This window comes from Pseudomonas acericola (SeqCode) (assembly GCF_053456465.1).
Genome location: NZ_JBRFJB010000002.1, coordinates 795351 through 907935, shown reverse-complemented (window position 1 = coordinate 907935; position 112585 = coordinate 795351). Strand labels below are relative to the sequence as shown.

111 protein-coding genes and 1 tRNA gene (2 of these 112 only partly in view) are annotated in these 112585 nt (G+C 60.9%); 58 read left to right on the top strand and 54 right to left on the bottom strand.

The genetic code is table 11. The annotated features are described in order from the left end of the window. The 5 genes from topA to ACU688_RS10300 form a co-directional block, all read right to left on the bottom strand. Positions 1–971, bottom strand: the beginning of a protein-coding gene (topA, locus tag ACU688_RS10320) for a type I DNA topoisomerase (RefSeq protein WP_017737335.1). 1651 nt of this gene lie to the left of the window's left edge; 971 of the gene's 2622 nt are visible here — the first part of the coding sequence; it begins with the start codon at positions 969–971; its stop codon lies off the left edge, out of view. A gap of 114 nt (positions 972–1085) precedes the next feature. Next, positions 1086–1322 (bottom strand): DUF1653 domain-containing protein, encoded by a 237-nt coding sequence (locus tag ACU688_RS10315; protein WP_448184617.1) that lies wholly within the window; start codon positions 1320–1322, stop codon positions 1086–1088. A gap of 97 nt (positions 1323–1419) precedes the next feature. Beyond that, positions 1420–2595: an acetyl-CoA C-acyltransferase FadA gene (gene fadA, locus ACU688_RS10310; protein ID WP_026136849.1), complete on the bottom strand. Its 1176-nt coding sequence runs from the start codon at positions 2593–2595 to the stop codon at positions 1420–1422. 29 nt (positions 2596–2624) lie between these two features. Further along, positions 2625–4772, bottom strand: coding sequence for a fatty acid oxidation complex subunit alpha FadB (fadB, locus tag ACU688_RS10305; RefSeq protein ID WP_448184616.1), 2148 nt, complete (start codon positions 4770–4772; stop codon positions 2625–2627). A gap of 485 nt (positions 4773–5257) precedes the next feature. Next, entirely contained in the window at positions 5258–5695 is a 438-nt protein-coding gene (locus tag ACU688_RS10300; protein ID WP_448184615.1) for a hypothetical protein, read from the bottom strand. Between the two features lie 105 nt (positions 5696–5800). Here ACU688_RS10300 and ACU688_RS10295 point away from each other — a divergent pair, with 105 nt between their 5' ends. Continuing rightward, positions 5801–6241, top strand: coding sequence for a universal stress protein (locus ACU688_RS10295; protein WP_124528029.1), 441 nt, complete (start codon positions 5801–5803; stop codon positions 6239–6241). A gap of 96 nt (positions 6242–6337) precedes the next feature. Here the strand turns inward: ACU688_RS10295 and ACU688_RS10290 are convergent, their stop codons facing one another. Next, positions 6338–8257, bottom strand: coding sequence for an ATP-binding cassette domain-containing protein (locus tag ACU688_RS10290; RefSeq protein WP_448184614.1), 1920 nt, complete (start codon positions 8255–8257; stop codon positions 6338–6340). Positions 8258–8470: 213 nt separating this feature from the next. Here ACU688_RS10290 and ACU688_RS10285 point away from each other — a divergent pair, with 213 nt between their 5' ends. Next, positions 8471–10399, top strand: coding sequence for a transglycosylase SLT domain-containing protein (locus tag ACU688_RS10285; RefSeq protein WP_448184613.1), 1929 nt, complete (start codon positions 8471–8473; stop codon positions 10397–10399). A gap of 167 nt (positions 10400–10566) precedes the next feature. Here the strand turns inward: ACU688_RS10285 and ACU688_RS10280 are convergent, their stop codons facing one another. Further along, a complete protein-coding gene (locus tag ACU688_RS10280; RefSeq protein WP_448184612.1) occupies positions 10567–12348 on the bottom strand; it encodes an ABC transporter transmembrane domain-containing protein in 1782 nt (593 codons plus the stop codon). Positions 12349–12594: 246 nt separating this feature from the next. On the opposite strand from ACU688_RS10280, the gene ACU688_RS10275 reads away from it, so the two are divergent. Beyond that, positions 12595–12774: a PA1571 family protein gene (locus ACU688_RS10275; protein WP_017737326.1), complete on the top strand. Its 180-nt coding sequence runs from the start codon at positions 12595–12597 to the stop codon at positions 12772–12774. Between the two features lie 51 nt (positions 12775–12825). On the opposite strand, the gene pdxB is transcribed toward ACU688_RS10275, so the two are convergent. Beyond that, positions 12826–13968 carry a 4-phosphoerythronate dehydrogenase PdxB gene (gene pdxB, locus ACU688_RS10270; protein WP_448184611.1) on the bottom strand — a complete coding sequence of 381 codons (1143 nt, stop codon included), beginning with the start codon at positions 13966–13968 and terminating at the stop codon, positions 12826–12828. Between the two features lie 229 nt (positions 13969–14197). On the opposite strand from pdxB, the gene ACU688_RS10265 reads away from it, so the two are divergent. Beyond that, positions 14198–15592, top strand: coding sequence for an MATE family efflux transporter (locus tag ACU688_RS10265; protein WP_448184610.1), 1395 nt, complete (start codon positions 14198–14200; stop codon positions 15590–15592). On the opposite strand, the gene tusA is transcribed toward ACU688_RS10265, so the two are convergent. Together tusA and ACU688_RS10255 are read right to left on the bottom strand one after the other, a co-directional pair. After that, positions 15589–15840 (bottom strand): sulfurtransferase TusA, encoded by a 252-nt coding sequence (gene tusA, locus ACU688_RS10260; RefSeq protein WP_071483636.1) that lies wholly within the window; start codon positions 15838–15840, stop codon positions 15589–15591. The two genes, ACU688_RS10265 and tusA, sit on opposite strands and share 4 nt — an antisense overlap. A gap of 38 nt (positions 15841–15878) precedes the next feature. Beyond that, on the bottom strand, positions 15879–17015 hold the full coding sequence (locus ACU688_RS10255; protein WP_448184609.1) for a terpene synthase family protein: 1137 nt from the start codon (positions 17013–17015) through the stop codon (positions 15879–15881). A gap of 114 nt (positions 17016–17129) precedes the next feature. On the opposite strand from ACU688_RS10255, the gene ACU688_RS10250 reads away from it, so the two are divergent. Next, on the top strand, positions 17130–18662 hold the full coding sequence (locus tag ACU688_RS10250) for a prenyltransferase/squalene oxidase repeat-containing protein (RefSeq protein WP_448184608.1): 1533 nt from the start codon (positions 17130–17132) through the stop codon (positions 18660–18662). On the opposite strand, the gene rlmM is transcribed toward ACU688_RS10250, so the two are convergent. Then, positions 18553–19623, bottom strand: a complete 1071-nt coding sequence (rlmM, locus tag ACU688_RS10245) for a 23S rRNA (cytidine(2498)-2'-O)-methyltransferase RlmM (RefSeq protein ID WP_448184607.1) — start codon at positions 19621–19623, stop codon at positions 18553–18555. The genes ACU688_RS10250 and rlmM overlap by 110 nt on opposite strands. 190 nt (positions 19624–19813) lie before the next feature. On the opposite strand from rlmM, the gene acnA reads away from it, so the two are divergent. Next, positions 19814–22555 (top strand): aconitate hydratase AcnA, encoded by a 2742-nt coding sequence (gene acnA / locus ACU688_RS10240; RefSeq protein ID WP_448184606.1) that lies wholly within the window; start codon positions 19814–19816, stop codon positions 22553–22555. Between the two features lie 156 nt (positions 22556–22711). Here the strand turns inward: acnA and ACU688_RS10235 are convergent, their stop codons facing one another. Then, entirely contained in the window at positions 22712–23650 is a 939-nt protein-coding gene (locus ACU688_RS10235) for an aspartyl/asparaginyl beta-hydroxylase domain-containing protein (RefSeq protein ID WP_448184605.1), read from the bottom strand. A gap of 194 nt (positions 23651–23844) precedes the next feature. Then, complete coding sequence (cysK, locus tag ACU688_RS10230) at positions 23845–24819, bottom strand: cysteine synthase A (protein ID WP_124528022.1); 975 nt, start codon at positions 24817–24819, stop codon at positions 23845–23847. A 124-nt stretch (positions 24820–24943) separates the two neighbouring features. Between cysK and ACU688_RS10225 the strand changes: the two genes are divergently transcribed. The 10 genes from ACU688_RS10225 (at position 24944) to ACU688_RS10180 (ending at position 31786) form a co-directional block, all read left to right on the top strand. Beyond that, the gene (locus tag ACU688_RS10225) at positions 24944–26020 is read left to right on the top strand and encodes a DUF748 domain-containing protein (protein ID WP_448184604.1); all 1077 of its coding nucleotides are present in this window, start codon (positions 24944–24946) and stop codon (positions 26018–26020) included. A 341-nt stretch (positions 26021–26361) separates the two neighbouring features. Continuing rightward, positions 26362–26607, top strand: coding sequence for a hypothetical protein (locus ACU688_RS10220; RefSeq protein ID WP_448184603.1), 246 nt, complete (start codon positions 26362–26364; stop codon positions 26605–26607). Between the two features lie 225 nt (positions 26608–26832). Continuing rightward, positions 26833–27042 (top strand): hypothetical protein, encoded by a 210-nt coding sequence (locus ACU688_RS10215; protein ID WP_448184602.1) that lies wholly within the window; start codon positions 26833–26835, stop codon positions 27040–27042. A 128-nt stretch (positions 27043–27170) separates the two neighbouring features. Further along, the gene (locus tag ACU688_RS10210; protein WP_448184601.1) at positions 27171–27743 is read left to right on the top strand and encodes a recombinase family protein; all 573 of its coding nucleotides are present in this window, start codon (positions 27171–27173) and stop codon (positions 27741–27743) included. A gap of 375 nt (positions 27744–28118) precedes the next feature. Beyond that, the gene (locus tag ACU688_RS10205; RefSeq protein WP_448184600.1) at positions 28119–28562 is read left to right on the top strand and encodes a hypothetical protein; all 444 of its coding nucleotides are present in this window, start codon (positions 28119–28121) and stop codon (positions 28560–28562) included. A 153-nt stretch (positions 28563–28715) separates the two neighbouring features. After that, a complete protein-coding gene (locus ACU688_RS10200; protein WP_448184599.1) occupies positions 28716–29435 on the top strand; it encodes a hypothetical protein in 720 nt (239 codons plus the stop codon). Between the two features lie 459 nt (positions 29436–29894). Next, entirely contained in the window at positions 29895–30215 is a 321-nt protein-coding gene (locus ACU688_RS10195; RefSeq protein ID WP_448184598.1) for a hypothetical protein, read from the top strand. Next, positions 30212–30550, top strand: coding sequence for a hypothetical protein (locus ACU688_RS10190; RefSeq protein WP_448184597.1), 339 nt, complete (start codon positions 30212–30214; stop codon positions 30548–30550). The genes ACU688_RS10195 and ACU688_RS10190 overlap by 4 nt, the downstream gene beginning before the upstream one ends. Next, positions 30547–30771 carry a hypothetical protein gene (locus ACU688_RS10185; protein ID WP_448184596.1) on the top strand — a complete coding sequence of 75 codons (225 nt, stop codon included), beginning with the start codon at positions 30547–30549 and terminating at the stop codon, positions 30769–30771. The genes ACU688_RS10190 and ACU688_RS10185 overlap by 4 nt, the downstream gene beginning before the upstream one ends. 40 nt (positions 30772–30811) lie before the next feature. After that, positions 30812–31786 (top strand): hypothetical protein, encoded by a 975-nt coding sequence (locus ACU688_RS10180; protein ID WP_448184595.1) that lies wholly within the window; start codon positions 30812–30814, stop codon positions 31784–31786. Between the two features lie 37 nt (positions 31787–31823). Here ACU688_RS10180 and ACU688_RS10175 read toward each other — a convergent pair whose 3' ends face one another. Next, positions 31824–33263 (bottom strand): site-specific integrase, encoded by a 1440-nt coding sequence (locus ACU688_RS10175; RefSeq protein ID WP_448184594.1) that lies wholly within the window; start codon positions 33261–33263, stop codon positions 31824–31826. 242 nt (positions 33264–33505) lie between these two features. On the opposite strand from ACU688_RS10175, the gene ACU688_RS10170 reads away from it, so the two are divergent. Both ACU688_RS10170 and ACU688_RS10165 read left to right on the top strand, forming a co-directional pair. After that, entirely contained in the window at positions 33506–34351 is an 846-nt protein-coding gene (locus ACU688_RS10170; protein WP_003210690.1) for an AAA family ATPase, read from the top strand. Continuing rightward, entirely contained in the window at positions 34351–35529 is a 1179-nt protein-coding gene (locus tag ACU688_RS10165) for a vWA domain-containing protein (protein ID WP_448184593.1), read from the top strand. The genes ACU688_RS10170 and ACU688_RS10165 overlap by 1 nt, the downstream gene beginning before the upstream one ends. A gap of 124 nt (positions 35530–35653) precedes the next feature. On the opposite strand, the gene ACU688_RS10160 is transcribed toward ACU688_RS10165, so the two are convergent. From ACU688_RS10160 to ACU688_RS10150, 3 genes are read right to left on the bottom strand one after another with little or no spacing between them, the layout of a single operon-like run. Beyond that, positions 35654–36568: a 5-oxoprolinase subunit C family protein gene (locus tag ACU688_RS10160; RefSeq protein ID WP_448184592.1), complete on the bottom strand. Its 915-nt coding sequence runs from the start codon at positions 36566–36568 to the stop codon at positions 35654–35656. Then, positions 36565–37269 carry a 5-oxoprolinase subunit PxpB gene (gene pxpB, locus ACU688_RS10155; protein ID WP_448184591.1) on the bottom strand — a complete coding sequence of 235 codons (705 nt, stop codon included), beginning with the start codon at positions 37267–37269 and terminating at the stop codon, positions 36565–36567. Before pxpB ends, ACU688_RS10160 begins: the two co-directional genes overlap by 4 nt. Continuing rightward, positions 37266–38006, bottom strand: coding sequence for a 5-oxoprolinase subunit PxpA (locus ACU688_RS10150; RefSeq protein WP_448184590.1), 741 nt, complete (start codon positions 38004–38006; stop codon positions 37266–37268). Before ACU688_RS10150 ends, pxpB begins: the two co-directional genes overlap by 4 nt. Before the next feature lie 175 nt (positions 38007–38181). On the opposite strand from ACU688_RS10150, the gene ACU688_RS10145 reads away from it, so the two are divergent. Beyond that, positions 38182–39102, top strand: a complete 921-nt coding sequence (locus ACU688_RS10145) for a LysR family transcriptional regulator (RefSeq protein WP_124528017.1) — start codon at positions 38182–38184, stop codon at positions 39100–39102. A gap of 49 nt (positions 39103–39151) precedes the next feature. Here the strand turns inward: ACU688_RS10145 and ACU688_RS10140 are convergent, their stop codons facing one another. From ACU688_RS10140 to ACU688_RS10130, 3 genes are read right to left on the bottom strand one after another with little or no spacing between them, the layout of a single operon-like run. After that, positions 39152–39694, bottom strand: a complete 543-nt coding sequence (locus ACU688_RS10140; RefSeq protein ID WP_448184589.1) for a DUF2937 family protein — start codon at positions 39692–39694, stop codon at positions 39152–39154. Between the two features lie 11 nt (positions 39695–39705). Beyond that, positions 39706–40482 carry a class II glutamine amidotransferase gene (locus tag ACU688_RS10135; protein WP_026136743.1) on the bottom strand — a complete coding sequence of 259 codons (777 nt, stop codon included), beginning with the start codon at positions 40480–40482 and terminating at the stop codon, positions 39706–39708. 21 nt (positions 40483–40503) lie between these two features. Further along, positions 40504–41037, bottom strand: a complete 534-nt coding sequence (locus ACU688_RS10130; RefSeq protein WP_448184588.1) for an MFS transporter — start codon at positions 41035–41037, stop codon at positions 40504–40506. 24 nt (positions 41038–41061) lie between these two features. Here ACU688_RS10130 and ACU688_RS10125 point away from each other — a divergent pair, with 24 nt between their 5' ends. Both ACU688_RS10125 and ACU688_RS10120 read left to right on the top strand, forming a co-directional pair. Then, positions 41062–43104 (top strand): S9 family peptidase, encoded by a 2043-nt coding sequence (locus tag ACU688_RS10125; protein ID WP_448184587.1) that lies wholly within the window; start codon positions 41062–41064, stop codon positions 43102–43104. A gap of 69 nt (positions 43105–43173) precedes the next feature. Then, a complete protein-coding gene (locus ACU688_RS10120; protein WP_448184586.1) occupies positions 43174–43647 on the top strand; it encodes a cyclic nucleotide-binding domain-containing protein in 474 nt (157 codons plus the stop codon). On the opposite strand, the gene ACU688_RS10115 is transcribed toward ACU688_RS10120, so the two are convergent. Continuing rightward, positions 43644–43928 carry a hypothetical protein gene (locus ACU688_RS10115; protein ID WP_017736284.1) on the bottom strand — a complete coding sequence of 95 codons (285 nt, stop codon included), beginning with the start codon at positions 43926–43928 and terminating at the stop codon, positions 43644–43646. The two genes, ACU688_RS10120 and ACU688_RS10115, sit on opposite strands and share 4 nt — an antisense overlap. 78 nt (positions 43929–44006) lie before the next feature. Here ACU688_RS10115 and ACU688_RS10110 point away from each other — a divergent pair, with 78 nt between their 5' ends. The 4 genes from ACU688_RS10110 (at position 44007) to ACU688_RS10095 (ending at position 46141) form a co-directional block, all read left to right on the top strand. Continuing rightward, entirely contained in the window at positions 44007–44693 is a 687-nt protein-coding gene (locus tag ACU688_RS10110; RefSeq protein ID WP_032888736.1) for a spermidine synthase, read from the top strand. Between the two features lie 59 nt (positions 44694–44752). Then, positions 44753–45127: a YajD family HNH nuclease gene (locus ACU688_RS10105; protein WP_017736286.1), complete on the top strand. Its 375-nt coding sequence runs from the start codon at positions 44753–44755 to the stop codon at positions 45125–45127. 178 nt (positions 45128–45305) lie between these two features. Then, positions 45306–45773: an RNA methyltransferase gene (locus ACU688_RS10100; RefSeq protein ID WP_014717486.1), complete on the top strand. Its 468-nt coding sequence runs from the start codon at positions 45306–45308 to the stop codon at positions 45771–45773. Between the two features lie 68 nt (positions 45774–45841). Further along, positions 45842–46141: a YgaP family membrane protein gene (locus ACU688_RS10095; RefSeq protein WP_448184585.1), complete on the top strand. Its 300-nt coding sequence runs from the start codon at positions 45842–45844 to the stop codon at positions 46139–46141. 127 nt (positions 46142–46268) lie between these two features. Here ACU688_RS10095 and ACU688_RS10090 read toward each other — a convergent pair whose 3' ends face one another. Further along, positions 46269–47489 (bottom strand): hypothetical protein, encoded by a 1221-nt coding sequence (locus ACU688_RS10090; protein ID WP_448184584.1) that lies wholly within the window; start codon positions 47487–47489, stop codon positions 46269–46271. Positions 47490–47502: 13 nt separating this feature from the next. Beyond that, positions 47503–47952 carry a YcgN family cysteine cluster protein gene (locus ACU688_RS10085; protein WP_110624195.1) on the bottom strand — a complete coding sequence of 150 codons (450 nt, stop codon included), beginning with the start codon at positions 47950–47952 and terminating at the stop codon, positions 47503–47505. Positions 47953–48105: 153 nt separating this feature from the next. Here ACU688_RS10085 and ACU688_RS10080 point away from each other — a divergent pair, with 153 nt between their 5' ends. After that, positions 48106–48690 (top strand): nitroreductase family protein, encoded by a 585-nt coding sequence (locus ACU688_RS10080; RefSeq protein ID WP_207044617.1) that lies wholly within the window; start codon positions 48106–48108, stop codon positions 48688–48690. 164 nt (positions 48691–48854) lie between these two features. Here ACU688_RS10080 and ACU688_RS10075 read toward each other — a convergent pair whose 3' ends face one another. The 6 genes from ACU688_RS10075 to cynR form a co-directional block, all read right to left on the bottom strand. Next, the gene (locus tag ACU688_RS10075) at positions 48855–49787 is read right to left on the bottom strand and encodes a D-2-hydroxyacid dehydrogenase (protein ID WP_448184583.1); all 933 of its coding nucleotides are present in this window, start codon (positions 49785–49787) and stop codon (positions 48855–48857) included. 107 nt (positions 49788–49894) lie between these two features. After that, positions 49895–50188 (bottom strand): YcgL domain-containing protein, encoded by a 294-nt coding sequence (locus ACU688_RS10070; RefSeq protein ID WP_448184582.1) that lies wholly within the window; start codon positions 50186–50188, stop codon positions 49895–49897. Continuing rightward, positions 50185–51318, bottom strand: a complete 1134-nt coding sequence (rnd, locus tag ACU688_RS10065; RefSeq protein WP_448184581.1) for a ribonuclease D — start codon at positions 51316–51318, stop codon at positions 50185–50187. Before rnd ends, ACU688_RS10070 begins: the two co-directional genes overlap by 4 nt. 123 nt (positions 51319–51441) lie before the next feature. Further along, the gene (locus ACU688_RS10060; protein WP_448184580.1) at positions 51442–52041 is read right to left on the bottom strand and encodes a class I SAM-dependent methyltransferase; all 600 of its coding nucleotides are present in this window, start codon (positions 52039–52041) and stop codon (positions 51442–51444) included. 102 nt (positions 52042–52143) lie between these two features. After that, positions 52144–53514, bottom strand: a complete 1371-nt coding sequence (locus ACU688_RS10055) for a glutamine synthetase family protein (RefSeq protein WP_448184579.1) — start codon at positions 53512–53514, stop codon at positions 52144–52146. Positions 53515–53760: 246 nt separating this feature from the next. Beyond that, positions 53761–54624 (bottom strand): transcriptional regulator CynR, encoded by an 864-nt coding sequence (gene cynR / locus ACU688_RS10050; protein WP_448184860.1) that lies wholly within the window; start codon positions 54622–54624, stop codon positions 53761–53763. A 112-nt stretch (positions 54625–54736) separates the two neighbouring features. Between cynR and ACU688_RS10045 the strand changes: the two genes are divergently transcribed. The 3 genes from ACU688_RS10045 to ACU688_RS10035 are packed head-to-tail and all read left to right on the top strand — an operon-like array spanning position 54737 to position 56765. Next, the gene (locus tag ACU688_RS10045; RefSeq protein ID WP_448184578.1) at positions 54737–55369 is read left to right on the top strand and encodes a carbonic anhydrase; all 633 of its coding nucleotides are present in this window, start codon (positions 54737–54739) and stop codon (positions 55367–55369) included. 31 nt (positions 55370–55400) lie between these two features. Continuing rightward, a complete protein-coding gene (cynS, locus tag ACU688_RS10040) occupies positions 55401–55871 on the top strand; it encodes a cyanase (protein WP_448184577.1) in 471 nt (156 codons plus the stop codon). A gap of 54 nt (positions 55872–55925) precedes the next feature. Continuing rightward, the gene (locus ACU688_RS10035) at positions 55926–56765 is read left to right on the top strand and encodes a cache domain-containing protein (protein WP_448184576.1); all 840 of its coding nucleotides are present in this window, start codon (positions 55926–55928) and stop codon (positions 56763–56765) included. A gap of 143 nt (positions 56766–56908) precedes the next feature. Here the strand turns inward: ACU688_RS10035 and pobA are convergent, their stop codons facing one another. Further along, positions 56909–58093, bottom strand: a complete 1185-nt coding sequence (pobA, locus tag ACU688_RS10030; protein WP_448184859.1) for a 4-hydroxybenzoate 3-monooxygenase — start codon at positions 58091–58093, stop codon at positions 56909–56911. 189 nt (positions 58094–58282) lie between these two features. On the opposite strand from pobA, the gene ACU688_RS10025 reads away from it, so the two are divergent. Beyond that, complete coding sequence (locus ACU688_RS10025) at positions 58283–59161, top strand: helix-turn-helix domain-containing protein (RefSeq protein ID WP_448184575.1); 879 nt, start codon at positions 58283–58285, stop codon at positions 59159–59161. Between the two features lie 132 nt (positions 59162–59293). Here ACU688_RS10025 and ACU688_RS10020 read toward each other — a convergent pair whose 3' ends face one another. Together ACU688_RS10020 and ACU688_RS10015 are read right to left on the bottom strand one after the other, a co-directional pair. After that, entirely contained in the window at positions 59294–59470 is a 177-nt protein-coding gene (locus tag ACU688_RS10020) for a hypothetical protein (protein ID WP_177325328.1), read from the bottom strand. Between the two features lie 100 nt (positions 59471–59570). Further along, positions 59571–60476, bottom strand: a complete 906-nt coding sequence (locus ACU688_RS10015) for a LysR family transcriptional regulator (protein WP_448184574.1) — start codon at positions 60474–60476, stop codon at positions 59571–59573. A 107-nt stretch (positions 60477–60583) separates the two neighbouring features. On the opposite strand from ACU688_RS10015, the gene ACU688_RS10010 reads away from it, so the two are divergent. Together ACU688_RS10010 and ACU688_RS10005 are read left to right on the top strand one after the other, a co-directional pair. Next, positions 60584–61450 (top strand): MBL fold metallo-hydrolase, encoded by an 867-nt coding sequence (locus tag ACU688_RS10010; RefSeq protein WP_448184573.1) that lies wholly within the window; start codon positions 60584–60586, stop codon positions 61448–61450. Between the two features lie 34 nt (positions 61451–61484). Beyond that, positions 61485–62099 (top strand): NAD(P)-dependent oxidoreductase, encoded by a 615-nt coding sequence (locus ACU688_RS10005; RefSeq protein WP_448184572.1) that lies wholly within the window; start codon positions 61485–61487, stop codon positions 62097–62099. A 115-nt stretch (positions 62100–62214) separates the two neighbouring features. Here the strand turns inward: ACU688_RS10005 and ACU688_RS10000 are convergent, their stop codons facing one another. After that, entirely contained in the window at positions 62215–63093 is an 879-nt protein-coding gene (locus ACU688_RS10000) for a LysR substrate-binding domain-containing protein (protein WP_448184571.1), read from the bottom strand. A gap of 111 nt (positions 63094–63204) precedes the next feature. Here ACU688_RS10000 and ACU688_RS09995 point away from each other — a divergent pair, with 111 nt between their 5' ends. From ACU688_RS09995 to ACU688_RS09980, 4 genes are all read left to right on the top strand, one after another. Continuing rightward, a complete protein-coding gene (locus tag ACU688_RS09995) occupies positions 63205–64830 on the top strand; it encodes a 5-guanidino-2-oxopentanoate decarboxylase (RefSeq protein ID WP_448184570.1) in 1626 nt (541 codons plus the stop codon). Continuing rightward, positions 64827–66257, top strand: a complete 1431-nt coding sequence (locus ACU688_RS09990; RefSeq protein WP_448184569.1) for an aldehyde dehydrogenase family protein — start codon at positions 64827–64829, stop codon at positions 66255–66257. Before ACU688_RS09995 ends, ACU688_RS09990 begins: the two co-directional genes overlap by 4 nt. Before the next feature lie 157 nt (positions 66258–66414). Then, positions 66415–67602 (top strand): cyanate transporter, encoded by a 1188-nt coding sequence (locus ACU688_RS09985; protein ID WP_448184568.1) that lies wholly within the window; start codon positions 66415–66417, stop codon positions 67600–67602. Positions 67603–67739: 137 nt separating this feature from the next. Beyond that, positions 67740–68675: a LysR family transcriptional regulator gene (locus tag ACU688_RS09980; RefSeq protein WP_032864824.1), complete on the top strand. Its 936-nt coding sequence runs from the start codon at positions 67740–67742 to the stop codon at positions 68673–68675. Positions 68676–68784: 109 nt separating this feature from the next. On the opposite strand, the gene ACU688_RS09975 is transcribed toward ACU688_RS09980, so the two are convergent. Both ACU688_RS09975 and ACU688_RS09970 read right to left on the bottom strand, forming a co-directional pair. Then, positions 68785–69147, bottom strand: coding sequence for a 5-carboxymethyl-2-hydroxymuconate Delta-isomerase (locus ACU688_RS09975; protein ID WP_448184567.1), 363 nt, complete (start codon positions 69145–69147; stop codon positions 68785–68787). A 55-nt stretch (positions 69148–69202) separates the two neighbouring features. Next, on the bottom strand, positions 69203–70126 hold the full coding sequence (locus ACU688_RS09970; RefSeq protein WP_124525826.1) for a LysR substrate-binding domain-containing protein: 924 nt from the start codon (positions 70124–70126) through the stop codon (positions 69203–69205). Positions 70127–70254: 128 nt separating this feature from the next. Here ACU688_RS09970 and ACU688_RS09965 point away from each other — a divergent pair, with 128 nt between their 5' ends. From ACU688_RS09965 to ACU688_RS09945, 5 genes are all read left to right on the top strand, one after another. After that, positions 70255–70431: a hypothetical protein gene (locus ACU688_RS09965; protein ID WP_448184566.1), complete on the top strand. Its 177-nt coding sequence runs from the start codon at positions 70255–70257 to the stop codon at positions 70429–70431. Positions 70432–70467: 36 nt separating this feature from the next. Next, the gene (locus tag ACU688_RS09960; protein ID WP_448184565.1) at positions 70468–71031 is read left to right on the top strand and encodes a hypothetical protein; all 564 of its coding nucleotides are present in this window, start codon (positions 70468–70470) and stop codon (positions 71029–71031) included. Next, positions 71028–71420 (top strand): VOC family protein, encoded by a 393-nt coding sequence (locus tag ACU688_RS09955; RefSeq protein WP_448184564.1) that lies wholly within the window; start codon positions 71028–71030, stop codon positions 71418–71420. The genes ACU688_RS09960 and ACU688_RS09955 overlap by 4 nt, the downstream gene beginning before the upstream one ends. A 489-nt stretch (positions 71421–71909) precedes the next feature. Beyond that, positions 71910–73214, top strand: a complete 1305-nt coding sequence (locus ACU688_RS09950; protein WP_448184563.1) for an MFS transporter — start codon at positions 71910–71912, stop codon at positions 73212–73214. After that, a complete protein-coding gene (locus tag ACU688_RS09945) occupies positions 73214–73966 on the top strand; it encodes a substrate-binding domain-containing protein (protein WP_448184562.1) in 753 nt (250 codons plus the stop codon). The genes ACU688_RS09950 and ACU688_RS09945 overlap by 1 nt, the downstream gene beginning before the upstream one ends. Here the strand turns inward: ACU688_RS09945 and ACU688_RS09940 are convergent. Next, positions 73958–74860: a LysR family transcriptional regulator gene (locus ACU688_RS09940; protein WP_017736319.1), complete on the bottom strand. Its 903-nt coding sequence runs from the start codon at positions 74858–74860 to the stop codon at positions 73958–73960. The genes ACU688_RS09945 and ACU688_RS09940 overlap by 9 nt on opposite strands. Positions 74861–74989: 129 nt before the next feature. Here ACU688_RS09940 and ACU688_RS09935 point away from each other — a divergent pair, with 129 nt between their 5' ends. From ACU688_RS09935 to ACU688_RS09915, 5 genes are all read left to right on the top strand, one after another. Continuing rightward, positions 74990–75859 (top strand): SMP-30/gluconolactonase/LRE family protein, encoded by an 870-nt coding sequence (locus tag ACU688_RS09935; RefSeq protein WP_448184561.1) that lies wholly within the window; start codon positions 74990–74992, stop codon positions 75857–75859. A 95-nt stretch (positions 75860–75954) separates the two neighbouring features. Next, on the top strand, positions 75955–76257 hold the full coding sequence (locus ACU688_RS09930) for a hypothetical protein (RefSeq protein WP_448184560.1): 303 nt from the start codon (positions 75955–75957) through the stop codon (positions 76255–76257). Positions 76258–76447: 190 nt separating this feature from the next. Beyond that, entirely contained in the window at positions 76448–77674 is a 1227-nt protein-coding gene (locus ACU688_RS09925; RefSeq protein WP_257780283.1) for an MFS transporter, read from the top strand. Positions 77675–78105: 431 nt separating this feature from the next. Then, entirely contained in the window at positions 78106–78345 is a 240-nt protein-coding gene (locus tag ACU688_RS09920) for a type II toxin-antitoxin system RelB/DinJ family antitoxin (protein ID WP_124525834.1), read from the top strand. Next, complete coding sequence (locus tag ACU688_RS09915) at positions 78335–78622, top strand: type II toxin-antitoxin system RelE family toxin (RefSeq protein WP_448184559.1); 288 nt, start codon at positions 78335–78337, stop codon at positions 78620–78622. The genes ACU688_RS09920 and ACU688_RS09915 overlap by 11 nt, the downstream gene beginning before the upstream one ends. A gap of 84 nt (positions 78623–78706) precedes the next feature. Here ACU688_RS09915 and ACU688_RS09910 read toward each other — a convergent pair. From ACU688_RS09910 to dapA, 5 genes are all read right to left on the bottom strand, one after another. Continuing rightward, positions 78707–78796: transfer RNA gene (locus tag ACU688_RS09910), tRNA-Ser, on the bottom strand. An 84-nt stretch (positions 78797–78880) separates the two neighbouring features. Beyond that, positions 78881–79594, bottom strand: coding sequence for a phosphoribosylaminoimidazolesuccinocarboxamide synthase (purC, locus tag ACU688_RS09905; protein WP_017736329.1), 714 nt, complete (start codon positions 79592–79594; stop codon positions 78881–78883). Between the two features lie 27 nt (positions 79595–79621). Further along, positions 79622–80380, bottom strand: coding sequence for an MBL fold metallo-hydrolase (locus ACU688_RS09900; protein WP_448184558.1), 759 nt, complete (start codon positions 80378–80380; stop codon positions 79622–79624). A 4-nt stretch (positions 80381–80384) separates the two neighbouring features. After that, positions 80385–81500 (bottom strand): NlpB/DapX family lipoprotein, encoded by a 1116-nt coding sequence (gene bamC, locus ACU688_RS09895; RefSeq protein ID WP_448184557.1) that lies wholly within the window; start codon positions 81498–81500, stop codon positions 80385–80387. 17 nt (positions 81501–81517) lie between these two features. Next, positions 81518–82396 (bottom strand): 4-hydroxy-tetrahydrodipicolinate synthase, encoded by an 879-nt coding sequence (gene dapA / locus ACU688_RS09890; RefSeq protein WP_017736332.1) that lies wholly within the window; start codon positions 82394–82396, stop codon positions 81518–81520. 273 nt (positions 82397–82669) lie between these two features. Between dapA and ACU688_RS09885 the strand changes: the two genes are divergently transcribed. Both ACU688_RS09885 and ACU688_RS09880 read left to right on the top strand, forming a co-directional pair. Continuing rightward, positions 82670–83230, top strand: a complete 561-nt coding sequence (locus ACU688_RS09885) for a glycine cleavage system transcriptional repressor (RefSeq protein WP_017137336.1) — start codon at positions 82670–82672, stop codon at positions 83228–83230. 10 nt (positions 83231–83240) lie between these two features. After that, a complete protein-coding gene (locus ACU688_RS09880; RefSeq protein WP_124525839.1) occupies positions 83241–83714 on the top strand; it encodes a peroxiredoxin in 474 nt (157 codons plus the stop codon). Between the two features lie 111 nt (positions 83715–83825). Here ACU688_RS09880 and ACU688_RS09875 read toward each other — a convergent pair whose 3' ends face one another. Further along, positions 83826–84896, bottom strand: a complete 1071-nt coding sequence (locus ACU688_RS09875; RefSeq protein ID WP_017736334.1) for an AI-2E family transporter — start codon at positions 84894–84896, stop codon at positions 83826–83828. A 30-nt stretch (positions 84897–84926) separates the two neighbouring features. Further along, complete coding sequence (locus ACU688_RS09870) at positions 84927–85166, bottom strand: sulfurtransferase TusA family protein (protein ID WP_010212198.1); 240 nt, start codon at positions 85164–85166, stop codon at positions 84927–84929. A gap of 95 nt (positions 85167–85261) precedes the next feature. On the opposite strand from ACU688_RS09870, the gene ACU688_RS09865 reads away from it, so the two are divergent. Then, a complete protein-coding gene (locus ACU688_RS09865; protein ID WP_448184556.1) occupies positions 85262–86695 on the top strand; it encodes a M48 family metalloprotease in 1434 nt (477 codons plus the stop codon). A 67-nt stretch (positions 86696–86762) separates the two neighbouring features. Here ACU688_RS09865 and ACU688_RS09860 read toward each other — a convergent pair whose 3' ends face one another. The 4 genes from ACU688_RS09860 to rpoE all read right to left on the bottom strand — a co-directional run bounded on the left by ACU688_RS09860 (position 86763) and on the right by rpoE (position 90614). Further along, positions 86763–88199: a DegQ family serine endoprotease gene (locus ACU688_RS09860; RefSeq protein WP_124525841.1), complete on the bottom strand. Its 1437-nt coding sequence runs from the start codon at positions 88197–88199 to the stop codon at positions 86763–86765. Positions 88200–88434: 235 nt separating this feature from the next. After that, entirely contained in the window at positions 88435–89397 is a 963-nt protein-coding gene (locus ACU688_RS09855; protein ID WP_448184555.1) for a MucB/RseB C-terminal domain-containing protein, read from the bottom strand. Positions 89398–89412: 15 nt separating this feature from the next. Next, positions 89413–90000: a sigma-E factor negative regulatory protein gene (locus tag ACU688_RS09850; protein ID WP_016975168.1), complete on the bottom strand. Its 588-nt coding sequence runs from the start codon at positions 89998–90000 to the stop codon at positions 89413–89415. Positions 90001–90032: 32 nt separating this feature from the next. After that, a complete protein-coding gene (gene rpoE / locus ACU688_RS09845; protein ID WP_003172477.1) occupies positions 90033–90614 on the bottom strand; it encodes an RNA polymerase sigma factor RpoE/AlgU in 582 nt (193 codons plus the stop codon). Between the two features lie 462 nt (positions 90615–91076). On the opposite strand from rpoE, the gene nadB reads away from it, so the two are divergent. Next, complete coding sequence (nadB, locus tag ACU688_RS09840; protein WP_448184554.1) at positions 91077–92693, top strand: L-aspartate oxidase; 1617 nt, start codon at positions 91077–91079, stop codon at positions 92691–92693. On the opposite strand, the gene ACU688_RS09835 is transcribed toward nadB, so the two are convergent. Next, positions 92662–93108, bottom strand: a complete 447-nt coding sequence (locus ACU688_RS09835; RefSeq protein ID WP_448184553.1) for a protein YgfX — start codon at positions 93106–93108, stop codon at positions 92662–92664. The two genes, nadB and ACU688_RS09835, sit on opposite strands and share 32 nt — an antisense overlap. Continuing rightward, positions 93092–93346 carry an FAD assembly factor SdhE gene (locus ACU688_RS09830; RefSeq protein ID WP_017736358.1) on the bottom strand — a complete coding sequence of 85 codons (255 nt, stop codon included), beginning with the start codon at positions 93344–93346 and terminating at the stop codon, positions 93092–93094. Before ACU688_RS09830 ends, ACU688_RS09835 begins: the two co-directional genes overlap by 17 nt. Positions 93347–93486: 140 nt before the next feature. On the opposite strand from ACU688_RS09830, the gene ygfZ reads away from it, so the two are divergent. After that, positions 93487–94428, top strand: coding sequence for a CAF17-like 4Fe-4S cluster assembly/insertion protein YgfZ (gene ygfZ, locus ACU688_RS09825; protein ID WP_448184552.1), 942 nt, complete (start codon positions 93487–93489; stop codon positions 94426–94428). A gap of 36 nt (positions 94429–94464) precedes the next feature. Next, positions 94465–95286 (top strand): HDOD domain-containing protein, encoded by an 822-nt coding sequence (locus ACU688_RS09820; protein ID WP_448184551.1) that lies wholly within the window; start codon positions 94465–94467, stop codon positions 95284–95286. Here the strand turns inward: ACU688_RS09820 and ACU688_RS09815 are convergent, their stop codons facing one another. Together ACU688_RS09815 and ACU688_RS09810 are read right to left on the bottom strand one after the other, a co-directional pair. Then, a complete protein-coding gene (locus ACU688_RS09815; protein WP_448184550.1) occupies positions 95287–96672 on the bottom strand; it encodes a sensor histidine kinase in 1386 nt (461 codons plus the stop codon). Next, positions 96665–97336 carry a response regulator gene (locus ACU688_RS09810; protein WP_017736361.1) on the bottom strand — a complete coding sequence of 224 codons (672 nt, stop codon included), beginning with the start codon at positions 97334–97336 and terminating at the stop codon, positions 96665–96667. Before ACU688_RS09810 ends, ACU688_RS09815 begins: the two co-directional genes overlap by 8 nt. Before the next feature lie 235 nt (positions 97337–97571). On the opposite strand from ACU688_RS09810, the gene ACU688_RS09805 reads away from it, so the two are divergent. The 6 genes from ACU688_RS09805 (at position 97572) to ACU688_RS09780 (ending at position 106395) form a co-directional block, all read left to right on the top strand. After that, the gene (locus tag ACU688_RS09805) at positions 97572–98864 is read left to right on the top strand and encodes an OprD family porin (RefSeq protein ID WP_124525851.1); all 1293 of its coding nucleotides are present in this window, start codon (positions 97572–97574) and stop codon (positions 98862–98864) included. A 35-nt stretch (positions 98865–98899) separates the two neighbouring features. Further along, positions 98900–99883 (top strand): Bug family tripartite tricarboxylate transporter substrate binding protein, encoded by a 984-nt coding sequence (locus ACU688_RS09800; RefSeq protein ID WP_448184549.1) that lies wholly within the window; start codon positions 98900–98902, stop codon positions 99881–99883. A gap of 217 nt (positions 99884–100100) precedes the next feature. Then, positions 100101–100559, top strand: a complete 459-nt coding sequence (locus ACU688_RS09795) for a tripartite tricarboxylate transporter TctB family protein (protein ID WP_448184548.1) — start codon at positions 100101–100103, stop codon at positions 100557–100559. A 1-nt stretch (position 100560) separates the two neighbouring features. Then, entirely contained in the window at positions 100561–102075 is a 1515-nt protein-coding gene (locus ACU688_RS09790; RefSeq protein ID WP_065899413.1) for a tripartite tricarboxylate transporter permease, read from the top strand. Continuing rightward, entirely contained in the window at positions 102068–103090 is a 1023-nt protein-coding gene (locus ACU688_RS09785; RefSeq protein WP_448184547.1) for an AbrB family transcriptional regulator, read from the top strand. Before ACU688_RS09790 ends, ACU688_RS09785 begins: the two co-directional genes overlap by 8 nt. Before the next feature lie 176 nt (positions 103091–103266). Further along, complete coding sequence (locus tag ACU688_RS09780; RefSeq protein WP_448184546.1) at positions 103267–106395, top strand: hypothetical protein; 3129 nt, start codon at positions 103267–103269, stop codon at positions 106393–106395. A gap of 145 nt (positions 106396–106540) precedes the next feature. Here ACU688_RS09780 and ACU688_RS09775 read toward each other — a convergent pair whose 3' ends face one another. The 3 genes from ACU688_RS09775 to ACU688_RS09765 form a co-directional block, all read right to left on the bottom strand. Then, positions 106541–108814, bottom strand: a complete 2274-nt coding sequence (locus ACU688_RS09775; RefSeq protein WP_448184545.1) for an autotransporter outer membrane beta-barrel domain-containing protein — start codon at positions 108812–108814, stop codon at positions 106541–106543. 222 nt (positions 108815–109036) lie between these two features. Further along, positions 109037–111067, bottom strand: a complete 2031-nt coding sequence (locus tag ACU688_RS09770) for a hypothetical protein (RefSeq protein ID WP_448184544.1) — start codon at positions 111065–111067, stop codon at positions 109037–109039. Positions 111068–111417: 350 nt separating this feature from the next. Next, positions 111418–112585: the 3' portion of a hypothetical protein gene (locus ACU688_RS09765; RefSeq protein ID WP_448184543.1), read on the bottom strand. The gene runs 836 nt beyond the window's last position; the window shows 1168 of its 2004 coding nt (coding positions 837–2004); its start codon lies beyond the right edge, outside the window — the gene reads right to left on this strand; it ends in the stop codon at positions 111418–111420.

Genomic DNA, 112585 nt, shown 5'->3' with positions numbered 1-112585 from the left:
ATGTAGCCGGCTTCGTACAAGCGCTGGGCCATCATCATGGTTTTCTTCACACCAAAGCCCAGGCGGTTGCTCGCGGCCTGTTGCAGGGTGGAGGTGATGAACGGCGCCGACGGCTTGCTGCTGGTCGGTTTGTCTTCACGCTTGACGATGCTGTAGCTGGAAGACTTGAGCTTCTCCAGCGCGGCCATGGCCTGTGCTTCGTTCAGCGGCTTGAACGCCTCGCCTTTCTCGCGGGCCACTTCGAAGCGCACGTTGGCGCCCTTGGCGGTGCCGAGGTCGGCGTGGACTTCCCAATACTCTTCAGGGATGAACGCACGGATCTCGCGCTCACGTTCCACCACCAGCTTCACCGCAACCGATTGCACACGGCCAGCGGACAAGCCACGGGCGATCTTCGCCCACAGCAGTGGCGAGACCATGTAGCCCACGACGCGGTCGAGGAAACGACGGGCCTGCTGGGCGTTGACGCGGTCGATGTCCAGTTCGCCCGGCTTGGAGAAGGCTTCCTGGATGGCTTTCTTGGTGATTTCGTTGAACACCACACGCTTGTAGCGGCTGTCATCACCGCCGATGGCTTCCCGCAGGTGCCAGGCAATGGCTTCCCCTTCGCGGTCCAAGTCCGTTGCGAGATAGATGGTGTCGGCATCTTTGGCGAGCCGGCGCAGCTCTTCGATGACCTTTTCCTTGCCCGGAAGGATTTCGTACTTGGCCTTCCAGCCATGATCCGGGTCTACACCCATGCGCGAGACCAGCTGCTTGCGCGCTTTCTCTTTAGGCGTGAGCACCGGACCTTCGCCCGCAGCGGCCTTGCCGCGCTTGGCGGCAGGCTCCTTGCTGGCGCTAGCCGAACCGCTGGTGGGCAGGTCTCGGATATGGCCGATACTCGACTTCACCACGTACTCGTTACCCAAGTACTTGTTGATGGTCTTGGCCTTAGCCGGGGATTCCACAATGACCAGCGATTTGCCCATGGATCGGAAAATTCCTGAATTCGAGAAGTGAGAGGCAGTTGGCGCCTGTCGCGGCAACGCTATATATAGTGGCAACAAGGTGAGGTCAAGCGCAGCATTCTGCGCGACCTGCCGTTATCGCTCTGAAAAAAGACTGGCTTCGGCCTGCACCAAAGCAAAGCGCGGGACCTGCTCGCCGTCAACTTCGACAGTCTCCAGGAACATGCTCAAAGGGCGCACCCAAAAGCCGTAATCGCCATACAGTGCTTGGTAGAACACCACTTCTTCTTCAGTCTCGGAGTGCCGCGCCACACTGAAAATACGGTACTGCGGACCTTTATAATGCTGGTAGAGCCCTGGTTCGACTTTCATGCTCTGGCCCTCTTGCAAAATTTGTTAAAAAAAAATTACGAAACCACCCAAAAACAAAAACCGGGGCACTGGGCCCCGGCTTCCGTCAACCCAACGCTTAGACGCGTTCGAATACGGTGGAAATGCCTTGGCCGAGACCAATGCACATGGTGGCAACCCCAAGGTTGCCGCCATTTTGCTTCATCACGTTAAGCAAAGTGCCGGAGATACGTGCACCGGAGCAACCGAACGGGTGGCCCAGGGCAATCGCACCGCCGTGCAGGTTAACCTTCTCGTTCATCTTGTCGAGCACTTTCAAATCTTTCAGCACTGGCAGGGCCTGTGCGGCGAAAGCTTCGTTGAGCTCAAAGAAGTCGATATCGGAGATGGTCAGGCCCGCGCGCTTCAAGGCTTTTTGTGTGGCCGGTACTGGACCATAGCCCATGATCGCCGGGTCCACACCCGCCACGGCCATCGAACGGATCACCGCCAGCGGCTGGATACCCAGGTCCTGGGCACGCTGCGCCGACATCACGATCATGCACGAAGCGCCGTCAGTGATTTGCGACGAAGTGCCCGCCGTCACGGTGCCGCCCTTTGGATTGAACGCTGGCTTCAAGGCCGCCAGGCTTTCCAGGGTGGTGTCCGGACGAATGGTTTCGTCGTAGTCGAACAGTTTCAGGAAACCGTTCTCGTCGTAACCGTTCATCGGGATGATCTCATCCTTGAACTTGCCTTCCACGGTCGCCTTGTGGGCGAGCTGGTGGGAACGCACGCCGAACGCGTCCTGGGCTTCACGGGTGATGCCGTGCATTTTGCCGAGCATTTCCGCCGTCAGGCCCATCATGCCCGAGGCTTTCGCCGCGTACAGCGACATGTGCGGGTTAGGGTCGACGCCGTGCATCATGCTGACGTGGCCCATGTGCTCCACGCCGCCGACCACGAACACATCGCCGTTACCGGTCATGATCGCTTGCGCAGCGGTGTGCAGCGCGCTCATCGACGAGCCACACAGGCGGCTGACGGTCTGGCCGGCAGCGGTGTGCGGGATCTGGGTCATCAGCGACGCCATGCGCGCGATGTTCCAGCCCTGCTCCAGGGTCTGGTTGACGCAGCCCCAGATCACGTCTTCGACTTCGTTCGGATCGACCTTGACGTTGCGTTCCAGCAATTTGCTGATCAGGTGCGCCGACATGTCTTCGGCGCGGGTGTTGCGGTGCATGCCGCCCTTGGAGCGGCCCATCGGAGTGCGACCGAAGTCCACAATCACGACGTCTCTTGGATTCAAGCTCATAAATAGTCTCGCTCTAGTCGTTTGGGCGCTTAACCGAAGAAGCTCTGGCCGTTCTTGGCCATTTCACGCAGCTTCGCGGTCGGGTGGTACAGCGGGCCCAAATCAGCGTATTGATCAGCCAGGGCAACGAACTCGGCCACACCGATCGAATCGATGTAACGCAGCGCACCACCACGGAATGGAGGGAAACCAATACCGTACACCAGGCCCATATCGGCTTCGGCGGCGGTTTCGACGATGCCGTCTTCCAGGCAACGCACGGTTTCCAGGCACAGGGCGATCATCATCCAGTTGATGATGTCTTCGTCCGACACCTCACGCTGCTCGTAGATGACAGGCGCGAGTACTTCGTGAACCGATGGATCGACCACTTTCTTCTGCTTGCCCTTCTTGTCAGCCTCGTAGGCGTAGAAACCCTTGCCGTTCTTCTGGCCCAGGCGCTTGGCCTCGTACAGCGCGTCGATCGCCGAGCGGCGGTCGTCCTTCATGCGATCCGGGAAGCCTTCAGCCATCACGTCGCGACCATGGTGGCCGGTGTCGATGCCGACCACGTCCATCAGGTACGCCGGGCCCATTGGCCAGCCGAATTTTTCCATGACTTTGTCGATGCGTACGAAGTCCACGCCCGCGCTGACCAGCTTGGCGAAACCGCCGAAGTACGGGAACAGCACGCGGTTGACCAGGAAGCCCGGGCAGTCATTGACCACGATCGGGTTCTTGCCCATTTTCTTCGCGTAGGCAACGGTGGTGGCAACGGCCAGCTCGCTGGACTTCTCGCCACGGATCACTTCCACCAGCGGCATCATGTGCACCGGGTTGAAGAAGTGCATGCCGACGAAGTTTTCCGGGCGCTTGAGGGCCTTGGCCAGCAGCGAGATGGAAATGGTCGAGGTGTTCGACGCCAGGATGGTGTCTTCCTTCACGTGGCCTTCGACTTCAGCCAGTACCGCCTGCTTGACCTTCGGATTCTCAACAACCGCTTCGACCACCAGGTCGACATGGCCGAAATCACCGTAGGACAGCGTAGGACGAATGCCGTTAAGCACTTCAGCCATCTTCGCGGCGGTCATGCGACCTTTGTCCACGCGGCCGACCAGCAGCTTGGCGGCTTCCGCCAGGCCTTGCTCGATGCCGTGCTCGTTGATGTCTTTCATCAGGATCGGCGTGCCTTTGGACGCCGACTGATAGGCGATGCCGCCGCCCATGATACCGGCGCCGAGGACGGCAGCCTGTTTCACGTCGCGAGCGATTTCGTCGTAGGCCTTGGCTTTTTTCTTCAGTTCCTGATCGTTCAGGAACAGGCCGATCAGGCTCTGGGCTGCCGAGGTTTTCGCCAGTTTGACGAAACCTGCCGCTTCCACTTCCAGGGCTTTGTCGCGACCGAAGTTCGCCGCCTTCTGGATGGTCTTGATCGCTTCAACCGGCGCCGGGTAGTTCGGGCCGGCCTGGCCAGCCACGAAACCTTTGGCGGTTTCGAACGACATCATTTGTTCGATGGCGTTGAGCTTGAGTTTTTCCAGCTTCGGCTGACGCTTGGCCTTGTAGTCAAATTCGCCGCTGATGGCGCCCTTGATCAGGTTCAATGCGGCTTCGGCCAGTTTGTCCGGGGCAACCACGGCATCGACGGCACCGACTTTCAGCGCGTCTTCAGCACGGTTTTCCTTGCCGGCGGCGATCCACTCGATGGCGTTGTCGGCACCGATGATGCGCGGCAGACGAACGGTGCCACCGAAGCCTGGGTAGATGCCCAGCTTGACTTCAGGCAAGCCGATCTTGGCCGTGGCCGACATGACGCGGAAGTCCGCCGCCAGGCACATTTCCAGGCCGCCGCCCAACGCGATGCCGTTGATCGCGGCGACGGTCGGTACGTTGAGGTCTTCGAAATCGCTGAAAATCTTGTTGGCTTCGAGGTTGCCAGCCACCAGCTCGGCATCGGGCAGCTTGAAGTTGTCGACGAATTCGGTGATGTCCGCGCCGACGATAAATACGTCCTTGCCGCTGGAAACGATCACACCCTTGACCGAGGCATCTGCTTTGATGGTGTCTACGGCCTGACGCAATTCATTCAGGGTTAGACGGTTGAACTTGTTGACGGACTCACCCTTGAGGTCGAATTTCAATTCGACGATGCCACTTTCAAGAGCCTTAACCGTGATGGCTTTACCTTCGTAAATCATCAACTGATCTCCACGATATGGACGCTGAACAGTACACATTGGACGCTGGCCTATTGGTTGGACATTGAGGTTTTCGTCAACGTTCAGGCCAATCCGCCAGGCACACCCGCCAATGCGATAGTCGGGGTTCTGTATGAGCGGTCTGACAGACAAACGCTCAATTCATACGCCCGTTTGATTTGGGTACGCCACCTTCATCCAATTCCGGGCAATTGTCAATCGCTCGAAAGGCTAGGAAAAACGCGACTTTCCAGTCATTTCAGAACCCGAAGCACAGGCACGCGCCTCGTCAATATTCAAATATTCACGAAATCAATAATAGAAAAGTTCTGGAAAAACGCTGTACAGAACGGGATATGCGGCTAGGCTAGCCGCAACCGTAAAGCGTCTGGATGAACATCCGACGCGAGAGACACGAAATTACCGGCCTGCCTGGCCAACTCCAGCCCGATGATGATGTCGGGCTTTTTATTGCCTGGTGTTTATCAGGCCAGGGCCTTGAGCAGCTTGTCGATATCCTGCAACACCGTCGCCTCGCCCTTCTCGCCCCAATACAAGGCGATCATCTGCTTGTCGGCCTCGATCTTGTAGACGTTGTCCGGCAGCGTCGAAAAATACGGCAACAACTTCTCATCGACGCAGACTTCACGCCATTGGTTGACCCACACCCCCGGCTCCAACTGCCAATAGCTCCAGAGCGCCGGCGTGCTGCCACGGCGTGGCCGACAGTACTGCGCACACGGGCTCGGCGGCTCCTGCTTGAGCCAGTGCGGCCACTCCTGGGGCGACAACTGCATGGCCAGGCCGATGCGGCGCGCCTCCATGCGCAGGGCCATGCGCCCGCTCTGATGGCGCGACGGACGCAGCCATGCCAGAGGGCTCAACACCACCACAAGGATTGACACCACTATCCAGACCGTCATATGTGTACTCCCGAATTTCTAGATGAGCGGATTTGATCTGACGCAACCCCATCCGCTTGAAAGCAGCCATACTGAATTTATTGCAGTCCCTTGGAGGAACGCCTCATGCCCTACCAACATATTCTGGTCGCTGTCGATCTGACCGAAGAGTGCGATCCAGTGATCAAGCGCGCACAGGAATCTGCATTGGCCAATGGCGCCATTCTCTCGCTGGTGCATATCGTCGAGCCCATGGCCATGGCCTTTGGCGGCGACGTACCGATGGACCTTTCCCAGTTGCAGCAACAACAATTCGACCAGGCCAAAGAGCGCCTTGACCGTTTGATTCTCAAATACCCGCACTTGAAAAAGGAAGACTGCCACCTGACCTACGGCCAACCGCGCCAGGAAATCCACCACCTGGCCAAGGAAAAGGCGTGCGACCTGATCGTGGTCGGCAGCCATGGCCGTCATGGTTTGGCGCTGTTGCTGGGCTCCACTGCCAATGATGTGCTGCACGGTGCGCCGTGCGACGTACTGGCCGTCAAGCTGGTCAAAGCCCCTTAAGCCCTACCGAGCTCCCACATTTTTAGATCGCACTTCATATAAAAAGCCCGGCGCTCACAGGAATGAACGCCGGGCTTTTTAGTGCAGCAAGATCACTCAGGCATCCAACTCAGCCCAACGCTCAACCAGCACTTCCAAGTCCTGGTTCAACGTCTCCAGGGACGCAATGACCTTGGCCGTCTCAGCCGCCGGACGCAGGTAGAAACCCGCGTCAGCCATATCCGCTTCAACCGCCGCAATCTGCTGCTCCTTGGCCTCGATATCACCCGGCAAGGCTTCCAGCTCACGTTGCAGCTTGTAGCTCAGTTTCTTCTTGGCAGCCGGTGCAGCTTCGACAGCCGGCTCAGCAGCAGCCACCGGAGTGACCACCGCCGAGTTCAAGTCGGCCTTGCCGGACTTGCTCTCGGTCACGCCCAGCAGGCGCGGCGAGCCGCCCTGGCGCAGCCAGTCCTGGTAACCACCGACGTATTCACGCACCTTGCCTTCACCTTCGAAGACCAGGGTGCTGGTGACCACGTTGTCGAGGAATGCCCGGTCGTGACTGACCATCAGTACGGTACCGTTGAAGGTCAGCAGGACCTCTTCCAGCAGTTCGAGGGTTTCCACGTCGAGGTCGTTGGTCGGTTCGTCGAGCACCAGCAGGTTGGCCGGCTTGCTGAACAGCTTGGCCAGCAGCAGGCGCGCACGCTCACCACCGGACAAGGCCTTCACCGGCGTCCGCGCACGTTGCGGGCTGAACAGGAAGTCGCCCAAGTAGCTGAGGACGTGGCGGCTCTGGCCGTCGATATCGATAAAGTCGCGGCCTTCGGCGACGTTGTCGATCACGGTTTTTTCCAGGTCCAACTGGTGGCGCAACTGGTCGAAGTAGGCCACGTCGATGCGCGTGCCCTCTTCCACAGTGCCGCTGGTCGGTTGCAGGCCGTTAAGCATCAGCTTGAGCAAGGTGGTCTTGCCGGTGCCGTTGGCGCCGAGCAGGCCGATACGGTCGCCGCGCTGCAGGACCATGGAGAAGTCCTTGATCAGGAACGGACCGTTCGGGTGATGGAAGCTGACGTTCTCCAGCACCATCACCTGCTTGCCCGACTTGTCGGCGGTATCCAGCTGGATATTGGCCTTGCCGGTACGCTCGCGGCGCTCGCTGCGCTCAACACGCAGGGCTTTCAGGGCGCGTACGCGACCTTCGTTACGGGTGCGACGGGCCTTGATGCCCTGGCGGATCCAGACTTCTTCCTGGGCCAGCTTTTTGTCGAACAGGGCGTTGGCGGTTTCTTCAGCCGCCAGCGTGGCTTCCTTGTGCACCAGGAAGCTGGCGTAGTCGCCGTTCCAGTCGATCAGGCCGCCACGGTCCAGTTCGAGGATGCGCGTGGCCAGGTTTTGCAGGAAGGAACGGTCGTGCGTGATGAACAGCACAGCGCCCTGGAATTCCTTGAGGGCTTCTTCCAGCCAGGCGATCGCGCCGATGTCCAGGTGGTTGGTTGGTTCATCGAGCAGCAGCAGGTCTGGCTCGGACACCAGGGCCTGGGCCAGCAGCACGCGACGACGCCAGCCACCGGACAACTCGGCGAGGGTCTTGTCGGCCGGCAGTTGCAGGCGGCTCAGGGTGCTGTCGACCAGTTGCTGCAAGCGCCAGCCGTCACGGGCTTCGAGGTCTTGCTGGACATGCATCAGCTTGTTCAGGTCGTCTTCGGTAACGCAGTTCTGCGCGAGGTGATGGTACTGGGCCAGCAACTCACCAACGCCGTCGAGACCTTCGGCAACCACGTCGAACACTGTCCGTCCGTCGGCCACCGGCAATTCTTGCGGCAATTCGCCGATCTTGAGGCCCGGGGCACGCCAGACAGAGCCGTCATCGGGCTTCTGATCGCCTTTAACCAGCTTCATCATGCTGGACTTGCCGGTACCGTTGCGGCCGATGATGCACACCCGCTCACCACGGGCGATCTGCCAGGACACCTTGTCCAACAACGGCATAGCGCCGAAAGCAAGGGACACATCGCTGAATTTGAGCAGGGTCATACGCTTCTCCAAAAACTGGGCGCGCATTCTACCTGAGTTAGGGGTGGGATGCGGCTGGCATTTTCTCTATAGACACGTTCTGTAGGACATTTCCGGACAACCTGAACGAACCGGCCAGCAAAGCTTTCGCCTGCGTCGAGCAAAAGGCTAAGCTAGGGGCAATCAGTGCCGGCCGCGCCGGCGCTATTCGTGATTTCTCTGCACGGACGTCTCATGCGCAGTCGCCTTTTCAACTTTTTATCTTGTCTGCTTCTTTCCGCCACTGCCGCCCAATCTGCCCAGGCCGTGGACCTCACCACCCAACGCCAGTATTACGATGAAGCCAAACGCGCCCTGGCCAAGGGTGATTCCGGCCCATACATGCAATACAGCCAGGCACTGGCCGACTACCCGCTGACGCCGTACCTGGCCTATGACGAGTTGACCGCGCGCCTGAAAACCGCAAGCAACGAGGAAATCGAACAGTTCCTCGCCAAAAACGGCGACCTGCCCCAGGCCAACTGGATGAAGTTGCGTTGGTTGCGCTGGCTGGCCGACCGTGGCGACTGGCAGACCTTTGAAAAGTACTACGACCCCAAGCTCAATTTCGTTGAACTGGACTGCCTGCACGGCCAGTTCCAGCTCACCCACAATCTGAAGGCCGAAGGCTACAAGACCACCGAAAAGCTCTGGCTGACCGGGAAATCCCAGCCTGCCGCCTGCGATGCCACCTTCGCCCAGTGGGCCGCCGACGGCCAACTCACCGAACAGAAGATCTGGGACCGCGCCAAGCTCGCCGCCGAAGCGCGCAACTACGCGCTGGCCAACAGCCTGGTGAAAACCCTGCCAACCCTCGGCGCCCAAGGCCGCCTGATGGTGGACGTGGCGCAAAAGCCCGACATGCTTGGCGACCCGTCGCGCTTCCGGCCGGTCAACGAGGCCATGTCCGACGCCGTAGGCCTGGGCCTGCGCCGCCTGGCGCGCCAGGACCCGGACAAGGCCATGGCCCTGCTCGACGGCTACGCCAGCAGCATGCACTTCTCCCGTGACGAAAAAGTGTCGATCGCCCGCGAAATCGGCCTGACCCTGGCCCGTCGCTACGACCCGCGCGCCCTCGACGTGATGACCCAGTACGACCCGGAACTGCGCGACAACACCGTGTCCGAATGGCGCCTGCGCCTGCTGCTGCGCCTGGCACGCTGGGAAGATGCCTACCAGCTCACCCGCAAGCTCCCACAGGATTTGGCGACCACCAACCGCTGGCGCTACTGGCAAGCCCGCAGCCTGGAACTGGCCGAGCCGAAAAACCCGCAAGCGCTGGTGCTGTATAAAAACGTGGCCAAAGAGCGGGATTTCTACGGCTTCCTCGCCGCCGACCGCTCCAAATCCCCGTACCAGTTGACCAACCGACCGCTGGTGATGAGCCAGGCGCTGGTCAACAAGGTGCGCAACACCCCAGGCGTACGGCGTGCCCTGGAGTTCTACGCCCGCGGCCAGATCGTCGATGGCCGCCGCGAGTGGTACCACGTCAGCCGCCACTTCAACCGCGATGAAATGGTCGCCCAGGCCAAGCTGGCCTACGACATGAAGTGGTACTTCCCGGCGATCCGCACCATCAGCCAGGCGCAATACTGGGACGACCTGGACATCCGCTTCCCGATGGCCCACCGCGACACCCTGGTGCGCGAAGCCAAGGTGCGTGGCCTACATTCGAGCTGGGTGTTTGCTATCACCCGCCAGGAAAGCGCCTTCATGGACGACGCCCGCTCCGGCGTCGGCGCCAGCGGCCTGATGCAACTGATGCCCGGCACTGCCAAAGAGACCGCGCGCAAGTTCAGCATCCCCCTGGCCTCCCCGGCCCAGGTGCTCGACCCGGACAAGAACATCCAGCTCGGCGCTGCCTACCTGAGCCAGGTGCACAGCCAGTTCAACGGCAACCGCGTGCTCGCCTCCGCCGCCTACAACGCCGGCCCCGGCCGCGTACGCCAATGGCTGCGTGGCGCCGACCACCTGAGTTTCGACGTGTGGGTAGAAAGTATCCCGTTCGACGAAACCCGCCAGTATGTGCAGAACGTGCTGTCTTATTCGGTGATCTACGGGCAGAAGCTCAATTCACCGCAGCCGTTGGTGGATTGGCATGAGCGCTACTTCGACGACCAATAACACACCACATCCCTGTGGCGAGCGAGCTTGCTCGCGCCGGGCTGCGCAGCAGCCTCAACAAGGGCACCGTATTTACCCAGACAGAATGCGGTGTCCGGTTTCAGGGCTGCTTCGCAGCCCAGCGCGAGCAAGCTCGCTCGCCACAATAAACCGTTCGCCCTCCCCGCTTAGGGTTGAACCGGTTCATCCCCATCACTGAACTGCAACGCCGCCAACCGCGCATACAGCGGATTGCTCGCAATCAGCTGCTGGTGCGTGCCCACCGCCACTAGCTTGCCCTGGTCCATCACCGCAATCCGGTCGGCGTTCTTCACCGTCGCCAGTCGATGGGCGATCACCAGCGTGGTGCGCCCCTGCATCAACTGCGGCAGCGCCTGCTGGATCAGGTGTTCACTCTGTGCATCCAGCGCGCTGGTAGCTTCATCCAGCAACAGGATCGGCGCATCGACCAGCAAGGCACGGGCGATGGCCAGGCGTTGGCGCTGGCCGCCGGACAGACCCATGCCACCGTCACCCAGATGGGTCTGGTAGCCGTCGGGCATTTGCAGGATGAAATCGTGGGCGTGGGCAATGCGCGCGGCGGCTTCGACCTGCTGTTGGGTGGCCGACGGGTTGCCATAGCGGATGTTCTCTTCGACGCTGCCGAAAAACAGCGCAGGGCTTTGCGATACCAGGGCGAAGTGACGGCGCAGGTCCATGGGGTCTAGCGCGGTCAGCGGCTGGCCTTCGATCAGGATGCGACCGTGCTGGGGGTCGTAGAAACGCAACAACAGATCGAAGATGGTCGATTTGCCCGCGCCAGACGGACCGACCAGCGCCAGGGTTTCGCCGGGGTTGATTGTCAGATTCAAGCCGTCGATGGCGTAGCTGTCGGGCCGCGACGGGTAGGAAAAGCGCAGGTCTTGCAGCTCCATACGCCCGCTCACCCGCTCCGGCAGCTGCACCGTACCGGTAGCCGGCGCCTGGATGTCGTTGCTCGACTGCAACAATTCCCCGATGCGCTCGGCCGCACCGGCGGCGCGCTGCAACTCGCCCAGCACTTCGCTGAGGGTGCCGACGGCGCTGCCGACGATCAGGCTGTAGAACACGAACGCCGCCAGCTCACCGCCGGAAATCCGCCCATTGATCACGTCCATGCCGCCGACCCATAGCATCACACCCACTGCGCCCAGCACGAGCATGATCACCAGGGTAATCAGCCACGCACGCTGGAGGATGCGCTTGCGCGCCGTGGTAAATGCCTCTTCCACGGTCACGGCGAAGCGCTGTTCGTCCTGCACCTGGTGGTTGTAGGCCTGCACGGTCTTGATCTGGCCGAGGGTCTCGGACACGTAGCTGCCCACGTCGGCGATGCGGTCCTGGCTCTGGCGCGACAGGCTGCGCACGCGGCGGCCGAAGATCAGGATCGGCGCCAACACCAGCGGCAACGCCACCACCACGATGCTGGTGAGCTTGGGATTGGTGACAAACAGCAACACGATGCCGCCGATCACCATCAAGGCATTGCGCAGGAACAGCGACAGCGAAGAGCCGATCACCGATTGCAGCAAGGTGGTGTCGGTGGTCAGCCGCGACTGGATTTCCGAGCTGCGGTTGTTCTCGTAAAAGCCGGGATGCAGGTAGATCAGGTGGTTGAACACCTGGCGCCGGATGTCCGCCACCACCCGCTCGCCGATCCACGACACCAGGTAAAAACGCGCGAAGGTGCCCACCGCCAGGCCCAGCACCAGCAGCATGAACAGACCGATGGACTGGTTGAGCAAGTGCGGTGACTGGGTCATGAAGCCCTGGTCCACCAGCAGGCGGATGCCCTGCCCCATGGACAGGGTGATGCCCGCCGTGACAATCAGCGCCAGCAAGGCACCCAACGCCTGCCAGCGATAGGGCGCAATAAAGCGGCTGGCCAGGCGAATCGCACGGCGTTGACGGATCGAGAACATGGAGGGCATCACCTGCGCAAGGAGGATAGGTATCTACACAGCAACATTGGGGGAACTTGGGTAAATAACAATGAGTCAGGTTAATTATGCCCGCCGATATGGGCCCCTAGAGGCTATCGGTCTAATGCCTGGCTGGAAATTTGTAGCGGTTTCTGGTGGACTGGGTGTTCGAACCGGTGATCTTGCAAGGAGTTGTAACAGCGCGGTCACGCGGGGGAATTAGAGTAGGTACACAACCTGATGAGGAGACAGGCCATGACCTTGCACACTAGCAGCACTGACAAAGTAGAAGTCGTCCGCACAGCGCATCAGGCGAACCTGGGTTGCTCGATCATCGACGCCCAAGGCCGCGAAGTGCCGATTACCGAAGACATGATCCAGCAAGCGTGCCGCGAGCTGGAACAGCGACTGGTCACGCCTGCCAAGCAAGGCTGAAGCGCCCAAGCTCTTTCTGACCCGGCCCACGTGGCCGGGTTTTTTATGGGATCAAATTACCGTCGCGCCCAAGGCCGACACGATACTTGCCAACGCCGTAGATTCCCCATTGATGCGCACCTTCAAGCCATCGATCTCGCGACGTGCCGGGTAATGCTTGCGCAGTAGGTCAAAGGCCTTGCGCTGTTCTTCTACGGTACCTACAAGGCTGCGGCGGAAATCCGCATCATCACGGCGTGGGTCGTACACACTGCGACACAAGGTCGCCAGCGCCCAGGCCGGATCAGTTTCGGCATTCAGATGCACCTCGGCCAGCCACAACGGCGGCAGCAGGTCACTCAATTGAATGCTCGGCGCATGGCTCAGGTGCGCGCAGAACGCCTGGTAAATCTGCGCCGTGCCACGCTGGCGGCCTTCCAGGCTGTAACCAGCGATATGGGGCGTGGCCAGCACGCACAGGTCGGCCAGGTCGACGTCCACTTCAGGCTCGCCTTCCCACACATCGAGCACCGCTTGCAGGTCTTCGCGGTCCAGCAACACCTCGCGCAGGGCCGCGTTGTCCACCACCGGCCCACGGCTGGCGTTGATCAGCCAGGTGCCGGGCTTGAGCTGGTCGAGACGCTGGCGGTCGAACAGGTGCCAGGTGGAGCCCTTGCCGGACTTGGTCAGCGGCGTGTGCAGGCTGATCACATCGCACTGCTCGATAATCTGCTCCAGGCTGACGTAATCGCCCCCTTCGGCGCTCTGCCGGGGCGGATCGCAGACCAGCACGTTCCAGCCCAGGCCCTTGAGCACCTTGACCAGCCGCCCACCGACTTCACCAGCACCGACAATGCCGTAAGTGCGCTGATTGAGGTCGGCGCCTTCGATCTCGGCCAGGGTCTGCAGGCTGCCCAGCACGTAGTCCACCACGCCCCGCGCGTTGCAGCCGGGGGCGCTGGACCACTGGATGCCGGCCTGCTTGAAGTAGTCCAGGTCCAGGTGATCGGTGCCGATGGTGCAGGTGCCGACAAACTTCACCGGCGTGCCTTCCAGCAACGCTCGGTTGACGTTGGTCACCGAACGCACCAGCAGCACATCGGCCTGCTCGACCATGGCACGGTCGATGGCACGGCCGGGCACGCGGCGGATCTCGCCAAACCCTTCGAAGAAGGCGTCAAGCAGCGGAATATTTTCGTCGGCAACAATCAACATGGCAGGCTCCTTTCGCGGACGGGCAGTGTACAGGCTTGCGATCTGTGTTCCAGCGCAGATCCACTGGGTGAACGGGCTTATGTGGGAGCTGGCTTGCCTGCTCCCACAGGGGATTTGTGGTGTTTGGGATAGCGCTTACAAATCGCTAACACAGGATTTTTCCTGACCATCACGTCAAGGCGTAGAATCCGCCGTCCTTGCGCCTCCCTTTATTCCTGGACACCCGTACGTGAACACTGCCACCGCCGCCCTCACCCGCCCCGCCCGCATCAGCCGGGAAGTGCGCGACCTGCTGACGCTCGCCCTGCCGATCATGATCGGCCAACTGGCCACCACCGCGATGAGCTTTGTCGATGCGGTGATGGCCGGGCGTGTCAGCCCCCAGGATTTGGCGGCGGTGGGCCTGGGCAACTCGATCTGGATTCCGGTGTACTTGCTGATGAGCGGCACGCTGCTGGCGACCACGCCAAAAGTCGCGCAGCGCTACGGCGCCGGGAAATTCAATGAGATCGGGCCACTGGTGCGCCAGTCGCTGTGGCTGGCAATTGTGGTCGGCATCATGGGCGGGCTGTTGCTGTTGTGCGCGGAGCCGATCCTGCACTGGATGAAGGTCGAGGAGGACCTGATCAAACCGTCCATGGGCTACCTGCACGGTATCGCCTCCGGCATGCCGGCCATCGCGCTGTACTACGTGCTGCGCTGCTTCAGCGACGGCCTGGGCCGCACGCGGCCGAGCATGGTCATGGGGCTGGTCGGCCTGGCGCTGAATATTCCGCTGAACTACATCTTCATCTACGGCCACCTGGGCCTGCCGGCCATGGGCGGCGTGGGCTGCGGCTGGGCCACGGCCCTTTCGATGTGGGCGATGGTGATTGGCCTGGCCGTGTGGACACGCTTCGGCCCGGCGTACCAGAGCAGTGAATTGTTCAAGCGTTTCGACTGGCCGCAATGGGCGGTGATCAAGCGCGTACTAGGCATCGGCCTGCCGATTGGCGTGGCGATCTTTGCCGAGTCGAGCATCTTCGCGGTGATCGCGCTGCTGATCGGCAGCCTCGGCGCCACGGTGGTGTCCGGTCACCAGATTGCGCTCAACGTCAGCTCGCTGGTGTTCATGATCCCCTACTCCCTGAGCATGGCCGTCACCGTGCGCGTCGGCCAGGCCCTGGGCCGCGACGAGCCGCGTGAAGCACGCTTTGCCGCCGGGGTCGGCATGGGCACGGCGGTGGCCTACGCCTGCCTGTCGTGCAGCCTGATGCTGGTGTTTCGCGAGCAACTGGCAGCGATCTACACCCCCGACCCGATCGTGATCCACCTGGCCTCGACGCTGATCGTATTTTCTGCGCTGTTCCAGTTCTCCGACTCGATCCAGGTCACGGCGGCCGGCGCATTGCGGGGCTACCAGGACACGCGGGTGACCATGGTGCTGACCTTGTTTGCCTATTGGGGCGTGGGGCTGCCGGTGGGCTATGCGCTGGGGCTCACCGACTGGCTAGGCGCGCCAAGCGGGCCGAGCGGTTTGTGGCAGGGCCTGATCGTCGGCCTGAGTTGTGCGGCGGGGATGTTGCTGGTGCGCCTGGCGCGCAGTGCACGCCGACGCATTCGCGCGGCCAAGGCCGTGGGTTAAGCGGACTTCTTGCGGATCCAGTACAGGTACGTACCGGCCTGTTCCTGCTGATCCACCAGTTCGTGGTCAAGGAACACGCAGAACTTGGGAATATCGCGACGCGTGGACGGGTCGGTCGCGATCACCTTGAGCAAGCCGCCGGGCGGCAGGTCGCGGATGTGCTGGTGCAGCATCATCACCGGCTCGGGGCAGTTGAGGCCGGTGGCGTCGAGGGTGCCGTCGACGGCGGTGTCGAAAATGTCGCTCATGGTCTACTCCTGAAACTGGCGTGCATTGTTGCCCAATTTCAAGGCTCGGACCACCGCTCTTTGGCCGCCGGATCGTAATGCCACCACCAGGCGATCGAGGCAATGGGCAGCGCCTCGACCCCCAAGGGGCGCGGGCTGCACGCCAGTTCCCCGCCCAGCAGGCATTCAGCGCCCTCCACACCATTGATGAACCGGAACCGTGGTGTGGTGCGATGCCATTGCAACACGCCGCTGATATAGGCGTTCAACCCCAGCAGATACTGGCGCATCTGTGGCGACACTTGCCTGAACATGTGCTCGTAAAGCCGCAAATACAGGCCCTGCACCCGCTCCCGCATATCGACGGCGATCACCAGCGCGTCCTCCACCGAACAGTGATATTCGCGGCCGATCACCTCGATCAGGTTGTGACCCTTTTTGTTCTGTGGACGAAACACTTCCTTGGGCCAGGAAAAAATATCGTTGTCCCACAATGCAAACATGGCGGCCATTTCGGTCAAGGCCGCGATCCGCCGGTCTGCCAACTCGCTTTCATCGACGTCGAGTTGGCGCACGGCGTGACAGAAGAAGGGAAAGGTCATGCCGCCGCCGCCCATCAATCGCTGGGGCATGTAATCGCTTAACGAGGGCTGCGCCGAGACGGACTTCCACATTTCGGCCATGAAATAGGTGCGCATCAAGGCGGTGAAGCGCGTCGCCTGTTTTTCCTGGCCCACGGCCAACAAGCGTCGCCGGATATCCAGCAGGGCCATGCCGTAGCGATCCAGCGGGTCTATCGCGACTTCGGGCGACTCCAGAATCCGCTGGATCCGGCTGCTAGCCTCGATCAACAGGCTCGGGTTTTCACTCGCCGGCCCCTCATCACACAGTTCATCGTCGTAGGCGAACGCCCACATGATGTAGTCCGTGGCGATTTGCAGGGTGTGTTGCGGGCCATAGGGGTAAATCATGCCGCACAGGCGGCCAACCCCCATTGCGTCCAGCCGTTCGCGTTGCACCTGGCTGGGAAACAGCCCCCATCGCCGCAGCCATTCGCGGCAGGGCTGCTCAACCGCAGCAATGGCGGGGTGCTGCATCACCGGCAATGGGCAGTAGATGGGCGGTACAGTGATCGGTTTCATGGCGGTGTCCAGCGCATCAATCGCGATGCCTTTAAAAACCACGAAGCGCTGCAAACGCAAAATGACCATTTGCACTACGCCTGTCGGCGCATATCGCCAACGGGTCTTATGCCCTCATTCACACCGATCACTATTAAGAAGAGTTGAGCCCACTGACACACGCGCCAGATGAACGCCTCACAACGCCACGCCCTGACCATCGCCGCTCGTGATGATTTGCTGAAGTACATCGACGACCGAGGCTCCCTTCGCCAACGCTGCAACAGCCGTGGGCTCGAATCCCTGTTGATGCTGATATTGCTACGCCGCATGCAGTACTTGCCGCACGTACAACGTTCACTGGCGAAGTTCCTGCACCGCTACCAGCAGCGCGACACGCTGAATGCGTTTGAACAGGGCCTGCTGACCAACACCCTGCCCACTGAATACCTGAGGGTCGAGCGCAAGAAGTGGCTGTTCGTCACCTACCTCGCGCTGATCCACAACACCCCGTACCTGCCCGCCACAAACATCGCCCAGATGCAGTACGAAGGCCAGGCTTCGTGGGTGTGCCTGACACTGTGCGCACTCAAGCTCATCAACACCCACGGCAACGGTCAACCGATCGCCGAGCAGGACCGCGCCTTTCTCCTGGAACAGTTGGCCCACGGCAGCGCGAGGGAAGTCTGGGAAGGCCATCTGTCGGCCCATTTGCTCAGTTTGCTGGCCCTGCACGCCGTTGCGCCCGGCCACACGCTGCTCAAGCAAGGGGTTCACAGCCTGCTTGAGCAACGCAACCGCGATGGCGGGCTGCCCTTTATCACCCACATGACGGTCTACCTCACCGCTTTCGCCGGGCTCGCCCTGGGCAAGTCCGGCAGGCGCTCGCCGTGCGTGCGGCGCATGGCGGACTACCTGGTGTCGGTGCAAGCGCAGGACGGCGCCTGGGCCTATACGGAGAACGTGCGCCAAACCGATATCGACAGCACCTGCCTGGCCGTCGAATGCCTGTTGCAGATCGACCCCGTTGGGTATGCCCCGTCGATCCGGCGCGGGCAGGACTACCTGGCAGGCATGGCCAACCCTGACGGAGGCTTTCCCACCTACCTGCGCCATCACCCTTCCGAAGCCACCATGACCGCCAACGCAATCATGGTGCTGCAACCGGCCGGGCAGGCTTATGCGGGTGTGGTGGAAGGCGCCGTGCGATTTCTGCGCGACGCCCAGCAACCAGACGGGACGTTTGAGCGCAGCTGGAGCCTGAGTTCAACGTTTGCCATTGCGCGGGCCGCCGCCGCCCTGAGTCTGACCGGGCGATGGGACGACGGGGTCATGGCCCGGTCCGTGGCCTATCTGCACCGCAGCCAAAACCCCGATGGCGGATGGGGCCAGGTCGCCGGGCAAGCCAGCGATGTGATCAGCAGCGCCCATGCCCTCAGTGCGCTGAGCCATGGGGAATATTCGGACAGCGTAAAACGCGGCGTGGCCTACCTGAAAAAACACCAACACTCACGCCGCCACCTGATCGCCGACCAGGCCGCGCCGAGGCCGATCCCGTATCAGTTCCCGGTGCTGGCCAGGATATTCGTGTTGAACGCCCTGGCCGACGTGGCTATTTGCGCTTCTTCGCATCCACCAGGCGACGCAGGTGACACGTCACTTCCTCGCGGTCGTGGTAAAGCTGCTTACAGCCAATCTCCACGCGAATGCCACGCGCCTTGAAGCCCTCTTCAATGCGCTCCAGCAGACGCTTCACTTCGGCATAACGCTGCTTCATCGGCAACTTCAGGTTCACCACCGCTTCACGGCAATGCCCCTCGCCAATCCAGGTCTCCAGCAGCGCCGCGTTGCGCGCAGGTTTCTCGACGATGTCACACACCATCCAGTCCACCGGCTGCTTGGGCACGAAGGTGAAGCCGTCAGCCATCAGGTGTTGCACCAGGCCGGTGTCCATCAGACTTTCGGCCATGGGGCCGTTGTCGATGGCGGTCACCAGCATGCCACGGTTGACCAGTTGCCAGGTCCAACCGCCCGGCGCGGCGCCGAGGTCGACGCCGGTCATGTCGCCGTGCAGGCGCTCGTCCCACTGATCGCGGGGGATGAAGTGGTGCCAGGCCTCTTCCAGCTTGAGGGTCGAACGGCTTGGCGCGTCACGCGGGAACTTGAGGCGCGGGATGCCCATCGGCCACATCGCCGAGTTGTTCGACTCGGCCAGGCCCATGAACACTTCGCGGCCGCTCTTGAAGGTCAGCAGCAGGCGCGGCTTGCTCGGGTCGTCCACCAGCTTGCCGGCGTTGAGCAACGCCTTGCGCAGGTGCACTTCGAATTTCTTGCAGAAGTTCGACAGCTCTTTGCCATCGTTGGTATCGACCATCTCCAGCCACAGGCTGCCGCACACCGGGAATTCGCGCAGGTGGGCAAGGATCACGCTGATGCGGTCGGTTTCCGGCAGGTCGATGAAAACCCCGCGCGCCCACTGCCGCGGGAAGATCAGCTCGGCAAAACGCTGGCCGTGCATCAGGCGCTGGGCGCCGTCTTCTTCGGTGCAGACAAATTCGGCGCAGGCGCTGCCGGTCTTGGCCTTGGCGTAGCCGGAAACGTTCAGGCGCGCGGCGTGTTCCGCGATCTCGGAACAGACTTCGCCTTCAAAACCCGGGCGGCAGTGCATAAAAAGGGTGTTCATCAACTCTCCTGGCAACTGGCTTGCTGTAGCGCAAGGCCTGTCATGAAAACGCGCGCATGATAACTGAGTTCGGAACCTTGGACTTAACCATAGAGTCCAGTTATTAGCCTGCTAATGAAAACAGGGCTAGCTTTAAAGCTCTGTCCGTCCCGTCAGGTCCGTAGCCGTGCGGATCATAAGGAGTCGCGTCATGTCATCGCTTGATAGCCTGAAAACCCTTAAAACCCTGGAAATAGACGACAAGACCTACCACTACTTCAGCCTGCCTGAAGCCGCCAAAAGCCTGGGCGACCTGGACAAGCTGCCGATGTCGCTCAAGGTGCTGCTGGAAAACCTGCTGCGCTGGGAGGACGACAAGACCGTCACCGGCGCCGACCTCAAGGCCATCGCCGCCTGGCTCAAGGAGCGCCAGTCCGACCGCGAGATCCAGTACCGCCCCGCCCGGGTATTGATGCAAGACTTTACCGGCGTCCCCGCCGTGGTTGACCTGGCCGCCATGCGCGCCGCCGTGGCCAAGGCCGGTGGCGACCCGCAGCGCATCAACCCGCTGTCGCCGGTGGACCTGGTGATCGACCACTCGGTGATGGTCGACAAATTCGGCAACGCCGACGCCTTCGAGCAGAACGTCGATATCGAAATGCAGCGCAACGGCGAACGCTACGCCTTCCTGCGCTGGGGCCAGAGCGCCTTCGACAACTTCAGCGTGGTGCCGCCGGGCACCGGCATCTGCCATCAGGTCAACCTCGAATACCTCGGCCGCACCGTGTGGACCAAGGACGAGGATGGCCGCACCTACGCCTTCCCCGACACCCTGGTCGGTACCGATTCCCACACCACCATGATCAACGGCCTCGGCGTCCTCGGTTGGGGCGTGGGCGGAATTGAAGCGGAAGCGGCGATGCTCGGCCAGCCGGTGTCGATGCTGATCCCGGAAGTAATCGGCTTCAAGCTCACCGGCAAGTTGAAGGAAGGCATCACCGCCACCGACCTCGTACTGACCGTGACGCAGATGCTGCGCAAGAAAGGCGTGGTGGGCAAATTCGTCGAATTCTACGGCGACGGCCTGGCCGACCTACCGTTGGCCGACCGCGCCACCATCGCCAACATGGCCCCGGAATATGGCGCCACCTGTGGCTTCTTCCCAGTGGATGAAGTGACGCTGGACTACTTGCGCCTGTCGGGCCGTCCGTCAGCCACCGTCAAACTGGTCGAGGCCTACACCAAGGCCCAGGGCCTGTGGCGCCACGCCGGCCAGGAACCGGTGTTCACCGACAGCCTGGCCCTCGACATGGGCAGCGTCGAAGCCAGCCTGGCCGGGCCAAAACGCCCACAGGACCGTGTATCGCTGCCGAATGTCGGCCAAGCGTTCAGCGACTTCCTCGACCTGCAATTCAAACCGGCCAACAAAGAGGTCGGGCGCCTTGAAAGCGAAGGCGGAGGCGGTGTGGCCGTAGGCAATGCCGACCTGGTGGGTGAAGCCGATTACGACTTCGAAGGTCAGACCTATCGCCTGAAAAACGGCGCCGTGGTCATCGCCGCAATCACCTCCTGCACCAACACCTCCAACCCCAGCGTGATGATGGCCGCCGGGCTGGTGGCGAAAAAGGCCGTGGAAAAGGGCCTCACGCGCAAGCCCTGGGTCAAGACCTCCCTAGCGCCAGGCTCCAAAGTGGTTACGGACTACTACAAGGCTGCGGGCCTGACCCAATACCTCGACACGCTTGGCTTTGACCTCGTGGGCTACGGCTGCACCACCTGCATCGGCAACTCCGGCCCGCTGCCCGAGCCGATTGAAAAAGCCATCCAGAAGGCCGACCTCGCTGTGGCCTCGGTGCTGTCCGGCAACCGCAACTTCGAAGGCCGCGTGCACCCGCTGGTGAAAACCAACTGGCTGGCCTCACCGCCGCTGGTGGTCGCCTACGCGCTGGCCGGCACGGTGCGCATCGACATCAGCAGCGAGCCGCTGGGCAACGACAAAGACGGCAAGCCGGTGTACCTGAAAGACATCTGGCCAAGCAGCAAGGAGATTGCCGACGCGGTGGCCCAGGTCAGCACCGGCATGTTCCACAAGGAATACGCCGAGGTGTTTGCCGGTGATGCGCAGTGGCAAGCCATTGAAGTGCCACAAGCGGCGACCTACGTCTGGCAGAAGGATTCGACCTACATCCAGCATCCGCCGTTCTTCGACGATATTGCCGGGCCTTTGCCGGTCATCAAGGATGTCCAGGGTGCCAATATCCTGGCCCTGCTGGGCGATTCGGTGACCACCGACCACATCTCCCCCGCCGGCAACATCAAGGCCGACAGCCCCGCCGGCCGCTACCTGCGCGAGCAAGGCGTGGAGCCGCGTGACTTCAACTCCTACGGCTCACGCCGGGGCAACCATGAAGTGATGATGCGCGGCACCTTTGCCAACATCCGCATCCGCAACGAAATGCTCGGCGGCGAGGAAGGCGGCAACACGCTGTATATCCCCACCGGCGAGAAAATGGCGATCTACGACGCGTCGATGCAGTACCAGGCGGCGGGCACGCCGTTGGTGGTGATTGCGGGGCAGGAATACGGCACCGGCTCAAGCCGCGACTGGGCGGCCAAGGGCACAAACCTGCTGGGGGTGAAGGCGGTGATTGCCGAGAGCTTCGAGCGCATCCACCGTTCCAACCTGGTGGGCATGGGCGTGCTGCCGTTGCAGTTCAAGCTGGATCAGAACCGCAAGACCCTCAAGCTCAGCGGCAAGGAGCAGATCGATATTCTCGGGCTGACGGGCGCTGAAATCGTGCCACGGATGAACCTGACGCTGGTGATTACGCGGGAGGATGGCAGTAGAGAGAAGGTTGAGGTGTTGTGTCGGATTGATACGCTGAACGAAGTGGAATACTTCAAGGCGGGGGGCATCTTGCACTACGTCCTGCGCCAGCTGATCGCATCTTAAGCAACGCTGCAAATCAAATGTGGGAGCTGGCTTGTCGGGTCGCCGCATCGCTGCGATAGCGGTGGGTCAGCTAATCAAATGTTGACTGGCCTGCCGCCATCGCAGCGATGCGGCGACCCGACAAGCCAGCTCCCACAGTTTTGACTGCATTTCAAATCAGCCGAACAGCCATTTCCACAGCAGCAGCAAAACCACCACCGCCAACACCGGCCGCGCAATCCGGTAAGCCTTGGGATGCTTGCGCTTCCACTGCTTCACCACGCCACTGAACTTGTCACTGAACGTCTTGCTCCAGGCATACGCCTGGTTGATCCCGCCGACGCGCTCGTCATCCAGGTTCTGCGGTGCCGTGGCACGGCCCAGTTGCTTGCTGACCCAACGGTTGACGCGGGTCATGAAGCCATTGCTCAGCGGCCGTTCGATGTCGCAGAACAGGATCACACGGGTCTGCTCGGTCTCGTTCTTCACCCAGTGCACGTAGGTTTCATCGAACATCACGTCGTCGCCATCCCGCCAGGCGTACTCCTGGCCGTCGACAAAGATGCGGCAGGCATCGGAGTTCGGCGTGGACAAGCCCAAGTGATAACGCAACGAACCGGCAAACGGGTCACGGTGTGGGTTGAGATGGCTGCCACCTGGCAACAGCGCAAACATCGCGCCTTTCACATTGGGAATGCTGCTCACCAGCGCCACGGTTTTCGGGCACAGCGCCTCGGCCGATGGCAGCGGTTTGTCGTACCACTTGAGGTAAAAACGCTTCCAGCCTTTCTTGAAGAACGAACCGAAACCGGCGTCGTTGTTCTTTTCGGCGGCGCGGATGTAACCCTCGTCGAACAGGTGCATGGCCTCTTCGCGGATCACTTCCCAGTTGTCCTTGAGCACGTCCAGTTCCGGGAACTTGCTGCGGTCCAGGTACGGCTTGGACGGCACGGCCGAGAACAGGTACATCAAGGCGTTATACGGGGCGAACAGCGCCGAATGGTTGACGAACTGGCGCAACAGCGGCAAACGCGCCTTGCCGCGCAGGTGCACATACAGCGTGCTGCCGATAAACAACAGCAACACCGACAGTTTGGCGGCCAAAGAAAAGGTCATGCAGCAACTCCTGAAAAAATGCGCCGGGCATCATAAACACTTGGGCCATTATGCAGAAGGCTTTGGCTGACCGGCTGATACATATCAAACCTTGTGGCGAGGGAGCTTGCTCCCGCTAGGCTGCGTAGCGGCCCCACGATTTGGGGAGCGCTTCGCACTCCAGCGGGAGCAAGCTCCCTCGCCACAGACACACATCAAGCCTGGTTTTCCTGATCGGTAAACAGATCGCTGAACAGCATGCTCGACAGGTAGCGCTCACCGGAATCCGGCAAGATCACCACGATGGTCTTGCCCTGCATCTCCGGTTTCTGCGCCAGGCGCACGGCCACGGCCATCGCCGCACCGCAGGAGATACCGCACAAAATCCCCTCTTCCTGCATCAGGCGCAGGGCCATGGCCTTGGATTCTTCATCACTGGCCAGTTCAACACGGTCAACCATCGACAGGTCGAGGTTTTTCGGCACGAAACCGGCGCCGATGCCCTGGATCTTGTGCGGGCTCGGCTTGATCTCTTCACCGGCCAACGCCTGGGTGATCACCGGCGACACGATCGGCTCCACCGCCACCGAGAGGATCTGCTTGCCCGCGATGTTCTTGATGTAGCGCGACACGCCGGTGATGGTGCCGCCGGTGCCGACGCCGGCCACCAGCACATCCACGGCGCCGTCGGTGTCGTTCCAGATTTCCGGGCCGGTGGTTTTTTCGTGGATTGCCGGGTTGGCCGGGTTTTCGAACTGGCCCGGCATAAAGTATTGGGCCGGGTCGCTGGCGACGATTTCTGCGGCTTTTTCAATCGCACCCTTCATGCCCTTGGCCGGCTCGGTCAGCACCAGCTCAGCACCGAGGGCCTTGAGCACCTTGCGGCGTTCGATGCTCATGGACGCCGGCATGGTCAGCAGCAGCTTGTAGCCACGGGCGGCGGCAACAAAAGCCAGGCCGATGCCGGTGTTGCCCGACGTCGGCTCGACAATGGTCATGCCCGGCTTGAGTTTGCCGGTGCTTTCCGCGTCCCAGATCATGTTCGCGCCAATGCGGCACTTCACCGAGTAACCGGGGTTACGCCCTTCGATCTTGGCCAGGATGGTCACGCCACGCGGGGCGATACGGTTGATCTGCACCAGGGGCGTGTTACCGATGGAGTGCGCGTTGTCTGCAAAGATGCGGCTCATGGCGGGTCCTATGTGGGCGGTATTCAGGAAGGCCCCAAGGGTATGCCTCGTGTCGCAACGCGTCCAGTCGAGGAACGTTGCGCGCCTCACAAGAGTCCATCTCCTACAGACATGGAGAATGCCAATGAAACGTCGCTACAGCTGGCTGCTATGGACCGTCGCCGGGCTGGTGGTGCTGCTGGTCGCCCTGGACCTCGCCCTGCCCTATCTGGTGCGCAACTATTTGAATGACAAGCTCGCCGACATGGGCGACTACCGTGGCCAGGTCAGCGACGTGGACGTCGCCCTGTGGCGCGGTGCCTACAAGATCAACGGCCTGGAGATCATCAAGGTCGATGGCAAGGTGCCAGTGCCGCTGCTCAAGGCGCCGTTGATCGACTTGTCAGTCAGCTGGCCAGCGCTGTGGGCCGACCGTGCCGTCGTGGCCAAGGTGCGGTTTATCAAGCCCGAGGTGAACTTCGTTGATGGCGGCGCCAACAAACAGGCGTCCCAGACCGGTAAAGGCACCGACTGGCGCGCACAGTTGAGCAAACTGGCACCGATCACCCTCGACGAAGTGCGCATCGAAGACGGCAAGATTGCCTTCCACAACTTCAGCTCCAAGCCGCCGGTGAACATCAACGCCACCGCCGTCAACGCCAGCTTCTACAACCTGACCAACATCGTCGACGTCAAAGGCAAGCGTGACGCACGCTTCGAAGGCAAGGCCCTGCTGCAAGGCCAGGCGCCGCTGGAAGCCAGCGCGACCTTTGATCCGCTGAGCAATTTCGAAAACTTCGAATTCCGTTTCCGCGCCAAGGATTTGCAGCTCAAGCGCATGAACGCCTTCGCCTCGGCCTACGGCAAGTTCGACTTCAAGGCCGGCACCGGCGACGTGGTGATCGAAGCCCAGGCGGAAAAAGGCCAGCTCACCGGTTATATCAAGCCGCTGCTGCGCGACGTCGAAGTGTTCGACTGGCAGCAGGATGTGGAAAACAAGGACAAGAACATCTTCCGTTCGATCTGGGAGGCCGTGGTGGGTGCCAGCGAGACGGTGCTGAAGAACCAGCAGAAAAACCAGTTCGCCACGCGGGTGGAGCTGAGTGGCAGTGTGCATCAGCAGGATGTCAGCGCGTTCGATGCGTTTTTGGCGATTTTGCGTAATGGCTTCATCCAGGCATTCAATGCCCGCTACGAGCAACCCAAACCCAGCACAGACTAACTGTGGGAACTGGTTTGTGTGGGAGTACACACTTAGGTCGTGACCGCCCATTCAGAGACTGGACAAGGGATACTGCTGAAAGCCTTGTAAACCGGGGCTCTCATCGGGGGACCACTCCGATGACACATCCGTGTGGCCGGATCGTGTGACCCCTTACCGGATACCAAGAACTCTACGTAACAGCACGCAACAGTTCTTGATAGAGTGCGAGTACTGGCAAATTGCCGTTTTGAGTTTCAGGCGGCATACTTCACAAGCAACGCATCAATTAAGAGCGTACAACCTAATCGGCTTGTGTCGTCTCGTCAGCTCTATCAACCTTTTTGGCACAAGGAAAAGCCATGTCGCTCCCACCGATGATCTGCTCCCACGTCCCAGTTTTGAAAGCTTACCTTTCAACTGTTACTCACAATTTTGAAGCCAAACCTAACGGTCAGATGATGTACAGCTTCTCTGATGGCTTGATTTTGAACGTCTATGAAACGACAGGCAAAGTAGTCTTCCAAGGTTCTGCACCGGGAGGCGATTTTGCAAAGCAAATTGCAGCAATGATCGTTCAAATGAATACCCCGGTACTGCAGCCTTAAATTAAATTTGCGCTGAGTAGGACTAACTCACTGCTGATTAAAACACTTGCAGCGGCCTTGGATTACGAATGTATGAGCAATCTAAATTTGCTCTATTCGTATGACAGGGCCTCTCTGATCCCATCACGCCACTTCCCCCCGTAGGCCCTCTGTAGAGCGCGGCGAATACCAACCGCGCGCAATACGCTAGGATCATAGTCAAACGCCACCAATGATGCGGACGACATGACAGACCATAGCGAAGCCGTAGCCGATGCACTTGAACTACTAATGCTCAGTCAGAATGGGATAGGCGCGGCGATTGAAGAGCTAGCCAAATGGATTGCTGAGCGCGGCTCTACTGAGGTTGCCCAGAACGCTGTCGGCGCTTTGGAAGTGCTTGACCAGAATGCCGAGGGAATCGCCAGCGCCATCAGAGTACTGCGTGGACAATAGGTATCATAAATCGACCGTATGATGATACCGCTCATCGCCTACGGTACGAGGTATCAACAAATGTGCTTGACGATTTGATGACACCAAATCATCATGACACCACCTTTGATGACACCTGAGTCCTGACCATGAATCGCATCTTCTTTTATGCCCGAGTGTCCACCACTGACCAGACTACCGATAACCAAGTGCTGGAAGTCCAAGCTGCTGGCTTCACTGTAGAGCCGAAGCGTGTGATTACTGAGACTGTATCGGGTAGCACCTGCGCTAAAGATCGCAAGGGCTTCGCCAAGCTGCTGGAGCGGATGGAAGATGGGGATGTGCTTATCGTCACTAAGCTGGACCGCCTTGGCCGTAATGCTATGGACGTGCGCAGCACCGTGGACCACCTAGCAGCGCAGGGTATCCGTGTGCATTGCTTGGCCCTCGGCGGCGTAGACCTGACCAGTCCAGCGGGCAAGATGACCATGCAGGTACTGGCGGCAGTGGCAGAGTTTGAGCGGGACCTACTGATCGAACGCACCCAAGCGGGCCTGGAGCGCGCTAAAGCAGAAGGCAAAGTCTTAGGCCGTCCAGTTGCTACCGGCACCACAGCGAACGTACAGGCAGCCAAGGCCTCGGGATTAAGTCAGTCGGCAGTAGCTGCGGACCTAGGCATCAGCTTGGCTACCGTCAAGCGTCACTGGAACATCGCAGCATAACGAATGCCGGGGCGTGGGAGGTGCAATACCTCCCTGGCAGCCGCAATAAGTAGGGCCTCTGATTTAATTGTCACATACTCTGAGAGATGGATTAAGGCACGCCTACACGGAGTATCCACTGGCACCTGTCATTCATCAGGGCACCCCAGAATGATCCAGGTTCCAGGCATTGAAGGCTAGCGCAGACTCAAGCGCAACCGGCCGTAATCCCACCCTTCTGATACACCCGCCAGCACACACGCTGTGAGCCCCTGAGACGCCATCTGAGCCGTCTTAGCGACGCCTCCAACGCACCCTAAAGTCAGCTACAAGCCACGGCCCGTATGTGTTTTGGCATTCAGCCACATTACCCTTCAAAATAGCTTTCGGTGATCCATGAACCGTGCATTCTCAAACCCAATTCGTCCGTCTCATGCGGATGGAAGTCGGTACATCCGACAGTACAAAGCAGTGCAATATCACGCACTTAAAGGCCGATTCCCGCGCTCTAAAGCGCTGGTGGTCATGGCGTTGCAACAGCTCAATCATCGACACCAAGGACCAGTAACCATTGGTGCGATACTCAAACACAACACCACGTTGAACCGGACCAGCGTTCACCGGGCGTTGGTCGATCTGCATTATGAGGCGCACCTCGTGTGGCTCCCTGTGCCGAACGCTGAACACATCACCAGCTATCTGTTGGGCACCAACCGCGCAATGGTCGGCTTGCCTCCCCCGGGGCCTGCTGAGCAGCGCGAGGCGGTAGCAGCCGAACGGACCCTCAAGCTGATGCTGGATGACCACATTGCAAAGGCTGCGTTGAAGCGTCGTCGCTGACCTTGCACTCGCAAACCGAAACAGCCAATCAACCGCATGGGCCAGTCCCTATATCTATGCGCGGCAATTGGCCCAACCCAATGAATACGGGCACTTCGCCAACCTACTGGCCCAAGGTGGCCCGGCACTGGCACGCCCATAAGTGAGTAAATAATGACCAACGCGACGACCGCCCAGGCGACGACCGCTCCCACCCTACCTGCGCATACCCAGGCTTTGGTGAACCAGTTACACGACCTCATCGCAGTTCACGGCTTGCTGGCACTGCACAGCCAACGACAGATCGCCACCCAGCTTGGCCTATCCCGTCGCCGGGTAAATGACCTGAGCAAGATGAGACCACCGACCACGCTCGACATGAGCGCCACTACAAGTGAGTTCGACCTGACCGAATTCAACACGGAGCCGACCATGACCCGAGTACAAGCCGTGGATGCAATCCTGGCGCTTGCCATCCGCCCCTTGGGCGTCAAGTACCACGAGTACAAAGAGACCTTGGGCGCAGCGTTCGGTCTCACTTGCGTAGATGGGGAGTTCAATTTGAACATGGAAGAGAAACAACACCGCCAACTTCGCGCCGATGTACGACGCAAGGCCAAAGCCGCTGGTGATGTAGCACTGTTCATTCCTGGCTGGATGGATGCAAGCGATCCCGTTGCAAGCAACCGCGCAATGCTCGCCGCTGCCCAGGCTGTATATGAGGCGGTCGAAGATGCCGCAGCCGCATACCGCGACCAGTTCCCGGACATGCCGTATTTGTCTGTCGTCAACGAAATTAAAGCAATCGCTATCCCAGGGTATAGCAGCGACCCAGTGGTTGCTCGCTGCGAGCGGAACAGCAACACCGTCGACTTGCTACTGAGCCGCACCTAATAAAACCCTTCGCCACTTGCCATGCACGGCGGCTTCGCGCTGCCCGGAGAAACCTCCCATAAACCTGACACTCAACGAACTACTGGACGCCTGCGAGTTGCCACCATCCGCGCAACACAACACCGACGACCACGAACCCCGCCGCGCACTGAATGCTGAGCCTGGGGCCATGTACCGAGCTGCCGTCGCCCTGGCTAATGGAGGTGATGGTGGGGCGGCAGGCCAGCGGCTCGCCCTGCGCACTAACGCCCGTTACCGGGACGCAACCGCCCTAGGCCAGCGGCGTGGATTGAACGTGGCTGAGAGAGCCTCACAAGACCTCACAGGGCGCAACGCCCGTGGCCGTTTGCGGGATTGATTAACGCTGCACTCCCGGCCTGATCCTGGGCCACACGTTTAAACGCACTCTACAACTTCCGGCATTGCTGGAGGATTAACCCTGCCAGTAGGAATTACCAAATGAAGTACTACCCGCGCAACAAAGAACATGTTGGTTTGTTTAAGCAACGTGGCAGACCACCACTTCACCGCATCCGCTGCATGCACGTTATCCGGTCGATGTTAGCGGCTGGGGAACCCGTCACTGTCGGCAGTGTGCATAAGCGCATCCGCGTTGGGGCGCCCGCCCAAACCTACACCGTGATGAATTACTTCCTAACTGCTGGACTTACAACCGCGCCGTTAGTTGGTGCCCCACACATCAACCAATTCAAAGTTTCCTGTGCCGATACCTGGGCTGCAACTATCCGTGAACTTACCGAGATTGAGAAACTGCTATGACCGAACAAACTACCGAGACAACCCGCCGTCGCCGTAAACGTAAGGCCCTAGATGTCCACGCCGAGGGGCTGGCGCTGCTGGCTGAGACACTGGCCGCGTCCCGCAAGAAGCTGGAGTGGTGTGCCGAGAATGACGTGCCGGTCGATGCCGCCCAGGTATCCGCCAACGTCTCATTGCTGAAACTGCTGGAGACAATGCGCCACGTCGATGACGACGACAAGGACAAGGACACCGCCGCCCTGGTGGCTGGCTTCCATGCCAAGACCGCCGAGCGTGCTGCCCGCTCCACGACTGCCCCAACTAAGGATGACCTGTTGGCGGAGTACGGGCTGTGATTGACGACCGCAGTACCCCACAGATCAACGCAGACCGCATCTATGCCGACATGCAGGCCAGGGCAGCAAAGGCCACTGACGACGCTCGACTGGGCCAACTGGCCGCGCTATCCACCAGCGCCGCGATGCAGTCCTTGGGCAGCACACCGGCACCCAGCTTCCTCGACTTCCGCACTGAGTCGGATATAGCCGCAACCAGCGGTGGCATCAAAATCCCTTAACCCATCGCCTCCCAAACACTTACTTATAGAGAGATATTCCATGACTCGTAAATTCGCTGCTGCCCGCAAATCCGCTAACGCCATCGCATTGTTCGATGCGCTCCAGGCTGCTGTCCCGCTTCATCTGGTCGAAGTCCCAGCCACCAAGTACCCAACTGCCCCGGCTAACCTACAAGAGCTTCGCAAGGGCATCACCACCATGACGGAGCTATTCACCTCTGACGAACGTGCTGACTCCAAAAAGACCAGCCGCGACGATGTTGAGCATGAGCTGATGGGCGTGATGACCACCCTGTCCAATCGAGGCTTTGCATTCGCAGACCTGCCAATCCTCTTCGCCTTTGAGCAAGATCGTAACCAGCACCTCGACACAGTGACGCGCTACACCCGCGCCGCCAACGCAAACACCGAGGCACTGTCGGCCAAGGTGGCCGAATGGTTCTCTGACATCACCGCCGTCCTGAGTGTGGCAAAGGTAGTTGGCGCTGACGTGATGGCCGAGGTAGCCGCTGCCCCGAACAAGACCATGGCCGCGCTGGGGATCGATCTGCACGTTCGCGAGAAGCTGAACGCATCGGCCCAAGCTGGCGTCCCGGTAATGGCAGCAGGTCGTGGTCTGATGGTCCTCAAAGCTGCCAAGATCGACGCCTTGTCGCTGGACTTGGGCGACGTTGAGCTGGCTGCCGCAATGGCCTTGTACAGCTACTTCCCGGATGCGATTGAAGGCGCGTCAATGCAGGAAGCTGGGCTGCGCTTCGGCTCCGTCGTCCTGGGTGCCAATGCTGACGGCGTCGTGGTCTACCGCGAGGCCGTCCAATCGAACGCATCGGGCCTGCTGCCGCACACTGCCCTGGTGGCTGCTGATGGCAAAGCCCTGGCCGCGCTGCAATCCAAGATCGACGTTCGCCTGGGTGGCGTAGACCATGCCTTTACCGGCACCGTGGAGAATGGCGGGATGACTGTTGCGGAACGCCGTCTGCGTGACTTCGGCAAGTCTGCTGTTACCACGTACTAAAACCAACCCTGCTTGCCTAACCGGCTTGCAGGGTATTTTACTTATCGAGCAGTTCGCGGACTCTAGCCAGCAGTTCCCGCTGCCGTGTGAGCGGAGCCGTTCCGCCATAGACGCCGGTGTGCTTATTCCCAGACTGGGTATGGCCGAGGATACCGCCCACCTCCGCATCGCTCGCACCTGCCGCCCTGAGCAAATCCGCTGCCGTGTGCCTTGCGCTGTACAGACTGAGTTGTCCCTTGAGGTTTGGTATCTTGAGCAAGGCCGCACTAACCGCACGACTCAACCGCGTAACGCGCTGTCGTCCTCTCTCCGCTGCGCTGCCATCACCAAAGCCTGATAGCACCAGATTGAACAGAGCGACGTCCTCCGCTGCCACAGGCAAATCCCTGCGACTGGCTGCGTTCTTGGCACCAGATAGGCCAGCCTGGAATACCTGCTCCCTGTTACCCACGATGTCTTCCCGCATGGTCAATGCCGCTGGGCCTTCGCTCAACAGCTCCAGGGGCCGCACACCGTACCGGACAAGCAGACGCATTGCTGCCGCGTCTACAGCATCCCCACGGGCGTCCAGGGCGGCCTGCACCTGGGCCACCACGGCTAACGGCATTGGGTCGCGGGCATTCTTCTGGAGTGCACCACCTGCACGGATGGCCCTGGCTACCGCGCCCTGCTTCGGTAGGCTGATTCCTTCCCATCCTGGCACCTCCCGTAGAATCGTTATCATCCCCGCTGCCTGAGTGTGGACTGACGACGCCTTGCCACCGCCAGCTAGCTTGCCCTCGGCATAGGCCATGATCCGTTGCACCTGCTGCGCCGGGGAACTAGGCCAACGTAGAACGTCATTGCAGAGCTTGCGCATGATCCCCACACGGCCAGCGCTGACTCGCTCACAATAGCCGTCCAGAGCCACGGCGAACTGCTGGGCGGTACGCCTATCGCCTTGCTGGCTGACCGGCTCCATAGGCGCTTCCACCGGGCCAGGAATGCCAGTGCCAAGGGTTGGCGGTTCACCGCGCTCCAAGGCTTCCAGCGCCCTAACAGCGGCCATAGATTCGAGTGGGTGAACGGCTTCCATCCCAGGCGGAGGCATCCCCTGCGCGGCCATCGTGTACGCCCGCTTCTGCCAATCCAGTTCGGTCTGCCAGCTCCGCGTCACCAGCTTCGCCCCTGGCGCCATGTCTGTAACGGCACGGAGCGTTACCCGTTCTACCACCGCCTGTAGGCTTGCGAGGACGACGCGGGGATCAACCGGGACCGATGCCCTGCGCTCGACTGGATCGTTCGCCACGGGCGACAGAGCTTCGCTACAGATGCGGTCAAACTCTACTGACACCTGACGGGCAAGGCGCAGGGCTTCTGCGCGGTCAGCGGTGCCTAGGGCTTTGCGGTATTCAGAGCGGCCCAGCAGTTCGGCAACTGGTAGCGGGAAGCGGCGGCGGTAGTGATAACGCCCCTCACGGCGGGACAAGTAGGACATTCAGAATTCTCCGGGGCACGTGGTACGGTCATGTGGTGGTGTCGCGGGGCACATACAAGCGCTGAATACACCGCCATGTGTCACACGACCGAACCGCTGCAAGCCTTATTCTACCTGGCCTGCCGACGACTCGACAGTTTGAAAGTGTACCAACGAGTCAGAGACTGAATAACCCGTCTGCGTTCACAGTCGCCGGGGCTGCGCGGTATAGTCCGGGCATTGATGAATGCGAGGAAACACCGATGAAGTTCGAAGGCACCCAGGCCTACGTTGCCACCGACGACCTGAAACTGGCCGTCAACGCCGCCATCACCCTGGAGCGACCGCTGCTGGTCAAGGGCGAGCCCGGCACCGGCAAGACCATGCTCGCCGAGCAACTGGCCGAATCCTTCGGCGCCAAGCTGATCACCTGGCACATCAAGTCCACCACCAAGGCCCATCAGGGCCTGTACGAGTACGACGCGGTCAGCCGCCTGCGCGACTCGCAACTGGGCGTGGACAAGGTGCACGACGTGCGCAACTACCTGAAAAAGGGCAAGCTCTGGGAAGCCTTCGAGTCCGAGGAGCGGGTGATCCTGCTGATCGATGAAATCGACAAGGCGGACATCGAGTTCCCCAACGACCTGCTGCAAGAACTCGACAAGATGGAGTTCTACGTCTACGAAATCGACGAGACCATCAAGGCGAAGAAACGCCCGATCATCATCATTACCTCCAACAACGAAAAAGAACTGCCGGACGCATTCCTGCGCCGCTGCTTCTTCCACTACATCGCCTTCCCCGACCGCACCACCCTGCAAAAGATCGTCGATGTGCACTACCCCGACATCAAGAAGGACCTGGTCAGCGAAGCGCTGGACGTGTTCTTCGACGTACGCAAGGTGCCCGGCCTGAAGAAAAAACCGTCCACCTCCGAACTGGTGGACTGGCTCAAGCTGCTGATGGCCGACAATATCGGCGAAGCCGTGTTGCGCGAACGCGACCCGACCAAGGCCATCCCACCGCTGGCCGGCGCCTTGGTGAAGAACGAGCAAGACGTGCAGTTGCTGGAGCGTCTGGCGTTCATGAGCCGTCGCGGTAACCGCTGATGCTGCTCAACCTGTTCAATGAAATGCGCGCCGCCAAGGTACCGGTGTCGGTGCGCGAGCTGCTGGACCTGATCAACGCGCTGAAAATGCGCGTGACCTTCGCCGACATGGACGAGTTCTACTACTTGGCCCGGGCGATCCTGGTCAAGGACGAGCGGCACTTCGACAAGTTCGACCGGGCCTTCGGCGCCTATTTCAATGGCCTGGAAAAACTCGACGACCACCTGCAGGCGCTGATCCCCGAAGACTGGCTGCGCAAGGAGTTCGAGCGCTCGCTGAGCGACGAAGAACGCGCGCAAATCCAGTCCCTCGGCGGCCTCGACAAGCTGATCGAAGAGTTCAAGAAGCGCCTGGAAGAACAGAAGGAACGCCACGCCGGCGGCAACAAGTGGATCGGCACCGGCGGCACTAGCCCGTTCGGTTCCGGCGGCTACAACCCGGAAGGCATTCGCGTCGGCGACGCGGGCAAGCGCCAGGGCAAGGCGGTGAAAGTCTGGGACCAGCGCGAGTACAAGAACCTCGACGACCAGGTGGAACTGGGCACGCGCAACATCAAGATCGCCCTGCGCCGCCTGCGCAAGTTTGCGCGCCAGGGTGCGGCCGAAGAACTGGACATCGACGGCACCATCGACCACACCGCCCGCGATGCCGGCTTGCTGAATATCCAGATGCGCCCGGAACGGCGCAACACCATCAAGTTGCTGCTGTTGTTCGACATCGGCGGTTCGATGGATGCCCACGTGAAGATCTGCGAAGAACTCTTCTCGGCCTGCAAGACCGAGTTCAAGCACCTGGAGTACTTCTACTTCCACAACTTCGTGTACGAGTCGGTGTGGAAGAACAACGGGCGCCGCACCTCGGAACGCACCTCCACCCAGGACCTGCTGCACAAGTACGGCGCGGACTACAAAGTGATCTTTATCGGCGATGCGTCGATGGCGCCGTATGAAATCACCCAGGCCGGCGGCAGCGTCGAGCATTGGAACGAGGAGCCGGGGTATGTGTGGATGCAGCGCTTCATGGCCAAGTACAAGAAGCTGATCTGGATTAACCCGTATCCGAAGGACACCTGGGGGTATACGGCGTCGACGGGGATTGTGCGGGAGTTGGTGGAGGATCAGATGTATCCGCTGACCCTTCGAGGGTTGGAAGAAGGGATGCGTTTTCTATCCAAATAAGCGGTGTATTCGCTGACGCTATCGCAGGCAAGCCAGCTCCCACAGTTGAACGCATTTCAAAGTTGGAATGTATTTCAACCTTGGAATGCATTCCCCTGTGGGAGCTGGCTTGCCTGCGATGCTTTTAGCTATTCAAAAACCGCTGCAAAAAGCCAATGTGCTGCTGGTGCGCAGTCTCCTGCACCACCGGCGCCAATCTAACCTTCTCCCCAGGCAAACACTGCGCCAGCCGCGCCAGCGCCAACGGCGTCAACGCGCCCAGGCGCGGATACCCGCCAATCGTCTGCCGATCATTAAGCAACACAATCGGCTGCCCATCCGGCGGCACCTGGATCGCCCCCAACGGAATCCCTTCGGAAATCAGCGACGGCCCCTGGTACTGCAACGGCGTGCCCAGCAGACGCATGCCCATGCGGTCGGCGCGGCTGTCCAGGGACCACTCGGTGTTGAACACATCGAACAGGCTTTGCCCGCTGAACTGGCCGATCTGCGCGCCGACGATCACATCCAACGGTTTATCGGACCGCAGATCCTGCGCATTCAGCACCTTCATGGCGCCGCCTGTACCGGAATAGGCCAGACGCCCGCCTTCGATCAACGCCTTGCCGAAACCATCCACGCCGCCCAGCTCTTCACGCACAACGGTGGCGCAACTGCCCAGCACAGCCGGCGCATCAAACCCGCCCGGCGCCGCCAGGTAGGCCCGCGCGCCGTTGAACGGTTGTGTGAAGCGCAAACGCTGGCCCTTTTGCAGGATAAAACTGCGGCCGGGGCTGATGGCCCGCTCGTCGATGTACGCCCCCAGGTCCGCGCCGGCCAGGGCGAGCAAGCAATAGTCCTCGGCCTGCACGGTGAATCCGCCCAGGGTGATTTCCACCACCGGCGCGTGCAGCGGGTTGTCCAGCAGCCAGTTGGCCCAGGCCATCGACACCCAATCCAGCGCGCCGCCCTGGGTCACGCCCAGGTGGCGCACGCCAAAACGGCCGGCGTCCTGCAACAGGCACAGCGGTGTGCTGGCCTCGATGATCAAGCGGCTCATGCCTGCGCCTCCAGCGGTGTGTCGTCGCCACCCAGCTTGATGAATTCGGCGCGGTCAACGGGCGCGAAGCGCACCGTGTCGCCGGGTTGCATCAGGCTGTAGCCATCGCGCTCGCGGTCAAACAGCTTGGCCGGGGTGCGGCCGATCAGGTTCCAGCCGCCGGGCGACACCACCGGATAGGCGGCGGTTTGCCGTTCGGCGATACCGACACTGCCGGCCGCCACACGCTTGCGCGGCGTACTCAGGCGCGGCGTGGCGAGGATTTCATCCACCAGCCCCATAAAGGCAAAACCGGGGGCGAAGCCGAGGGCAAACACTTGGTATTCATGGGCGCTGTGCTGGCGAATCACGGCATCGACACTCAAGCCGCTGCGTTGGCTGAGCAAGGTCAACTCGGGGCCGACACTCAGGTCGTACCACACCGGCAGCACATGGCACTGGCCGCTGCCCTGGGCCTGCGGTTGCAGGTCCGTCAGGGCCTGATCAATCAATGCGCGCGCCTGGGCCGGGCTCAACGCGGTGAGGTCGTAATGCACCATCAAGGTGGTGTAGGACGGCACCAGGTCCACCAGCGCCGGGCCAAAACCTTCGCGCAAGCGCTGGGTGGCAGCGAGCATCCACGGCATGTTGGCTTCGGCGATGGCATCAAACAGACGCACCATCAGGCAGTCGATGGCCACTACTTCAATCCGTGGCTTCATGCGCTCTTCAATGCCTCGCGGATGCGCTGCACGGCGGCGACCGAGCTGGCGTTGTCGCCGTGGACGCACAGGGTGTTGGCCTGCAACACCAGCGGGCTGCCGTCGCTGGCGATCAGCGGCTCGCCACGGGAAATGGTCAGTGCTTGGCCGACGATGACATCGGCATCGTGGTGCACAGCGCCGGGCAACTGGCGCGAAACCAGATGGCCGTTGTTGTCGTAGGCACGGTCGGCGAAGGCTTCGAACCACAGGGTCACGCCATATTCATCGCCCAAGGCCTGCGCGGCGCTGTTGTCGCGGGTCGCCAGCAACATCAGCGGCAGGTCGCCGTACGCCGCCACGGCCTGGATCACGGCACGCAATTGCGTCGGGTTGGCCATCATGTCGTTGTACATCGCGCCGTGGGGTTTGACGTAGCTCACCCGCCCGCCTTGGGCCCGGCAGATGCCGTCGAGGGCGCCGATCTGGTAGTGCAACAGGTCCTGGATTTCCTGCGGCGTGTAGGCCATGGAGCGGCGGCCAAAGCCTTGCAAATCTTGGTAGGCGGGGTGTGCGCCCACTTGCACGCCGTGCTTGAGCGCCAGGCTGACGGTCTTGCGCATGATGCTCGGGTCGCCGGCATGGAAGCCGCAGGCCACGTTGGCGCAATCGATGAACGGCATGACCTCGGCGTCCAGACCCATGGTCCAGTTGCCAAAGCTTTCGCCGATGTCGCAATTCAGTAGCAGGCGGCTCACTGTGGTCGCTCCTGTAGGTTTTATTTTTTTGTAGTGTGGGATTTTTTACACAGAACTCGCAACTTGTCCTGACCCCCCTACGACGCTTATCGTGGAATAGCTCGATTTTTGGCGCTGGCCCGGTGCGGCGTCCAACTAATAAAAACCGATCCATGCATAAGAAAAAGTTGATCCCATGAATTTGAAGTTCCTCGAAACCTTCGTCTGGGTGGCCAAGCTCAAGAGCTTTCGCCTGACCGCCGAGAAGTTGTTTACCACCCAGGCCTCGATCTCCAGCCGCATCGCGGTGCTGGAAAGCGAACTGGGGGTGAAGCTGTTTCTGCGCGACTCACGCGGCGTGAGCCTGACCCCGGAAGGCGTGAAGGTGCTCGATTACGCCGAGCAGATGATGGTGACCATGCAAGGCTTGAAGCAGTCCCTGGAAACCACCAGCAGCAAGGTCGGGCGCATCCGCATCGGCGCGATGGACACGGTGATCCACACCTGGCTCAGCCCGTTGGTGGCGGAGCTGATGGACCATTTCCCTCTGGTAGAAATCGAATTGGTCGCCGATACCGCGCTCAACCTCAGCGATCAGCTGCAAAAAGGCTTCCTCGACCTGATCCTGCAAACCGACCTGCTGCGCCTCGAAACCGTGCGCAGCCTGGAACTGTGCAGCCACCCCATGGCCTGGATCGTCGCCAGCCAGTCGATCTACCACCGCGACTACGCGTCCCTCGCCGAACTGGCCCAGGAGCGCATCATCACCTACTCGAAAAACTCCCATCCGCACCAGGACGTGCTGCGCCTGATGCAAGCCAACGGCGTGGCCGCGCCACGGATGAACTGCGTGAACTCGGTGTCGGCGATTACCCGCTTGTTGCGCGATGGCTTCGGGGTCGGCGCGCTGCCGCCGGTGCTGGTGATGGAGGAGTTGGCGCGGGGGGAATTGGTGATGTTGCCGATGGCGCAGAAACTGCCGAACTTGCAGGTGGTGGTGTCGTGGCGCGTGGGGGTGGAGTTGGTGGAGGAGATTGTCGGGTTGTGCCAGAAGGTGGTGGCCAGATATGCCGAAGAAGTCGGCCCAGAGCGGATGCTACTGACAAAACCCGATTAAAAACTGTGGGAGCTGGCTTGCCTGCTCCCACATTTGACCGAGTTGGGTTTTAGAGGCCCTTGAGGTCCCGCTCTTCAATCGGCCGGCTCTGGCGCAAACGCTTGCCGCCCAACACCACCCAATCGATCAACCGGAACAGGCATTCCAAGCCGAACGACAACAGCATCGCCCCGCCCAACCCCCAACCCATGGCCTCTGGCGTCAGCAGGATCTGGTAGCTGTATCCGTTCCAGGTCTCCAGGCGGATATCCGGGTCAGCCGCCACCGCCACTTGCAGCACGCGGATGTACCACGGCCCTTGCATCGCCTGGAATTGCTTGTCCAACGCCACCTGGCGGTCAAGCATCGCGCCCAGGCTGTTGGCGTCGCTCTGGAACACCGGGTCATCACTGGCGCGGTAATGCGCGACCAGGGCCTGCAAGTCACCCTTGAAGAACTGCTGCGCGGTCGCGTCAAAACCGCGCAAGCCGGTCTGGGCCTCGATCAAATGGGCTTCGACGCGCTTGGCGTAGTCGCTGATAAACCCCGGCACTTGCACGCCCACCAACAAACCCATGGCAAACAACACCAACCGCAGATAGCTGAGCAACATGGTCGATATCCTTACTCGGTGATGCCCTGGCTGACGCATTCACCGCGTCGCCACAGGCTCCATTGGCCCGGTTCGTAGCGGGTCCAGTTTTCGTTGTCGGTGAGTGGCTCAGTTGCGATCACCGTGACCACGTCATTGGGCGTGGTTTCGGCCTGAAAATCGACGATCACGTCGACATCTTTCAAGCGCGCCGGGCCAAACGGCGCGCGACGGGTGATTTGCGCCAGCTTGGTCGAGCAGTAGCAAAACAGCCAGTCACCGTCGCTGAGCAGGCAATTGAACACGCCTTTGCTGCGGTATTCGGCGCAGGCGGCGATCAGGTCGGGCAGCACCTGCTCGATGTCCACCGGCTCGGGGAAGGCTTCACGCACGCGGTTGAGCAGATCGCAGAAGGCCGCTTCGCTGTCGGTATCGCCCACGGGCCGATAGAACGTGGCGCGGGGGTTGAAGTCCGCCAGTTGGCCGTTGTGGGCGAAACACCAGTTGCGCCCCCACAGCTCGCGCACGAACGGGTGGGTGTTGGACAGGCACACCTTGCCCACGTTGGCCTGGCGGATATGGCCAATCACCACTTCACTTTTGATGGGATAACGCTGCACCAGCAGCGCAACTTCCGACTCACTGCTCGCCGCCGGGTCCTGGAACAGACGCAGGCCACGGCCTTCATAGAAGGCGATGCCCCAACCGTCGCGATGGGGGCCGGTGCGGCCTCCGCGCTGCATCAGCCCGGTAAAGCTGAACACGATGTCGGTGGGGACGTTGGCACTCATGCCCAATAATTCACACATGCCAGGGCTCTCGCTACAACGTTAAAGGCGCGGTTCGACGCGCATGCCGCTCACAGGTGCCGGGCGGCGGAAAGGTTCGTCATCATCCTCGGCCGGCTCGGCGGCCAGGGCGGCATCGGCGGCGGCCTTGCGCTCACGGCGGGCCTTGGCGGCGCGCTCGATGGGCCAGCGGATCAACACAATCACCAGGTACACGCCAAAGGCGATCATCGTGTACATGAACAAGTCGGAAATGGCCCGCCAGGCGTTATTGCCGACCTTGAGCACCAGGTCCAGTGCGGTGATGGCCACGGCTGGCGCAAACTGGGTCTTGACCGGGTCGACGATGGTCGGGCTGAACAGCAACACCGCCATCAGCAATTGCAGCGGCTCACGCAACCAGCGCCAGATCCAGCGGGTCATGCGCCACCACACCAACAGGCAGCCCAAAGCGGCGAAGGCGTAGAGGCCCCAAGCGGTCAGATAGTCGTTCTCGGTCATGGTGTCCATGGCAAGGCTGGCAAAGAGGCGGCTATGATAACGGCTTTTGCGTGTCGCGGCTGTAAAGCCTGCCACCGTCCGCCAGATAGAGATTAATCCATGCCTATATCGCCCGCTCCGATTGCCCGCAAGGCCCCAGGCCAGGATCCTTACGCTTGGTTGCAGGAACGCGACAGCCCTGAAGTCCTCGATTACCTCAAGGCCGAAAACGCCTACCAGGAAGCCCAGCTCGCCGACCAGCAGGCCCTGCGTGAAACCCTGTTCGAAGAGATCAAGGGCCGCATCCTCGAAACCGACCTGTCCCTGCCCTCCCCGTGGGGCCCGTACCTGTATTACACGCGCACCACCGCCGGTGACGAATACGCCCGCCACTACCGCTGCCGCCGCCCGGCGGACGACAGCAACCAGGTGGACGACAGCAGCGAAGAGCTGTTGCTGGACCCGAACGTGCTGGCCAACGGCGGCTTTTTCTCCCTGGGCGCGTTCAGCATCAGCCCCGACCACCAGCGCCTGGCCTACAGCCTGGATACCAGCGGTGAAGAGATTTTCACCCTGTACGTGAAGGAATTAGCCACCGGCAAAGTCAGCGAACTGGAGTTCGAGGACTGCGACGGCAGCATGACCTGGGCCAATGACAGCCTGACCCTGTTCTTCGGCGAGCTGGACGACACCCACCGCCCGCACAAGCTGTATCGCTATCGCCTGGACGGCACGGCGGCGCAGGAAGTGTTCCACGAGCCCGACGGACGTTTCTTCCTGCATTGCTACCGTTCCAGCTCCGAACGCCAGTTGCTACTGGCGTTGGGCAGCAAGACCACCAGCGAAATCTGGGCATTGGACGCCGAGCAGCCACACCTCGACTTCACCTGCCTGGCGCCCCGGGTCGAAGACCATGAATACGACGTGGACCACGGCCAACTGAATGGCGCCTGGACCTGGTTTATCCGCAGCAACCGGGATGGCATCAACTACGCCTTGTTCACCGCGACCGACATTGGCGACGTGCCAACCGAGGCCGAGTGGCAGAACCTGATCCCCCACAGCGATGAGGTGATGCTCGACGGCGTGAGCCTCAACGCCAGTGCCATGACCCTGAGCCTGCGCATCGGTGGCCTGCCGGTGATCGAAGTGCATCCAGAGGGCCTAACGGCCTATCGCGTGGAATTGCCCGACGCCGCCTACAGCCTCTACGTACAAAACAGCCTGGAATTCCCCAGCGACAAGATCCGCCTGCGCTACGAAGCCCTGAACCGCCCGGCCCAGGTGCGCCAGTTGGAACTGGCCAGCGGCGCGCAAGTCGTCCTCAAGGAAACCCCGGTACTGGGCACGTTCAACGCCGACGACTACGTCAGCCAGCGCCTGTGGGCGACGTCCGCCGACGGCACCCAAGTGCCCATCAGCCTGGTAGTCAAGCGTGACCAGTTGGGCAAGCCGACGCCGCTGTACCTGTACGGCTACGGCGCCTACGGTTCAAGCCTCGACCCGTGGTTCTCCCACGCGCGCCTGAGCCTGCTGGACCGCGGCGTCGCGTTTGCCATTGCGCATGTGCGTGGCGGCGGCGAATTGGGTGAGGCCTGGTACCGCAACGGCAAGCAGGAACACAAACAAAACACCTTCAGCGACTTTATCGCCTGCGCCGAACACCTGGTCGCCGAGGGTTTGACCACCTCCAAGCACCTGGCCATCAGCGGCGGCAGCGCCGGCGGCCTGTTGATCGGTGCGGTGCTCAACCAGCGCCCGGACCTGTTCCAGGCGGCAATTGCCGAAGTACCGTTTGTCGACGTACTCAACACCATGCTCGACCCGGATCTGCCGCTGACCATCACCGAGTACGACGAGTGGGGCAACCCGGAAGAACCGGACGTGTACGAGCGGATAAAGGCCTACGCGCCGTACGAAAACGTCCGCGCCCAGGCTTATCCGCACCTGCTGGTGATCGCCGGCTACAACGACAGCCGCGTGCAGTACTGGGAAGCGGCCAAGTGGGTGGCCAAGCTGCGCGATACCAAGACCGACGACAACCTGCTGCTGCTCAAGACCGAACTCGGCGCCGGCCACGGTGGCATGAGCGGGCGTTACCAGGGATTACGTGACGTAGCACTCGAATATGCATTTGTGTTCAAGGCGCTAGAGCTGATTTAGGAACTATGCGCGGCGGTCCTGTCTGAACACAGGACCGCCCTACAAGATTGACGGACCAAGATTGCCGCTATGCCAGAACCGACCTTACTCAATAACGAAATCCGCGACATGCTCATGGACTGCGGCCTGTTCGATCCTTTGCTGCCGGAAGATTTTCACATCGCCGCCGGCTACTTCAACATCAGCAGCATTGCCCGGGACGAAGTGATCTTCCTCGAAGGCGATGCCGGCACCTTCATGTGCATCCTCCACCGCGGCCAGGTGGCGGTGCAAAAAGCCAACCCCAGCGGCCAGCGCCTGACCATCGCCACCCTGCGCAGCGGGCGGGCGTTTGGCGAAATGGCCGTATTGGATGGCGAGCGGCGCTCCGCCAGCTGCGTGGCCGCCAGCGACTGCGTGCTGTTGAACCTGGGCAAGGATTCCCTGGAAAAAATGCTCAACGACGCGCCGAGGGTCGCGGCGAAGATTATCCGTGCCATCGCCATTGCCCTGTCCAAGCGCCTGCGCATGGCCGACGGGCAATTACTCTCCCAGCAGTTTTAACCGCCCGGGGTCTTCGGTTTGCTGTCGTTCTGCTGCAAGCCGGGCACGGTCTGGTCTTTCGGCGGCGTCGGCAACACGATCGGCACCAGCGCGGGGGAACCGTTGGCCGTGGCCTTGGGCGCGACCGGCGGGGTGACCTGCGGGTACAACGTCGGCGTGGGTGTGCCCGGTGCGCCGGGGGTTGGCGCCGGTGCGACCGGCACAGTTTGCAACTCCTGAGCCTGCGCCGCACCCAATGTGAGCGCGCTCAACACAATGACCGTTAGAATGCTGCACTTCATCGATGGCTCCATGGCCTGACCGGAATGTCGTAAGGCTACTCCCAACCGCGCAAGAATGCCCTTCCCAATGAGATTTCCATGAAACGTTTCGTTCTGCTGGACACCACCCCGATCCCCGACAACGGCGGTGCCTTGTGCCTGTTCGAATACGGCGAGGATTTTGTGATCAAGATCCAGGGCGGTGACGGCGGCCAGTTGATGAACACGCGCATGCATGGCTCCGAAGACGCGCTGGCAGAGATCCCTTGCCGCAAGGTCGCCGGGCGCCCGGATTCACGGGTGCTGATCGGCGGCCTGGGCATGGGTTTCACCCTGGCCTCGGCGCTCAAGCATTTGGGCAAGACCGCCGAAGTGGTCGTCGCCGAGCTGGTACCCGGCGTGGTGGAATGGAACCGTGGCCCGCTGGGGGAAAAATCCGGTCGCCCGCTGCTGGACCCGCGCACGGTGATCCGCATGGAAGACGTGGCCAAGGTACTGCAAGCCGAGCCCCAGGGGTTTGACGCAATCATGCTCGACGTCGACAACGGCCCCGAAGGCCTCACGCAAAAAGCCAACAGCTGGCTGTACTCCGCCGGTGGCCTCGCCGCCTGCGCCAAGGCCCTGCGCCCCAAGGGCGTGCTGGCGGTGTGGTCGGCGAGTGCCGACAAGCTGTTCAGCGACAAACTGCGCAAGGCCGGCTTCAAGGCCGAAGAGGTGCAGGTGTTCGCCCACGGCAACAAAGGCACACGCCATACCATCTGGATTGCCGAAAAGCTCAAGGGCTAACTGCGCCGAGAACGGCTAGAATCAAGCCTTACCGTGACCACCAAAATATAGGAGCCATGATGAGCTCAACCAACCCGCCCTCCCACACCGCCAAGCTGGACCGCATCCTCGCCGATGCCCAGCGCGACCGGGAAATGGGCTACCGCGACAAAGCGTTGAAGATGTACCCCCACGTGTGCGGCCGTTGCACCCGTGAGTTCTCCGGCAAGCGCCTGAGCGAACTGACCGTGCACCACCGCAACCATAACCATGATGACAACCCCCAGGATGGCTCCAACTGGGAGTTGCTGTGCCTGTATTGCCACGACAACGAACACTCGCGGTATACCGACCAGCAGTACTTCAGCGAAGGGTCGACCAGCAGCCCGACGATTGCCAAGGCTACGCATAACCCGTTTGCGGCGTTGGCGGGGTTGATGAAGAAGGACGACTGAGATCTTCTTTGTCTGTACCGGCCTCATCGCAGGCAAGCCAGCTCCCACAGTGGGCCGCATTTCAAAGTTGGAATGCAGTCAACTGTGGGAGCTGGCTTGCCTGCGATAGCGATCCCCCAAGCACCACAACCCTCAGCACCGTATAATCGCGTTTTTTTCCGCCAAGGCACCCTTCCCCGTGGGCAATAAACGCTACAGCTGCATCGGTCTGTACAACCCCAAATCCCCCGAAAACGTCGGCTCGGTCATGCGCGCCGCCGGCTGCTACGGCGTGGCCTCGGTGTTCTACACCGGCGTGCGCTACGAGCGTGCGCGGGATTTCATCACCGACACCAAGAAGGTCCACCACGACATTCCGCTGATCGGCATCGATGACCTGAAGAAGATCCTGCCCCTGGGCTGCATCCCGGTCGCCGTGGAACTGGTGGACGGCGCCCGCCCGCTGCCCGAATACACCCACCCCGACCGCGCGCTGTACATCTTCGGCCCCGAAGACGGCTCCCTCGACAAAGAGATCCGCGACTGGTGTGAAGACGTGGTCTACATCCCGACCACCGGCTGCATGAACCTCGCCGCCACCGTCAACGTGGTGCTCTACGACCGCCTGGCCAAGGGCAACAACACCCGCTCGGGCCCCAAGTACTGAATGTGCGGGAACATCCGGCGCCTGCGGGCGGTCAGCTACGTATCACTTGCCCAAGTTGGAGACAGATCATGAACGACAGCAAAAACGTACACGGTTTGGAACGCCTCGGCTCACTGGCCGGTGGTGTGATGATGGTAGGCAAAGGCCTGCGCCGTGGCGGGATTTTCGGCTTGATCCAGGTGGCGATTGGCGGTGTGGCGCTGGCCCGTGGGTTTACGGGGCATAGCTCGCTCAAGGACAAGCTGGAGCAGGGGCGCCAGGAGATGAACACGGTTCGCACGAAGATCGAGCGTGTGGGGGCCGAGTTGAAAAACCTCAAGACTCCGGCTGAAGTGACCGCCGAAAAACCGGTTAAATCAATCGGCTAACCCCAATCCCATGTGGGAGCGGGCTTGCCCGCGATGGCAGTGTGTCAGCCCATACATCTGGCACAGGTAGACCGCTATCGCAGGCAAGCCAGCTCCCACATTGATCATTGCCACATTGGGGTTTGCGTCAACGCAGTAATTTGCTGTCCAGCACCACCGACCCTTCGCCGATCACGCTCTCTGCAAGCTGCACGAACTCGGCAGTGGTGATGCTATTGGCCCGCATCACCGCCTGCGCCAAGTCATCCAGCGAGCGCTTGTTGTGGGTCTTCACGCGAATCTCGCGGTCCAGCTCCTGCAACACCACCACCGCCCGCGATACCGTGGCGCCGCTGACGTGTTCGCCGCGCAAGGTGGTCACGTCCTTGCCTTCCTTCACCAGCCGCGCCTGGATCGCCTGGTAGCGCTCATCGGTAATCCCGCCGGCACGTCGCACCAGTTCGATGGCGTAATACTCGGCCAGGCCTTCGCTGATCCAGTCACTGGTTTCATGGTCATTGAAACGCCCAATCGCCTGCACCACTTCACGGATCAACGGGCTGCTGCCGTTTTCGCTGATCAGCGGCGTGCGGCTGTTGAGGTAGATCGAGTCGCGGGCCGAAAACGCGCCACGGCGCATCGGGTCGCTGGCGCCGACGATCAGCAACTTGGCCGGATGCCGTGGGAACGCAGCTTCCACCTGCGGCCAGACGAAGGTCAGCAGCGTCAGTACATCCATGCGGCGCATGGCCTGGCCCTTGGGCGAAGCCACGGTGACTTCGGTTTCGCCCAGGCGCACGCGGCGGCTGCCAAGGGTGCCAGCGAGCATCCAGCCGGTGGGCCGGTCGAACAGGCGCGAGACGTTGTCGATGCGGAATTTGTTTTTGCCGATGCGCGGCCAGGCGGTCTCGATGCTTTTCCAGCCGGCAGGCAATTCGAACACCAGTCGCGAGACCAACTCGATACCGTCCTGCTGGTCGAGCCGCGCAGTGGGCACCAGGTCTTCGCCGCGAAACAGCGCCCAGCTCGGCGTCATCCGCGCTTCGTAGAGGCCCGCCTTGCGCGCGTGGGTGAGGCGTACGCGGTAGGTCAGGCTGGCCTTGTCGGCGCTGGGTTGCCACAGGCCGCGGCTGCCGGTGACCTTCCACTGGCCGTCGGCCTTGAAGTCGCTGTAGTCACCGTCGCCACCCAAATCGAAATCCAGGCTGCGCACCGCCGAACCCTGGGACAGGCTCACCCGCACTTCGGCCTGATCGCTCTGGGGCAGCAACTTGACGTGATAATCCAGGTCAACTTTCTTCGTGCACCAGCCCGGCCCGCTCAGCGCCAGCAGCACCAGGGTGGTGGCCAGCTTGACTGCGATCGTCATAGCGACTCCTTTATCAGCCTGCGCGGAAGATCAGGTAATCCTCCCAGTCGTCTTCGGGCACGCTGCCTTCGGCGAGCATGCGCCCGGACTGGGAAATGCGTTCGTGGTGCACGGCGTCGCGGTCGCCGCAGACCAGGTGGTGCCACAGCGGCAGGTCCTTGCGTTCGCTGACCAGGCGGTAGCCGCAGGTCGGCGGCAGCCATTTGAACTGGTCGGCCTGGCCGGGCGTGAGCTGAATGCAATCGGGCACCGAGGCGCGGCGGTTGGGGTAGTCGGTGCACTGGCAGGTTTTCAGGTCGAGCAGTTTGCAGGCGATGCGCGTGTAATAGACGCTGTTGTCGTCTTCATCCTCAAGCTTTTGCAGGCAGCACAGGCCACAGCCGTCGCACAACGACTCCCACTCCTCCTGATCGAGGTGTTCAAGGGTTTTGCGTATCCAGAAAGGTTCGACTTTGGCGGCCATGGCTCTACATCAGTATCGGTAGGTGAAAAGGCCGCCAGTCTAGTGCCCAAGCCCCCGGGAACCAAGCGCTTACGACTGGCGGTGTAACAACACTTGTCAGTCTAGTGGCCGCGCAGTAGCTTTGAACGCCGAATTGACCCTCAGGAACCGCCCATGACACGTGTTGCCGATTACCCGATCCACACCCAGTTCACCGACCGCTGGTCGCCGCGCGCCTTTACCGGCGAGAGCATCCCGCAAGAAACCCTGCTGAGCTTCTTCGAAGCCGCGCGCTGGGCGCCGTCGGCCTATAACTCGCAGCCGTGGCGTTTTCTCTACGCGCGCCGCGACACGCCGAACTGGGAACGCTTCCTCGGCCTGCTCAATGAATTCAACCGTGGCTGGGCGCAACACGCCTCTGCGCTGGTGATCATCGCCTCGAAGACCGACTTCACCGCCCCCGGCGCCAGCGAAGAAACCCCAGCGCTGTGGCACACCTTCGACACCGGTTCGGCCTGGGGCCACCTGGCGTTGCAAGCCAGCCTCAGCGGTTATCACACCCACGGCATGGCCGGCTTCGATCAGGAACTGACCCGTAAAGAGCTGAAAATCCCGGAAGGTTATGCACTGCATGCCGCCGTGGCGGTGGGCAAGCTGGGGGACAAGTCGACCTTGCCGGAGTACCTGCAAGGCCGTGAAGTGCCGAGCCCGCGTCGGCCGTTGAGCGAGTTGGTATCGGAAGGTGATTTCAGCTTGTAAGCAACGCTGATATCCACTGTGGGAGCGGGCTTTTGTGGCGAGGGAGCTTGCTCCCGCTGGGGTGCGAAGCGCCCCCAAAAAGCCGGCTCCAGCTGCGCTGTCGAGCGGGAGCAAGCTCCCTCGCCACAGCAAGCCCGCTCCCACATTTTTTGTCCCGCGTGGTGTCAGTAGCCGCGTGCGAAATCCACTTCCCCGCGCAGCGCTTGCTTGGCCTTGTATGCCTGCACATTCTGCAAGAACAACTCCACCATCATCGGCGGCGAGGTCGGCGCCGAGCTGTGCCCGGTCAACAGCAAGCCCCAGGCGGTCCAGAACGGGTGGCGCTGCGGCAACGGTTCCTGGCGGCACACATCGATCACCGCACCAGCCAAGTGCCCTTCCTTCAAGGCTTCGACCAGATCGGCATCCACCACCGAAACACCGCGCCCGACGTTGATGAACAATCCGGTCGGCTTGAATTGCTTGAACAGCGCCGCGTCGTACAAATCATGGGTGGCTGGCGTGTTGGGCAGCAGGTTGATGACGTAGTCCACCTCCCCCACCAAGCGGCCCAACTGGTCCAGTGCGGCCACTTCGACAAACGGCGCCTGCTCCCGCGCCGTGCTGGCGATGCCATACAGCTTGACGCCAAACGGCACCAGGAACTCGGCGACGCTCTGGCCGATATCGCCGGTGCCAACGATCAACACCTTGCGCCCCGCCAGGCTCTGGCCCATGCGGCTGTCCCACTTGCGCTCGACCTGGCTGACCAGCCGCGCGAGCACTTCGCGCTCGTGGCCGAGCATGTAGGTGAGGACAAATTCGGCCATGACCTGGCCATAGATGCCCACCGCACGGGTCAGGCGATAGTCACGCGGCAGGCCGTCAGCCAGCAGCGGCGTGATGCCCGCCCAGGTCGATTGCAGCCATTGCGGCTGATGGCCTTGGCGCAACAGGGTGGCCAGCAGGTCGGGCTGGCCCAGCCATACCGGGCAATCGGCGGCCAGGCGTGACAGCTCGGCCGAGTCGCCGCTGGTCAACACCTCAAGGTCCGGTGCCGCTTCGCCCAGCAATTGGGCGTAGAGCGGGTGATCCTGTTCAGCAATCAGAACACGCATGCTTAAAACCTTTCAAAAACAGTGCAGACGGCCGCCCGCATCCTTACGGCCACCGCCCACCAATACGATTGCATTGAAAAATGTGCCCCGAATGGGGCACTGACCGATCACATCGGGTCGTTGCGGCGCAGCAGTTCTTCGGGCAAGTGCTCGATGTACTCGTCCTCGGGCGGCGGCATTTGCAGGTGGTAGCCCTGCTTGTCGAGGTTTTCCAGGACTTGCACGATGTCTTCCTGTTGCAGCTTGCGCTCAGGCGTCAGCACCAGGTTGAACGCGAGCAGCGGTTTGCCGAATACAGCAAGCAGGCCTTCGGGCACCCGTTCCAGCTCGTCGCTTTTCAGCACGTAGAGGTACATGCCGGCGCGTTTGGAGCTGCGGTAGATGGAGCAAATACGTTTCAAGGCTGTTCTCCGGCAGTGGCCAGGCTGTCGAGCAGCGCTTGGCCCATCAACTCGCGGCGCCAGCCACGCAGCGAGTCTGGCAATTTATAAGGCCCATCGGGGTAGCCACTTTTGACCAGGGCTTCGAGGGTTTTCTTGCGCAGCATCAGTTCCGGGGCCATGTCCAGGCGCTCGGCTTCGGCCTGGCCCAGGGCGCGCAGTTGCTTGATCAGCGTAGCGGCGTCCACCGGCAACGGCTCGGCCACGGCCGGCGGCCATTGGTCGATGGAGACACTGCCGGCGCGCTTGATCAGGTCCAGCAGGAACTGGCCATCCTGACGCACGGTGCGCGGGTGCATGTCTTCGATCTTGCCCAGGGCGGCGAGGTTATCCGGCTGGGTCTTGGCCAGGGGCCACAACGAGTGTTCGCGAATGATGCGGTTGCGCGGCAGGTCACGGGCACGGGCTTGCTGCTCGCGCCAGGCGCACAGTTCACGCAATACGGCGAGCTGGGCGCGGGACAGTTTCCACGCCAGCTTGGCGTCGCGGTACGCCTCGTACGGGTCGGTTTCGCGGCGCAGGTTGGCCACCAGCTCCGCACCGTCTTCCAGCACCCAGGCGTATTTGTCGTCGGACAGCTGCGGGCGCAGGCGCACGTAGACTTCGGCCAGGTGCACCGCGTCTTCGGCGGCGTAGCTGATCTGCGTCTCGGACAACGGCCGCTGCAACCAGTCCGAGCGGGTTTCGCCCTTGGGCAGTTCGATATCCAGCACGGCTTGCACCAGGCGCGAATAGCCCATGGAGAACCCGAGGTTCAGGTATGCGGCGGCCAGTTGGGTGTCGAACAACGGCACTGGCAGGCTGCCGGTCAGGCGCAGCAATACTTCCAAGTCTTCGCTGCAAGCGTGCACCACCTTGATCACCGCCGGGTTCTCCAGCAGCGCAGCCAAAGGTTGCCAGTTGTCGATGGTCAGGGGGTCGATCAGGTAAGCGCGTACGCCATCACCAATCTGGATCAGCCCGGCAATGGGATAAAAGGTATCGACCCGCATGAATTCGGTGTCGAGGGCGACGAATGGCAACTGCTGCCATTCGGCGCAATGCTGGCCGAGGCTATCGTTGTCGCAGATCCAGTGAATATCGATGGCCACACGGCTCTCCCTTGAAGAATGGCGCGCAGTATATATCGCGAAAGGGCCTCGCGAGCACTCGCAGTGCACCCGCCATCATGAAAACTCCGACAAGAGACGAAAGAATAGTCCGACAGGCGGCAGTTATCCTCTCTTACGCAGCACGTAGACCCGCCACAGCTTGGAGCCGGGCATGAATTCCTGGTGATTGAGCACGCTGAAACCGGCCTGGCGAAATTCGTCATCCACGGCCACGGCCGAATTGACCGAGACGATCACCGTGTCGCGGCTGACCCGATGAAATTCGCGCAGCAAGGCCAGGCGCCCTTCGCTGCTGGGCACATGGCGAAACAGTTCCAGGCAGAAAATGCAGTCCACCGCATTCGCCGACAAGCCGATGGAAAACGCCGAGCCCTGGAACGTCTTGATCCGCTTGAGCAGCGCCGCTGGATGGTGGGTGCGGGCGTGGTCGAGCATGTCCTGGGAATTGTCCGAGGCCAGGATCACCCGGTTGACGTGCTCGGCCAACACCGGCCAGAAGCGCCCCGAACCGCAGGCCAGGTCGAGGATCAACCCCGGCTCGCCCGCCACCTTCAGCGCGTGGCGCACCAACCGTTCATCACGCCACGCCGCCAGGCGCTGCAACAGCCCGGGCGGACGCGTGTCGCCGCAGACCCGCGCGTGTTCACGGTCACAGCGCTCGGCGTATTCGATCTCGATGGAGGATGGAGGTTGTGGCGACATCACGGGCCCATATGAAGGAAACGGTAGTGAACGACCTTGTGCCGCAGCTTAACCACTGCAACGTGAAAAAAAGGTCGAAGCCTTCACTGCCGTAAAACCCGTTCAGGCTTGATGCAGATACCAACGCCAATCCTGCTCGCCGACCTCGCCCATGAACTGGCGGTACTCGGCGCGTTTGACCGCCAGGTACACGTTGAGGAACTCGCTGCCAAACGCGTCCCGCGCCCAGCTGGAACCTTCCAGCGCACGCAAGGTGGTCAGCCAGTCGGTGGGCAGCAGCTCCTTGGCCTGGGCGTAACCGTTGCCTTCCACCGGCGCACCGGGGTCGCGCTGTTCGCGGATGCCGCGATGGATGCCGGCGAGGATCGCGGCAGCGGCCAGGTAGGGGTTGGCGTCGGCGCCGCAGATGCGGTGTTCGATGTGCCGGGAGTTGGCCGGGCCACCGGGCACGCGCAGGCTGACGGTGCGGTTGTCCACGCCCCAGGTGGCGGCCAGCGGCGCGTAGCTGTTGGTCTGGAAGCGCCGATAGGAGTTGGCGTTGGGGCAGAACAGCAGCAGCGAGTCGAGCAAGGTGCTGAGCATGCCGCCCACTGCCTGACGCAGCAGCGGCGTGCCATCGGCGGCCTCGCTGGCGAACAGGTTGCGGCCCTCGGCGTCCGCCAGGCTGACGTGCATGTGCATGCCGGTGCCGGCCAGGTCGTCGAACGGCTTGGCCATGAAACAGGCGGTCATCCCGTGTTTATGCGCCACGCCCTTGACCAGGCGCTTGTAGCGCACGGCTTCGTCCATCGCTTGCAGGGCGTCGGAACGGTGCTCAAGGGTGATTTCCACTTGGCCCGGGGCGTATTCGGAGATCGCCGTGCGCGCCGGGATGCCTTGCAGTTTGCACGCGCTGTAGAGGTCGGCGAGGAACGGCTCGATTTGCTCCAGCTCACGCAGGCCGTAGACCTGGGTGGTGCGCGGGCGCCCGCCGTCCACATCCCGCGCCGGTTGCGGACGGCCGTGGCTGTCGGGTTTCTGGTCCAACAGATAGAACTCCAGCTCGGCCGCCATCACCGGGTAATAACCGTCGGCCTTGAGCCCATCGATCACCCTGGCGAGCAAATGCCGGGGATCGGCCACGGTGGCGGGTAATCCTTCTGTGGGGTGCATGCTGACTTGCACCGCCGCCGTCGGAATCAAGCGCCACGGCATGCGCTGCAAACTGCCGCTGATCGGGTAGGCGCGGCAGTCGATATCGCCCACGTCCCAGACCAGCCCGGAGTTTTCCACGTCATCGCCATTGATGGTCAGGCCGAGGATGGTGCTGGGCAACGGCCGGCCGCTTTCGTACACCGCCAACAGTTCATCGCGGTGCAGCAGCTTGCCGCGCGGCACGCCGTTGTTGTCGAGGATAAACAGCTCGAACATCTCGATGTCCGGGTGTTGCGCAAGGAAGGTGTGGGCTTCGTGCAGGCAGGCAAAAACACTCATGGGAATTCTCATACGTGTGCGTCAGACAGGCGCGCAAGTGCACGCCCTACGGGGGGCGGATCAACGTAGGAGAACGGCGTCTGGTGGGCGCGCGTGCCGGCAATGGAACAGTGCCCAGAAAGCCAGCTCGGGAAGCGTGTCGGGGGAACCGTCCATGGGGGATCACAGTGAGGTCGATGCCCGGCAGCGTCACACGCCCGGATAGTTGGATAAATTCAGGGTTGACGGAGTTTGGTTGCAGTTTGGCTAAACATTCGGCATCGCCTTGATCAGTTCGACAAACGCCGTGCAGGCCGCGCTGCGATAGGCGCCCTGGCGACTCAACAGTGCCACGGTGCGCTGCGGCAACGCCGGGCTGATCGCCACCGCGTGCAGCCCCGAATGGGCCGAGGCAATCGCACTGGGCAGGATGGTGGCCAACGCGGTATGGCGCACGATTTCAATGATCGCGCTGATGGAATTGGCCTCCATGGCGATGTGCGGTTTCACCCCCTGCTGGCGGTAGTAATCGTCGATATAGCGCCGGGTCGCGAAGCCGGGGTTCAACAGCACCATGGGCTGTTCCAGCCACGACGGCGCATCCATCGCCGGATGGCTGGCGCTGACGACCACGCTGAGCGTTTCCGCAAACAGCGCTTCACACGCGATATCCGGCAGGTGCTCGCCGGTAAAGCCGATGCCGATGTCCAGCACGTCCTCGGTCAGCGCGGCTTCCATGCGGTCCTGGGTCAACTCTTCCACACTGACCGTGATGCCCGGGTACAAGGCGTTGAAACGCGCCAGCAGCGGGCCGATCAGGTACGCGGTGAACGTCGGCGTCATCGCCAGGCGCAGGCTGCCACGGCTGAGGTCCTGCACGTCATGCATGGCGCGGGTGCCGGCCTGCAAGTCCTGCAAGGCCAGGCGCGCAAAACGCACATAGGCTTCACCCGCGTCGGTGAGGCTGACGCTGCGCCCGGAGCGGTCCAGCAGCGGCGCACCGAGGGTTTCTTCCAGCTGCTTGATCTGTTGCGACAAGGTTGGCTGCGACACATGCAGCGCCTCGGCAGCCCGGGTGAAATTGCGATGCTCGGCAACGGCCAGCAGGTAACGGATATGGCGCAACAACATCAACGGCGCTCCAACTATAGGCATGACTTATAGAAACCATAATAAGCCGGTCTTGGACGCTATACCTGAAAACTTCCATCCTTGCCCCATCAGCGACGCAAGGAGAACCACCATGCAGCATCTCATCGACGGCTTCCGCAAATTCCAGAGTGAAGCCTTTGCTCAACGCAGCGACCTGTTCAAACACCTGGCAACCACGCAAAGCCCCGGCACCTTGTTTGTGTCCTGCTCCGATAGCCGTGTCGTCCCGGAGCTGCTGACCCAGCAGGAACCCGGCGACCTGTTTGTAATCCGCAATGCCGGCAATATCGTGCCGTCCTACGGACCGGAGCCTGGCGGCGTGTCGGCCACCGTCGAATACGCGGTGGCGGTGCTGGGGGTCAGCGACATTGTGATTTGCGGCCATTCCGACTGCGGCGCGATGACCGCCATTTCCACCTGCAAATGCCTGGATCACCTGCCGGCCGTGGCCAATTGGTTGCGCCACGCCGAGTCGGCCAAGGTGATCAACGCTGCCCGCGACCACATCTCCGACGCCGCCCGCTTGAACGCATTGGTGCGCGAAAACGTGGTGGCGCAACTGGCCAACCTCAAGACCCACCCCTCGGTCGCCCTGGCGCTGGAACAAGGCCGGCTGACCCTGCACGGCTGGGTCTACGACATCGAAACCGGCGCCATCGACGCCCTGGACCACCGCAGCGGGCGCTTCGTCTCGCTGCTGGATCAACCCCAGGCTCACGCCTGACACCCCCTTTCCAAACCCAGAGGACATCACCATGTTGCAAGCTCAATTCGCGCAAACCCCACGCCTGGCCCTGGCCGATACCGTTATCGACCTCAAGGCGCGCAAGAACCTGTCCTGGCAGGACCTCACCGACGGCACTGGCCTGAGCCTGGCGTTTGTCACCGCCGCCCTGCTCGGCCAGCACCCGTTGCCCAAGGACGCCGCCGACGTCGTCTGCGACAAGCTCGGCCTGAACCAGGACGCCAGCCGCCTGCTGCAAAGCGTGCCCCTGCGCGGCAGCTTCCCCAGCGGCGTGCCGACCGACCCGACGATGTACCGTTTCTACGAAATGCTGCAGGTCTACGGTTCCACCCTCAAGGCCCTGGTGCATGAGCAATTTGGCGACGGCATCATCAGCGCGATCAACTTCAAGCTGGACATCAAGAAAGTCGAAGACCCGGACGGCGGCTCCCGCGCGGTGATCACCCTGGACGGCAAGTACCTGCCCACCAAACCCTTCTGAATCGACGCCGACCGTCTACGCTCTTGGCACACCAACAAGAACGAGGGACGGACCATGAAGGCAATGCTGCGCATCACCTGGTTGCTGCTGTTGTGTTGCAGCCAGGTACACGCCGCAACCGTTGAGGAAGCGGACGCGCAAGCCGCCAAGGCTTTGCTGGAAAAAGCCTTGGCGTACTACCAGACCCAGGGCGACAAGGCTTTCGCCGCCTTCAGTCGCCAGGGTGAATTCATCGACCAGGACCGCTACGTGTTCGTGGTCGACACCCAGGGCGTGCTGCTGGCCAGCGGCGGGCCCTCTTCCGCGTTGATCGGTCGCGACGTGAGCGAAGTGCTCGGGCCGGATCTGCGCCAGTCGTTCAAGGACGCGCTCAACGTGCCCGAAGGCCAAGGCATCCAGCAGGCCGATTACCGTTGGCAAAACTGGAACGACGGCAAGGTCGAGCACAAGCACGTGTTCTACCAGCGCGTCGGCGAACGCATCCTCGCCGTGGGTTACTACCTGCCCCGGGCCACCCCGGAACAGGCGCGGGCGCTGCGCAACAAGGCGGTGGATGCACTGGTCAAGGATGAAGCCGATACGCTCAAGGCGATCAATTCATTGCAGGGCGGCTTCCTGCAGGACGACCTGTATGTGTTTGTGGTCGATCTCAACACCAAGCGCTACGTGGCCCATGGCACCAACCTGCGGTTGATCAACACCGACTTCAGCAAGATCAAGGACCCCGACGGCAAGCCGGTGGGTGAGCCGATTCTCAAGCTGATGGCCGAGCAGGACCAGGGGGAATACAAGTACCGTTGGAAGAACCCGGTGACGGGCAAGGTTGAGAACAAGCATGCGTACTTGCGCAAGAGCGGGCATTTCATGGTTGCGGTCGGGTACTACAGCCCTTAAGCAAGATTGAAATACAGTCAAAAACTGTGGGAGCTGGCTTGCCTGCGATGGCGGTGAGTCAGCTTGCACTTCCTTGGCTGATGCACCGCTATCGCAGGCAAGCCAGCTCCCACATGGGCCGGTTCCTACAGTTGCAGTGTTGGTTATTCGATGGCCTCGTAGGGCAGTCCGACATAATTCTCGGCAATGGTCCTACGCCCGGCCTCGGAATGAATGAAGTACTCCAACTCACTCTCGGCAATCCGTTGGCTAAACCCATCCGCCTCGGGAAACTGATGCAACATCGAAGTCATCCACCAGGAAAACCGCTCGGCCTTCCACACCCGCCGCAGGCAGATCGCCGAGTATTTCTCCAGCAGGTCCACGCGCCCCTCCCCATACACCTTGAGCAAGATGCGATACAAAGTGCTCACATCACTCGCCGCCAGGTTCAAGCCCTTGGCCCCGGTGGGCGGCACGATGTGCGCGGCATCGCCGAGCAGGAACAGGCGCCCGTACTGCATCGGTTCCACCACGAAACTGCGCAACGGCGCGATGCTTTTCTCGATGGACGCCCCGGTCACCAGCTGCTCGGCCAATTCGCCGGGCAGGCGGGTTTTCAGTTCGTCCCAGAAGCGTGCGTCCGACCATTCATCCAGCGGCTCCTCCACCGGCACTTGCAGGTAATAACGGCTGCGGGTCGGCGAACGCATGCTGCACAGGGCAAAGCCGCGCGGGTGCTTGGCGTAGACCAGTTCAGCGTGCACCGGCGGGGTGTCGGCGAGGATGCCGAGCCAGCCGAAGGGGTATACGCGTTCGAAGATTTTCAGAGATTCCTTCGGAATCGACTGACGGGCAATGCCGTGGAATCCATCGCAACCGGCGATGTAGTCGCACTCCAGGCGAAAGGCTTCGCCCTGATGTTCGAAGGTCAGCCACGGCCGATCACTTTTCACATCATGGGGCTGCACGTTGTGCGCTTCGTAGAGGGTGCTGGCACCTGCTGCGGTGCGGGCGTGCATCAGGTCGCGGGTGACTTCGGTCTGGCCGTAGATCATCACCGACTGGCCGCCGGTCAAGGCCTTGAGGTCGATGTGGGTCAGTTGGCCGTTCAGGGCCAGTTCAAAACCATCGTGCACCAGCCCTTCACGGTCCATGCGCTGGCTCACGCCCGCTTCACGCAGCAGGTCGACCATGCCTTGTTCCAGCACCCCGGCGCGGATGCGGCCTTGCACGTAATCGGCGCTCTGGCGCTCGACAATCAGGGTCTGGATCCCGGCATTGTGCAGCAGTTGGCCGAGCAACAGCCCGGAGGGGCCGGCGCCAATGATGGCGACTTGGGTTTTCAGGGTTTTCATTATTCTTATCGCCTGTAGATTCCACTCGAACGGATTGAGTGAACGCGTTGTCATTGGTCTTGTGGCTGACATTTTTCACTTGAGTAGCCGGTATAAGAAGGTGAAAACTGAGCCAAAGCCTGCGCTTTTTGCCAATTGGGGCGATTACCGCACCACTCTCCTGGGTATCGGATTGAAACCATGACCAAAACCGCGATTCCGGTCTTCAAGCTTTACGGGGAGGATCAGCAATGGCCGACCCCCGATTTGTTGCACTGCGAAACCATTTCCCGGCGCAGTCGGGAATACCAGTGGGAAATCCAGCCCCACCGGCACGCGGATCTGTGCCAGTTGTTGTACGTACATAAAGGCCAGGCGCACCTGGAAATCGAAGGCCAGCGCACCACGATCAACGAAGCGACACTGCAAGTGCTGCCGCCGTTGTGCGTGCATGGGTTTCGGTTTGCCGAAGACGTCGAGGGCTACGTGGTGACACTGGCGTCGCCGCTGGTCAGCCACTTGCAGGCACAACTGGGGGGCGCGGTAGATGGCCTGCACGCGCTGGGCAATTATCCGGCGGGCAAGGACAGCGATTACCTCAACCACCAGTTCGCCCGTCTGCAGGACGAATACGCCGATGAACAACCGGCGCGGGACATGATGATGCACGCCCTGGTCAGCGTGCTGCTGGTGTGGATCAGCCGCCAGGCGATCCAGCGCCGCCATCCACGGGCGCCACGCGGGCGTGAGTATTTCCGGCGTTTTACCCAACTGGTGGAGCAGCATTACCGCGAGCACCCGAAGATCGAGGACCTGGCCCACAAGCTGGGGATCTCGGTCTCACACCTGAACGGCACGTGTCGGGAATTGGGCGGGCAACCGGCGTTGCAGATCATGCATGACCGCCAGTTGCTGGAGGCCAAGCGCCTGCTGACTTACACCAGCATGAGTATTAATGAGATGTCCGAGGTGTTGGGGTTCTCGGACCCGACCAACTTCTCGCGGTTGTTTCGCCGACGGGTGGGGTTTTCGCCGAAGGCGTTTCGTGAGCAGCTGAAGGCCGAAGCAACGCAAATCTAACAGGTGAAACAGGCCTATGTGGGAGCGGGCTTGCCCGCGATAGCGGTGGTTCAGTTGGAGCAGCTTTGACTGGCACACCGCAATCGCGGGCAAGCCCGCTCCCACAGTATGGAGTGCTGCATTACCCTGGTTTTAGCGCAACGCGCTGAAACTGCCGGTATGCGGAACACATTGGTCCTGATGACAGCTGATCGCAAAGCTCGGCTGCATGCGGGTTTGCTCGACGCGGTAGGCGGCAGTGCCGTAAAGCGCACTGGCAACCGCGCAGAGGGAGAAAATCATCAGGTACTTTCTGGTTTTAATGCTCATGGCACAGACCTCTGAGCGGGACTACAAGGTGCTGTTTAAAGCATAGGCCAGCCAGGGCGAGTTGCCATTATTGGCCCCTATTCAATCTGTTTATATTGGCTCAGAGGCCGACGTCCCACGCAGGCGTCTGCGGAAACCTCTCCACCAGAAAATCCAACAGGCTGCGCAACGCCGACGGCATGTGCTTGCGCGAGGCGTACACCGCGTAGATGTTCATCTGCCGAGGCTCGGCCTCGGGCAGCAGGCGCACCAGTTCGCCACGGCGGATGTGATCGCCCGCTTGATAACTGGGCAGCATGCCGACACCCGCCCCGGCCAGTGTCACGCGTAGCAGGGTGCTGGCCTCGTTGGCGGTGATATTGCCGTGCACCGGCACCGATACGTGCTCACCGCCCTCTTCGAAATGCCACAGGCTTTTGCCGAAATAGGAGTGGGTGAGGCAGTTGTGCCGCGCGAGGTCTTCGACTTTCTGCGGCGCCGGATGCTCGCGCAGGTACGCCGGGCTGGCGCACACCACCGAACGACAGACGGTCAGGCGCCGGGCGATCAGGTTAGGGTCCAGGTCCGTGCTGGTGCGAATGGCCAGGTCGATCCGTTCATCCACCAGGTTCACCGTGCGGTCGAGCATTTGCATGTCCACCGTCACCAGCGGGTAGCGCTGCACGTATTCGGCGATCGCGTCGGCCAACTGCGCCTGGCCGAACGAGGTGCTCACGCTCAGGCGCAACAGGCCACGGGGCGCGTCGTCGGGCTCGCTGACGGCGGCCTGCATGTCGCCACTCAGCTCCAGCAGTTGCCGGCAACGCGGCAGGGTTTCGCTACCGGCGGCGGTCAGGCTGAGCTTGCGCGTGGTGCGGTGCAGCAGGCGCGCGCCGACCCAGTCTTCCAACTCCGCCAGGTAGCGCGAGACCACCGGGCGCGACAGGTCCAGATGATCGGCGGCGGCGGACTGGCTGCCCAGGTCCACCACGGTGACAAACACGCGCATTGCTTGAAGACGATCCATGATCTGCCCGATTTTAGAAACAAACTATGTCCCAGCATCGCATTTTTAGTTGCGTTTGGTGCAACTAAGCTCTGTGCATCCTTTGAATCGACTGCTGGAGCTGCCCGATGCTGTCCACCCTCAAACGCTTGACCCTGGCCACCGCCGCCCTCGCCTTCGCCGCCCATGCGGCCGCGGCCGACCTGACCCTAGACGTGTACAACCCGGGCGAAGCCGCGATCTTCCCGGTCAGCTCGGTGCTGGTCAGCGGCGCGAAAGACGCGATCCTGGTGGACGCGCAATTCGGCAAGGCCCAGGCCGAACAGCTGGTGCAGAAGATCCGCGCCAGCGGCAAGCACCTGACCACCATCTACATCAGCCACGGCGACCCGGACTACTACTTCGGCCTCGACACCCTCACCGCCGCGTTCCCCGACGCCAAGGTGCTGGCGCCACAACCGGTGGTCGATCACATCAAGGCCACCGTCGCCGGAAAACTGGAATTCTGGGGCCCGAAAATGGGCGCCGACAAGCCAGCTAAAACCATCGTGCCGGACGTGCTGCCAGGCCACAGCCTGACACTCGAAGGCCAGCAACTGGAGGTCATCGGCCTCGACGGCGCGCAGCCGGACCGCAGCTTTGTGTGGATTCCGTCGATCAAGGCCGTGGTCGGTGGCGTGGTCGTCGCCGAGAACATCCACCTGTGGATGGCCGACACCCAGAGCGCGCAATCCCATAAAGACTGGCTGGCAACACTGCAACGCATCCAACAGCTGAAACCAAAGACCGTGATCCCGGGCCACTACCTCGGCGCACCGACGCTGAAATCCGTGGCGTTTACCGCCGACTACATCAAGGCCTTCGACATCGAGACCGCCAAGGCCAAGGATTCCGCGGCCCTGATCGCGGCCATGAAAAAGCGTTACCCGACCCTCGCCGACGAAAGCTCGCTGGAACTCAGCGCCAAAGTCGCCAAGGGCGAAATGAAGTGGTGAATGGTTTTAAACCCTTAACGAACTGGAGAACGTCATGAGCAAGATTGCAATCATTGGTGCCACCGGCCGTGCCGGTAGCCAACTGCTGGAAGAAGCGCTGCGTCGTGGGCATACCGTCACCGCCATTGCGCGTAATACCGACAAGCTCGCCGCACGCCCGGGCGTCACCGTCAAACAGGTCGACGCGCTGGACGCCGAGGCCCTGCAACACGCGGTCAGCGGCAACGATGTGGTAATCAGCGCCGCACATTTCGCCACCCTGCCCGCCAGCGCCGTGATCGGCCCGGTGAAAAAAGCCGGGGTGAAACGCCTGCTGGTGGTGGGCGGCGCGGGTTCGCTGCTGCTGCCGGATGGCAGCCGCGTGATTGACAGCCCGGGCTTTCCTGCTGAGTACAAGGCTGAAGCCAGTGCGGGCGCTGATTTCCTCGCGGCGCTGCGTCAAGAGAAGGAACTGGATTGGACCTTCCTGTCGCCGTCGGCGGAGTTTGTGGAGACCGAACGCACGGGTCAATTCCGCGTGGGCCAGGATGATTTACTGGTGAGCAGTGAAGGTCGCAGCTGGATCAGTTTTGCGGACTATGCGATTGCGTTGATCGATGAAGTGGAATCGCCGAAGCACTCGCGCCAGCGCTTCACCGTGGGCTACTGACACAACTGGATCAAAACTGTGGGAGCTGGCTTGCCTGCGATGGCGGTGGGTCAGCTGCCTCTGTGTTGACTGACAGGCCGCTATCGCAGGCAAGCCAGCTCCCACATTTGGATGCTCAGTGTTGTGAAAGTTGTGCCTGGCTGACCAACCAATCCATCAAAGCCTCAAGCCCCTCCGACGGCGCCGTCCCCGGCGGATACACCAGGTAATACCCCATCCCCGTCGGCACCCGCAGCGCAAACGGCATCACCAACCGCCCCGCCTTCACATCCTCGCCAATCAGCGCACTGTCGCCAATCGCCACGCCCGAGCCTTGGGACGCCACCGTCATCGCCAGATCCAGGGTTTCAAAATGATGCCCCTGGGCCAGGTTGCTCAGGTGCGTGTTCGCGGCTTTCAGCCACAGCGCCCAATCCCGCTCGTCTCGCGTAGGGTGCAGCAGCACCTGTTGCTGCAAATCCAACGGGCGGTGCAAGTCGCCGAGCAGTGCGGGCGCGCAGACCGGTGTGAGTTGCTCATCGAACAAATGCCGCGCCTCGCCCGGTTGCTCGGCGATGGGCGCGTAGATCAGCGCCGCGTCGAATTGTTCGCGGCGAAAATCCACGCTGTAGGCCACGGTGGTGGTGAGTTCCACCGGTACGTCCGGGCGTTCTTTTTGCCATTGCATCAGGCGCGGCAACAGCCAGCGCATCACGCAGGTGGAGGCCTTGAGTTGCAGGGTCTGGCGGCGACGGCCGATCTGCTCCACGGCGTCACCGATCAGGCCGAAGACCTGCTGCGCGCGCAGCGACCACTCGCGGCCTTCGTCGGTGAGGCTCAAGCCGCGCGCCTGGCGTTGGAACAGCGCGTAGCCCAAGTGGCTTTCCAGCCCGGCGATTTGCCGGCTCACCGCACCTTGGGTGATATGCAGTTGCTCGGCGGCGCGGGTGAAGTTGCAGCACTGGGCGGTGACCCAGAATGTGTGCAGCGCGGGCAGTGGTGGAAGGCGTTTCATCGCGGTTCAGCCATGACGTGAGGACATGGCTAGTATGACTTTTTATCGATTGTTGCCGCTACCGGCCAGCCGCTCCAATACCGCCTCGAATCCATAACAAGAGCGACCTCAATGGCGACCTGCGGCGAAGTATTGGTCAACCTCCTCGAAGGCTACGGCGTGGACCAGGTGTTTGGCATCCCCGGCGTGCACACCGTGGAGTTGTATCGCGGCCTGGCCCGCTCAGGCATCCGTCACGTCACCCCGCGCCACGAACAGGGCGCCGGCTTTATGGCCGACGGCTACGCGCGCACCAGCGGCAAACCGGGCGTGTGTTTCATCATCACCGGCCCAGGCATGACCAATATCACCACGGCCATGGGCCAGGCCTATGCCGACTCGATCCCGATGCTGGTGATTTCCAGCGTGCAATCGCGCAGCCAACTGGGCGGCGGGCGGGGCAAGTTGCATGAGCTGCCGAACCAGGGCGCGATGATGGCCGGTGTCGCGGCGTTCTCCCATACATTAATGTCGGCGGCGGAGTTGCCCGGCGTGCTGGCGCGGGCATTCGCATTGTTCCAGGCCGGGCGGCCACGACCGGTGCACATCGAGATTCCGCTGGATGTGCTGGTGGAAAATGCTGATGCCCTGCTGGGCAGCGAACCGGTCAGCGTGGCCCGTGCAGGGGCCGCTCCGTCGGCGGTGAAGCAGATGAGCCAGTTGCTGGCGGCGGCCAAGCGGCCATTGATTTTGGCCGGTGGCGGCGCCATCGATGCGGCGCCCGAGTTGACCCGGCTTGCAGAAGCGCTTGGCGCGCCCGTCGCGCTGACCATCAACGCCAAAGGCCTGCTGCCGTCGACCCATCCGCTGCTGATCGGCTCGACCCAAACCCTGGTCGCCACCCGCGCCCTGGTGGCCGAAGCGGACGTGGTGCTGGCCATCGGCACCGAGCTGGCCGAGACCGACTATGACGTCACCTTCGCCGGCGGTTTCAAGATCCCCGGCGCCTTGCTGCGCATCGATATCGACGCCGACCAGACCGTGCGCAACTACCCGCCGCAGGTGGCGTTGGTGGCCGACGCGCAGATCGCCGCCGAGGCGCTGCTGAGCGAACTGAACCGCCAGCCACTGGCCCCGCGCGACGCCAACTGGGGCGCACAACGCGCCGCACAACTGTGGGCCGAACTGGCGCCCACCTGGGACGCCGCCACCCTCGCGCAGACCCTGTTCCTCGACACCGTCCTGCAAGAACTGCCCGCCGCCGTCATCGTCGGCGACTCCACCCAACCGGTGTACAGCGCCAACCTGACGCTCAACCTCGACCACCCACGCCGCTGGTTCAACTCGTCCACCGGCTACGGCACCTTGGGCTACGCGTTGCCCGCCGCCATCGGCGCCTGGCTGGGGCGTGGCGACGGGCAACCGGTGGTGTGCCTGATCGGCGACGGCGGCCTGCAATTCACCCTGCCGGAACTGGCCAGCGCCGTGGAAGCGCGTACGCCGATCATCGTGCTGCTGTGGAATAACCAGGGCTACGAAGAGATCAAGAAATACATGCTCAACCGCGCGATCGAACCCGTCGGCGTGGACATCTACACCCCGGACTTTATCGGCGTGGCCAAGGCACTCGGTTGCGCCGCCGAACGCATCCAAGGCATCGAACATTTGCGCAGCGCCTTGCGTGCCGCGACGGATCGCCAAGGGCCGACGCTGATTGAAATCGACCAAACAATTTGGATGCAGGAGGTGGCGCAATGAACGGTGTGTATATCAACGGTGAGTGGCGTGAAGGCAAACAAGTGCTGGAGGTGATCAACCCGGCCACCGAAGCACTGTTGGCGCACGTCAGCGTGGGCGACGCCGCAGCGGTGACACTGGCGGTGGATGCCGCCAGCGACGCGTTTACCGAGTGGTCGAAAAGCACCGGCCGTGATCGCGGCGCGCTGTTGCGCAAGATCGCCGAGGGCGTGGGCGCGCAGCGTGAACAGCTGATGCACCTGCAGTCGAGCAACAACGGCAAGCCGCTGTTCGAAGCGGGCATCGATGTGGACGACGTGATCGCCACGTTCGAGTACTACGCCGCTGTTGCCGAGGGCATGGACGCCGGGCAAAACCGCCCAGTGGAACTGCCCAGCGCGGATTTCAGCGCACGTCTGCGCCGTGAACCTTGCGGCGTGGTCGGGCTGATCGTGCCGTGGAATTTCCCGATGGTGACCACCGCCTGGAAACTCGCCCCGGCCCTCGCCGCCGGTTGCTGCGTGGTGCTCAAACCGTCGGAAGTCACGCCGCTGGCCGAGCTGCAACTGGCGCGAATTATCGCCGACGCGGGCCTGCCGGCGGGCGTGTTCAACCTGGTGTGCGGCACCGGTTTGGCGGTGGGCGCACCGCTGGCGGCGGACCCTCGGGTGGCGAAAATTTCTTTCACCGGCAGCAATGCGGTGGGCGTGCAGGTGATGCAGCGCGCGGCGGAAACCATCAAGGGCGTGAGCCTGGAATTGGGTGGTAAATCGTCGCTGCTGGTGCTGTCGGATGCCGACCTCGACCTGGCCGTGGAACTGGCGTGTGGCGGTGGCTTTTTCAACGCCGGGCAGATCTGTTCGGCGACCAGTCGCGTGCTGGTGGCTGACAATTTGGCGGACGAATTCCTACGCCGCTTGCAGTTGCGCGCTGAAGGCATCCGTGTGGCTGATCCGTTTAGCGACGACGTGGAAATGGGCGCGCTGATCAACCGCGCTCAGTACCAGCGGGTGCTCGGGCATATCCAGCGTGGCATCGAGGATGGCGCGCGGTTGTTGTGTGGCGGTGAGCGTCCGGCGGATCTGGCCAAGGGCTTTTTCATCCGGCCAACGGTGTTCACCGAGGTGCCGCTGGACAGTGCGTTGTGGAACGAAGAGATCTTCGGCCCGGTGTTGTGTGTCAGACGTTTTGCCACTGAGGACGAGGCGATTGCCTTCGCCAACGACAGCGATTTCGGCCTGGTGGCCAGTGTGGTCAGCGCCGATGCCGACACCGCCGAGCGCGTGGCCAACGCCTTGCAGGCCGGGCTGGTGTGGATCAACGCGCCGCAGGTGATCTTCCCGCAGACGGCATGGGGCGGTTACAAGCAGAGCAGCATCGGGCGCGAGCTGGGGCCGTGGGGGTTGGCGGCGTTTCAGGAGGTCAAGCATGTGATTCGGTCCATCTAACACCGAAAATCCCCCTGTGAAATGAGGAACAAATGTGGGAGCTGGAGTTGTGGTGTGTCATCTGGTCTGCAATTTTTAGATAGCCCCTGCGACTTTCTCATTTGCCCCCCTGCCCCGCCCGTGGCCTGATTCGCCCTCGCTCATTCAAGGCAGGCCCATGGAAAACGTTCAGGCAAAACCCACCACCGCCGTTTGGCTGATGATCAGCGTGGTGCTGGTCGCCCTTAACCTGCGCCCGTCGATGGCGGCCGTGGGCCCGTTGTTGTCGTCGATTCGCGGCGATGTGCCGTTGAGTTTCAGCAGTGCGGCCTTGCTGACCATGTTGCCGGTGATGGCCATGGGGCTGGCGATGTTTTTCGGCATGGCCGTGGCCAGGCGCCTCGGTGAGCATCGCAGCATTGTGCTGTCGCTGGTGGTGATCGGCTTGGCGACGCTGTCGCGGTTGTTTCTGGATTCGGCGCTGGAGTTGATCGTCAGCGCGATTGCCGCCGGGGTCGGGATTGCCTTGATCCAAGCGTTGATGCCGGCGCTGATCAAGTCGCGGTTCAGCGACAATGTTTCGCTGTTCATGGGGTTGTACGTGACCGCTATTATGGGCGGCGCGGCGTTGGCGGCATCGTTCGCGCCATTCGTGCAGGTGCAGACCGGCAGTTGGCGTATCGGCCTGGCGGTGTGGGCCGTGCTCGCCGGGTTGGCGCTGGTGTTCTGGTACGCCCAGCGCGCGGCATTGCCGCCGTTGCCGCAGGCCGGTTCCACCCGGCAGGAATCGTTTTTCGGCAACCGTCGCGCCTGGTTGCTGGCGATCTTTTTTGGTCTCGGTACAGCGTCCTACACCTGCGTACTCGCCTGGCTGGCGCCGTACTACGTGGAGCAAGGCTGGAGTGAACAGAACGCCGGCTTGCTGCTGGGCTTTTTGACCGCGATGGAAGTGGTCTCCGGCTTGGTCACCCCGGCCATCGCCAACCGGCGCCAGGATAAACGCGGGGTGGTCGCGGTGCTGCTGGTGCTGATCATCCTCGGCTTCTGCGGCTTGATCCTCAGCCCGCAATACCTCAGCCTGTTGTGGCCTTGCCTGCTGGGCCTGGGCATTGGCGGCCTGTTCCCGATGAGCCTGATCCTGTCCCTCGACCACCTCGACAACCCGCGCCGCGCCGGTGGCCTCACGGCCTTTGTGCAAGGTATCGGCTATCTGATCGCGGGCTTGTCACCACTGATCGCGGGGATGATCCGTGACCAGTTGGGCAGCTTCGAGTGGGCCTGGTGGGCGCTGACCGCAGTGGTGGTGGTGATGCTGCTGATCGTCACGCGCTTCAATCCCCAGCATTACGCACGGCATATCCGCTGAGGTCGTGTTGCTAACAGTATTTGTCCCACGCCAAACATAGAATCGCCCTACAGAGCTTTCTAATGGCACGGCCGTTCCGTTAAGCTTTTGCGCTGTCTTGTACTGAGTTCGGTACAACGGGTTTACGGACGAAACCGATGTTAAACAGTAACTTGCTCAGAAAGCTCGATATGCAGGACCTGATGGTGTTTATCGCCGTCTACGACCAGAGCAGCGTTACCGACGTGTCCGAAACGTTGTTCGTCAGCCAGTCCACCGTGAGCTACAGCCTGAAGAAACTGCGCACCAGTTTTGAAGATGAGCTGTTTATCAACACGCGGGCGGGCATGCGTCCGACGTACAAGGCCACCAGCATGTATGGCCATGTGCAGAAGATCCTCGAAAGCATCAACCTGTGCCACGCCGGTGGCCAGGCGTTCGACCCGACGCAAAAGGCGGTGACCTTCAATGTGTGCGCGCCGGAATACTTCGAACAGTTGATCCTGCCGCGCCTGCTGAAGACCTTCGACCGCGCCGACCTGCCGGTGATCGTCAATGTGCAGAAGCTGGAAACCGACATCCCCGCCGACGACCTGCGCGAAGGCCGCCTGGACCTGGTGATCTGCTTCGGCCCGAACTTTCATCGCGCCCATAAAGACTTCAAGACGCAGATGCTGCTGGAGGACGACCTGGTGTGCGTGTTCGACAAGCGCTCAGCGCCGAGGGAGCCCGCGTTCAGCCTGCAATCCTTCGTCGAACGGCGCCATGTGTTCCCCACGCCGTGGACCTCCGACACCAACATGATCGACGGCTGGTTGGGGCGCCAGGCCCACAAGCGCCAAGTGATCGCCCGCGCCAACAGCTACGGCGCGGCGCTGAAGATGATCACCGGCACGGACTTCATCGTGACCCTGCCGCGCCGCGTGCAAAAACTGCTGGCACCGGCCAGCGTGTTTGGCCATTGCGAAGCGCCCAACGGGTTGCCGGGGTTTACCCTGGACATGCAGTGGAATGAAACCAGTGAACAGGACAGTGCCAATACCTGGTTCAGGGAGCAGGTCGTAAAAGTCTGCGCCGACCAGGGCTTGCTGTAACCTCCTGTGGCGAGGGAGCTTGCTCCCGCTGGAGTGCGAAGCGCTCCCAAAATCTTGGGGCCGCTGCGCAGCCCAGCGGGAGCAAGCTCCCTCGCCACAGGTGTGTGGGTCAGCCGATGGCGACTTTGCTGTAGGTGTCGCGATCCATATCCCGCACTTCGACGCTCAGTTGCACTTGCACGCCTTCCGGCCAGGCGCCGAGGTCTTGCAGCACCGCCAGCAGGCTTTCCGACAGTTGTTTCTTGATCTGCGGCGAGCGCCCGCTGAGCAACGCCAGGCGCACCGCGACAAACCCACGCTCGTTCAGGCCGGTGCCCACACGGAAACTGTCGATCTTGATGGCGCGGCTTTTGATATCGAACTCGGCACCGAACTGACCGGAGGCCACCAGCGCATGGTTCAGGCGCAACAGAGCCTTGTCGGTATCCAGTTGCGTCAGGTTGGCGGTGTATTCCAGGTGCAGGTGTGGCATGGGTGACTCCGAGACAAACGTAGGAAGATTCCTAGATATATCACGGATAAAACCCTCAGGCTTGGGTTGCCTGGCCTCGATCACTCATAAACGCTTCCAACCGCGAGCGCACCCAGCGCTCGGCCGGGTCGGTGTCCACATGGCTGAGCCAGACCATGGACAAATCCAGGGTCGGCGTTTCGAACGGAAACGGCTCACAAAACAGGTGGCCCGACACGGCCATGGCCTCGGCGGTGTAGTCCGGCAGGCTGGCGATCAGGTCGGTGCCGGCCAGCAGCGCCGGCAACGCGCTGTATTGCGGCACCGACAACACCACCTGGCGCTTGCGGCCGATTTCCGCCAGCCACTCATCGGCAAACCCCGACACGTTGGCGGTGTGGGACACCAGCACATGGGGGCGTGAGCAATATTCATCGAGGGTCAGCGGTGTGTCGGACGCGTCGGCACGCAGGATGCGCGGGAGGATATGGCGCAACAGCTTGCGCTTGGCATTCGCCGGCAGGCCACGGGTCTGGGTGATGCCCACGGTGATGTCGCCGGACGCGAGCAGGTCGGGAATGCGCCAGTAGTCCACATGCTGCACCACGAACACCACGTTTGGCGCTTCCCGGCGCAAGCTGCGCAGCAAGGGTGGCAACAGGCCAAACTCGACATCATCGGACAGGCCGATGCGAAAGGTCATGGTGCTGATGGACGGGTCGAAATCGTGGGTCAGGCTCAGCGCCGACGACAACGAATCCAGGGCGGGCGACAGGTGCTGGATGATTTCCTCGGCACGCGCCGTGGGTTCCATGCGGTGGCCGACGCGAATGAACAGCGGGTCGTTGAACAAGGTGCGCAGGCGGTTGAGCGCCGAACTGATGGTGGGCTGGCCGAGAAACAGCTTCTCCGCGACCCGTGTGACGTTGCGCTCCAGCATCAGTGCTTCGAAGACCACCATCAGGTTGATATCGGCCTTGCGTAATTCATTGCGATTCATCGGCGCCTGCCCCTTCCCCAAGACAAGCCGCAGTTTAGAAAGCCCGTGGGGCTGCGTCTATGTGCACACTGTTCATCGGAGGGCTTTGGGACTATAAATCAGCTTTCCAGGGTCACAGGAACACCATCGTGCTGGTCATTATCGCCTTGGCCATTGTCGTGGCCGGGTTCTGTATCTGGGTTGTCCACTTCATCGCCAATCCCACCGTGAGGACGCTGCTGCGCGTGTTCGTCGGTTTGTGCCTGGCGGCGGTGATCGCCTTTGTAGTACTGGCGGCGGGGTTTCCGACGTCGTTGCTGGTGTAGTCCCTTTTTGTCTGCTTCTGGAATGGATGTCCTGCTGTGATAAAAACAACCCTCTGCCTTGCCTCGCTGCTGTTGTTGGCCGGCTGCGCGCCGTATCAGCTGTATTCGCCCCCGGCACAAGGCCCGCGAGCGCAGATCAAAAGCGAGCTGTACACGCCGAACAGCTACAACAACTTGCTGGCTGTGAGCCTCTCTACCGACACCGGCTGCCGTCTGGGGCGGCAAGCGGGTCGGGGCAAGGAAAGCCAATTATTCTCCGTGTACAACGCCACGCCTCGCCCGCCGGGCTATCAAGCGATTGCCGCCAACACGCCGCTGCACCTGGTAATGCAAGGCACGGCGAGCGCGGGTCGCGGCTGCGTGATCGAGTTCATCACCGCGTTTGCGGCTGATGGGCATTACGTGCTCAAAGGCGGAATCCTCGACAACGAGGGGCTCTGCCGGATTGATGTCGTCGACGCCGACACGGGCCTCTCGCTGGCCCAATTCGCAACACCCACCCAAGTACCCCCCGCCGCCTCGGAGCCCTACGCCCGCAGGCAACTGATGGATCAACAGGGCTGCTATCTGCCCATTACCAACAAGGACCGCCAACCATGAAATTTGCCTACACCATCATCTACGTGCCCGACGTGGCTGCCTCCCTGGAATTCTTCGAAAAGGCCTTCGGTTTCAGTCGCCGTTTCCTGCATGAATCGGGGACGTACGGTGAGCTGGAAACCGGTGAGACCACCCTTTCGTTTGCCGCGCATGAGCTGGGCGAGATGAATTTCCAGGGTGGGCATGTGCAGGCGCATGGGTCAAAACAACCCTTGGGCATGGAGGTTGGGTTTGTGACTGAAGATGTGCTTGTCGCCCATGCCAATGCTCTTGCGCAGGGTGCGACTGAATTGTCGGCGCCGAGCGCCAAGCCTTGGGGGCAGGTGGTGTCTTATGTGCGTTGCCCGGATGGGACACTCGTCGAGTTGTGCACGCCGATCCAAGGCTGAAATGTGGGAGCCGCTTTTGTGGGAGCTGGCTTGCCTGCGATGGCGCTGGGTCAGTCAATGCATTTGTGTCTGACCCGCCGCCATCGCGGGCAAGCCCGCTCCCACATAAGCCAGCTCCCACAGGTATGACCTTCGTTGCCTGACGGATCAGGGCTTGAGCGGCCGCTCTTGGTCCCGTTCGGAGAGCTCTGTACCGTCATCTGGATGCTTCCAGGTCTGTGGCTTTTCTTCCTCACGTCGCCGGGGTTGCTCACCCTTTGGCGCTTCCCGTGGTTTCTGTTCGTCAGTCATGTCCATCTCCTGTCCTTAAGAATGGGTCGCACCTTCAAGCATAGAACAGGGCCGGCATTTTCGACGGACTTGCCGATTGATAGCTATCACGCATCAATCCATCCAAATTTGTCACTTATCATTTCTAAATGTGTCAGCCACTATCCTAGGTCTTAGGCGAAACAAGCACTTTAAAAAGAACGCTGGAGACACAAAACCATGACTAGCCCTACACGGCCCGACGCTGCCCGCTCGAAAGTTGGCGCGGTATTTCGCGTTACTTCGGGTAACTTCCTCGAACAGTTCGACTTCTTCCTGTTCGGTTTCTACGCCACCTACATCGCTGCCGCGTTCTTCCCCGCCGCTAATGAGTTTGCGTCATTAATGATGACCTTCGCCGTGTTCGGCGCAGGCTTCCTGATGCGTCCGTTGGGCGCGATCATTCTGGGTGCCTACATCGATGACGTCGGCCGCCGCAAAGGGTTGATCGTGACCCTGTCGATCATGGCCAGCGGTACGCTGCTGATCGTGCTGGTGCCGGGTTATCACACCATTGGCTTGTGGGCACCGTTGCTGGTGCTGCTCGGCCGCCTGCTGCAAGGCTTCTCGGCCGGTGCGGAACTGGGCGGGGTGTCGGTGTACCTGGCAGAAATGGCCACCCCGGGCCGCAAAGGCTTCTACACCAGCTGGCAATCGGGCAGCCAACAGATCTCCATCGTGGTCGCCGCCGCCCTGGGTTATGGCCTGAACGTATGGATGGAACCTGCCGTGGTGGCCGATTGGGGCTGGCGCATTCCGTTTGCCGTCGGTTGCGTGATCATTCCGTTCATCTTTGTGCTGCGACGTAACCTGCAAGAAACCGAAGAGTTCGCCAACCGCAAGCATCGCCCGACCATGCGCGAAGTGCTGGCCACCCTGGTGAAGAACTGGACCGTGGTCATCGGCGGCATGCTGATGGTGGCGATGACCACCACCGCGTTCTACCTGATCACCGTGTACGCACCGACCTTCGGCAAGACCGTGCTGCAACTGAGCACCTCCGACGCGCTGCTGGTGACCTTGCTGGTGGCCGTGTCGAACTTTGTCTGGCTGCCCATCGGCGGCACCCTGAGCGACCGCTTCGGGCGCAAGCCGGTGCTGATCGCCATGACGACGCTGACTGTTCTGACGGCTTATCCGGCGCTGTCCTTCGTCGTCAACGCCCCCAGCTTTGCCCATATGCTGGAAACCCTGCTGTGGTTCTCCTTCCTCTATGGCATGTACAACGGCGCGATGATCCCGGCGCTCACCGAGATCATGCCGGTGGAAGTGCGCGTGGCGGGCTTCTCCCTGGCCTATAGCCTGGCGACCGCGATCTTTGGCGGTTTCACCCCGGCGATCTCCACCTGGTTCATCCACATCACCGAAGACAAGGCCTCGCCGGCCTACTGGATGATGTTCGCGGCGGCCTGCGCCCTGTGTTCGACCCTGGCCCTGTATCGTCGCGCCAACACTCGCGGGCAGGTGATGCAGGAGGCTTCGTAATGAAGCTCATGCCCCTGATGGCCTTGGCCCTTGGCGCGTTGGCGCTGACGGCCCAGGCCGAAGAACTCAAGGTGATGACCTCCGGCGGCTTCACCGCCGCCTATAAACTACTGGGCCCGCAATACACCCAGCAGAGCGGCGACACCCTGGACACCATCCTCGGCCCGTCAATGGGCAAGGCGCCGGAAGCGATTCCCAACCGCCTGGCCCGTGGCGAACATGCGGACGTGGTGATCATGGTCGGCTATGCCCTGGATGATTTAATCAAGCAGGGCAAGGTCGACAAGGCATCCCGCGTGGAACTGGCAGACTCGCGCATCGGCCTGGTGGTGAAGGCCGGCGCGACCAAACCGGCGATCGGCACCGATGCCGAACTCAAGGCCGTGCTCAGCCAGGCCAAGTCCGTGGCGTATTCGGACAGTGCCAGTGGCGTGTATGTGGAGAAGGAGTTGTTCAAAAAACTCGGCATGCCGGCCAAGGGCAACATGATCGAACGCATCCCGGTGGCCTCCGTGGTGGCCAAGGGAGACTACGAAGTCGGTCTGCAACAAGTCGCGGAATTGTTACCGGTGCCGGGAGTGACCTACGTAGGCAAAATCCCGGAAGACGTGCAATCGGTGACGCGCTTTGCGGCAGGCATTCCGGTCAACGCCGAACACCCGGCCGAGGCCAGGGCGCTGCTGCAATTCCTCGCCTCGCCCGCAGCGCAACCGGTGGTGCAAGCCACCGGATTGGACTCGGTGTCACGCTGACCGAAACGGCATCTCCCGCACCAACCGCTCCAACTCCAGCGCCGCCGGCGGCAATGTCCGCCCGCGGCGCTTGATCAAGCCCACATTGCGCATCACCTGCGGCTCCACCAACGGCACGCTGACCAGAATCGGGTGCTCGTTCGCCGGCATCGCAATCGATGGCACCATCGCCACCCCCAGCCCCGCCTCCACCAGCCCGATCATGGTGGTCACGTGGTGCGTCTCGCAGATACTCGGTTTTTTCACCCGCACGCCACGCAGCGCCTGATCCAGCAGGAAACGGTTGCCGGAGGTCTTGTCCACGGTGATGTAGTCGTGCTCGTAGGCTTCGGCCCACGGCACGCTCTCGCGCCCGGCCAATGGGTGATCGCGGCGACAGGCCAGCACGTAGCGCTCCTGCAACAGCAGCTCGAACTCCACTTCGTCGGCCAGGCTGCCGCTGAAACTCACGCCGAAATCCGCCTCGCCACTTTCCACTGCATTACACACTTCACCAGCACTGGCATCCAACACCCGCAGGCGAATCTTCGGATACAGCTTGTGGAATTCGGAAATCACGTGGGGCATGAAGTAGTACGCGGTAGACGGCACACAGGCGATGGTGACGTTGCCCATGCGCGTGGAGGCCACGTTGCTGATGCCCATCAGCGCGATGTCGAGGTCGTCGAGCATGCGCTCCACCTGTGGCAGGAACGCGCGGCCGACCATGGTCAGGCTGACCCGCCGCGTGGTGCGTTCGAACAGCTTGACGTCGAGGGCGGACTCAAGCTTTTCGATGCGCCGGCTGAGGGCTGGCTGCGAAATACGGATGGCCTCGGCGGCGCCGCGAAAACTGCCCTTGTCCACCACGGCGCGGAAGGCTTGGAGGTCGTTGAGGTCGAAGTTGATGATCACGAGGATGGGCCAGTGAGGTCGATGTGCCGGACATTATCGTACGAATGTAACGGCAACAGGCCTACGCGCATTTAAAAAACACCCTCACCTGCGTAGTCTGCATGCCGAACCCTATCGACTGAGCGATCAATGACCTCCCCATCCAATAACAAAAACCCATTGCGTCTCTGGCGACTCGGGGCCTACCTCGTAGGCGCCCCGGTGATCGCCGCCCTCGGTTTCTTCGCCTGGCAAAGCTTTTACCCCGTGAGTGCGGCGGCCGGTTGGAACGTGCAAGTGGTACATCGCGACGTGGCGAAAGCGGCATCGCTGATGCCGTTGTCGGACGGTTCGCTGGTGGTCAGCCAGGAACTCGACAAGGGCAAGGGCAGCATCGTGCGCATCCACCCCGACGGCTCGCGCGAGGTGGTGGTGGCCAACCTGTCGAAACCCGACGGCATTGTGCCAACCCGTGGCGGTTGGTTATTCAGCCAGGAGTCCGACGACTTACCCGTCAGTTTCTATAAGGACGGTGTGGTCACCGAACTGTTCAAAGGTGACAGCGTGCAAGGCTTATGGGTTGAGGGCGACGACCTCTATGCCATCGAGGATCGCAAGCCGGCCGGGCGCCTGCTGCGCTACCGCTGGAGCGACCAGTCGCTGACCGTGGTGCGCGACCAGGTGCAGGAAGGCGAAGCCATCGTGCGCTGCACCGACGGGCGCCTGCTCTACAACGAGAAGAAAAAAGGTGTGGTGCGCGAACTGACCGCCGACGGCAGCGACCCGGTGGTGCTGAGCAACTTGAACCAGCCGACCTTCCTGATGTGCGACGAACGCGGGCTGTGGATCAATGAAGATGCCACGCACCGGGCGCGGTTGCTGCTGATTGATAAGCAGGGGCGTCAGCAGACCATTCTGTCGTTCCTCAAAGCCCCCCAGTCGATTGTGCCGAGCGGGCGTGGGACGTATCTGGTGGCTGAGGGCGGGAGAAGCCGGGTGTTGGAGCTGACGCCTGAGTAGCGTCTGCCCCCACGCAGATCACGGCGGCTGAAATCGCGACGCTGGCGAACGACAATAGTGAGAACGCCGAAACATTCCCCACAAGTCGGTTTGAAATGGAAAAAACTCTAATCGCCTGCGTACTGATTGCCTGCCTGACCGGCTGTGTCGGTGCGCAACTTTCACTTCCTGATGAAAAACACGAGGCCGTTTCAGATCAGCGGGATTCAACCGCGAAAGAAGCTGAACGCGAATGGTGTGGGATGACGCTTTGGGTGGGGTTGCCATTGCCGCTGAAACTGCCCGTTTGCCAGTCACGACCTCCTCCGTCCTACCTGTACGCATGCGGCCCTTTCATGTTCCTGGGGCCGATCATGCAGAGCTATGAGGGGAATGCTTTGTGTGGGAAGTTTCTTTGATGCCATAGGCGTACAAGGGGCAAGCCCTGATGCCAGTCAGAGCGCCTGCCAGACGCGTCGCATCGATAGCACTGATGATTACTATCGAAACGAGCGCCTGCTCGATATTTGCAACCGATTCATATAATCCTCGCCTGACTCCCTCCCCTCGCCTGGCTTCAGGCGACATGCACCTTGGAACCCCAACACCATGCCAAGCGCCAGCCAGGCCCCCAGCGGCCTTCCCGAACATAATCAACAAAGCGTCAAACAGCAGTGGCTGGCCATTCTCTCGGTGGCCGTGGGCGCCTTCGCCCTGGTCACCAGTGAGTTTCTACCGGTGGGTGTGCTCAACGACGTCGCCAGCGACCTCGGCATCAGCGCCGGCCATGCAGGCCTGATGGTGACCCTGCCCGGCATCATGGCCGCGCTCGCCGCGCCATTGCTGTCGGTTTTTATTGGCACCATGGACCGGCGCTACCTGCTGATCAGCCTGACGCTGATCATGATCGTCGCCAACTCGGTCGTGGCCTTCGCCAGCGACTTCAACTTGCTGTTGTTCGGACGCGTGCTGCTGGGCATCAGTATCGGCGGCTTCTGGGCAACGGCAATCGCCCTCAGCGGCCGCCTTGCGCCCAAGGGCGTGGGCGTTGCGAAGGCGACCTCGATCATCATGATGGGCGTGACCCTGGCCACCGTACTGGGCGTGCCCGTCGGCACCTGGCTGAGCGGCCTGATGGGCTGGCGCATGACTTTCCTGGTCACCGCGCTGGTGGGCGTACCGGTGCTGCTGGCGCAAGTGTTCCTGCTGCCTCGGCTCACCCCGGAAAAGGCCATTCGTGTCAGTGACCTGCCAGCGTTGTTTATCAACCCGCAAGCGCGGGTTGGATTGATCGCAGTATTGCTGATCGGTCTGGCACACTTTGCCGCCTACACCTACGTCGCACCTTTCTTCAAACAGAGCGCCGGCTTCGATGGACCAACGATTGGCTCGCTGCTGCTGCTTTACGGCGTGGCCGGGGTATTGGGCAATATCTTTGCTGGCTTCGCCGCCAATCGCAGCGTGCGCAACACCTTGCTGCTGGTGGCACTGATGATCGGCACCAGCACGGCGCTGTTCCCCCACTTCGCCACCGGCATGACCGGCGCCGCGATGCTGATCGCGCTCTGGGGCTTCGCCTTCGGCGCCTTCCCGGCGTGCGCCAGCATCTGGATGTTTGTGGTCGCGCCCAAGGACGTCGAACGCGGCATGCCGCTGTTCGTCGCCCTGTTCCAGGTGATTATTGCCTTGGGCTCGTTCTTTGGCGGACGCATCGTCGACCAGATGGGCAGCGCGGTGCTGCTGAGCCTGGCCACGGTGTTGGTAGGTGCGGGGTTTGTAACGGTATTGGTGTTGGGGCGCAAGGTGAGTAATAGCTTGGTGGCTCAGCCGGCCTAAGCGGAAAGTTACCCACTAAAAAGCCTGCTGGGCATTGAGCCCAGCAGGCTTTTCAGCTTTAGGCCGGAGCATCATTGTGGCAATCACGGATTTGGCAGATGTTCGTAATGAGCCCTCACACAATGGAGCGTGTAAGCCCAAGCGCCTGAACTAGCCTTGAAAGGGTCGCCGACGTGGCGGCAGGCTGATAAGGAGCTTATATGCCAACGAAGTATCGTGATGCGGTCACAGGGGAGTACGTGACAGAGGGTGAAGCAAAGAAACGACCGAGGGAGACGGTGAGGGAGACGGATAAAAAACCTCCCCAAAAGCCGAAGGGTAAGAAGTAGGTTCGCGCGGGGAGACGTGGACGCCATATGTCGAATCAGACTTGAAACCCTGACGCTCTTGATCCAATGTAATGACAAACGTCATTACATGAGGAGTCTTCCATGGCATCCATAAACATTCGAATCGACGACGACCTGAAAGCTCGCGCCTATCTGGAGCTTGAGAGACTCGGCGTCACGCCTTCCGAACTGATGCGCCAGGCCCTGCAATACGTGGCAGATCGCGGTCAATTGCCTTTCAAGCCGGTCCTCATGACTGAAGACGATGAAGCCTTGATGGCCACCGTGCGGGAACGTTTGGCATCCCCCCAACGAGTAAGGGTTTCGATAGATGACCTATAGCCTTGATTTTGATGCGCGCGCATTGAAGGAATGGCAGAAACTCGGCAACACCATCCGTCAGCAGTTGAAGAAGAAGTTAGTGGAGATACTGAACAATCCACGGATTGAAGCCAATCGCCTGCATGGGCTGCCGGACTGCTACAAGATCAAGCTGCGCAGCAGCGGTTACCGGTTGCTCTATCAAGTCATTGATCAGGAAATCACGGTGGTAGTGGTGGCCGTTGATAAGCGCGAGCGTGATCAGGCTTATCAAAAGGCGGCAGAGCGTTTGAGCTAGTCATGCAATGGGTGGCCAATTACAAAAATCACCAAAACAAAAAAGCCCCGTAGCTTATTCAGCTACGGGGCTTTTTCTATGTAATGGCGGAGAGATAGGGATTCGAACCCTAGGTACCGGTGAAGGTACAACGGATTTCGAATCCGTCCCATTCGGCCACTCTGGCATCTCTCCAACGGCGCGCATCATAACAGCGTGATTCAGGAAAGCAAAGCTCGAAACGAGATTTTTTTCCGTGCTATCAGATGCTTGCGTCGATTAAAGCGGTACGCCGAGACGATTGGCGACTTCTTCGTAAGCTTCGATGACGTCACCGAGGCCCTGGCGGAAGCGGTCTTTGTCCATCTTCTTCTTGGTGTCCTTGTCCCACAGGCGGCAGCCGTCCGGGCTGAACTCGTCGCCCAGGACGATGGAGCCGTCGTGAAATACGCCGAATTCAAGCTTGAAGTCCACCAGCAGCAGGCCGGCGTCGTCGAACAGCTTGTTCAGCACGTCGTTGACCTTGAGGGACAACTCCTTCATGCGCGCCAGTTGCTCGGCGGTGCCCCAGCCGAAGGCCACGACGTGGGATTCGTTGATGAATGGGTCGCCCTTGGCGTCGTCCTTCAGGAACAGTTCGAACGTGTAAGGATTGAGCTTGAGGCCCTCTTCCACGCCCAGACGCTTGACCAGGCTGCCGGCGGCGTAGTTACGCACGACGCATTCGACCGGGATCATGTCGAGCTTCTTCACCAGGCACTCGTTGTCGCCCAGCAGTTTGTCGAATTGGGTCGGAATACCGGCCTCTTCGAGTTTCTGCATGATGAAGGCGTTGAACTTGTTGTTCACCATGCCCTTGCGATCCAGTTGTTCGATGCGCTTGCCGTCGAACGCCGAGGTGTCGTTGCGAAACAGCAGGATCAGGCGGTTGGCGTCGTCGGTCTTGTACACCGACTTGGCTTTGCCGCGGTAGAGTTCTTCACGTTTTTCCATGATGGGCTCCGCTTTGAGTGAGGTGGGCTAGGCGATGTGTCGCCAGTCGAGCCCTGAATCTTGATCGGCCAGTTGCAGCCAGTCCGGGTCGCACCCGAGGGTGTCGACAAAACATTGCCGGGCAAGCGTCGGCAGGTTGTTCTTGCTGCTCAAGTGGGCCAGGACCAGGTGTTGCAGGTCTTGCCAGCCCAGCTCGTACACCAGGTACGCCGCCTGATGGTTGTTCAAATGTCCCAGTTCGCCGCCCACCCGTTGCTTGAGAAAGCGAGGGTAATGACCACGCGCCAGCAGGTCTCGGCAGTGGTTGGACTCGATCATCAACGCATCGAGGTCGCGGTAACCGTCCAGTACCTTGGAGCAGTAGGAACCCAGGTCGGTGAGCACGCCGAAACGTCGCTCTCCGCCACTGAATACATACTGCGTCGGTTCATGGGCATCGTGGGCGACGGCAATCACATCGACGCTCAAGGCACCAATTTGCAGTTGCTCGCCACCGGCCAGGAAACCTGCGGGTTCTATGGGTTTGCGCATCCCGCGCAAGGTGCCGCGACTGAGGTACACCGGAAGATTGTAGCGCCGAGACAGCAAACCCACGCCATGCACGTGGTCGGCATGTTCGTGGGTCACCAGTATCGCGCTCAACTGCGCGGGGTGAACCCCCAGGCGCAGCAGGCGTCGCTCGGTTTCTTTTAAGGAGAAACCACAATCCACCAGCACATACGTGTCGTCATGTGCGACCAGCGTGCCGTTCCCTTGGCTACCGCTGCCGAGAACGGAAAAACGCATCGGATCAGCCCAGGTTGTCCTGAATCACGCCCAACACTTTGCGCGCTGTTTCAGCTGGCGCAACGGTGTTGATGTTCTTCTCGACGGTGACTTGCACGCTGTCGCCAACCTTGCTCAAACGAACCTGGTAACGCTCGGCACGGGTCTCGATCTCTTCTTTGGTCGGCGCACTGCCAAACAATTTGCTGAAGAAACCTGGCTCTTCATCTTTACGCTCGGCCTTTTCAGCCACGTTGATGTAGTACAAGCCCAGGCTGCGGTTGATGTCTTCAACACGCCAAGGGCCCTGCTCCAGGGCGCGACCAACGCTGGCCCACGCACGATCGAGGTCTTCGCCGAGGTTCAGCACCACGTTGCCGCTGCCGTCTTCGGTGAGGCTGACACGGCTTGGGGTGTCGTAGTCACGCGCGGCGAGCAGGGAAACCGAACCGCCCTTCTCGGAGATACGGCTCATGCTGGCCAGCATCTCGTCAACCAATGCCGAGTCGACACCGGTGTTGACCGAACGGTTGGTGAAATCAACGTTGGCGGTGCTGCCGGCAGGACGCTCGGCGCTGACTACATAGACTTCACTGGTATTACGCTGCACGCCTGGCTCGATGCGCACACGCACACGGGCTTCGCTGTCGGCGGCTACACCACCGGCTTGCAGGCGCTTGGCCATGGTGGCGGACAGTTCGCTGCCCTGCTGCCATGCCGTGGTGAACTCGCCGGTCTGAGGGCGCTGCTGGTCGATGCGGAAACCGTTGTCCTGGAAGAACTGCACGGCCACCGGCCAGACTTCGGCAGGTGGACGCTGAGCCACGATCCAGCGCGAATCACCGCTTTTTTGCAGGCTGTAGTCGCTGGCATCCGCTACGGCCGAGATCGGCTGTGGACGTGGCACGACGTACTCACCCTTGGTGGTGTCATCGGCAACGTTACGCGGGATCGGCAGCAACGGGTCAAGGCGCTTGGCGACGTTGACGTCCGGCGGCAGTTGCATCGGTTTGGTTGCTTGTGCTTCCAGGTAATCGCTGCCGCGGTCACGGAAGTAGCCTTCCGGGCCCCAGATCCAACCGCAGCCACTGGTGCTGGAGATAATCAAGGCAAGTGCGGAAAGTCCGGCCAATCGCTTCATGCGTAGTGCTTCCTCAATTAAACCAGGACGCCGGACTGGCGCAGGGCCTGTCGCAGCGGTTCGTGACAGGCTTCGCTGAGACGGGTGAGCGGCAGACGGATACCGTCCGGCATCAGGCCCATTTCAGTCAGCGCCCATTTCACGGGAATAGGGTTGGATTCGATAAACAGTGTCTTGTTGAGCGGCATCAGCTTCTCGTGGATCGCACGCGCGGTCACGGCGTCGCCGGCGATGGCGGCGGCGCACATTTCGCTCATGGCACGCGGGGCCACGTTGGCGGTCACAGAGATGTTGCCCTTGCCGCCCAGCAGGATCAGCTCGACGGCCGTGGCGTCGTCACCGGAATACAGCAGGAAATCGCTGCTCACGCCGGCCAGGATGTCCTTGGCGCGCTGCAGGTCGCCAGTGGCTTCCTTGATACCGATGATGTTCGGCACGGTGGACAGGCGGATCACGGTCGCGGCCTGCATGTCGCAAGCGGTGCGGCCCGGCACGTTGTAGAGGATCTGCGGGATATCAACCGCTTCAGCAATGGTGCGGAAGTGTTGGTAGAGGCCTTCCTGGGTCGGCTTGTTGTAGTACGGGGTCACCAGCAGGCAGGCATCGGCGCCGGCCTTCTTGGCGTTCTTTGTCAGCTCGATCGCTTCACGCGTCGAGTTGGCGCCCGTACCGGCGATCACGGCAATACGGCCCGCAACGCGCTTGACCACGAATTCGATGACCTGGATGTGTTCTTCCACATCGAGGGTGGCCGATTCACCTGTGGTGCCGACGGCCACAATGGCGTTGGTGCCTTCTTGCAGGTGGAAGTCCACCAGTTTGCCCAGGCTGTCCCAGTCGAGATGACCTTGTGCATCCATGGGTGTGACCAGTGCCACCATACTGCCCGCAATCATGCAACCGCTCCTGCCGGAAAAAGAGAGCCGTAATGGTACTGGCGCCAAGATGCTTGCACAAGCGAAGTACCGCCTGAGGATGCGTTCTGGCGCAACTAAACGACGGGCAATGCCATCATTGGGCCAAAGCCTGCCTTTAAGAGGGTCGAAATCCAGCCGTTCACGCAATGAAAACGCCACCTCCTAGCCCTTGGCTGCGCTTTTCGCTACCCTTCAGCCTTTGATCGATACAGCCCACGCGGTATCGACCGCTCATCGCTTTAGGAAGGCTGCATGTCCACCCCCACAGTTCGCGAACAATTCCTTGTTATCAGTGCCCTCGGCGCCAACCCCATGGAGCTGACCAACGTCCTGTGCCGCGCCAGCCATGAGAACCGCTGCGCCGTCGTGACCTCCCGCCTGACCCGCCACGGCGAGTGCAGTGCATTGGTCTTGCAGATCTCCGGTTCCTGGGACGCCCTGGCGCGCCTCGAAACCGGCCTGCCTGGCCTGGCCAAGAAACACAATTTCACCGTCAACGTGGTGCGCAGCGCCGCGCTGGAAAACCGCCCGCAGGCCCTGCCCTATGTGGCCTATGTCAGCTCGGCCTACCGCTCGGACATCGTCAACGAGCTGTGCCAGTTCTTTATCGACCACAACGTCGAGTTGGAGAACCTGACCTGCGACACCTACCAGGCGCCACAAACCGGCGGCACCATGCTCAACGCCACCTTCACCGTGACCTTGCCGGCCGGCGTGCAGATCAGCTGGTTGCGCGATCAGTTCCTGGACTTCGCCGATGCGCTGAACCTCGACGCGCTGATCGAACCTTGGCGCCCACAGAACCCAATGTAAGGAACGCTCCATGCCGGTTGTCATCGACACACCCGTAGCTGATTTCGAAGCCCAGGCCACCAGCGGCCAGACCTTCAGCCTCGCCGCCCTCAAGGGCAAGCAAGTGGTGATCTACTTCTACCCGAAGGACAGCACGCCGGGTTGCACCACCGAAGGCCAGGGTTTCCGTGACCAGTACGCGGCGTTCAAGGCGGCCAACACCGAAGTGTTTGGCGTGTCGCGGGACAGCGTGAAGTCCCACGAGAACTTCAAGGCCAAGCAGGAATTCCCGTTCGAGCTGATCAGCGACAAGGACGAAGCGGTTTGCCAGCTGTTTGATGTGATCAAGCTGAAGAAACTGTATGGCAAGGAATACCTGGGCGTGGACCGCAGCACATTTCTTATCGACAAGGACGGCGTGCTGCGTCAGGAATGGCGCGGTGTGAAAGTGCCCGGGCATGTGGATGCCGTTCTGGCGGCGGCGCAGGCACTGAACAAGGCATAAAATTGTGGCGAGGGAGCTTGCTCCCGCTGGAGTGCGAAGCGCTCCCGGCTTTTTTGGGGCCGCTGCGCAGCCCAGCGGGAGCAAGCTCCCTCGCCACAGAAGGCTACACAGCTACAACATCGGCGCTACGACAGGTTCTTGTCGTGGCCACGCATCCAGCACCGCCTTGAACAGCGTCGCCAGGGGAATCGCAAAGAACACTCCCCAGAACCCCCACAACCCGCCAAACAACAACACCGCGCAAATGATCGCTACCGGGTGCAGGTTGACCGCCTCCGAGAACAGCAGCGGCACGAGCACGTTGCCGTCCAGGGTCTGGATAATCCCGTAGACCGCCATCAGGTAGATGAACTGGTCGCTCCAGCCCCACTGGAACAACGCGATCAACGTCACCGGCACCGTCACCACCACGGCGCCGACATAGGGCACCACCACCGACAACCCCACCAGCAAGGCCAGCAGCGCGGCATAGTTCAGGTCCAGGGCAATGAAGGCGATGTAGGTCACGCCGCCGCAGATAATGATCTCGATGACCTTGCCACGGATGTAGTTGGCGATCTGCCGATTCATTTCCTCAGCAACGCGAGTAATCAACGCCCGTTCGCGCGGCAGGTAGCCACGCACCCAGCGCCCGATCATGGCGCGATCCTTGAGGAAGAAAAACACCAGGATCGGCACCAGCACCAGGTAGATCATGATGTTGACCAGCAACGGCAAGCTGGACAGGGAAAAAGTCAGCGCCCATTGCCCGAATTTTCCAATCTCGCCGCGCGCCACTTCAATGGCCTGCAACACTTGCTCATCCGACACCAGGTGCGGGTAACGCTCCGGCAACAGCAGCAGCAACGACTGCCACTTGGCGAGCATGCCGGGCAGTTCGTTGAAGAGTGTGATCAGTTGGTGCCACAGCAACGGCAGCACCACCACGATAAACAGCACCAGCAGCCCCATGAACAACGCAAACACCAGCCCCACCGCCGCGCCGCCCGGCAAGCGCAAGCGCTCCAGGGTGGTGACCAGGCCCTGCATCAGGTAGGCCAGCACCATCCCCGCCAATACCGGCGCCAGCATGCCGCCCAAGGTGAGCACCGCCGTAAAGGCGAGAAACAGCAGGACCGCCAGCACCACCGCTTCTTCATCGGAGAAGTAGCGCTGAATCCAGTCTCGTAACACTTTGAACATCAATCAACCTCGGCGTGGTGGGGCTATTTTTCAGGCCTTGCGTAACCAGTAACGGTACACACCGGCGGCGTCTTCTTCGTGCAACAGGGTATGACCGGCCAACTTGGCAAACGTCCGGAAATCACGCTGGGAGCCTGCGTCCGTGGCGATCACCTTGAGCACTGCGCCACTGGCCAATCGATTGAGCTCCAGCTTGGCCTTGAGCAGGGGCAACGGGCAATTGAGGCCGCTGGCATCAAGTTCGGCATCGAAGGCTACAGCGTCGGTCATGGTTTTACTCCGGGCATCCGTTTGGGCTGCTTAGAATATCTGGTCCGAAGCTCAGTGTCCGGCTACAGTAAGCTCTTTGTCGAAAGGCTCTGTGCATGACTTTTTTGCGCCCCACCCTGCTGACGCTGGCTTGCCTGCTGGCCTCCCCAGGCTTCGCTGACGACCTGCCGTCACTTGGCGACGCCAGTTCTGCCATTGTCTCGCCACAACAGGAATACCAACTGGGCCGTGCGTGGCTGGCCTACCTGCGCGGCCAGGTCTCACAGCTCAACGACCCGCAGCTCAAGGATTACGTCGAAACCAGCGTCTACAAACTGGTGGAGACCAGCCAGGTCAATGACCGGCGCCTGGAGTTCATCCTGATCAACAGCCCGCAGCTCAACGCCTTTGCCGCACCTGGCGGGATCGTCGGGGTCAACGGCGGCCTGTTCCTCAATGCGCAGACCGAAGGCGAGTACGCCTCGGTACTGGCCCACGAATTGGCGCACTTGTCGCAACGCCACTTCGCACGCGGCGTAGAAGCCCAGCAACGCATGCAGATCCCGATGATGGCCGCCCTGCTCGGCGGCATCATCGCCGCTGCCGCCGGTGCAGGCGACGCCGGCATTGCCGCGATTGCCGGCACCCAGGCCGCCGCCATCCAGGAGCAACGCCGGTTTTCGCGCCAGAACGAGCAAGAGGCAGACCGCATCGGCATCCTCAACCTGGAAAAAGCCGGCTACGACCCACGCTCCATGCCGTCCATGTTCGAACGTTTGGGGCGCCAATACCGCTTTGACGCCAAGCCGCCGGAATTCCTGCTGACGCACCCGGTAACCGAATCGCGGATCGCCGACACCCGCAACCGTGCCGAGCAAGCCAAGCCTGGCGGCAAGGAAGACAGCCTGCGCTACCAACTGATTCGCGCACGGGTGCAGTTGCAATACGAGGACACCTCAGGCCTCGCCGCCAAACGGTTCCAGGCGCAATTGGACGAGAACCCGAAAAACGATGTGGCGCGCTACGGCCTGGCCATTGCGCAGATCAAAGGCTCCCAGTTCAAACAAGCGCGGGAGAACCTGACGACGCTGCTTGCCAAGGCGCCGAACGACATTACTTACAACCTGGCGCTGATCCAGCTGGAAATCGACAACAACCATCTGCCCGATGCCCAGCAGCGTACCGATCGAATGCTGACCCAGTATCCCGGCAACTACCCGCTGAATCAGATCCGGGTAGACCTGTTGCTCAAGCAAAACCGCACCGCCGAGGCGGAGAAGGCCTTGGACGGCCTGCTTAAATCCCGCCCCGATGATCCCGATGTCTGGTATCAGGTCGCCGAAACCCGCGGCCTGTCCGGCAACATCATCGGTCTGCACCAGGCACGCGCCGAGTACTTCGCACTGGTGGGTGACTTCCAGCAGGCCATTCAACAGCTGGATTTCGCCAAACGCAGGGCGGGTAGCAACTTCCCGCTGTCGTCACGCATCGACGCGCGCCAGCGTGAGCTGATCGAACAGGAACGCCTGGTGAAAGGGATGATGAGCTAAACCCATCGCCCACAAAAAAGCCCCGCCTTCGTTAACCGAAGGCGGGGCTTTTTATTGGGCTAGCGGATTACTCGGCCAGCTTGAAGGTGATGAAGCTGGCACGTCCCTGACGCAACACACGCATCGACACCGAGCGATTCTTCGGCAGCGCCTTGGCGATGTCGGTGAACTGCTTGGTGCTGTCGATCGCCTGGTTGTTCAGGTGAGTGATGACATCACCTGGCTGCAGGCCGATCAGGGAAGCAGGACCGTCCTGCACTTCCTTGATCACCACGCCACTCTTGAGGTCGAAGCTCTTTTTCTGCTCGTCGGTCAGCTCCACCACGGCAATACCCAGGCGGTTGCTACTGCGCTCGGCGCCCGACTTGGCGTTGCCCAGTGCATCCAGCGTAGCGCCTTCCTCAGGGATGGCACCGACTGTCAGCTCAACGTTCTGACGCTTGCCTTCACGGATCACTTCCAGCTTCGCCTTGCTGCCGGCCTTGAGTGCGCCGACCAGATGGGGCAGATCCGCCGACATGACGATCGGCTGGCCGTTCATGGTCAAGATCACGTCACCTACCTGCAAGCCACCTTTGGCCGCAGGACCATCGTCCTGGATCTGTGCAACCAGGGCGCCGGCCGGTTTGTCGAGACCGAACGACTCAGCCAGGTCCTTGTTCACTTCCTGGATCACCACGCCCAACCAGCCACGACTGACCTTGCCACCGCTTTTCAGCTGATTGGAAACATCCATGGCCACATCGATCGGGATAGCGAACGACACGCCCATGAAACCACCGGAACGGGTGTAGATCTGCGAGTTGATCCCCACCACTTCGCCTGCCAGGTTGAACAGCGGACCACCGGAGTTGCCCGGGTTGATCGGCACGTCGGTCTGGATGAACGGCACGTAGTTCTCGTTCGGCAGGCTGCGACCAATGGCGCTGACGATGCCTTGGGTCACAGTGTGGTCAAAACCAAACGGGGAACCGATCGCGACAACCCACTGCCCGGCTTTCAAGTCCTGGGATTTACCCAGCTTGAGCACAGGCAGGTCTTTGCCTTCGATCTTCAGCAAGGCTACGTCGGAGCGCGGGTCAGTGCCCACCAGCTTGGCTTTCAGTTCACTGCGATCGGCCAGGCGCACGAGGATTTCGTCAGCGTCGGCAATCACGTGGTTGTTGGTGAGGATGTAGCCATCCGGCGAGATGATGAAACCCGACCCCAGGGACTGGGCCTCACGCTGGCCACCGCCGCCGCGCGGAGAACGCTGTTGCGGCATGCCGCGCTCGAAGAACTCGCGCAGCATCGGCGGCAGGCCTTCCAGGTCTGGCATCTGCTGGTTGGAGACTTTGCGATCCGGCAGTTTCTGCGTGGTACTGATGTTCACCACCGCAGGCGAGGCCTGTTCAACCAATTGGGTGAAGTCAGGCAGCTCGGCCGCTTGCGCAGGCAAGGCCTGGCCCAGCACCAATACCGTGGCGACTATGGATAGGTAAGACTTCAAACGTGGTATCGACATACAGCTCCCGTTACGACGAGCAGGGTTGAGCGACAGGGTTCAAGAAACGCCGGAAACTGCGACCGACATTTTTGTTCCGCGAACAAAACAAGGCCAGGGCCGACAAGCCCTGACCTATAAAAAACATGGGGGATTTTTGCAAGTGAAAATGCTGATCCATTCATTTCATGCTCTCGGCAACCGACCCGGCATGGGCTTCACAGTGAAAGCTCAGGATGAACATAGGATTAACAACTCACGGCTGGGCGGCGGTCTTTTTTTCACCGCGCACGGATAGCGCGATGCGTTCGGCGGTACCGATGGGAATTTCGCCAACAACCGTCACCATCATCTCGCCATCCACCGTATTCAGGCGACGGGAGACAGCAACCGTAGGGCCCAGCTGGGTGCGGGTCTCAGTCACGCTGGCGTCGTTGATCGGCTCAAGGAACACCGAGAAACGCGCCAGTCCGTCTTCATACATCAGGCTGTCGACTGTGGCTTTTGTCTGGGTGTCTGTACGGGCACTGCTGTTGGTCAGTTGAAAACCTGGCGGCAACCATTCCATATGCCAGTGCTCGGTTGGCGCGACATCTGGGGCGCTACCCTTGACTGCGGCAATGGGCGTGCACTCGCTGCTGGGTTGCAAATCACGATCCTCGGGCACAGCCGACGTGTTCAAGCGCGTGAACTGGAAACGCTCCAGCAATTGCCCCAGGTCATTGAGCAGCAGGGACTTGAGCGGCAAGGCGGTTTCACGGTCCAGGTGCAGCTCAAAGCCGTAACGGTATTGATCACGCGGCGTGATTGAAACGATCACCGCATTACGACCGGCCACGCGGGATTTGCCGATGACGGCCAGTTCATAGAATTCATTGAGTTTTTGCGGATCAAGCGCACGCGATGGAGCATCACGGGAACTGCCCAGGCCTGCGACAAGGGCGCCGCTGACACACTGGGTCCGGCCATCCAACCGCACGACTTCCTGGGCAGAGCCATCGAGCTGCAAGAGCCGCTCACGGACCTGACCGTCCTGGACGCGATGCCAGATGTCATGGGTAGAAAAACTGCCGTTACGCTCGTAGACGAACGTACCTTGAAAGCTTTGCTGCTGCTCTGCACGCCCAAGTCGAGTCAGCCAGTCTTGGGCTTCATCGGCGTGGGCGGGGAGTGCAAACCAACCACTGAGCAAAAGCGTAAGGAGCGGTATGGCGCGCATAAAGCTCCTTACGGATTAGCGGTTTTCCAGGCTTGCTGCGCGAGCATAGGGCAGAGCGGTTTCAGTGCCTTTCAGAGCAGATTCCTGAGCGTGTTGGCGCAGGTAGCCTGGAAGACGCTGGTCTTGCCAGCCGGATTGCCCTTGCAGAACACCATTGGCCATCGGGCCGGTGGTGTCAGAGCTTTCCTTGTAGCCGGCCAATACCGCTGGGCCTTTGACCTGGGGTCCAGCCATCACCGGTTGCTGAGTCTGCTGGGCCAGTTCGGCGCCGGCGATTTCGTCCTGGTTGTACAGGCGAACACCCGCCAATACAGCAACGGTCACCGAGGCAGCGACTGCCAGGCGACCCAGGCTACGCCATGGACCACGAGCAGCTTTTGCCGGAACGGCTTCATCAGCCAGAGCGGCAGAAACGGCCGCAGCAATATCCAGACGAGGGATTAGAAGATCCTTGTGCATCACCGCCCGAGCGACTTGGTAACGAGACCAGGTATCACGGGTTTCGGCGTCATCAAATGCATTGAGCACTCGACGAAGTTCCAGTTCATCCGCTTCGTTATCCATCACTGCGGACAGCGATTCCTGCAGGGCATCACGACTCATGGCGGTTCCTCTCTTGGCTGTCGCCGCTGTCTTTAGTTTTCCTGCAACAACGGTTGCAAGGCTTTATCGATGGCTTCCCGGGCCCGGAAAATCCGTGACCGTACAGTCCCCACCGGACACTGCATGACGCTCGCAATGTCTTCGTAACTCAGACCGTCGAATTCACGTAAAGTTAACGCCGTACGCAAATCTTCTGGCAGTTGCTGAATGGTGCGATGAACGGTGCCTTCGATCTCGTCGCGCAGCAATGCACGCTCCGGCGACTCGAGATCTTTGAGGCCGTGATCACCATCGTAAAATTCAGCATCTTCTGAACTAACATCGCTATCCGGTGGACGGCGTCCGCGAGACACCAGATAGTTCTTCGCCGTGTTGATGGCGATGCGGTACAGCCACGTGTAAAACGCACTGTCACCGCGGAAATTACCGAGTGCACGGTAGGCCTTGATAAAGGCTTCCTGTGCAACGTCCTGCGCTTCATGGGTGTCGTGCACAAACCGCACGATCAACCCGAGAATTTTGTGCTGGTATTTCAGCACTAGCAGATCAAATGCGCGCTTGTCGCCGCGCTGAACGCGCTCGACCAGCTGCTGATCCTCTTCCTGGGTTAGCATGAACACTCCTCGTTGTACTTGAAGGAGGCTTGCATAACTAAACGATCAGGCTTGCAAACATAGACTAGGACTTTTCGCAAAAGTTCTCCCCCTCCAAGCAAGTTTCCGGCATGCACTGATTTGGCACACACGAAAAACGCAGCACGGGCAACGCCGGCTGCGCGAATAATCTTGTCGCCGGTTTTCTGACGCGTCCAATGCTCCCGACGGGCCAATAAACTCAACGTTTTCCCAGCTTTCGGGCAACCTGCTATTGAGTCGGGGCTTATGCAAAAAGTTCCCACTTCAATAACCGGCCGATTTACCCACGCCGTGCACCGTAATCTCACATTGCCACGAATGCCCGACTATTGTGCCGCTCCCCCCCTCTATATACTAGTGGCCCGTGTGACCCTTTGATTCGCCGATCCAGGCGTCCTGTTTGCGCCAGTCCTTTGGATCGCTTTTTGCGGAATCCTTCCAATGAGCCAACAGTTTCAACACGATGTCCTGGTGATCGGTAGCGGCGCGGCCGGCTTGAGCCTGGCGCTGACCCTCCCCAGCCACCTGCGAATTGCCGTACTGAGCAAAGGCAACCTGGCCAACGGCTCGACATTCTGGGCCCAGGGCGGTGTTGCCGCCGTGCTGGACGACACCGACACGGTGCAATCCCACGTCGAAGACACCCTCAACGCCGGCGGCGGCCTGTGCGACGAAGACGCCGTGCGCTTCACCGTCGAGCATAGCCGCGAGGCGATCCAATGGCTGATCGACCAGGGCGTGCCGTTCACCCGCGATGAACACGCGGGCAGCGACGATGGCGGTTTCGAGTTCCACCTGACCCGCGAGGGCGGCCACAGCCACCGTCGCATCATCCACGCCGCCGACGCCACCGGCGCTGCAATTTTCACGACCCTGCTCGAACAAGCCCGCCAACGCCCCAACATCGAACTGCTGGAGCAACGCGTCGCCGTCGACCTGATCACCGAAAAACGCCTGGGCCTGGACGGCGAACGCTGCCTCGGCGCCTACGTGCTCAACCGCTCCAGCGGCGAAGTCGACACTTATGGCGCACGCTTCACCATCCTGGCCTCAGGCGGCGCCGCCAAGGTCTACCTCTATACCAGCAACCCCGACGGCGCCTGCGGCGACGGCATCGCCATGGCCTGGCGTTCGGGCTGCCGGGTGGCCAACCTGGAATTCAACCAGTTCCACCCAACCTGCCTGTATCACCCGCAGGCCAAGAGCTTCCTGATCACCGAAGCCCTGCGCGGCGAAGGCGCCCACCTGAAACTGCCGAACGGCGAGCGTTTCATGCAACGCTTCGATCCCCGCGCCGAATTGGCGCCACGGGACATCGTCGCCCGCGCCATCGACCATGAAATGAAGCGCCTGGGCATCGACTGCGTGTACCTGGACATCAGCCACAAGCCCGAAGCCTTCATCAAGACACACTTCCCGACCGTCTACGAGCGCTGCCTGACGTTCAACATCGACATCACCAAAGGCCCGATCCCCGTGGTTCCGGCCGCGCACTACACCTGCGGCGGCGTGATGGTCGACCAACACGGCCGTACCGACGTGCCGGGCCTGTATGCGATTGGCGAAACCAGCTTCACCGGCCTGCACGGCGCCAACCGCATGGCCAGCAATTCGCTGCTCGAATGCTTCGTCTACGCCCGCTCGGCGGCGGCGGACATCCTCGAACAACTGCCGCGCATCGCCGTGCCGGACGCCCTACCCCGCTGGGATGCAAGCCAGGTCACCGATTCGGACGAAGACGTGATCATCGCCCACAACTGGGACGAGCTGAGGCGGTTCATGTGGGACTACGTGGGGATCGTGCGCACCAACAAGCGCCTGCAACGCGCGCAACACCGCGTGCGGCTGCTGCTGGATGAGATCGACGAGTTCTACAGCAACTATAAAGTCAGCCGCGACCTGATCGAGTTGCGCAACCTGGCGCAAGTGGCGGAACTGATGATTCGCTCGGCCATGGAACGCAAGGAAAGCCGCGGCCTGCATTACACCCTCGACTACCCAGACCTGCTGCCCGAGGCCCGCGACACTATCCTGGTGCCAGCCACCTTCGGCGACTGAACTTCAAGCGCACCCGCAGGCGCCGATGCAGATCGGCGGCCTGCGAATCGGCTGGCACACAGATCGAACGCACCCACCACTGCCCCGGCACGCGATAACGCAGCACCACGACCAACGGCAACGCCAGGCTGTCGGGACGCAACTGCACGCCGTGCCAACCACGCGCGGCGCTCCACAACTGCCAGCCGCTTTCATCGCGGCGCAAGCCACGAACCGACGAACGGTGAGTCAGCAGCACATGGCGCGGCAAAACCCAGGCGGCATGCGCCACGCACACCAGCACGCCGAGGCTTGAATAAGGCAGGTCGAGGGACAACAACGCACCCAGCGCGAACAGCTGGGCAAGGAGATACGCCGCCAGCAACAGCCGTGAGGCCTGCCAGCGGCATTCAAACGTATTACTTGGGCTGGACACGATCCAGAATCATCCGAACCATGCGCTGCAGCTCAGGATCTTCCGATTCGGCGCGTTCCATGAACCAGCCGAACATGTCCTGGTCTTCGCAGGTCAGCAGCCGGACGTAGAGGTCGCGGTCCACCTTGTCGAGCGTCGCGTAGACCTCTTTGGTGAAAGGCACCAGCAACACGTCCAACTCCAGCATGCCGCGACGGCTGTGCCAGTAGAGGCGATTGATTTCTACATCTTCGACCATGGAGCGCTCCTCAAATAGGCGGCAAGTATACAGGCCCGGCCGCACCGGAACAGTCGGCTTTGGTCGCCCCATACGGAAACTATCCATTTGCCGGGCGCCCCTCTATGATGCACCCATGACTTTTTGACCTGCGATGACCCATGGCTGACTCCGCTTTCTTCTGCCCCCTGTCCCACGAAGGCGTTCTCGCCGTCCGCGGCGCCGACGCTGCCAAGTTCCTGCAAGGGCAACTGACCTGCAACCTCAATTACCTGAGCGACACCCAGGCCAGCCTCGGCGCGCGCTGCACGCAAAAAGGGCGCATGCAGTCGAGCTTCCGCATCCTGCTGCAAGGTGACGGCGTGTTACTGGCCATGGCCAGCGAACTGCTGGAGCCGCAACTGGCCGACCTGAAGAAATACGCAGTGTTCTCCAAATCCAAACTCACCGACGAAAGCGCCGCCTGGGTGCGTTTCGGCCTGATGGACGCGGATCACGCGCTGACCGGCCTGGGCCTTGAACTGCCCGCCGACACCGACAGCGTCGCACGCGCTGAACACTTGATCGCCATCCGGGTTTCGCCCGGCCGCGCCGAACTCTGGGTGCCCGTCGAACACGCCGAGGCCGTACGCAGCCAATTGATTGCACAGCTGAAAGAAACCGATCTGAACGAATGGCTGCTGGGCCAGATCCGCGCCGGCATCGGCCAGGTCATGCCACAAACCCGCGAGCTGTTCATCCCGCAGATGCTCAACCTGCAGGCCGTTGGCGGCGTCAGCTTCAAGAAAGGCTGCTACACCGGCCAGGAAATCGTCGCGCGCATGCAGTACCTGGGCAAGCTCAAGCGTCGCCTGTACCGCTTGCGCCTCGACGGCGCCGAGATGCCCGAGCCAGGCACCCCGCTGTTTGCCCCCAGCCATAACAGCTCGATCGGCGAAGTGGTGATTGCAGCAAAAGCTGACCAAGGGGTTGAACTTTTGGCCGTGTTGCAAGCCGAAGCAGCCGACAGTGGCGATGTGCACCTCGGCACCCTGGAAGGCCCCGGTCTGCACCTGCTTGACCTGCCTTACACACTCGACCGTGATCGAGAGATCCAGCGTTAGTCGCCGTACCTTTTTGCAACACCCTAGAGATCATGAATGAACAAGCTGGCGGAAAAAGTCCAACAGGCTTTGATTACGGCCATCGATAACGATGACCTGGTTCTGCCGACATTACCGGAAGTGGCGCTGCAAATTCGTCAGGCCGCTGAAGACCCGGAAATCAGCATCAGCCACTTGAGCAAAGTGATCGGGCGCGACACCGCGCTGTCGGCACGCCTGATCAAAGTGGTCAACAGCCCGTTGTTACGCGCGACCCAGGAAGTCACCGACCTGCACACCGCCATCACCCGGCTGGGCACCAACTACAGCAGCAACCTGGCCATCGGCCTGGTGATGGAACAGATCTTCCACGCCCGTTCCGAAGCGGTCGAACAGAAGATGCGCGATGTCTGGCGCCGCAGCCTCGAAGTGGCGGGCGTCAGCTATGCGCTGTGCCGCAGCCACAGCCAGCTCAAGCCAGACCAGGCAGCCCTGGGCGGCCTGGTGCATCAGATTGGCGTGCTGCCGATCCTGACCTATGCCGAAGACCACTACGAACTACTATCGGACCCGGTGGCGCTCAACCATGTGATCGACAGCATCCACCCGCTGCTCGGCGACAAGCTGCTGCGCGGCTGGGATTTCCCGGAGATGCTGGCCAGCCTGCCCGGCCAATACCTGGACATGGAGCGTGACTCCGCCAACCTCGACTACATCGACCTGGTGCAGATCGCCGTGTTGTATTGCTATCGCGGCACCGACCATCCCTTGGCGAATGTCTCGGCCGCCACCCTGCCGGCTCTCAAGAAACTGCGCGTCGACCCCTACAGCGAAGCCCTGCGCGCCGAGCTGGATGAAGCACGCTCGATGTTCTACTGATCAACCGGCGATAAAGCTCACCCGCACCTTCAACCCCGCCCGTTCGCCATCGTGCAGGCTGATCTGCGCCAGGTGCGCGCGGCAGATCTCGCCGACAATCGCCAGCCCCAGGCCCGACCCCAGGCCCTGCTGGCTGCGCCGGTAGAAGCGCTCGAACACCCGGTCCCGCTCATCCAGCGGGATGCCCGGGCCATCATCTTCCACTTCCAACACCGCCGGCGCCGTGACCCGCAAGATCACATTACCGCCCGGTGGCGTGTGCGCCAGGGCGTTGTCCACCAGGTTGCTCAACAGCTCGTTCAACAACGTCGGCTCGCCGCGCAGCCACACCGGCTCATCGGCTTCCAACGCCAACGCCACGCCACGCGCATGGGCCAGGGGCGCCATGGCCATGCCCAGTTCCCGCGCCAGTTGGCTGAGGTCGAGCAACTGCGCGCCGCCCTCGGCAATCGCTCGCGCGCCGTTTTCGATGCGCGCCAACGACAACAGTTGATTCGCCAGGTGGGTCAGGCGATCGGTGCCCTGAGCGGCGCTTTCCAGGGTGCTGCGCCAGGTCGGCGGGTCTTCGGCGCGCAGGCCCAGTTCGAGCCGGGCCTTCAGCGCAGCCAACGGCGTGCGCAGTTCGTGGGCGGCGTCGGCAATAAACTGCGCCTGGCGCTCGAACTGACCGCGCAGGCGCTCGGTAAAGTGATTGAGGGAACGCACCAGCGGGCCGAACTCATGCTGCACTTCCACCAGCGGCAACGGCCGCAGGTCGTCGGGCTGACGCTCCTCTACGGCGGTGCGCAAGCGCTCCAGCGGGCGCAACGCCGCGCTCACGGCAAACCACACCAGCAGCAAGGCGCCCACCGCGAGCATGCCCAGGCGCAGCAAGGTGTCGGCCATCAGGCTGCGGGCCATGCTGACGCGCGCTTCATCGGTTTCGGCCACGCGGATTTCCGCCATGCCGTTCATGTTCGGTTCGGAGACGGCCTTGAGCAGGCTCACCACACGCACCGGCTGGCCCAGGTACGTGGCGTCGTAGAAGCGCGCCAAGGCCGGATAATCATCGGTGCGCGGCGTACCGGGCGGCGGGCCGGGAAGGTTTTCGTAGCCGGAAATCAGCTTCTGATCAATGTCATTGACCTGATAGTAAATGCGCCCGGCGCTGTCGTAGGCGAAGGTGTCCAGCGCCACATAGGGCACGTTGGCGCTGAGGGTGCCATCGACCTGGGTCAACCCGGCGGCGATGGTACGCGCCGAGGCGAGCAAGGTGCGGTCGTAGGCGGTGTCGGCCGCCTCGCGCCCGTTCCAGTAGGCACTCATGCCGCTGGCGAGCATCAACAACACCAGCAACAGCGCCAGGTTCCACAGCAGGCGCCAGCGCAGACTGCTGGGTTTATGCATCGCGCGCTTCCAGCAGATAACCGAGGCCACGGAAGGTCACGATGGCGATTGGTTGGCCGTCGAGTTTCTTGCGCAGGCGGTGCACGTAGATTTCGATGGCATCGGGGCTGGCTTCTTCGTCCAGGCCGAACACCTGGGACGCCAACTGCTCTTTGCTCATGACCCGACCCGGACGCGCAATCAGCGCTTCCAGCACCGCTTGCTCGCGGGACGTCAACGTCATCAGCTCGCCGCCCACCGTAAAACGGCGGGTGTCGAGGTCGTAGACCAACACCCCGCACGTCTGCTGGCGCTCGCCACCCAACACGCTGCGTCGCAGCAGGGCCTTGACCCGGGCTTCCAGTTCAGTCAGTTCGAAAGGTTTGGCCAGGTAATCGTCAGCACCGAGATTCAGCCCGTGCACACGGTCTTTCACGTCACTGCGCGCGGTCAGCATCAACACCGGCAGATTTTTCCCACGCGCCCGCAAGCGCGCCAGCACCTCGAAACCGTCCATGCGCGGCAAGCCCACATCGAGGATCGCTGCGGCGTACTCCTCGCTGCTCAAGGCCAGGTCCGCGGCCACCCCATCGTGCAACACGTCGACGGTCAAACCCGTGCTCTTGAGCGCCTGGGCGACACTTTCGGCGAGTTGCAGGTGGTCTTCAACCAACAGGACACGCATGGATTTGTACCTCGTTCAGGGGTGGGCGACGCCACGCTTTGGCGGGCAGTTTACAGGCGCAACCTGCCCTGTGAAGCCCGAAAACATTGAAAGGCCATTGAAAGGTTAGTGAAAGCTTCGCCCTTTAGCATCCAGTCACGGTGGTCTCTGCCCACCGCGCTGCCTGACCCGCAGCACCCGAAAAACGCCTTGAAGCGTTTTCGTCAAAATAAGAACAATAACGGAGTACACCACGATGCTGTCGACACAGCCCCAGGCATTCTCGCCTGTGCGTTTTTCCCGCCTGACCCAGACCGCCCTCGCCAGTGCCGCTGCCCTTGCCGGCTTTTCGCCGCTTAGCCAGGCTGCCTTCTTCGAAGACAGTAGCGGTACCCTGGAAACCCGCAACATGTACTTCAACCGCGACTTTCGCGACGGCACCAGCGCGCAGCAATCCAAGCGCGACGAATGGGCCCAGGGCTTCATGCTCAACCTGCAATCGGGCTACACCGACGGCACCGTCGGCTTTGGCGTGGATGCACTGGGCATGCTTGGGGTCAAGCTCGACTCCAGCCCCGACCGCACCGGCACCGGCCTGCTGCCGACCCACGATGACGGCCGCGCCGCCAACGAATACTCCAAGCTGGGCCTGACCGGCAAAGTGAAGATCTCCGCCACCGAGCTGAAGATCGGCTCACTGGCCCCCGAACTGCCGATTCTCAAGCCCAACGACGGGCGCATCCTGCCGCAGACCTTCAACGGCGGCCTGATCACGTCCAAGGAATTCAAGAACCTGGTGTTCACCGGTGGCCGCCTGGACAAAGCCAAGGACCGCGACGACAGCAACTACGAAGACATCGCCCTCAACAACAAGAACAGCCGCTTCGTCAGCGGCGCCACCGGCAAGCACTTCAACTTCGGTGGCGTGGACTACAAGTTCGCCGACAAGATCACCGGCAGCTACCACTTCGCCCAGCTCGACGACGTGTACCGCCAGCACTTCCTCGGCCTGGTCGCCGCCCGCCCGATGGGCCCCGGCACCTTCGCCACCGACCTGCGCCTGGCGATCAGCGATGACACCGGCAGCGCCCGTGGCGGCAAGATCGACAACAAATCCCTCAACGGCCTGTTCAGCTATGCCCTCAATGGCCATAAGCTCAGCGCCGGCTACCAGCACATGTCCGGCGACAATGCGTTTCCGTATGTGGATGGCAGCGACCCATACCTGGTCAACTTCGTGCAGATCAACGACTTTGCCGGCGCCGAAGAACGCTCCTGGCAGGCGCGCTACGACTTCGATTTCGTCAAACTGGGCATTCCCGGCCTGAGCTTCATGAGCCGTTACATCTCCGGTGACAACATCAAGCTCAAGAACGGCGACACCGGTAAAGAGTGGGAACGCAACAGCGAGATCAAGTACGTGGTGCAAAGCGGCACCTTCAAGGACGTGGCCGTGCGCCTGCGCAATGCCACCTACCGCTCCAACTACTCAGCCCGTGATGCGGATGAAATGCGCGTGCTGGTCAGCTACAGCGTCGCACTTTGGTAAGTAGCCACCCATAACAACAAAGACGGAGATAAAACATGACCCTTTCACTGCGTAAATTGGCCCTCGCCGCCGGCTGCGTACTGTTCGCCGGCCAACTGCTAGCCGCCGAAGAACCCAAGCGCCCGGAATGTATCGCCCCGGCCTCCCCCGGCGGTGGTTTTGACCTGACCTGCAAGCTGGCGCAAAGCGCGCTGGTCAACGAGAAGTTGCTGAGCAAGCCGATGCGCGTGACCTACATGCCCGGCGGCGTCGGCGCGGTGGCCTACAACGCCGTGGTCGCCCAGCGCCCGGCGGATGCCGGCACCTTGGTGGCGTGGTCCAGCGGTTCGCTGTTGAACCTGGCCCAGGGCAAGTTCGGCCGCTTCGATGAAAGCGCCGTGCGCTGGTTGGCAGCGGTCGGCACCAGCTACGGTGCCATCGCGGTGAAAAGTGATTCGCCCTACAAGACCTTGGACGATCTGGTCAAAGCCTTGAAGAAAGATCCAGGCAGCGTGGTGATCGGTTCCGGCGGTACCGTCGGCAGCCAGGACTGGATGCAAACCGCACTGATCGCCAAGGCCGCCGGGATCAACCCGCGCGAGCTGCGTTATGTAGCCCTCGAAGGCGGCGGCGAAATCGCCACCGCCCTGCTCGGCGGCCACATCCAGGTGGGCAGTACCGACATCTCCGACTCCATGCCACACATCCTCAGCGGTGACATGCGCCTGCTGGCGGTGTTCTCCGAAGAGCGCCTGGACGAGCCGGAAATGAAGAATATTCCGACCGCCAAAGAGCAAGGCTACGACATCGTCTGGCCCGTTGTACGTGGCTTCTACCTCGGGCCAAAAGTCAGCGACGCCGACTACGCCTGGTGGAAAGACGCGTTCGACAAGCTGCTGGCCTCCGACGAGTTCGCCAAGCTGCGTGACCAGCGCGAGCTGTTCCCGTTCGCCATGACCGGCCCGGAGCTGGACACCTACGTGAAGAAACAAGTGGCTGACTACAAAGTGCTGGCCAAAGAGTTCGGCCTGATCCAGTAATCGCCCTCTGTGGGCTTGCCCTAATGCCAGTCAGTTAAGAGCTAGAAAGAGCAAACCGTAACCTGTGGCGAGGGAGCTTGCTCCCGCTGGGTCGCGAAGCGGCCCCAACAATGGGACTGCTGCGCAGTCCAGCGGGAGCAAGCTCCCTCGCCACAGGTACTGCGTCCGCCCTTAATTGACCTTGCCCGCTCCCACAAAAGCGGCCTAGGAGTTTCCTATGCTTTTACAACGCATTTTCGCCAGCATCATGCTGCTGGTCTGTGCCGGTCTCGCGCTGATGGCGTGGCCGTATCAGGCCGCGTTTTCCTACGAGCCGGTCGGGCCGCGTGCCTACCCGCTGCTGATGCTCGGGCTGATGAGCCTGGGCCTGATCTACATGATCATCCGCCCACAGCCGACCAAGCACACCGAAGAAGAACCCGCGCTGGACCGCGAAACCCTGATCAAGATCGGCATCTGTGTCGGCCTGTTGATCGTGTTCGCCGGCACCTTCGAGTCCCTGGGCTTCATCCTCAGCAGCATGCTGATCGGCATTCCCATGGCGCGCCTGTATGGCGGCCGCTGGTTGCCGAGCGTGGTGATCGTCAGCCTCATGGCCATCGGCCTGTACCTGCTGTTCGATAAAGCCATGGATGTACCGCTGCCCCTGGGCCTGCTCGACGTTCTGGAGAACTGATATGGATACTTTCGGCTACTTGGGCCAGGGCTTCGGCGTTGCACTGTCCCCGTACAACCTGGTGACCGCGTTGTGCGGCACCCTGATCGGCACCGTGGTCGGCCTGTTGCCGGGCCTGGGCCCGATCAACGGCGTGGCGTTGTTGATCCCCATCGCGTTCGCCCTGGGCCTGCCGCCGGAATCGGCGCTGATCCTGCTGGCAGCCGTGTACCTGGGCTGCGAATACGGCGGCCGGATCAGCTCGATCCTGCTGAACATTCCGGGCGAAGCCTCCACCGTGATGACCACCCTCGACGGTTACCCGATGGCCCGCAAAGGCCTGGCCGGTGTGGCGCTGTCGTTGTCGGCGTGGAGTTCGTTCATCGGTGCGTTTATCGCCACCTGCGGCATGGTGCTGTTTGCGCCGCTGCTGGCCAAATGGGCGATTGCCTTCGGCCCGGCGGAATATTTCGTCCTGATGGTGTTCGCGATTGTCTGCCTGGGCGGCATGGCCGGTGACAAGCCGTTGAAGACCTTTGTCGCGGCGCTGATCGGCCTGTTCCTCTCGGCGGTCGGCATCGACGCCAACAGCGGCGTGTACCGCTTTACCGGCGACAACATCCACCTCACCGACGGCATCCAGTTTGTCGTGTTGGTGCTGGGCCTGTTCTCCATCAGCGAGATCCTGTTGCTCCTGGAAAAAACCCACCGTGGCCAGGAAGCCGTGAAAGCCACCGGACGCATGATGTTCAACCTGAAGGAAGCGTCTGCGGTCTTCGTGGTGAATATCCGCTGCGGCCTGCTCGGTTTCATCATGGGCGTGTTGCCCGGCGCCGGCGCCACCTTGGCCTCGGCCGTTGCCTACATGACCGAGAAACGCCTGGCCGGTGCCAGCGGTAAATTCGGCCAGGGCGACATGCGCGGCCTCGCCGCCCCGGAAACCGCGATTGGCGCTTCCGCCTGCGGCGCCCTGGTGCCAATGCTGACCCTCGGCGTACCCGGCTCGGGCACCACAGCGGTGATGATCGGCGCGCTGTCGCTGTACAACATCACCCCCGGCCCGCTGCTGTTCCAACAGCAGCCAGATATCGTCTGGGGCCTGATCGCCTCGTTGTTTATCGCCAACATCATGCTGGTGATCCTCAACATCCCGATGATCCGCATCTTCACGCGCATCCTTGCCGTGCCGAACTGGGCGCTGGTGCCAGTGATCGCCATCATCACCGCGATTGGTGTGTACGCGGTTCACGCCACCACCTTCGACCTGTTCCTGATGGTCGGCATCGGCATCTTCGGCTACATCCTGCGCAAGCTCGACTTCCCGCTGTCGCCGGTGCTGCTGGGCTTTATCCTCGGCGGCCTGATGGAGCAGAACCTGCGCCGGGCGCTGTCGATTTCCAACGGTGCGCTGGACATCCTCTGGTCGAGCCCGATCACCTTTGGGGTGTGGGTTTTGACTGCGCTGATGCTGGCCTTCCCGCTGGTGCGTATCTACCGCAAACGTGCCCTGCAGCGTCGTGCCGTGGCCGATGTCTGAGGTCACCTTTAAGCATTGGTGGGGAACACCGCTGGTCGGCCTGGCCGGCGGTTACCTGGCCAGCCTTGTCGGCTGGCCTTTGCCGTACATGGTCGGCTCGTTGCTGGCGATCATCCTCGTGCGGTGCCTCACGCCGTGGCAGTTGGCGGAGATTCCCGGCGGGCGCAAATGCGGCCAATGGGTAGTGGGGATCGGCATCGGCCTGCACTTCACTCCCGTGGTGATCGAGCAGGTGATGAGCCACTTCGGGCTGATCTTCTTCGGCGCGCTGGTCACCAGTCTTTCCAGCGTGGTCGGCGTGTGGCTGATGCGACGCAGCGGTGAAGACCGCGCCACCGCGTTTTTCTCCAGCATGCCGGGCGGTTCCGGCGAGATGGTCAACCTCGGCGCACGCAATGGCGCGGTGCTCAGCCGCGTCGCAGCGGGGCAGAGTCTGCGGGTGTTGGTGGTGGTGCTGTGTGTACCGGCGATCTTCAAGTATGTGCTTGAGGGCGGCGCGCCGCAGTTTCATCCGGCGCCGGTGAGCTGGCCTTGGCTGTTGGCGTTGTTTCCGCTTGGCGCGTTGGTGGCCTGGGGCTGGCAGCGCTTGCGTCAGCCGAACCCGTGGTTGTTCGGGCCGTTGCTGGTGAGTGCGACGGCCAGTGTCGTGTGGGATTTGCATATCGGCTTGCCCGATGGCGGCAGCCAGATCGGCCAGTGGTTGATCGGCAGTGGTTTGGGTTGCCACTTCAACCGTCAGTTCTTTCGCCGGGCGCCGTCGTTCATGGGGCGCACCTTGATCGGTACGGCACTGACCATGGCGTTGGCGACGTTGGCCGCGGTGGGCCTGAGTGCCCTGACCCACCTGGACTTGCGCTCGCTGACATTGGGCATGATGCCCGGCGGTATAGCCGAGATGAGCCTCACGGCCGAAACCCTGCAACTGTCGGTGCCGTTGGTGACGGCGATGCAGGTAATGCGGTTGTTGTTTGTGTTGTTTTTGGCGGAGCCGTTGTTCAGGCGTTGGAACCGTTAGCTCTGCCCCCCTCTGTTTCAAGTGGCCCGTCCTGGGCCACTACCGCTCATCGGCACTGTCATTTCTCACAGCTAGTCGCCAGACCAACCGGGCGTTACATCTCTTTGCAGCTACTGCCTTATCTGTACCTAGGACGTAGAGATCGTGTCTCTTACTATCAGCAAAGGTCTTCGATCATGAAAAACGGCAACGAGCACCCAGCTCCCGAATCACTGCAGGCCAACGAACTCGCCCCAGACACAGCCGTACCTGTCACCTTGAACCCCCGCTTTATGGTCCCACGACAAAACGGAAACCGACCCAGAACGCCCGACGACTTCAACTCGGTCCCTTTCGCCGATTTGCCGCTCTACATCCCAAACAGCACAACGCCCTACGTCAGCTTCGATGGCGCAATCAATAAGGCAGCCGTAGAGGTCCACAAGGAGAAAGGCCTGCTGCTGCTGTTGCTGCCTTATCTGGACAGGGCTGAATTCGACGTGCTGAAATTGTTTTTCAAGGACACTGTCAACCCCGTCGCCACTTACACCGTTTCTCAAGACGACATCGACAACGACCGCCTACTTCCGATGTATGTACCACCCAGCCGACTCGTTGATGGACCTGCCAACCCGGTGTTCATAGAAGTCACCCGGGCTGGTGGCGGTACTGCAGAGACTCAGCGGCTGAACCTGATAATTGACACGGCACCTCCCGCCGGCATTAATCCAGTCGCCAGTACCTTGCAGAATGAAAACCTGCACAAGCCAATATTCCCCCAACATCTCATTGATTTTGGCGTAAGCCAGGGCGATATCGGTACGCCCATACCCGTCACGATCAAATACTACCCCGTCAACACTTCGCAACCTGCCACCACCTACCGTAAGGTTCGTGACCGTATTCGCCTGAGCATCGGTGGCAAGATTGTTGAGCACAGGGTCACGGAAGGAGAAGCGGCTGGCACGGCAGATATCGTCATCATGGTCAACACAAGCGTATGGACAGCCATCGGCACCGGCTCCCATGTGTGTGAGTACGAGGTGGTCGATGAAGCGGGCAACCATTCCGATGGCTGGTCACCCGCGCAAATCATTGACGTGCAACTGGACGACGGTGCCGAGCCGCTGCTGCCTATCGCTTTTATCCAGGAAGCGCCGGACAACGTCCTGAACCATGACACTTTGATTGGCGATGCACATGCGTTCATTTTCATCAACGGTAACGGCTATCAGATTGGCGACATCATCAAGGTCATTGTCAATGGCCGTACAGTCGGTGGCGAACCCCTTGTCACGACCTACGACTCCCCCCCACTGACCTCCACCACAGCGTTTTACATCACCATTGCGGTGCCCAATGCCGATGTCAAAGCGCTGATCGGCGGGCGCTTTCAACTGCGCTACAAACGAATCCGCAGCGGTGTGCCGGATCGCAACTCGCGCAGCAATATAATCGACGTGATCGGCACAGAGCTGCCTGTAGGCCTGCTGCCGCCGTACGTTATCGAGACTATCGACAAGGTTCTCAACCCTCAGGAGCTGTTTTTCAACGTGATATTCCCGGGGTACGCCGGCCAGAATTACTTCGACCTGGTGACGCTTATCCTCCTCGGCACCTATGCCAATGGAAACCCCTTTTACCGTGAATATGACAATATTGCCGGAGAGGGAGACGTGCTTTTTTTCATCCCCAACGGCCCCAACGGCGACATCGCCAAACTTGAAGGTGGCACGCTGGAGATCTATTGCCTGGTCGAAAACGAACATGGGCTGCGGCCGTCCCAAAGTACGCTGTACAACGTCGGCCAGCCCGCGGCGTCCTTGCGTGAACCCCTTGTACTGGAGGCGCCTGAGCCGGGCTATCAGTTTGATCCAGCGGTATCACTGGGCAATGCCAACGTACGCGTTCTGCCAGATGCCGACATCAGGGACGGGGATACTGTCAAGCTTTATGCCCTGGGCAATGGACCGGGCGGTACGCCAATAATACCGCCCTTCCCTATCACCAGCTTTTGGGAAGGACGCATACTGTTGTTCACGCTGCTCCGCGCGAACGTCATACGCAATACGGCGATGCGTATCTACTACACCCGTGAACGGTTGAATGCGCAGACACGGTATTCGCATCAGGTTGATATGAAGATTGGCAGTGCACCGGATTTGGGGGTTCCAAAAATCTTGGAAAGCACCCTACTCACGCCCTCCACTGCCACGCTGAATCCACAGAACGTATTGAACCCACCGCTGATGACGTTGCGGGTTTCCTATACACCAATGCTCAATAGTGATTGGATCAAACCGCGGTTTCTAGGTAAGGCTGGATTGGGTAGCCCAAACATCGCCGAAAAACAGGGGAATGCCAGCCTAGGCTATGTTGACTTCCAACTTTCCAATACCGCCGCCGCTGCCAACCTGGGCCTTGGGGTAAAGGTGGACTATCAGGTGACGAGAAATCTTAATACTTATCCGTCCAAAGTCCTTGACTTGACTGTTGAACGACTTCCCGACTCGTCCATGACGCTGGTAACGGTACCAGAGGCCGTCGAAAACATGATCGATACGCTTCTCCACAACCGCGTAAACGTAATGGGATATTCATTTATGAAAAGTGGGCAAGCGGTGTGGATCAAGTCGGATGGAAGTTCGGACCGCACATTACGTAACGGAACACCCGTAAGTCTTGAAGAGTTCAATGCCAAGCAAATCAACACGCCTATCCCCAGTGAATATTCACTGTCACTTACAGACGGATCAGCACTCAAAATTGACGTTTGGGTTTCATTGGATGGCACAAACGATTTCGCGACTGCCTACAAGCTGGCATCCTCGCCAGAATACATCGTAATAAATAAAACATTAACAACATTTACGGAAGATTTTACCGGAAGGCCAACCACCGTTATTACCCCGGGAAGCAAATACACCATCCCAGGTGTTATGGAAATATTCCATAAAGGCGGAACTATAAACGGTCAGATTACAGGCAATGCAGGTAACACAGTCCCTGGGATGTGCGAAGGGATGGTTTACTGGACGTCTACTTCCCTCGGTGGCGTGCCGGCCTTGAGTCTTCAGCAAATTACGCCCGCCGTGGCTGTCAGACACGTAAAATTTGCATGTTGCTATCAATACGAACTGTGCCAGATAAGTTTTTTCACCATCACCGGAAAACTACTGCACACAATAGAATACCCAAAAGTAACCACGGGTGGGGAGCGTCATCATACTGTTGAATTTCAAACTCACTTTGCAGAAAAAATCCATCACGTTGACATCAAAGCTTACGACAACGTTCTGCTAGATTTCTTCGTATTTGGAATCTAACGTTTTCGGGCATTAAATACTGCAAAATCAAGCAAGACGTGCCCGACGATATCAACCTAAATAAAAAATGCCCCGTCTCTCACGAGACGGGGCATTTTCAGTTTGAAGCGACGGACGCTAGCAGTTTTTACCACTGGTCAGACAGTTAGAAATCGTACCGCACCCCCACATTCACCCCCCACGGCTGGTCAACACTTTTGCCCATGCTGCGCTCTACATCCGCATGCACCTTCCAGTTCTTCGACACTGCCATCGACACACCTGCGGCCATTTCGACGCGGGTACCCGACAGATCGTTGTTGAAGCTGTTGCCGTTCACCGAGACCTTGTTGCTCTGGTTGAACTCATGAGCCACCGCGGTGCGCAAGTACGGTTGCAACACGCTGCCACCGTCCAGTTGGATGTCACGCCCAGCGGTCACACCCGCCTTGCCCACCACCGAAGCGGTACGTGCGCCTTTGGCTTGCAAGCCATTGTCCAGCTCGTAGCTCTGGCGCTGGATAATCGCCGTTGCCAATTGGCCGTAAGGCTCGACGAAGAAACCGTCGTCCAGCTTGATGTGGCGGCCCACTTCAGCCGAGGCGGTTACCGCGTTCTGGGTGTAGTTGCCCTTGGCTTTCTTGCCGTCGCTCATGGCCACGTTGGACTCATTGTGCAAGCGGTTGAACTTGAGCACGCCGTCGAAGTAGAAGCCGCTTTCAGCGTCCAGCCAGGTGGCGTAACCACCGGCGTAGTAGCTGTTGACGGTGGCTTTGCTGCCACGGCTCAGGTCCAGGTCCGAGGTGCTGTGACCGGCCAGGAAGCCGGCCAGCCATTGACCGTCACCACCGGACAGCGGCACGTCGGCACCCAGGGTGAAACCGCGCTGAGTCTGGTTGTAGTGCACTTCTTTGTCGCTGTTGTTCACTTCGAACTTGTTGCCATAGGCACGGCTCCACAGCCCGGCCGATTTGCCGTCGCTGTGACGCAACTCACCCATGCGTGTACGCAGGTTGGTCATCTCACCGTAGAGCACGCTCGGCGCCGCGTTTGCCAACGCCAGTACGGAGTTGGTGCTCGGGCTGATCACCCTGCTGCCCGGGTCCAGCAGCCAGTCCTTGCTGTCGTTGTCATCGATCAGGCTGTAGGAGTAGGTCCCCACATCCACACGATCACCCACCAGGCTGAACTTGGCGCCACCGTCTTCGGTGTGTACCACGTGCAGGCGGTCGGCGCTCAACGGGTCGGCGCCGCTGCTGGCGATCAGCAGTTTGTGGTCGCCCGAGGACGTGCCGGTGACGTTGAGGAAGTCGCCGGTCAAGGTGGCGAAGTCCACGCTCATATTGAACGTACCGTTGCCCGACAGGTTTTCCACGTCCAGTTGGTAGAACACACCCGGGTCGCCGAACTTGACGTTACCGCCGCTCAGAGACAGGTCGCCCACTTGCTGGTTATCGACCATTACCCACGTGGCGTCGCTGTTGATCGCCAGCTTGTCGATGTTCTCCAGGCGGCCAGTCAAGACCGAACCGTTGTTCAAGCCGACGCTGGCAGTGCCACCGTTGTTGACCACGTCGCCGTTCATGATGGCGCTGTCAAGGTTCAGGTCCAGGGCGCTGCCGGTGCCCACTTGGATATTGCCGGTCAGTTCGCTGTTGTTGACGCGCATGTTGGCGTTGCCGCCGGTTTTCAACTCAAGCAGGTTGCCGTTGCTGCCTATCAGGGTAGAACCGTTATTGACATCAATTTCAGCAGTGATCGGTGTATCGACCACAATGGCAGAGCCCGTCAGCCCCTCGACACGTGTACCTTCCAAGCGCAGTTCCGGCGAGTTGGGAACGGTGCTGTGTTCGCGGGTCAAGCGGATGCCGTCGGTAGCACCGGTGATTTGACTATTGACCGCATTGGCCGCGCCACCGCGCAGGATCAACCCGGCCTGGGAGCCACCTATCAGTTTCGAGTCATTGAGGTTCAAGGTGCTGTAGGAAGTTACATTGGCACCATAAGTCGCGCCGCGAATTTCACTGTTATTGCTGACCTCTGCCAAGGACCCCGTGAGCGTTGACGGATTGCGCACCACGTCCAGACCGCCCGCTCGAGTGCTGGTGATAAGGGTATTGTTGATGTGTGCAGTGCTGTTGGTCAGTATCACTGCGGTGGTGGCGGCAGTGGATGAAACCCGTGCGCCTGTCAGGTTTACCGTCGAATCAACCGACTGAATGTCGCGCACTGTCGCACCGCTATGAACATTCAGCGTGGCATTGTTTTTCAGCCGAAAGTTATCAACGTACGTTACTGGGTAGACATCTTTGGTCGTTCCGTCCAGTTCTTCCAGCGCCAGGGTTTGAGCGCTCAGGAAACACAGTGGGGCAACAGCGATAAGCTTGATCGCTGCTGATAATTTGGAGTATTTAAAGTCAGAAGAGTCAATCGTGTGCATTGCCAGTGAACCTCAGAAAAAGTACCAGTTCGAACCCGGAGGCCATATCGACCGGCCTTCCGTTTTCCACGGCGCAAAGACTAAGGATCTGAATTACCTTTTTATGTAGGACTTTCCTTATGAAGAGGTCATCTAGCTTCGACACAATCCTGGCGTTGATTGAGCAAGCCGCATTAAAAAACCCTGTGACCCCACACAGAGGCCAACAGGGTTATGCATGGATCACAGCGATCCGAGCGCTCGCGTCGAATCTGGCACACAGGTGCCCAGTGGTGGGTAAGCACCACGGAAATCCCATCGCACCTGAACTTCATCTGAAGTACCGCGATCCGTCGTGCTAGGGCGATAAATACTCCAGCGCACACCTACCCAACCACGACCGCCGGTACCGGTAAAGTCCCTGAACCACAACCCCAGCAAGAGGTTGATGGTGAAGCCATCCACGATGTCGTTGAACGATATCTCTCGAGGCGTCGTTTCCATGGTATCTAACGGGGTAGTGTTATCGGCAAATGCGTACCTGGCCGCATGCACAACTACGAGGTCACCGATTTCAAGAACTACGTCGTCCTTGACGCGAATAGGGACTGCCACCCAAGGCGCCGGGACTAGCGGAGGCGTCAAGCGGTCGAAGCATCCAAGCCTGCCCGCTGTATTGAGTACCGAGAACACCGGATCTGCAAGCCCCGACAAGCTGTAGAGTTCAACCTTGACGCCCTGGTCGGGAGAGTGCTTGTAGTTGATTGCATCGCGAACCTTGTAATAACAAGGTATGGCATTGCCGTTGCCATACATTTCGATAATGTCCCAACCAATCTCCAACACAACCTCAAAATCGGCAGCTTCACTACCGGTGACGTCATAAGTGTCAGCCAGCGTCCCGCCCATAGTGCCGTAGTAAATATCAATAAAAACGCCGGCGAGTAGCTCTGGAGGAATAATGAACGTCGCCGTGGCCGGGAAACCACGGTCAAGTTCTACCAAATGGTTCTCATGGCCTTCATTGCCTCTGACCGTCGGTGGCTCATAGGCGGGGTCAACGGGGCCTGGGCCAGGGTTATCCGGATCACCGGGCTCATCTAGATTCACCGCAACGGTGATCGTTGGCGAGGGGATAGTCCCTAGCCCGTCACGGCTGATAGTGCAGTGGACATCGGCGTCGTATATGTCCCCATGTGAACTGATCACATCGTACGTCGCCGTGACATCAAGCTCGAAGATAGGGAACAAACCTACAGGCTCCTGGTAGATCAAGGTGCCATTCCAGAACGTTCGAATAGTATCGGTCGAGAGCCAGTTGACAATATTCCCCAAGCGTACCGTTACACCATTACGCGCCTCTTCCTTAGTGATCAAAGGCGCCTCCAATACTTCAAAGCCTTCCAACACGGGTTCGTCAGCGGTGGCGACTGTCACAGTCCTGGCCACAGACAGCTGCGTATCGTTACCTGCACGATCAGACGCATCGTAGGTAATCACCTGATCGCCCGCCCCGCCTGCCAGGACAGTCGCGGAAGGAAAAATCACTTCAGCGCTGCCTGTCAATGGAAAAACACCCGTAATACCGATTAAATCATTACTCCCAAAAAATGCCCGCCAGATGTCTCCCGGGCGGTTGTCTGCCATTCGTTGGATTCGACACACCAACCCGGGTTTGCCAGCCAGATAATCCGGCGTCACTGGCCCCGACAGATCTGTTGGCAGGGTAATGGCAGCCGGCCGGTTATTGAGGTTGGGGTCGATTGTGTCGACAAACCCAATTGTGACCTCAGAGGGAGCTACATTGCCATTGGCGTGAAAGATCGTATAGGTGATGTCCTTTTCACCATGGGTTTGCAGCTCGGCGTGCGGTTGAACCGTGTGAACAAAAGTATCAGATGGCGCTGGATCGCCGCCTCTGTATTCAAAGAAGCCAACCAATCGACCGTTCGCACGATAAAAAATAGTGTCGAGTTCCCCCGGATCTGCAAGTGGACTCCAGAGTGGATGGGAAATAGTCAAACCGCTAGCCTGGACAGCGCGAGGTATGAGATTGGGTTGACCGTCTGCCGATTGGTCAGGGTCGGGGGGAACTACTGGCAAGTTAGGGAGTGCGTTGACAAGCGTGGGAGCAGGCGCATCGGCTAAAACCCTCTGCGTTCCTGCGGGCGTGCGCTGCGAGGGTTTACGGATAGCTTTTGCTTTCGCAGGCAACTTTTCCATCGCCTGCGTTGCAGGCGTTTTGGCCTTCGACAACGGTAGTTTTTTTGACATGATCCAAATCTCCTCTCATGGGGAAAGGATCTGGATCCGGACAACGGTATTTCACCCACGGATCGGCGACCCAGTTAGTAGCGATGTCACTTTTCATCATCCGATATCAGTGCAACCTGAAAGCGGCTGGTTCATTAAACAGCGGCCTGAGTAAGTGCGTAACTGTCAAGATTCACAGTTAGACAAAGCTCAACAAGTATGTAGCTTTGCACTCAACGACTAGAGCACGGTGAAACGCCCTTTTTCATTTCCTGCACGTCGTTAACGAGCCTTTAAAAGCACGAATATTTCTATGCAAACCTGTCCATACTTCAGGAAGGGCCTTATGCCCTTCCCTTTCGCATGCTGACTCAAACAGGTGCAATACAAGGCGGCAGGTTGTTTGGACGAATCAACGTGACCAACACCAGGCTACGATTCGACCCGCCTACCACCACTCCATTACGAACCACCTGATACCAGGTGGTGGCGGAACCGTAGATGGGCTTGTGGGGGTAGTCGTCAGGTTTAACCAACCCAGGGAGCAAGACATGGGGGTTGAATGGGACGGTGAATGGGTAACCGTTTTGTACCCAATTCAGGTTCAAGGGCGGTGAATCCCATTCACCCTCAGAACCGCCGATCACATGGCTGAGATTGCCATTGGGGCTGGCATACCCGACCCAGCGCAATCGCAGAACATCACCTACCTCCAGGCGCGTATCGTCGCCAGGGACCAGTACCTGAACACCGAAGGACGGATGAGGTGTGAGCGTACACCCAATAAATCCGGAATCCGGCCCTGGGCCGTAGTTCACATCCGGGTATCGAGTGGGCTTCAGCCCCAGGATAGGTGAGATCGCCACGGTGACGACTTTGTTATTCGATCGCTGGCGGTTCACACCATTGAATGTGCGGTAGAAGAGGTTGACCAGCGCATTGCCAATCGGACCAATGAGTGCCCAGGGAATTTGGAACGCAATCACGGCTCCCGGGTTTTCGCCGACAGCCACAGGGTGAGTCGCCACCGGCACGGGGTTGTCATTCCAGATCAGCTCAAGTAAATCGCCCACGTCGAAGCCGACGCCCAGCACCAGCTCCACATTGGCGGGCTGATCACGGTCGAGGATGGTCAACACATCATCGCCCGACACACCTTTCACCGTTGGAAGCAGAAGCAGGGGGTTGATGTAGTTGGGGTTATCCGGGTTGAGTTCGCCGGCGGCGGTGAGGTTTACCGGCACGAACCTGACCACGGAAGGCCGCGCGGCAGCGGTTCCGCGCTGCCAGGTGTAACTGGCCCGGATGATCCCGCCGGCCAGTTCGAAGCCGCCTTGGGCCAGGACCGGCCAAGGGATTGGCACACGAATTGGCCAGGCCTGAAACGGCCCTACGATGATTTGTGGAAGGGGTATCAGGTTCCAGGAAGGTGTCACCACATCGCTTTCCAATGCGCCGACGATTTCGAGGATGTTCATGTAGACGCCGCCAATTTCACGAGCATCTTCCAAATCAATCCGCCCGTTCGCGCCCGTGCCG

What these genes read in the sequence shown, in the direction of transcription:
- ACU688_RS10315 (WP_448184617.1), bottom strand. Translation starts at nt 1,322, where the DNA reads ATGAAAGTCGAACCAGGGCTCTACCAGCATTATAAAGGTCCGCAGTAC.
- fadA (WP_026136849.1), bottom strand. Translation starts at nt 2,595, where the DNA reads ATGAGCTTGAATCCAAGAGACGTCGTGATTGTGGACTTCGGTCGCACT.
- fadB (WP_448184616.1), bottom strand. Translation starts at nt 4,772, where the DNA reads ATGATTTACGAAGGTAAAGCCATCACGGTTAAGGCTCTTGAAAGTGGC.
- ACU688_RS10300 (WP_448184615.1), bottom strand. Translation starts at nt 5,695, where the DNA reads ATGACGGTCTGGATAGTGGTGTCAATCCTTGTGGTGGTGTTGAGCCCT.
- ACU688_RS10295 (WP_124528029.1), top strand. Translation starts at nt 5,801, where the DNA reads ATGCCCTACCAACATATTCTGGTCGCTGTCGATCTGACCGAAGAGTGC.
- ACU688_RS10290 (WP_448184614.1), bottom strand. Translation starts at nt 8,257, where the DNA reads ATGACCCTGCTCAAATTCAGCGATGTGTCCCTTGCTTTCGGCGCTATG.
- ACU688_RS10285 (WP_448184613.1), top strand. Translation starts at nt 8,471, where the DNA reads ATGCGCAGTCGCCTTTTCAACTTTTTATCTTGTCTGCTTCTTTCCGCC.
- ACU688_RS10280 (WP_448184612.1), bottom strand. Translation starts at nt 12,348, where the DNA reads ATGCCCTCCATGTTCTCGATCCGTCAACGCCGTGCGATTCGCCTGGCC.
- ACU688_RS10275 (WP_017737326.1), top strand. Translation starts at nt 12,595, where the DNA reads ATGACCTTGCACACTAGCAGCACTGACAAAGTAGAAGTCGTCCGCACA.
- pdxB (WP_448184611.1), bottom strand. Translation starts at nt 13,968, where the DNA reads ATGTTGATTGTTGCCGACGAAAATATTCCGCTGCTTGACGCCTTCTTC.
- tusA (WP_071483636.1), bottom strand. Translation starts at nt 15,840, where the DNA reads ATGAGCGACATTTTCGACACCGCCGTCGACGGCACCCTCGACGCCACC.
- ACU688_RS10250 (WP_448184608.1), top strand. Translation starts at nt 17,130, where the DNA reads ATGAACGCCTCACAACGCCACGCCCTGACCATCGCCGCTCGTGATGAT.
- rlmM (WP_448184607.1), bottom strand. Translation starts at nt 19,623, where the DNA reads ATGAACACCCTTTTTATGCACTGCCGCCCGGGTTTTGAAGGCGAAGTC.
- acnA (WP_448184606.1), top strand. Translation starts at nt 19,814, where the DNA reads ATGTCATCGCTTGATAGCCTGAAAACCCTTAAAACCCTGGAAATAGAC.
- ACU688_RS10235 (WP_448184605.1), bottom strand. Translation starts at nt 23,650, where the DNA reads ATGACCTTTTCTTTGGCCGCCAAACTGTCGGTGTTGCTGTTGTTTATC.
- cysK (WP_124528022.1), bottom strand. Translation starts at nt 24,819, where the DNA reads ATGAGCCGCATCTTTGCAGACAACGCGCACTCCATCGGTAACACGCCC.
- ACU688_RS10225 (WP_448184604.1), top strand. Translation starts at nt 24,944, where the DNA reads ATGAAACGTCGCTACAGCTGGCTGCTATGGACCGTCGCCGGGCTGGTG.
- ACU688_RS10220 (WP_448184603.1), top strand. Translation starts at nt 26,362, where the DNA reads ATGTCGCTCCCACCGATGATCTGCTCCCACGTCCCAGTTTTGAAAGCT.
- ACU688_RS10215 (WP_448184602.1), top strand. Translation starts at nt 26,833, where the DNA reads ATGACAGACCATAGCGAAGCCGTAGCCGATGCACTTGAACTACTAATG.
- ACU688_RS10210 (WP_448184601.1), top strand. Translation starts at nt 27,171, where the DNA reads ATGAATCGCATCTTCTTTTATGCCCGAGTGTCCACCACTGACCAGACT.
- ACU688_RS10205 (WP_448184600.1), top strand. Translation starts at nt 28,119, where the DNA reads ATGAACCGTGCATTCTCAAACCCAATTCGTCCGTCTCATGCGGATGGA.
- ACU688_RS10200 (WP_448184599.1), top strand. Translation starts at nt 28,716, where the DNA reads ATGACCAACGCGACGACCGCCCAGGCGACGACCGCTCCCACCCTACCT.
- ACU688_RS10195 (WP_448184598.1), top strand. Translation starts at nt 29,895, where the DNA reads ATGAAGTACTACCCGCGCAACAAAGAACATGTTGGTTTGTTTAAGCAA.
- ACU688_RS10190 (WP_448184597.1), top strand. Translation starts at nt 30,212, where the DNA reads ATGACCGAACAAACTACCGAGACAACCCGCCGTCGCCGTAAACGTAAG.
- ACU688_RS10180 (WP_448184595.1), top strand. Translation starts at nt 30,812, where the DNA reads ATGACTCGTAAATTCGCTGCTGCCCGCAAATCCGCTAACGCCATCGCA.
- ACU688_RS10175 (WP_448184594.1), bottom strand. Translation starts at nt 33,263, where the DNA reads ATGTCCTACTTGTCCCGCCGTGAGGGGCGTTATCACTACCGCCGCCGC.
- ACU688_RS10170 (WP_003210690.1), top strand. Translation starts at nt 33,506, where the DNA reads ATGAAGTTCGAAGGCACCCAGGCCTACGTTGCCACCGACGACCTGAAA.
- ACU688_RS10165 (WP_448184593.1), top strand. Translation starts at nt 34,351, where the DNA reads ATGCTGCTCAACCTGTTCAATGAAATGCGCGCCGCCAAGGTACCGGTG.
- ACU688_RS10160 (WP_448184592.1), bottom strand. Translation starts at nt 36,568, where the DNA reads ATGAGCCGCTTGATCATCGAGGCCAGCACACCGCTGTGCCTGTTGCAG.
- pxpB (WP_448184591.1), bottom strand. Translation starts at nt 37,269, where the DNA reads ATGAAGCCACGGATTGAAGTAGTGGCCATCGACTGCCTGATGGTGCGT.
- ACU688_RS10145 (WP_124528017.1), top strand. Translation starts at nt 38,182, where the DNA reads ATGAATTTGAAGTTCCTCGAAACCTTCGTCTGGGTGGCCAAGCTCAAG.
- ACU688_RS10140 (WP_448184589.1), bottom strand. Translation starts at nt 39,694, where the DNA reads ATGTTGCTCAGCTATCTGCGGTTGGTGTTGTTTGCCATGGGTTTGTTG.
- ACU688_RS10135 (WP_026136743.1), bottom strand. Translation starts at nt 40,482, where the DNA reads ATGTGTGAATTATTGGGCATGAGTGCCAACGTCCCCACCGACATCGTG.
- ACU688_RS10125 (WP_448184587.1), top strand. Translation starts at nt 41,062, where the DNA reads ATGCCTATATCGCCCGCTCCGATTGCCCGCAAGGCCCCAGGCCAGGAT.
- ACU688_RS10120 (WP_448184586.1), top strand. Translation starts at nt 43,174, where the DNA reads ATGCCAGAACCGACCTTACTCAATAACGAAATCCGCGACATGCTCATG.
- ACU688_RS10115 (WP_017736284.1), bottom strand. Translation starts at nt 43,928, where the DNA reads ATGAAGTGCAGCATTCTAACGGTCATTGTGTTGAGCGCGCTCACATTG.
- ACU688_RS10110 (WP_032888736.1), top strand. Translation starts at nt 44,007, where the DNA reads ATGAAACGTTTCGTTCTGCTGGACACCACCCCGATCCCCGACAACGGC.
- ACU688_RS10105 (WP_017736286.1), top strand. Translation starts at nt 44,753, where the DNA reads ATGAGCTCAACCAACCCGCCCTCCCACACCGCCAAGCTGGACCGCATC.
- ACU688_RS10095 (WP_448184585.1), top strand. Translation starts at nt 45,842, where the DNA reads ATGAACGACAGCAAAAACGTACACGGTTTGGAACGCCTCGGCTCACTG.
- ACU688_RS10090 (WP_448184584.1), bottom strand. Translation starts at nt 47,489, where the DNA reads ATGACGATCGCAGTCAAGCTGGCCACCACCCTGGTGCTGCTGGCGCTG.
- ACU688_RS10085 (WP_110624195.1), bottom strand. Translation starts at nt 47,952, where the DNA reads ATGGCCGCCAAAGTCGAACCTTTCTGGATACGCAAAACCCTTGAACAC.
- ACU688_RS10080 (WP_207044617.1), top strand. Translation starts at nt 48,106, where the DNA reads ATGACACGTGTTGCCGATTACCCGATCCACACCCAGTTCACCGACCGC.
- ACU688_RS10075 (WP_448184583.1), bottom strand. Translation starts at nt 49,787, where the DNA reads ATGCGTGTTCTGATTGCTGAACAGGATCACCCGCTCTACGCCCAATTG.
- ACU688_RS10060 (WP_448184580.1), bottom strand. Translation starts at nt 52,041, where the DNA reads ATGTCGCCACAACCTCCATCCTCCATCGAGATCGAATACGCCGAGCGC.
- ACU688_RS10055 (WP_448184579.1), bottom strand. Translation starts at nt 53,514, where the DNA reads ATGAGTGTTTTTGCCTGCCTGCACGAAGCCCACACCTTCCTTGCGCAA.
- cynR (WP_448184860.1), bottom strand. Translation starts at nt 54,624, where the DNA reads ATGTTGTTGCGCCATATCCGTTACCTGCTGGCCGTTGCCGAGCATCGC.
- ACU688_RS10045 (WP_448184578.1), top strand. Translation starts at nt 54,737, where the DNA reads ATGCAGCATCTCATCGACGGCTTCCGCAAATTCCAGAGTGAAGCCTTT.
- cynS (WP_448184577.1), top strand. Translation starts at nt 55,401, where the DNA reads ATGTTGCAAGCTCAATTCGCGCAAACCCCACGCCTGGCCCTGGCCGAT.
- ACU688_RS10035 (WP_448184576.1), top strand. Translation starts at nt 55,926, where the DNA reads ATGAAGGCAATGCTGCGCATCACCTGGTTGCTGCTGTTGTGTTGCAGC.
- ACU688_RS10025 (WP_448184575.1), top strand. Translation starts at nt 58,283, where the DNA reads ATGACCAAAACCGCGATTCCGGTCTTCAAGCTTTACGGGGAGGATCAG.
- ACU688_RS10020 (WP_177325328.1), bottom strand. Translation starts at nt 59,470, where the DNA reads ATGAGCATTAAAACCAGAAAGTACCTGATGATTTTCTCCCTCTGCGCG.
- ACU688_RS10015 (WP_448184574.1), bottom strand. Translation starts at nt 60,476, where the DNA reads ATGGATCGTCTTCAAGCAATGCGCGTGTTTGTCACCGTGGTGGACCTG.
- ACU688_RS10010 (WP_448184573.1), top strand. Translation starts at nt 60,584, where the DNA reads ATGCTGTCCACCCTCAAACGCTTGACCCTGGCCACCGCCGCCCTCGCC.
- ACU688_RS10005 (WP_448184572.1), top strand. Translation starts at nt 61,485, where the DNA reads ATGAGCAAGATTGCAATCATTGGTGCCACCGGCCGTGCCGGTAGCCAA.
- ACU688_RS10000 (WP_448184571.1), bottom strand. Translation starts at nt 63,093, where the DNA reads ATGAAACGCCTTCCACCACTGCCCGCGCTGCACACATTCTGGGTCACC.
- ACU688_RS09995 (WP_448184570.1), top strand. Translation starts at nt 63,205, where the DNA reads ATGGCGACCTGCGGCGAAGTATTGGTCAACCTCCTCGAAGGCTACGGC.
- ACU688_RS09990 (WP_448184569.1), top strand. Translation starts at nt 64,827, where the DNA reads ATGAACGGTGTGTATATCAACGGTGAGTGGCGTGAAGGCAAACAAGTG.
- ACU688_RS09985 (WP_448184568.1), top strand. Translation starts at nt 66,415, where the DNA reads ATGGAAAACGTTCAGGCAAAACCCACCACCGCCGTTTGGCTGATGATC.
- ACU688_RS09980 (WP_032864824.1), top strand. Translation starts at nt 67,740, where the DNA reads ATGTTAAACAGTAACTTGCTCAGAAAGCTCGATATGCAGGACCTGATG.
- ACU688_RS09975 (WP_448184567.1), bottom strand. Translation starts at nt 69,147, where the DNA reads ATGCCACACCTGCACCTGGAATACACCGCCAACCTGACGCAACTGGAT.
- ACU688_RS09970 (WP_124525826.1), bottom strand. Translation starts at nt 70,126, where the DNA reads ATGAATCGCAATGAATTACGCAAGGCCGATATCAACCTGATGGTGGTC.
- ACU688_RS09955 (WP_448184564.1), top strand. Translation starts at nt 71,028, where the DNA reads ATGAAATTTGCCTACACCATCATCTACGTGCCCGACGTGGCTGCCTCC.
- ACU688_RS09950 (WP_448184563.1), top strand. Translation starts at nt 71,910, where the DNA reads ATGACTAGCCCTACACGGCCCGACGCTGCCCGCTCGAAAGTTGGCGCG.
- ACU688_RS09945 (WP_448184562.1), top strand. Translation starts at nt 73,214, where the DNA reads ATGAAGCTCATGCCCCTGATGGCCTTGGCCCTTGGCGCGTTGGCGCTG.
- ACU688_RS09935 (WP_448184561.1), top strand. Translation starts at nt 74,990, where the DNA reads ATGACCTCCCCATCCAATAACAAAAACCCATTGCGTCTCTGGCGACTC.
- ACU688_RS09930 (WP_448184560.1), top strand. Translation starts at nt 75,955, where the DNA reads ATGGAAAAAACTCTAATCGCCTGCGTACTGATTGCCTGCCTGACCGGC.
- ACU688_RS09925 (WP_257780283.1), top strand. Translation starts at nt 76,448, where the DNA reads ATGCCAAGCGCCAGCCAGGCCCCCAGCGGCCTTCCCGAACATAATCAA.
- ACU688_RS09920 (WP_124525834.1), top strand. Translation starts at nt 78,106, where the DNA reads ATGGCATCCATAAACATTCGAATCGACGACGACCTGAAAGCTCGCGCC.
- ACU688_RS09915 (WP_448184559.1), top strand. Translation starts at nt 78,335, where the DNA reads ATGACCTATAGCCTTGATTTTGATGCGCGCGCATTGAAGGAATGGCAG.
- purC (WP_017736329.1), bottom strand. Translation starts at nt 79,594, where the DNA reads ATGGAAAAACGTGAAGAACTCTACCGCGGCAAAGCCAAGTCGGTGTAC.
- ACU688_RS09900 (WP_448184558.1), bottom strand. Translation starts at nt 80,380, where the DNA reads ATGCGTTTTTCCGTTCTCGGCAGCGGTAGCCAAGGGAACGGCACGCTG.
- bamC (WP_448184557.1), bottom strand. Translation starts at nt 81,500, where the DNA reads ATGAAGCGATTGGCCGGACTTTCCGCACTTGCCTTGATTATCTCCAGC.
- dapA (WP_017736332.1), bottom strand. Translation starts at nt 82,396, where the DNA reads ATGATTGCGGGCAGTATGGTGGCACTGGTCACACCCATGGATGCACAA.
- ACU688_RS09885 (WP_017137336.1), top strand. Translation starts at nt 82,670, where the DNA reads ATGTCCACCCCCACAGTTCGCGAACAATTCCTTGTTATCAGTGCCCTC.
- ACU688_RS09880 (WP_124525839.1), top strand. Translation starts at nt 83,241, where the DNA reads ATGCCGGTTGTCATCGACACACCCGTAGCTGATTTCGAAGCCCAGGCC.
- ACU688_RS09875 (WP_017736334.1), bottom strand. Translation starts at nt 84,896, where the DNA reads ATGTTCAAAGTGTTACGAGACTGGATTCAGCGCTACTTCTCCGATGAA.
- ACU688_RS09870 (WP_010212198.1), bottom strand. Translation starts at nt 85,166, where the DNA reads ATGACCGACGCTGTAGCCTTCGATGCCGAACTTGATGCCAGCGGCCTC.
- ACU688_RS09865 (WP_448184556.1), top strand. Translation starts at nt 85,262, where the DNA reads ATGACTTTTTTGCGCCCCACCCTGCTGACGCTGGCTTGCCTGCTGGCC.
- ACU688_RS09860 (WP_124525841.1), bottom strand. Translation starts at nt 88,199, where the DNA reads ATGTCGATACCACGTTTGAAGTCTTACCTATCCATAGTCGCCACGGTA.
- ACU688_RS09855 (WP_448184555.1), bottom strand. Translation starts at nt 89,397, where the DNA reads ATGCGCGCCATACCGCTCCTTACGCTTTTGCTCAGTGGTTGGTTTGCA.
- ACU688_RS09850 (WP_016975168.1), bottom strand. Translation starts at nt 90,000, where the DNA reads ATGAGTCGTGATGCCCTGCAGGAATCGCTGTCCGCAGTGATGGATAAC.
- rpoE (WP_003172477.1), bottom strand. Translation starts at nt 90,614, where the DNA reads ATGCTAACCCAGGAAGAGGATCAGCAGCTGGTCGAGCGCGTTCAGCGC.
- nadB (WP_448184554.1), top strand. Translation starts at nt 91,077, where the DNA reads ATGAGCCAACAGTTTCAACACGATGTCCTGGTGATCGGTAGCGGCGCG.
- ACU688_RS09830 (WP_017736358.1), bottom strand. Translation starts at nt 93,346, where the DNA reads ATGGTCGAAGATGTAGAAATCAATCGCCTCTACTGGCACAGCCGTCGC.
- ygfZ (WP_448184552.1), top strand. Translation starts at nt 93,487, where the DNA reads ATGGCTGACTCCGCTTTCTTCTGCCCCCTGTCCCACGAAGGCGTTCTC.
- ACU688_RS09820 (WP_448184551.1), top strand. Translation starts at nt 94,465, where the DNA reads ATGAACAAGCTGGCGGAAAAAGTCCAACAGGCTTTGATTACGGCCATC.
- ACU688_RS09815 (WP_448184550.1), bottom strand. Translation starts at nt 96,672, where the DNA reads ATGCATAAACCCAGCAGTCTGCGCTGGCGCCTGCTGTGGAACCTGGCG.
- ACU688_RS09810 (WP_017736361.1), bottom strand. Translation starts at nt 97,336, where the DNA reads ATGCGTGTCCTGTTGGTTGAAGACCACCTGCAACTCGCCGAAAGTGTC.
- ACU688_RS09805 (WP_124525851.1), top strand. Translation starts at nt 97,572, where the DNA reads ATGCTGTCGACACAGCCCCAGGCATTCTCGCCTGTGCGTTTTTCCCGC.
- ACU688_RS09800 (WP_448184549.1), top strand. Translation starts at nt 98,900, where the DNA reads ATGACCCTTTCACTGCGTAAATTGGCCCTCGCCGCCGGCTGCGTACTG.
- ACU688_RS09795 (WP_448184548.1), top strand. Translation starts at nt 100,101, where the DNA reads ATGCTTTTACAACGCATTTTCGCCAGCATCATGCTGCTGGTCTGTGCC.
- ACU688_RS09790 (WP_065899413.1), top strand. Translation starts at nt 100,561, where the DNA reads ATGGATACTTTCGGCTACTTGGGCCAGGGCTTCGGCGTTGCACTGTCC.
- ACU688_RS09785 (WP_448184547.1), top strand. Translation starts at nt 102,068, where the DNA reads ATGTCTGAGGTCACCTTTAAGCATTGGTGGGGAACACCGCTGGTCGGC.
- ACU688_RS09780 (WP_448184546.1), top strand. Translation starts at nt 103,267, where the DNA reads ATGAAAAACGGCAACGAGCACCCAGCTCCCGAATCACTGCAGGCCAAC.
- ACU688_RS09775 (WP_448184545.1), bottom strand. Translation starts at nt 108,814, where the DNA reads ATGCACACGATTGACTCTTCTGACTTTAAATACTCCAAATTATCAGCA.
- ACU688_RS09770 (WP_448184544.1), bottom strand. Translation starts at nt 111,067, where the DNA reads ATGTCAAAAAAACTACCGTTGTCGAAGGCCAAAACGCCTGCAACGCAG.